Here is a 112,438-nt window from a genome sequence, read left to right as displayed (position 1 = left end):
CCGTCCCGTACGAGCGCGCAGCCGGCCGCCGTGAGCCGTCCCGCGAGTCTCGCGCGCCGGGACGCGTTCAGGCGCAGCGCGCCCAGCATGCCCAGCGGCGTCAGGACGGCCAGCGGGAGCAGGACGGCGTACTCGCCGGTGAGGACGGCCAGCAGCAGGAACAGCGCCGCGGAGCCCCAGGCGATGGTCAGCAGCTGCGCGCGGTCGGCGGCCGCCTCCAGCGCCTCGTAGCGGATGAGGGTGGTGAGCAGGTCGACGTCCGCCCCCGCCTCGGGGACCGGGGTGAGCGAACCCGGCTGCATGCCGGGAACGGGGCGGCCGGGCCCGGCGTCGGGGAAGGCGGCCGTGGTGGCCGCGGCCCGCTGCCGGGCCAACGGGCCGGGATCGCGGACCAGCTGGACGTGCACCACCCGCTGCTTGCCGACCAGGCGGACGCTCTCGTAGCGGAAGCCGTAGCACTCGGCCACGTACGCCAGCGCGCCGAACGTCCGCCACTCCGCGAAGGGGTGGATGAGCTCGATGGCGTTGCGCGTGGCGATCTGGCGCATGAGGGAGTCGAGATGGCGGCCGGCGAGGGACAAGACATGCTCCACAGGTGACGGAAATCGTCATCTTCACACAACGGCTCTGCCCTTTTGCCCTGACCGACGGTAACTTCCGCCCCGTAAAGCAACCCAGTGCTGGAGGACCGATGCACGGGCCCACGCCGCCTGCCCCCCTGCCCACCGACCGGCTGAAGTTCGCCATGCCGCCGATGCACGAGTCGGTCGAGGACGAGCGGCGGCACCGCAAGGAACGGCTGGCGGGCGCGGTGCGGATCTTCGGACGGCTCGGCTTCGAGGACGGTGTCTCCGGGCACATCACCGCCCGCGACCCCGAGTACAGCGACTGCTTCTGGGTCAATCCGTTCGGGATGCCGTTCAAGCACGTCACCGTGAGCGACCTGGTGCTCGCCAACGCGGACGGGCAGGTCGTCGAGGGCCGCTACCACGTCAACCAGGCCGCGTTCACCGTGCACGCCCAGGTCCACGCCGCCCGGCCCGACGTCGTCGCCGTCGCCCACTGCCACTCGGTGCACGGCCGCGCCCTCGCCGCCCTCGGCGAACTGCTGGACCCGATCACCCAGGAGAGTTGCGCCTTCTACGAAGACCACGCGCTCTACGACGCCTATACGGGCGTCGCCGTCGACGCCGAGGAGGGCCGGCGCATCGCGTCCGCCCTCGGCACCCGCAAGGCGCTCGTGCTGCGCAACCACGGGCTGCTGACCGTCGGTGACTCGGTGGACGCGGCGGCCTGGTGGTTCCTCTCCATGGAACGCTCCTGCCAGGTCCAGCTGACCGCCCGCGCCGCCGGACGCCCGGTGCTGATCGACCACCGCGCGGCGGTGGCCACCCGTGAACAGCTCGGCGGCGACCTCGTGGCGTGGATCAACTACCAGCCGCTGTGGCAGGACATCAGCCGGAGCGAGCCCGACCTGCTGAGCTAGCGGCCAAGGACCCGCGGAGTCAGAAACCGCGCAGGACGACCGCCTTGGTCCGCGCGAACTCCTCGTCCGTCAGCACCCCGTCGCGGTGCAGCTCCCCCAACTCCCGAAGCCGGCGCAGCAGGACGTCGTGGTGGTCTGACCGCGGGGACGGGGCGACCGCCGCGCACGCGGAGCGATCCCGGTGCCCGTCCTGATGCCGGTCCTGATGCCGGTCCGGGTGCCGGTCCGGGTGTCCGTCCGCGTCCTGGTCCCGCCCGTCGCCGGTGCGGCTGGACGGGTGCGGCAGGCGGGCGGTGACCGCGGTCGCCACCAGCGCGGTCAGCAGATCGCGCCGCGCGCTGCCCCACAGGTCCAGGGCGTACGGGTCCTTCTCCGGCGGCAGTTTCGCGAACACCGTCTCGCGGGTCACGAAGCGCAGGAGGCCGTCCTCGTGGCCGGTGTTGGGCAGCCACTCGACCCGCACGACGTCACCCATGTTGATGACGCGCGGGCCCGTCGCCCGCTTCACCCGGTCCGCGCTGTCCGCCCAGTCGATGCGCACCTGGGTGCCGTCGAAGGAGACCGTGCCGTCGGAGGAACGCACGGACACCGGGACCGGCGGCCCGGGCACCAGGTAGGCCTTGGCCGGCTCCTTCGGAACCTGGTCGAGCAGCAACGCGTGCCGGATCTCCTCGGCGACGTACTCGGCGACCCCGGAGGCGTCCAGGTCCACGACGAGCCGGTAGGGGTCGGCCCTGTCGGGCAGGCGCCCGCCCGTCGCCTGCAACAGCGGATCGGCCCCCTCCCGCAACCGCAACCGCAGGCGGCCACGCTTGCGTTCGGGCTCGTAGACGATGCCGGCGACGGCCTCCAGAGGCACGGCGATCTCCCCGTACGTCTGCCGGAACAGCGGCACACTGCGGTGGAGCCCCGGTGTGATCCTCACCGTCGTGCCGTCGAAGGTCCAGGCCCCGTCACGCTGGATGATCTCGGCCATACGGACAATTCTCGCAGCCGGGTCAACACGGCGGACCCCGGATCACCCACGCTGACCAGACCTGCCGGAGGCAGAGGGTGTGCCGTAGGGCACAATGCGTCGTCGTCGCAGGGGAGTTGTTCGCAGGGCGGCGGCCCGATTCTCGGTGGGCCGCCGGTCGTGATGGTCGCGGGGAAGGCAGGCGTCGGACGTGGCGGTGCAGGAAGCGAGACAGAGGCCGGAACCGGCCGCGCACGAGGGCGGCTGCACCTGCGGGGACTGTCCGCACGGGGCACGCGAGGGGCACCGGCGCGCGGTCGCCGCATTCCTGCTCAAGCGCGACGAGTTCGCCGCCGGGCAGGGCCTGCCCGCCGCCGTCGCCCACTCCGCCTCGGCCTCCCGCCAGTGGGTGTCGGAGGAACTGACGCAGTCCGCGGAACTCGTCGCCGAACGCGGCCGCGCCGACGGCGAGGCCTGGCTCGCGCGCCTGTGGGCGCGTACCGCGGGCACGGTGTGGGCGGCGGTCGTCCTCCTGCTGCTCGTGCAGTCCCTCACCGCGATCGGCGCGGGCTGGACCACGGCCCGCACCGCCGGCCTGCTCGCCGCGCTCGCCGTCGCCGGCGCGCTGACCGCGGCCTCCTGGTTCCACCGGGCGCGCGGCGGCGCACTGGCCCCCGTCATCGGCGAGGACAACCGCCTGTCCACCTCCCGCGCGGTCGCCGCCGCCTGGGTGCTGTTCATCGCGTACGCCGTGCTGGTCCTGGTGGGCCGGCTGGCCGCCGCCTCCGGGCCCGCCGAACGCGACGCGTTGATCTCCGGTCTGGAACTGGCCCGCGGTGCCGGTGTGGTGACCGTCCTGGCCGTCGTCTGCGCGATCGCCGTGCTCGTGCGCCGGGTGGTCGGGCTGCGTGTCCTGGCCCAGCGGCTGCAGAAGGTCCGCGCGCACCGGCCCCGGGCCGCCGACCTGCTGACCGACGACGCGGGCCGCGGCACCTTCGCCGACATCCAGTACGTAGTGATCAGCGCCGTCGCCCTGGCCTTCGCCGCGGTACGCCTCGCCCGCCGCCCCGACCAACTGCCCGACCTGCCCTGGGGACTCGCCGTGGTCGTCCTGGTCTCGGCCGCGACCTACCTCGCCGGCAAGTACGCGGAGGGCGGCCGCCCCGTGATCCTCTCCGTCGTCCGCTCCCGCGAGGCCGGTGACCTGGACGCCCCGATCCGCACCGGCGACGACATCGAGATCCGTGGCGCAGGTTTCGTCCCGCCCGGCGCACAGGCCGCCGACCGCCTCTCCCGCATGGTCGTCCGCATCGGCACGGTCCACGTCCACGTCCCCCTCGTCCCCGTCACGGGCGGCTTCAGCAACCCCACCGACGCGGTCCTGACCGTCCCGGTCCCGGCGGAGGTCGAACCCGGCCGGGTGGAGGTGCAGGTGGTCACGGCGGCGGGCGTGGAGACGAACCGGTACGCGATCGACGTGACGGACTAGGCGGACGCGGGGGACCCGGCGGACCTCAAGGACGGGGCGGACCCAGCGGACCCAGCGGACCCGGGGGACCTCAAGGACCGGGCGGACCCAGCGGACTCGGGAGACCTGGCGGAACCGGCGGGCCCGGCGAAACAGGCCGTGCAGAGAGAGGGGTCCGAGCAGGCCGAGTACGCCCAGTAGGCGGAACACGCCGAGTAAGCGGAGTACTCCGAGCGGGCGGAGCAACGACGGCACCGGAAGGGGGGACATCTCCGACCCGGTCCGGTCAACCATTGAGCGCACCTCCCATTTCGTACGTATGGTCTGTTGAGGGGTCCCACCACGTCGGGCGAGAGGCGACCACGGGCGATGACTCACAGCATGCGAACGGACACCCGCTCTTCCTATCTCAACAGCGACCGCGACTGGCGGGACTCCGCCACCCGGTACGCCCTCCTCCCACTCCGCGTCTTCCTCGGCGTCACCTTCATCTACGCCGGCCTCGACAAACTCACCGACGGCGCCTTCCTCAAGGGCAGCGGTGCCGGTTCCATCGGCGACACCATGCGTGCCGTCCGTGACTCCTCGGCCATCCCGGCCCTGGTCGACCTCGCCCTGAGGAACCCCACCGGCTTCGGCTACGCCATGGCCTTCGGCGAACTCGCCGTCGGCATCGGCACGCTCCTCGGCCTCCTGACCCGCCTCGCCGCACTCGGCGGCGCCCTGATCTCCCTCAGTCTGTGGCTGACGGTGAGCTGGGCCTCGGACCCCTACTACTACGGCAACGACCTCGCCTACCTCATGGCCTGGATCCCGCTGGTCCTCGCCGGCGCCCCCGTCCTCTCCCTCGATGCGGCGTGGCGCAGTAGGAAGCGACAGCGGGCGGGGGGCTTCTAAGAAGTTCCGCCAGCCGCCAGACGCCAGCCGCCAGCGTCAGCCGCCAACTGCTGGCTGCCGACTGCTGGCTGGGGCGGCGTCGCGGCCTGGGTGCGGCGCGGCCTGGGTGTGGCCCGGGCTGGGTGCCGGGGCGGGCCGCCGTCCGCGCCCCGCCGGCGAGGAGACCCGGGGGTGCCGTCCCCAAGGAAGCCCTGGTCCCCGCCCTGCCCGACCCGGTGGATCCGCTCCGGGAGTGGCTCACCGGCGGGCGGACGGGCTGCGGACGTTCGGGCTCTGCGGCTTGACCGCTCCCCCCCGTCAGACCGCCGCGTCCGCGCCCGCCTGAGTGGGAGCAACCCGGCGCCGGCCCCGCCGTCTGCGTATGGAGCGGGTCAGCACTCCGATTGCCCCTGCCAGGAAGAGGCCGACCACCACCATCGGGATCACGGCGAACCACGGTGTCTCCCAGAGGCCGCCCGCGTCGCCCGCGTAGACGACACCCGCGAGGGTGAAGACGACGCCGGCCACCAGCCTGCCCGGACCGAACTCATGACGCAGCACGGGCCACCTCCACCTGTCCCGCCCCGACCTGGAGGTCGAGGTCGATCGTCCCGGCGTCCTTGCCGCCCGCGACCGGCGACAGGGTCACCTCCTTGTGCTTGCCCGGCTGAACGTCCACGTCCTCCTGGCCCTCGCCCGGCAACTGGATGTCGCCCAGACCCACGTCGATGCTCACCTTCACCGTCACGTCCGGCGGCACGATCACCCGCAGCCGGCCGACCCCCACCTCCGCGTTGGTGCCCACCGTCTGCCCCTTGGCCGGATCGAGCCGGGAGAGGTCCAGGGTGCCTTCGCCGGTGCCGAGGTCGTAGCTCTCGCGGACGTCCGCCACCGTCGCCGGCCGCCAGGTCCTGTCGACCCAGTGGGTGCCGATGTCCTTGGGCAGCGTGGCCGATCCGGCCAGCAGGCCCGCCGTGACGATCGCCAGGAACACCGACCCCGCTCCCGTACGCCCCAGGAACGAGCTGACCGCGATCCCCACGCCCAGCACGATGAGCGCGGTGGCCAGACCGGCCTGGAGGCTGGTGCCCAGCGGGTGCTCGTCCCAGGCGATCCGGGTGGCGAGACCGCCGGCGAGCGTCGCGAGGAGGAACAGCCAGCCGCCGATCCAGCGCGGGCCGCGTGGCTTGGGGGTGCGGCCGTAGGGGGTGCGTATGTCGTCGCGAGTGCTCCGGTGGCCGGTGAGACGTACGTCGACGACCGAGGTGATGTCGGGGGTACGGGAGTCCCGGGGGCCCCACAGGTAGCCCGTGCCGCCGTAGTGCGTGCCGTCCTTGACGATGGGGTCGCGCCACCAGGAGGGGTAGGCGGCCGGGACCGGTGGGGCCTGGGCCTCCGGCGGGGCGTCGGCGACGGCCTGTGCGGCGAGCGGGTCGGCGTCGGGGGCGTCCCGGTGCCTCGACCAGTACCCGGCGCCGGCCAGGAGAAAGGAGAGGACGACGGCGAAGGTCAGCACACCGCCGTTGTTCAGCATCGACAGGAAGACCCCGCAGCCGACCAGCGCGAACAGCACGGCCGCGAGGGCCTGCCCGTCCACCCGGCCGGTCAGCAGCTTGCGCACCTCGTTCTCTCCGTCGTCGGAGTACGGGACGAAGAGCCAGGCGAAGCCGTAGAAGATGAGGCCGATGCCGCCGGTCGCGGAGAGCACGGCGAGCGTGATCCGGAAGATCACCGGGTCCATGTCGCACTGCCGCCCGAGCCCCGCGCACACACCGGCGAGCATCTTGTGCTCACGGTCGCGGCGGAACTTGTGCGGGGGGCCGCCGAGGATGCCGTGGTCCTCGGGGGAGACGGGTGCCTCGGATGCCCCGGGTGGACTGGTGCCGGGGTGCGGGTGGGCGTTGGCGGTGCCGGTGCCGGCCGTCGCTGTCTCCTCGGTCACGTCTGCCTCTCCGGCCCCGCCCGGTTCTGCGGGCGCACCCTGTTCTCCGCGTACGCCCGCCCGCTCGTGCGCGCCCGCCCGCTCGCGTGCGCGCGGTTCCTCACCCGCGGCGCCGGAGGCGCCGGGGGACGGGATGGCCGCGTCGGGCGCGGTGCCCCCGTCGGGCACGGCGTCCGCGGCGTGCTGGTGATCTGCCATGGGTCCATGGTGGCGGGCGAGCCGCCCCGGCGGCAGCCGGAATGACCCTGGTCGGACCCTGATATCGGCCCTGAGCCGGCGCCCGGGAGGCGTTCGACGGGCGAGGGCGTCGAAGATCAGGGGCGTCTCGGGGGCGAACCCTGATGCCCGGGACAGGCGGCCGTGTGACCATCAGTGGCATGCCGGAAGCCGCAGCAGCGCCACTCGTCGAACCGCGGCCGCCGCGCAAGCTCTACCGCAGCAGCGACGGACGCTGGCTGGGTGGCGTGGCGCGGGGGCTCGCCGGGCATCTCGGGCTGCCCGTCATCTGGGTGCGGCTCGTCTTCGTCGGCCTGTTCCTGGCGGACGGCCTCGGCGCCCTGCTGTACGCGGCCTTCTGGTTCTTCGTGCCGCTCGGCGTCGGCGGTGTCGGCGGCCAGAAACCCCCCTCCCTCGTCGCCACCGAGACCGCGCCCGACGGCCGGCGCAGACTCGTCGCCCGCAAGCCGGACAAGGGCCAGATCGTCGCCCTGCTCCTCATGGTCGTCGTGGCCATGGTCTTCGTGGGCAATGTGAACCTGGGCAGCGGCGCCAAGGCGTACCTCCTGCCGGCCGTCCTCGTCGGCGCGGGCGTCGCCCTCGTGTGGCGCCAGGCGGACAACGCCCGCCGGGCCCGCTGGGTCGAGGTGGGCCGCAGACGCCGGACGCTCACGCTGCTGCGCGCGGGCGGCGGTGTCCTGCTGGTCACCGCCGGCGTCTCCGGCATCTTCGTCCTCCAGGGGTCCGCCGCCCACCTGGGATCGGTCCTGCAGGCGGCGCTCGCCGTCCTCGTCGGCATCACGCTGCTCGCCGGACCGTATCTCGTCCGCATGACGCAGGACCTCTCCGAGGAGCGTCTGATGCGCATCCGCGCCCAGGAGCGGGCGGAGGTCGCCGCGCACGTCCACGACTCGGTCCTGCACACGCTCACCCTGATCCAGCGCAACGCGGAGAACGCGAACGAGGTGCGCCGCCTCGCCCGCGCCCAGGAGCGCGACCTGCGCACCTGGCTGTACAAGCCCGAGGGCACCGGCAAGGACGAGGCCGACGAACCGACCACCCTCGCCGACGCGGTCCGGCACAACGCCGCGGAGGTCGAGGACAAGCACGGCGTCCCCATCGAGGTCGTGGTCGTCGGCGACTGCCCGCTCGACGAGCGGACCGCAGCGCAGATGCAGGCCGCGCGCGAGGCGATGGTGAACGCCGCGAAGTACGGTGGCGAGGGCGGCGCCGTGCAGGTCTACGCCGAAGTCGAGGCAAGGACGGTCTTCGTGTCCGTCCGGGACCGCGGCCCCGGCTTCGACCTCGACTCGATACCCGCCGACCGCATGGGCGTTAGAGAATCGATCATCGGCCGTATGGAGCGCAACGGCGGCACGGCGCGGCTGCGGGCGGTGCCGGGCGGCGGCACGGAGGTCGAGCTGGAGATGGAGAGGGCGGAGAAGACGTCATGAGCGACCCGACCGAGGCGAACGGAACGGCGGGAGCGGCCGAGGCGGCCGAGCCGGCGAAGGCCTCCGGCGACGGCACGGGCGGGCGCCATGTGCGCGTGGTCCTCGTCGACGACCACCGTATGTTCCGCACGGGTGTCCAGGCCGAGATCGGCCGGACCGAGGAGACCGGCGTCGAGGTCGTCGGCGAGGCCGCGGACGTCGACCAGGCGGTCACGGTCATCAACGCGACCCGGCCCGAGGTCGTCCTGCTCGACGTGCACCTGCCGGGCGGCGGCGGCGTCGAAGTATTGCGCCGATGCGCCGGGTTGATGGCCGACCCCGAGCAGCCCGTGCGTTTCCTCGCCCTGTCCGTGTCGGATGCGGCGGAGGACGTGATCGGAGTGATCCGCGGCGGCGCCCGGGGCTATGTCACCAAGACGATCACCGGCGCCGATCTGGTCGACTCCATCTTCCGGGTGCAGGAGGGCGACGCCGTCTTCTCGCCCCGCCTCGCCGGTTTCGTCCTCGACGCCTTCGCCTCCACCGACGCCCCGCCGGTCGACGAGGACCTCGACCGCCTCACCCAGCGCGAGCGCGAGGTCCTGCGCCTCATCGCCCGCGGCTATGCCTACAAGGAGATCGCCAAGCAGCTCTTCATCTCCGTGAAGACGGTCGAGTCCCACGTCTCGGCGGTCCTGCGCAAGCTCCAGTTGTCCAACCGGCACGAGCTGACACGGTGGGCCACCGCCCGGCGGCTGGTGTGACACCGGGCGCGGGGCGCTGACCGGGGGCCGCGGAACTCCGGTGGCTCACCGGTGCCCCGCCGTCGGCGCCGGTCCCAGCACCCGCAGCGCCCACCGGTAGTGCCGTACCGCCTTCACCACGCCGATCAGGCCCGTCAGCCACAGGATCATGCCGACGCCCATGCCGAGGGCGACGTCGGCGTAAGGCGACCGGCCCGCTTCCGCGCCGGCCGCGGTCCCGAAGGACGCCCACAGGCCGATCGCGGCGATGGTGAGGGAGGACAGCAGCCAGAAGAGGCTGAGGCCGGGGGCGCGCAGTCGGGCGTCGGACAGGGGGTGGCGGTCCAAGGCGAGCCAGGCGTCCAGGAGTTGCCGTATCTGGTGGTCGCGGCGGATGGCGAGGACGACGGCGATGACGGACGGGGCGAGCGCGGCCAGGCCGAGGAGCGCGAAGACCGGGCCGAGGAGGAACCCCGTGGGGTCCCTCTCCTCGAACTGCTGCACCGGCAGGACCAGCAGCGCCCAGCCGATGATCGCCGCGAGCGCCAGCAGCCACAGCAGCAGCACCCGGTGCACGCCGAGGCTGCGCCGGTGCAGCTCCTGCAACGCCTGTTCCCGGTCGGCCAGCAGCGCCCACCGGTCCGGCCAGGCGCGAAGGTGCGGCGGGGGAGGGGGAGGCGGCAGCGTGGCGCGGGGCATCGAGGGCTCTTTCGGGCGGGCGGGGAGGGGGCGAAGCGACGACATACAACGGCGGGCCGTTGCCACGCGCGCCGAACCTACCGCGTCAAGGTGCCCATTTCGCCTCCGGTTGCTCCCGCCGGGGCGCCCTCACACCACCCGTGTCGCCCCCGCGTAGGGCATCTCGTCGAGGGGAGCCACCCGCACCGGTGCCGACGGGTTCGGGGCGTGGACCATCTTGCCGTCGCCGACGTAGATGCCCACGTGGGTGATGCCGGAGTAGAAGAACACCAGGTCACCCGGGAGGAGTTCGGAGCGGGAGACACGGCGGCCGGCGTCGATCTGGGCGTAGGTCGTGCGGGGCAGGGAGACGCCCGCGGAGCGGTACGCGGCGAGGACGAGGCCCGAGCAGTCGAAGGCGTTCGGGCCGGTCGCGCCCCACACATAGGGACTGCCGAGCTTGGAGTAGGCGTAGGAAACGGCCGCCGCCGCACGCGCATGGGGGGCGGCCGTGGTCGCGGAGCCGGGGGCCTGGAGGCTGTCGCGGGCTGCCGTCGAGGTCCGTGAGGCCCGGGTGCCCGTCGTGCCGCTCGCGCCTCCCTGGAGCCGGGCGCGCTCCTGTGCCGTCAGCTGGGACAGCAGCCGTCGTGCCGCCGCCAGCTTGCCGGTGATCGTCTTCTTGTGCCGCTTCAGCTCCGCCTGACGCGTCTTCAGAGCGGTCAGTTCGACGCGGGCGGCGCCGCGCAGCCGCTCGATCTCACCCAGTTGCCCGCGGACGCGCGCGACGGTGGCGGACTGGCGGTCACCGGCGCGTTCGGCGAAGGCGGCACCGTCGAGGTACTGGTCGGGATCGTCGGAAAGGGCCAACTGCATCGCCGGGTCGAGTCCACCGCTGCGGTACTGTGCCGCCGCTATCGAACCCAGCCGCCCGCGCGCCGAGTTGAGCCGTGCCTCCTTGCGCGCGGCCTCGTCTTGCAAGGCCTTCAGCCGCTGCTCGGCCGCCGTCGCCTTCTCCTGCGCGCCGTTGTACTTCTCGGTGGCGGCCTCCGCCTCCTGGTACAGCCTGTCCACCTTGGCCTTCACCTGCGCCGGTGTGGGGTTCGGCTCGGCGTGTCCGGTTCCGTCGAAAGCCGCGGCGCCCGCCGCGCCGGCGAGGGCGATGGTGGCCGCCGTGCGGACGGTATGGCCGCCGAGCGAGCGCTGTCGGGGCTTGCGGTGCGCTGCCACTGGGACTGCACGTCCTTTCGTACGACCGCCTCGTCGGTACGGCCGTCAGGGGTCCGGGCGGGGCTCGGCCGCCAGGGGGGAGCGGACGGGCGTACGGCCGCGGGGTGCGGCTGACGCGTCCGGCGGCGGCCCGCACAGGGGAGCGGGGCGCCGCCGGACTTCTCGGCGGTGGTGGCCGACTGCCGCCCCTGGCCCGGGCGGCGGTGGGGAGCCGGTCACCTGGGGGAGGACGCTAGGCCCGTCCCTGTCCGGTCGGTAACGCAATGTGCGGAAGTGTCGCGAGTGGACTGCCGGGTGACCGGAAGTGCTCAGCGATCCGGTCGGGAGGTGTCGGCTTCGCGCAGCGCGCTGACCGATGCGGCGCATTCGGGTCACGTTCACGCGACGGAGTGCTATGGCGCGCATATATGCAGGCGCGCGGTGCCCGACGGGCCGGAGGGGGTAGCCGGTGGCCGTCACGCAGAGTGGGCAGGGTGGGCCGGTGTCCGGCGGCACCTGAGCGGCTGATTAGCATCCGGCTCATGGACGTACTCATCCATCTTTTCGTCGGCCTGCACATCATCGGCATCGCCGCACTGCTCGGCGGCTTCCTCACGCAGATGAAGGCGATGGGCCAGGGCACGGCCCGCTTCGTCCCCGCGATGCTGCACGGCGCGGCGACGATGCTGGTCACCGGCGTGATCCTGGTGGGCCTCAACCAGGCGGACGACCAGCAGGTCGACAACATCAAGATCGGCGTGAAGCTCGCCCTGCTGATCGTGATCCTCGGGCTCGTCTACGTGAAGCGGGACGACGAGAAGGTGGAGAAGCCGCTGTTCGGCCTGGTCGGCCTGCTGACCGTGGCCAACATCTTCATCGCGGTGCTCTGGACCTGACGGACGCGCGGGCGGCCAGGACCGCCCCCAACGGTGGCGGCCAGCCAGGCCGCGACTGCGACCCACAGCAGCGCCTGCCCGGGGCCCTTCAGCCACGGGACGTCGACGGCGGCGGCGACGGACAGGGTCGCCGCCGCCGTCATCCCCATCGGGAACACCGTCGCCCAGCGGCGCAGGTCGTAGCGCGGCCGCGGCCACCGCACCTCGGCGAGGAGTAGCGCGGCGTACCAGCTCAGGTCGAGGATCAGCAGCACGACGGTCACCTTGCGCAGGGCGTCGCTGTCCTCCTCGTTCCACAGGTACAGGCCGCCGCCCTCGGCCCCGAGGAGCCGCGCGCCCGCCAGTGCCGAGATGGCGAGCGCGCCGCCCGCCACCCAGAGGTCCCCGGCGCCCTCGGCCACCTGCCGCGGGTCGAAGCGGGGCAGCGCGAGACCGTAGAGCACCAGACCGAGCCAGAACAGCACGAGCGCGATGTGCGCGAGCCAGGCCGACGCCACGGCGCGTGCCAGGGTCGTGCCCAGTACGGCCAGCCCCTGTGTGGCCACGCAACACAGGAACATCGTCCCGGGCATACGCCGCCCCCAGTGCCGTACGACGTCCACCAGCAGCACCGGCCACAGCACCGCCGCCAGCGCCAGCAGCGCCCCGGCGAGCGACTGCCAGCCGAGCGCGGAGACCCGGGTGCCGAGCACGGCGGTCGCCGCCACGGCCGTGAGCGCGGCCGGTGTACCCGCCGCGGCCCGCCACACCTCGCGCTCCCACAGCAGCCGTACGACGAAGTCCGCCGCCAGCGCCACCCAGGCGGCGCCCGCCAGCGCGAGGGCGATCCGGGACAGCACCTCGTACCCGGTCAGACGCAGACCGATCGACAGGATGCCGGTCGCCGGCACAGCGGCCCCGGCCGCCGGCGGACGCTGCGCCCGCCAGGAGCGCAGGGGGGAGGAGCCGGGCATGCGGCCGATGGTAAGGAGCGCGGAGCGGCTTGCGCGGGGGCACGCGCGCGGGAGCGGGGAAATACGCGCGGGCGCAGGACAGGCGGGGACTCCTCAACACCGCACCCCTCGGCGCAGGGGCAGGAGGTACGCCGCCGCGAAACGCACCTCCACGCGCGCGTGCCCCCGGCCCACCGGGCCGGGGGCGATCGCTCAGGCCGACAGCTCAGCCCGGTCGCTCAGGCCCGACAGCTCGGCCCCGTCGCTCAGGCAGGTCGCACCACGCTGTGGATCGACGACTCGCCGTCGTAGAACACCGACTCCTCGCGCACGTACGTGCCCGGCTTCGGGGCGTGGATCATCATGCCGTTGCCGATGTAGATGCCGACGTGGGTGACGTCGTCGTAGAAGAAGATCAGGTCGCCCGGCAGGGCGTCGGCGAGGGGGACGGTGGTGCCCGCGTTCACCTGGTCGTAGGTGGTGCGCGGAAGGGTGACGCCGGCGGCCTTCCAGGCGGCCTGGGTGAGGCCGGAGCAGTCGTAGGACTCGGGGCCCGTGGCGCCCCAGACGTAGGGCTTGCCGATCTGGGCGCGGGCGAAGGCGAGCGCCTTCTCGGCCTTGGTGGCGTAGGACGAGTCCGTGGACGAGGACGAACCGGTGCCGGACGTACCGGTGCCCGACGAACCGCTCGTGCTCGACGAGGCGTCGCTCTCCTGCTGCGCGGCCGCCGCCTCCGCCGCCTGCTGCTGCGCCAGTTCCGCCGCCTTGCGGGCGGCCTCCTGCTGCTTCTGCCGCTCGATCGCGGCGAGCCGCGCCTTCTCCTCCGCCGTCAGCTGCGACAGCAGCGCGCGTGCGGTGCTCAGCTTCTTCTGGACGGTGGCCTTGGCGGTCTTGAGGTCGTTCTGCGATTCGGTGAGCGTCTGGAGGCTCTGCGCGGCCTCCTGACGCTTCTTCATCGTCTCCGACTGCTCGGTGACGTAGTCGTCGACCGCGTCCTTCTGCCGGTCGGTCAGCCGGCTCATCAGCTGGTTCTGGTCGAAGTAGTCCTGCGGAGTGTCCGCCAGCAGGAAGGTCGCCGTGTCGGGCGCGGAGGCACCGGTGCGGTACTGGGCGGCCGCGAAGGAACCCAGCTGCTCCCGCGCTTCGTTGAGATTCTGGGTGCGCTGGGCCACGTCGTCGAGGAGGGAGTCGACGCGCTGGCGCTGCTTGGTCGTCTTCTCCTTGGCGGCGTTGTACTTCTCGGTGGCCGACTCCGCCTGGCGGTAGAGGTCGTCGACCTTCTTCTCGACCTCCTCCAGGCTCGGCTTGCCGTCGGTGGAGGGTGCGGCGTCGGCCGTCTGGGAGAGCAGGGCCACCGAGGTGAGGGCGGCGGTGGCGAGGGCGGGCGTGCGTAGGCCTGCTACGCGCGTACCCGTGGGGCGCGGCTTGCGGTGCTGCGACGCCAAGGGAGGCGACTCCTTCCGTGTTCCGCCTACCGGGTTAGCTGTCGGGTTCGGGCGGGTGCTTCGGAAGGGTTGCCCTACGGCTCGTCCCCGGAAGGGGAGTCGGGCCGATTCACCCCAAGGTCTCGGTGGGTCCCCGGCTCCGGCTGCCGCGAGGGGGCACGCCGGACTCGGCGGAGGCCGCGCGGCCCGGCGAGGTTCGCCGGTGGAGGTCGTACGGCCTGCCCGGCACGGTAGCCAACTCGTGTGGCCCCTGTGAAGGTTGATGGGTGATATGCCCGATACATTTTCGTGACCTCGGTCCGGGTTTCCCGATTCGTCGCACAGCGTGACCAGGTCGTCCTGGAGGGTGAGAGGGTGCCGGGCGGGCGGCACCGGAAGATCGTCGGCTTCCGGAACCGGGGGAAAACCGGGATGTTCTGGGGACGGCGGCCGGTTGTCGGTGGGGCACCCTAGACTCGGAGAGCGATGAGCAGCCTCTTTGACGACAGCTTCCTGGCGGACCTCCAGGCCCCGCGCGGCCACGACGAGGAACCCCCGCCACCGCCCGAGGGCGATCACACTCCGGAGCCGCTTCCGGACGATCTGTTCGGCGGGAAGTTCGACGTGCCCCCGGACCGGGACGCCTACTACCGCGACGGCGCCCCACGCCCGGCGATCGACGCCGCGGCGCTCCTGGAGGGGCTCAACGACAACCAGCGCGCCGCCGTCGTCCACTCCGGCACCCCGCTGCTCATCGTCGCCGGTGCCGGCTCCGGCAAGACGCGCGTGCTCACCCACCGCATCGCCCACCTGCTCGCCGAGCGCCACGTCCACCCGGGCCAGATCCTCGCGATCACCTTCACCAACAAGGCCGCCGGTGAGATGAAGGAGCGCGTCGAGCAGCTCGTCGGCCCGCGCGCGAACGCGATGTGGGTGATGACCTTCCACAGCGCGTGCGTGCGCATCCTGCGCCGCGAGAGCAAGAGGCTCGGCTTCACGTCGTCGTTCTCGATCTACGACGCCGCCGACTCCAAGCGTCTGATGGCCCTGGTCTGCCGCGACCTGGACCTCGACCCCAAGCGCTTCCCGCCGAAGTCCTTCAGCGCCAAGATCAGCAACCTGAAGAACGAGCTGATCGACGAGGAGGACTTCGCCGCCCAGGCCGCCGACGGCTTCGAGAAGACCCTCGCCCAGGCATACGCCCTCTACCAGTCGCGGCTGCGCGAGGCGAACGCCCTGGACTTCGACGACCTGATCATGACGACGGTCAACCTGCTCCGCGCGTTCCCGGACGTCGCCGAGCACTACCGCCGCCGCTTCCGGCACGTGCTGGTCGACGAGTACCAGGACACCAACCACGCCCAGTACGCCCTCGTCCGCGAGCTCGTCGGCACCTCCGAGCACCCCGTCGACGTCCCGCCCGGCGAGGACGACCTCCCGCCGGCGGAGCTGTGCGTCGTGGGCGACGCCGACCAGTCGATCTACGCCTTCCGGGGGGCGACGATCCGCAACATCCTCCAGTTCGAGGAGGACTACCCGGACGCGACGACGATCCTGCTGGAGCAGAACTACCGCTCCACGCAGACGATCCTCTCCGCCGCCAACGCGGTCATCGAGCGCAACGAGTCCCGCCGCCCCAAGAACCTGTGGACCAACGCGGGCGCGGGCGCGCGCATCACCGGCTACGTCGCCGACACCGAGCACGACGAGGCGCAGTTCGTCGCGGACGAGATAGACCGCCTGACGGACGCGGGCGAGGCGAAGGCCGGCGACGTCGCCGTCTTCTACCGCACCAACGCCCAGTCCCGTGTCTTCGAAGAGATCTTCATCCGCGTCGGCCTGCCCTACAAGGTCGTCGGCGGCGTCCGCTTCTACGAGCGCAAGGAGGTCCGGGACGTCCTGGCCTACCTGCGGGTCCTGGCCAACCCCGAGGACTCGGTGCCGCTGCGCCGCATCCTCAACGTCCCCAAGCGCGGCATCGGCGAGCGCGCCGAGGCCATGATCGACGCCCTCGCCCAGCGAGAGAGGATCAGCTTCCCGCAGGCACTGCGCCGCGTCGACGAGGCGTACGGCATGGCGGCGCGGTCGACGAACGCCGTGAAGCGGTTCAACGTGCTGATGGAGGAGCTGCGCACGATCGTCGAGTCGGGCGCCGGCCCGGCGACGGTCCTGGAGGCCGTCCTCGAACGGACCGGTTACCTGGCCGAGTTGCAGGCCTCGACCGACCCGCAGGACGAGACCCGGATCGAGAACCTCCAGGAACTCGCCGCCGTCGCCCTGGAGTTCGAGCAGGAGCGCGGGGAGGAGTCGGTGAGTCTGGCCGAGTTCCTGGAGCAGGTCGCCCTGGTCGCCGACTCCGACCAGATCCCCGACGAGGACGAGGACGGCTCCGGCGTCATCACCCTGATGACCCTGCACACCGCCAAGGGCCTCGAATTCCCGGTGGTGTTCCTGACCGGCATGGAGGACGGCGTCTTCCCGCACATGCGTGCCCTCGGTCAGACCAAGGAGCTGGAGGAGGAGCGCCGCCTGGCTTACGTCGGCATCACGCGCGCGCGGGAGCGGCTCTACCTGACCCGGTCCGCGATGCGCAGCGCGTGGGGACAGCCGTCGTACAACCCGCCCTCCCGGTTCCTGGAGGAGATCCCGGCCACGCATGTCGACTGGAAGCGGACGGGAGCCACCTCGCCCGTGTCCTCCGGTCCGGCGTCCGCGGTGGCGGCCTCGCTGTCCTCGTCCCGCTCGCGGTCCTCGGCGGCCGGCGCGTCCGGTTTCGCCACCCGGCGGACCGCGGAGCAGTCGGTGGTCTCGCTGGCCGTCGGGGACCGCGTCACGCACGACCAGTTCGGGCTCGGCACGGTCGTCGGGGTGAAGGGCACGGGCGCCAACGCGGAGGCGACGATCGACTTCGGCGACACCAAGCCGAAGCGGCTGCTGCTGCGGTACGCGCCGGTGGAGAAGCTGTAACACCCCGGTCCCGGGCCGCTCACGAAGAAAGCCCCCGCTGAACAGCGGGGGCTCGCACGGCGGACCGGCCGCGGCTTGCTCTACGTCGGGTCGAGGCCGTGGCTGCGCAGCCACGACAGCGGGTCGATCGAGGAGCCCCCGCCCGGCCGGACCTCGAAGTGCAGGTGCGGACCGGTCGAGTTGCCGGAGTTCCCGGAGTACGCGATCGGGTCGCCGGCCTTCACCGTGGTCCCGGAGGCGACGCGGTAGCTGGAGAGGTGGCAGTACCAGGTCTCCGTACCGTCCTTCGCCGTCACGATCATCATGTTGCCGTAGGCGCTGTTCCACTGGGTGCGGACGGTGCCGTCGGTCGCGGCCAGGACCGTGGTGCCGTAGGAGACCGGGAAGTCGATGCCGGTGTGCAGGGACATCCAGTTGATGCCGGACTGGCCGTAGTAGGCGCTCAGTCCGTGCCGGGCGACCGGGAGGGCGTACTTGGGGCGGAGCCGCTCCTTGCGGGCCGCCTCCGCTGCCGCCTTCTTCTTCTCGGCTTCCTGCTGAGCCTTGAGGTCGATACGTTCCTGCGTCCGGCTGGCGCGGTCGGCGAAGGCGTCGGCCTCGGCGGTGAGGGTCTGGAGCTGGGAGTCCAGCTTGTTGTTGGCGGTGGACGGTTTCACCGCCTGCGTGTCCGGGGCGGCTGCCGAGGTGTCCTTGTCGTCGCCGGTCAGCGTCCCGACGGAGGCGGCGGCGATGCCGGCGACGCCCATCACACAGGCCGAGGGCACGGCCACGGTCAGCAGCGCGGAGCGCTTCGGGGGCGTACGGCGCCGGGAACGGTTGGCGTTGCGGGCCGCGGCGCGCGTGGTGGGAGCCGGGGCGGCATCCTCCTGGTCGTCGAGGAGGGGGTCCGCCGAGACGGCGGGCAGTTCGCCGGTGGAGGCCAACTCGCCCTCCTCCGCGCGGTGTTCCTCGTACGCGGCGGGCTCGTCGTAGCCGTTCTGCTCGAAGCCGCTCTGCTCGAAGGCGGCGGTGGCCTGCTGGTCGAAGGGCGGCTCGGCCGGCTGCTCGTACTCGTCGGGGCCGGACGTGGCGGGGCTGCCGTCGGAGTTCCACTGCGTGGCGTCGTAGGCACCGGTGTCGAAGGCCTGTGTGCCCCATTCCCATTGCTGGGTCTGGTCGGCGGGCCCACCGGACTGGTCGGCCTGCTGCCAGGCGCTCGCGTCCCACTGTCCGCTGGTGTCGGCCGCCGGGGTCTGCTGCGGGATGGCCGACAGGTGCTGGTAGCCCGTGCCCCAGGCGGTCGTGTCGTACGCGCCCGTGTCGTAGGCGGCGTGGTGCTGGGCCGCGTACGGGTCGTAGTTCGACGTCTCCTGGCTGCCCGTGGACCACTGTCCGGTCTCGTACGCACCCGTCGGGGTGCCGTCGGCCGGGAGGTCGCCGAAGAGGGGGTCGGCCGCGAAGTGGCCGGTGGTGTGCGCGCCGGTGTCGTAGGCGTTGTAAGGGGTGAAGTCGCCGTACTGGGCTTCCTGGGAGTCGTACGACGCGTAGTGCGCCGCGTCGGCGTCGGAAGCCGGAGCCGGGGTGGTCAGGGTCCCCGACGGGTGACGATCGTTCACCAACTTCTCTCTCGCCTCGACAACAGGGGCTGCCAGAGCAGTGCGGTGACTGTACCCGGCGGTACGCGGGCACGACAATCTTCGGCAGGTTTCGTGCCCGGGGGAAAGGGGCAATCGGCCCTGTTTCGGGGGAGGGTGGGCGCGAGTTTTGGCTCTTTGTTCGAAGTGTGTTCGATGTCAGGTGGCTGTCGGACGGCTGTGGGGCCGCTTTTTTGGGGCGTGGCCGGCCGTACGGCTGGACCTTCTCAGGCCACCGTCAGGTCGTCGGTGTGCCCGGCCGGCACGGCGGTTTCCGTCCGGTCGGCGTCGAGGGCCTGCCGTATACCGGTCGCGACGGCCGGGTGCACGGGCAGCGCGAGGTGACCGATGCCGCTCACCTGCACGTTCTGCGCGAGCAGGTCCGGGTGGTCGATACGGGCCGCCTCCAGCGGGTCCATCAGGTGATCGAGGTCGCTCCAGAAGCTGACGAAGTGCGTACGGCAGCCGGGGGCCGGCCGGGACAGTTCCTCGATGACCTCCGAGCCGGGGCGCATCTGGCGCACGATCGGATGCGCGTTCGCCAAGGGGGCCACTCGGGTGCCGGCGTGCGGCGTGCCGAGGGTGACCAGCGTCCTTATGCGGGCGTCACCGCCGAGCCGCTGTGCGTAGTACCGGGCGATCAGGCCGCCGAGGCTGTGTCCGACGACGTCGACCTGGCTGCTGCCGGTGCGCTCGCAGATCTCCTCGATGTGCCGGCCGAGCAGCTCGGCCGCTATGCGGATGTCGCAGGTCAACGGCGAGTAGTTGAGTGACTCCACCCGGTGCCTGCCGTGCTGGGCGAGGCTGCGGCGCAGCAGGACGAAGACGGAGCGGTTGTCGATGAAGCCGTGCAGCAGGACGACCGGCGGCTGGCCCTGCGCGGGCAGCCGCGCCGGGTCGTCCCCGGTGCCCTCCACCGCGGGAAGTGCGGCGACGCCCGGACCCCGGCGCTCCTGGGCGATACCGGAGGGATACAGGAGCAGGTGCCCCGCGAGGATCGCGAGGTCGAGGACGGTGGCCTTCAGCAGGGTCACGGAGAGCCCGGCCAGCCTGGTCGGCAGGAAACGCTCGCAGTACGGCAGAAAGGGCTGCAACATCCGCGTGACCTGCATGGCCGGCCTCCTGTCGGCACGCCGGGAACGCCTCTGTCCCCCGTGTGCCATCGTGGAAGTCGCGGCGGAGGAGGTCGGCTGGCTGTGCCGATGTGCCGCACCACCACGGCGCGCGGCCTGCGACGCGGCGGTGCCGCGACCTCGTTGCGGCTCCCGTTTGCGCGATGTCCCCCCGAGTTCCCCCTGAGGGGAGAAGGAACCGCGCGCGGTGAACGTGTCCCACCGTGTGATTTCCCCCTCGGTCCGCACCGTAAAACTGCCGGGTGCGGGATGCTGGCGATAACGTTCGTTCACTTCCCCCGGCCGGTGTGGTGGTACCTCTCGGTACGCAGGGAATCGGTACGGATGGATGTAGTCGCTTCATGGAGGCAGTGATGGGTGTGGCAGCCGGTCCGATCCGCGTGGTGGTGGCCAAGCCGGGGCTCGACGGCCACGATCGTGGGGCCAAGGTGATCGCGCGGGCGTTGCGCGACGCCGGTATGGAGGTCATCTACACCGGGCTTCACCAGACCCCCGAGCAGATCGTCGACACGGCGATCCAGGAGGACGCCGACGCGATCGGCCTGTCCATCCTCTCCGGGGCGCACAACACGCTCTTCGCCGCCGTGATCGAGCTCCTGAAGGAGCGGGACGCGGCGGACATCCTCGTCTTCGGCGGGGGGATCATCCCGGAGGCGGACATTCCGCCGCTGAAGGAGAAGGGCGTCGCGGAGATCTTCACGCCCGGGGCGACGACCGCTTCCATCGTGGACTGGGTGCGGGCCAACGTCCGACAGCCGGCGGGGGCGTAGGTCACGTCGAGCGGTGCGGGTGGTCCGGGGCGGCCGTCACTGATGGTCACGGCGCCCCCGGACCCCGCTACGCCTGGGCGCCCCCGAGCTCCTCGGCCATCACCGCCCGCAACCGCAACGTCGTCCCCAACCGCTGGAACGCCTCCGCCCAGTAGCCGCCGGCCCCGGGGGAGGCGTCCTCCGGTTCGTCCGGTATCGCCAGCAGCGCGTCGAGGCGGCCCGCCTCGGCCGGATCGAGGCAGCGTTCCGCCAGCCCCATCACTCCGCTGAAGCTCCACGGGTAACTCCCCGCGTCCCGCGCGATGTTCAGCGCGTCGACCACCGCCCGGCCCAGCGGCGGGGCCCACGGCACCGCACACACCCCGAGCAGTTGGAACGCCTCGGACAGACCGTGCGCCGCGATGAACCCGGCCACCCACTCGGCCCGTTCGCCCGCCGGCAGGGTCCCGAGCAGCTTGGCCCGCTCGGCGAGGGAGACCGCGCCCGGACCGCCCGCCTCCGGCGCCGACGGCACCCCGAGCAACGCCCGCGACCAGTCGGCGTCCCGCTGCCGTACGGCGGCCCGGCACCAGGCCGCGTGCAGTTCGCTCAGCCAGTCGTCGGCCACCGGCAGCGCGACGATCTCCTCCGGCGTACGGCCGCCCAGGCGCGCCGGCCAGGCGGCGAGCGGGGTCGCCTCCACCAACTGGCCGAACCACCACGACCGTTCACCCCGGCCGGAGGGTGCCTTGGGCACCACACCGTCCCGCTCCATGGCCGCGTCGCACTCGTGCGGCGCCTCCACGACGAGCGTCGGCGTGTCCCGCGTGCGGTCGACGGCCACACACGCCGTGGCCCGCACCGCCATCCGCGTGGCGAGAGCCGAGCCCGGCAGCGCCGACAGCAACTCGGCGGCCGTGGCCCGGACGTTGCGGCTGCGGTCGGCCAGGGCCTGTTCCAGGAACGGCTCGTCCCGGGGGCCGAGGCCGGTGCGCAGCGAGTCGAGGAACATCAGCCGGTCCTCCGCGCGCTCCGTCGGCCAGGTGCCCGCGAGCAACTCGCGGGCCGCGTCGGGGTCGCGGGCCCGGATCGCCGCCAGGAGAGCGACCCGCTCGGCGAACAGGCCTTCCTGCCAGAGCCGCTCGATCCGGTCGGTCTCCTCCGGGCCCGGCAGGGACGCGCCCGCGCCCGGAGTCGCGCGCAGGGCGAACCGCCAGTCCGGGTTGAGCCGCGCCAGCCACAGGGCGCGCGGGCCCGCGAACTCCAGTGCCGCCGGGCGCAGGTCCGTGCGTCCGCGGGCCGCGTCGAGCAGCGCGGGCAGGGCCTCGGCGGGCGCGGCGAACCCACGGGCGTTCGCCGTCGCCAGCCACTGGGGCAGCAGTTCCATGAGGTCGGGTGCGGTGCCCCTGCGGCCGCCTCCGCCGGCGCCGGGGCGGCCGGCCAGCAGCAGGGCGAGCCTGCGGGCCGCGGCGGCGGGCAGCGACGGGCGCGGGTCCTCGGGCGTGGGCTCGGGTCGGGGCGCCGCCCGCCCCGGACGCAGGCCGGCCCGGCGCCGTACGGTCTCGGCGGCCGCCACGTCCAGGAGGGCCGCCGGTGCGCTCCGGCCGGGGACCGCTCCCGGAGGCGTACGCCGGTCCGTGCCGAGGAGGGCCGCGGTGACCAGGTCCTCCCAGGAGGGCGGCGGGGCGACGGAAGCCGGAGTGCCGCTCACGCTCATGACGTTCCCCTTCCGTCCCACGGGGCTGTCTTCTGTCGGGTGCTGCGGGGTGGATGATGTGCCGCCAGGGGTGGGGGCGCTTCCTGGGCTGGGCGCACTTTCCGGGGTGGGCGCGCCCGCCGGCTTCGGTGGGGCCAGCGTGGACGGGGTGCGTGGGGTCAGCACAGTCGTACCGCCTCTCCCCGGCCCGGGGGCCAGGCCGTCAGGGGGGTGAAGCCGCGGTGACCGCACTCGCCGAAGACCTTGACGGGCGTGCCGCCCGAGAGGGCGACCAGGCGCCACAGGCCGGGGCGGGAGGCCGCGGCCGGGGTGAGCGGGAGGGCGGTGTCCCCTTCGGCGTCCGCCAACTGCCAGGAGCCGCCGTCCGGGGTCGGTATGACGTCGTCCAGGGTGACCGGGACGGAGTCCAGCCAGGGGTCGTCGCGCAGAGCGGCGCCGTAGCGGGCGGTCGCCTCGGCCGTCGTCACGCCCGGTGGCCGGATGCCCGTCGGCACCGGTGGGGCGAACCGCTCGCCCAGGGAGGCCCGCTGCCCGGCGCCCGGGTGGGCGGACACCTCCGCGTCCAGGGTCAGGCCGACCGGCAGGGCGAGCTCGGGCGCGCGGCCGGCGGCGCCGTAGGAGAGCAGGAGGGCCGTGCGGCCGGAGGCCGCTCCGTGGAGCCAGATGCGGCGGGTCGTCAGCTTCGTGTCGGCCGTGTCGTACTGGGCGAGGACCAGCCAGTCGTCGCGCAGGGGCGGGCCGTCCGGTGAGGCGGGCAGACCGACGCGGGTACGGACCGTCGCCGCCAGGGCCTCCGGCAGGCGCTCGCGGTGCAGCCAGCCCTGGTCCAGGAGGTGGAGCAGCGCGCACTCCTCCAGCAGACGCACCGGCCAGCCGGGGCCGGACGACGGAATCACCCCCAGTTCCCGCACCCGTGCGGCCAGTCCGGGTGCCTGGGCGTCGACCATGCGGGCCGCCGTCTCCTCCCACACCCCGTACCCCGCCTGCTCGGCCGTGGCCAGGCCGGAGCGCAGGAGGTCGGCCAGCCGCTGTTCCAGCTCCGTCGCCCCCGCGGTGATCCGCTCGGCGCGGCGCCGCGCTCTCCGGCGGGCCGCCTCCGGATCAGCGGAGCCGGTCCCGGAACCCCGCGCATCCGCCTCCCGTTTCTCCTCCGTACGCCCGCGCCGTCCCGCGATCCACTCCTCGGCCCAGTCCGGCGCCTGCCCCGCCGCCACCGCCGCCTCCCCGCCCGACCACAGCAACAGCAGCCCGAGCGCGTGCTTGCACGGGAACTTGCGGCTCGGACAACTGCACTTGTACGCCGGTCCCGACGCGCCCGCGACGTCGACGACCGTCTGATACGGCTTGCTGCCGCTGCCCCTGCACAGCCCCCACACCGTCCCCTCGCCGGAACTCCCCGTCCCGGACCACGGACCGGCCGCGCCGAGCTTGCTTCCCGCCTTGCGCGACGCGGCGTCAGGTGCCAGTGCCAGCACCTGGTCCGCGGTCCAGCGCACCCCCTGCTGAGTCATGCCACCGACGGTAGATCCACCCACTGACAATCGGCCCGGCGGTGACGTTTTCGCAGGTCAGAACGGATTGTCAGTGCCGTGGTGCACGGTTGGTGGCAGATCCGAACCGGCCGAGCTGGAGGGGGCCTCAGCCATGTCTGTGTCCGTCGACCCGACGTTCGTGGAACCGAGTGGGAAGCAGTCGACCGAGGCGCTGCGGCCGCACGCCGAGGACGCCTTCGCGGACGAACTCGCCGCGCTGGGCGCGCAGGACGACCGTCCGCGCCCCGCCCGCTGGAAGCTGTCGCCGTGGGCGGTCGCCACGTATCTCCTGGGCGGCACCCTGCCGGACGGCACGGTGATCACGCCGAAGTACGTCGGCCCGCGGCGCATCGTCGAGGTCGCCGTCACCACGCTCGCCACCGACCGGGCCCTGCTCCTGCTCGGCGTCCCCGGCACCGCCAAGACCTGGGTGTCCGAGCACCTCGCCGCGGCCGTCAGCGGTGACTCCACCCTGCTGGTGCAGGGCACCGCGGGCACCCCGGAGGAGGCGATCCGCTACGGCTGGAACTACGCGCAGCTGCTCGCGCACGGTCCGAGCCGGGACGCGCTGGTGCCCAGCCCGGTCATGCGGGCCATGGCGGAGGGGATGACGGCGCGCGTCGAGGAGCTGACCCGTATCCCGGCCGACGTGCAGGACACCCTCATCACCATCCTGTCGGAGAAGACGCTGCCGGTACCGGAGCTGGGGCAGGAGGTGCTGGCCGTCCGCGGCTTCAACCTGATCGCCACGGCCAACGACCGCGACCGCGGGGTCAACGAGCTGTCCAGCGCCCTGCGCCGCAGGTTCAACACGGTGGTGCTGCCGCTGCCGGCGAGCGTCGAGGCCGAGGTCGACATCGTCGCGCGGCGCGTCGACCAGATCGGCCGCTCCCTGGACCTGCCGACCGGGCCCGACGGCATCGACGAGATCCGCCGTGTGGTGACCGTCTTCCGCGAGCTGCGCGACGGGATCACGTCCGACGGGCGCACGAAGGTGAAGTCGCCGAGCGGCACCCTGTCGACGGCGGAGGCGATCTCCGTCGTCACCAACGGGCTCGCCCTGGCCGCGCACTTCGGCGACGGCGTGCTGCGGCCGGGCGACGTGGCGGCGGGCATCCTCGGCGCCGTCGTCCGCGACCCGGCCGCCGACCGGGTCGTCTGGCGGGAGTACCTCGAGGCGGTGGTCCGCGAACGGGACGGCTGGACGGACTTCTACCGGGCCTGCCGGGAGGTGAGCGCGTGAACGGGGTCGAGGACGACCGGGGGAGGTACGTGCCGGTGGGGCGGCGCGGGGCAACGCGTTGGGCATGGCCGGGGGACGACGACACGACGTGGACCCGTAGGCGAAGGGGGACGGGATGAGGGGCGGGGCGGGCGCCGAAGGCGTGGGCGTCGAGGGCGTGGGTGCGGACGGCGGGAGTGCCGAAGGCGTGGGCGTCGAGGGCGCGGGTGTCGACGGCGTGAGTGTCGGGCGTGTGGGCGTCGTGCAGCCGGGCGGTCGGGGGGTCGGGGTGGCCGGGGTCAAGATGCCTGGGGTCCAGACGACGGTGGCGGGGCAGGTGGGCGGTGACCGGACTGTCGGGGGGCAGGCCGGCGGTCGGGGGCCTGCCGTGGGGCGGGGTGGCGGTCGGGGGGCCGTCGCGGGGCAGGTCCGTGGTCGGGGGCCTGTCGGGGGGCGGCTGGGCGGTCAAGGGCTTGGTGCGGGCCAGGCTGGCGGTCGGGGGCCTGTCGCGGGGCGGGGTGGCGGTCGGGGTGCCGTCGTGGGGCCCGGTGGTCAGGGTCCTGCTGAGGGGGCGGTCGGTGGTCAAGGGCTTGCTGGGGGCCAGACGGGCAGCCGAGGGCCCGTCACCGGGCAGGCCGACGGTCGCGGGGCCTTCAGGGGGCAGGCCGACGATCGCGAGGCCGTCAGGGGGCAGGCCGATGGTCGCGGGGCCGTCGCGGGTAGGTCCGGTGGTCAGAGGGGTGGCGAGGGGCAGGGCGGGGGTCGGGGGGCTCCTGGTGGTCGGCCCCTGTTGCTGGGGGTGCGGCATCACGGGCCGGGGTCGGCTCGGGCCGTTCGGGGGGCGTTGGAGGAGGCGCGGCCGCGGGTCGTGTTGATCGAGGGGCCGCCGGAGGCCGACGCGTTGATTCCGTTGGCCGCCGACGAGGACATGCGGCCGCCGGTCGCGCTCCTCGCCCACGCCGTGGACGAGCCCGGCCGGTCGGCGTTCTGGCCGATGGCCGACTTCTCGCCGGAGTGGGTCGCCATCCGGTGGGCCCTGGAGCACGGCGTCCCTGTCCGCTTCATCGACCTCCCGGCCACGCACACCCTGGCGTGGGACAAGGGCGAGCCGTCGGCCGACGGCCTGCGCGTCGATCCCCTCGCCGCGCTCGCGGAGGCCGCCGGTCACGACGACCCCGAGCGGTGGTGGGAGGACGTCGTCGAGCACCAGGGGGACGGGGAGCGGGACCCGTTCGCGCCCTTCGCCGCGCTCGAGGAGGCCATGGGGGTCCTGCGGGAGACCTACGGCGACGCGGGGAGCGACCGGGATGCCGTCCGGGAGGCGTACATGCGGCTCCAGGTGCGGGCGGCGCAGCGGGAGTTCGGGGACGGGGACGGGGGCGTGGCCGTGGTGTGCGGGGCCTGGCACGTGCCCGCGCTGCGGCGCAGGACCACCGTCGCCGCCGACCGCGCGCTGCTCAAGGGGCTGCCCAAGGTCAGGACCGACCTGACGTGGGTGCCGTGGACGTACCGCAGGCTGGCGCGGGCCGGGGGCTACGGCGCCGGGGTCGAGTCACCGGGCTGGTACGGGCATCTGTTCGCCGCGCCGGACCGGCCGGTCGAGCGATGGCTCACGAAGGTGGCGGGGCTGCTGCGCGAGGAGGACCGGATCGTGTCCCCGGCGCACGTCATCGAGGCGGTGCGGCTGGCCGAGACGCTCGCCGCGCTGCGCGGTCGGCCGCTGCCCGGTCTGAGCGAGACGACGGACGCCGTGCGGGCGGTGCTGTGCGAGGGCTCGGACGTGCCGCTGGCGCTCGTGCACGACCGGCTGGTCGTCGGGGACGTGCTGGGGGAGGTCCCGGCCACCGCCCCAGCGGTGCCGTTGCAGCGCGACCTCGACCGGCTCCAGCGCCGACTGCGGCTCAAGCCGGAGGCGCCGGAGCGGGAGATGGAGCTCGACCTGCGCAAGGAGAACGACGCCGAGCGCAGCAGGCTGCTGCACCGGCTGCGGCTGCTGCACGTCGAGTGGGGGGAGCCGGCGGTCTCGCGGGGCAGCACCGGCACGTTCCGGGAGACATGGCGGCTGCGCTGGGAGCCGGAGCTGTCCGTGCGGGTGGCCGAGGCCGGGGTGTGGGGGACGACCGTGCTCGCCGCCGCGACCGCCAAGGCGGGGGCGGACGCCGTCGGCGCCGGCAGCCTTGCCGACGTGACCGCGCTCGCCGAGCGCTGCCTGCTGGCCGGCCTGCCGGAGGCGTTGCCGACGGTGATGCAGGTCCTCGCCGACCGGGCGGCGCTCGACACGGACGTCGGCCATCTCGCCCAGGCCCTGCCCGCCCTGGTCCGTTCCCTGCGCTACGGCGACGTGCGCGGCACCGACACCGGCGCGCTGGCCGACGTCGCCGCGGGCCTCGCCGAACGGGTCTTCGTCGGCCTGCCCCCGGCCTGCGCCGCCCTGGACGCCGACGCGGCCGAGCAGATGCGAGGCCATGTGGACGCCGTGCACGGCGCGGTGGGGTTGCTGGAGGAGGCGGTCCGGCCGGGAGGGGGCCCGGGGGACCAAGGCCAGGAAGGGGACCGACGGGACCGAGGCCAGGAAGGGGACGGACGGGACCAAGGAGGCCACCGCGGACGGGGGGAGCGCGCGGCCGTCGAAGAAGGGTCCGGCCCCTCCGGCGACGGCACCGGCGCCCCGCGCCACGGCGACCTGCGGGGCCGCTGGCGGGGAGTCCTGCGGGTGTTGTCCGTGCGGGACGCCGTGTCCGGTGTCATCCGGGGGCGGGCGGTACGCCTGCTGCTGGACGAGGGGGAACTGCAGGGCGACGAGGCGGCGCGGCTCATGGGCCTCGCTCTGTCACCGGGGACGCCGCCGGGGGAGGCGGCCGCCTGGATCGAGGGCTTCGTCGGCGGCGGCTCCGGGGGCGGGCTGCTCCTCGTGCACGACGAGCGACTGCTCGGCCTGGTCGACGGATGGCTGACGGGGGTGCCGGCCGAGGCGTTCACGGACGTACTGCCGTTGCTGCGGCGGACGTTCTCGGCGTACGAGGCGGGGGTGCGCAGGACGCTTGGGGAGTTGGTGCGGCGCGGGCCGGGTGAGCGGGGGAGCGCGGTGGGGGCGGGTGTCGGCAGAGCCGGTTTCGCGGCCGAACTCGACGCGGGGCGCGCGGACGCCGTCCAGCCCGTGGTGCGGCTGTTGCTGGGGCTCGACCCCGCCGGCGAGCGAGGGCCAGTCAGCGAGCAGGAGCCCGACAACGAGCAACGGCCCGCCTGCGAGCAAGGGCCCGACAACGAGCAACGGCACCTGACCGAACTGCGGGACGGCAACAACCTGCGGCAGGACGACGACCTGCGGAACGGCAACAACCTGCGGGAGGGCGACGACCTGCGGAACGGCAATGACCTCCAGGGGGTGAACGGATGACGATCGAGCCGACCGGGCCAACCGGAGCGACCGGGACGACGGGGGCGATCGAGACGACCGGAGCGACCGAGACGACCGGAGCGACCGAGACGACGGAAGCGACCCGGACGACCGGAGTGCCTGGAGCGACCGGAGCGACCGGAGCGCCGGGGGTAACCGGAGCGCCCGGGTCGACTACCGGAGCGCCCGGGACAACCGGAGTGCCCGGGGCGACCAGGGCGACCGGGACGACGAACCCGGGGCAGGAGCGGCTGCGGCGGTGGCGGCTCGTGCTCGGTGGGGACGACGCGGACGGCACCGGGTGTGCGTTGTCGGGACGGGACGCGGCCATGGACGGGACGCTCGCCGCGCTCTACGGGAAGCGGGACGGAGCGCGGACGGGACGGGACCGTTCCGCGGGGCTCGGGGCGTCGGCGCCGTCCGTGGCGCGCTGGCTCGGGGACATCCGGACGTACTTCCCCTCCTCCGTCGTCCAGGTGATGCAGCGGGACGCCATCGACCGGCTCGGGCTGGCCACGCTGCTGCTGGAGCCGGAGATGCTGGAGGCGGTCGAGGCCGACGTGCACCTGGTCGGCACGCTGCTCTCGCTCAACAAGGCGATGCCGGAGACGACGAGGGAGACCGCACGGGCCGTCGTGCGCAAGGTCGTCGAGGAGCTGGAGAAGCGGCTGGCCACCCGCACCAGAGCCACCCTCACCGGCGCGCTCGATCGCAGCGCGCGCGTCACCCGCCCCCGCCACCACGACATCGACTGGAACCGCACGATCGCCGCCAACCTCAAGCACTACCTCCCCGAGTACCGCACGGTCGTGCCCGAGCGGCTCGTCGGGTACGGGCGGGCGTCGCAGTCCGTCAAGAAGGAGGTGATCCTCTGCGTCGACCAGTCCGGGTCGATGGCGGCGTCCGTCGTCTACGCCTCGGTGTTCGGGGCTGTGCTGGCGTCGATGCGGTCGATCAGCACCCGGCTCGTCGTCTTCGACACGGCGGTCGTCGACCTCACCGACCAGCTCGACGACCCGGTGGACGTCCTGTTCGGCACCCGGCTCGGCGGCGGTACCGACATCAACCGGGCGCTGGCGTACTGCCAGTCGCGGATCACCCGGCCCGCGGAGACGGTGGTCGTGCTGATCAGCGACCTGTACGAGGGAGGCATACGGAACGAGATGCTGAAGCGGGTCGCGGCGATGAAGGCGTCGGGCGTGCAGTTCGTCACATTGCTCGCGCTGTCGGACGAAGGGACACCCGCCTACGACCGGGAGCACGCGGCCGCGCTCGCGGCACTCGGCGCGCCGGCGTTCGCCTGCACGCCCGATCTCTTCCCGGAGGTGATGGCCGCGGCGATCGAGAGACGTCCGCTGCCCGTGCCGGACGGGGAGTAGGGACCGGGAGCGAGGGCAGACGCCCGGGACGGAAGGGATGTCTCGGTGGGAAACGACGCATGAGTGGTCATCAGGAACAGGGGGCTTGCGCAACCTCGGCACTCCCGTGCAAGGATCGACGCCTGGTTTCGCCTCGTTCGTCGCACGGAGGACTCTCCCTCTTGGTCTGGCCCGCCGCTCTCTCCACCGCCGCTCTGCGCGTCCTGCGCACGGCGGCCGGGCGGCGTACGCTGCAAGGCGCGCTGCTGGTGGGCGGGTTGTTCGCCCTCGGGATCCTCTTCGGAGGGCACGCGCAGGCGGCTGACGGGGCATCGGCATCCGTGTCGCCGACGCCCTCGCTGCCGACGACGTCGTCCCTGTCGGTGCCGTCGGCGCCGACGTCGACGGCGACCGAGACCCCGGCCGAGAACGCGCCGTCAGTTTCGTCGGCTCCCTCGGCTCCCTCGGCTCCCTCGGCTCCCTCCGCTCCGTCGGCTTCCTCGGCTTCCTCCGCTCCGTCGGCTCCCTCCGCCTCGCCGGATCCCAAGGCCCCCGACCTTCCCGTAGGCGGCAAGGTCGTGCGGTCGGCCGGTGCTGTCGTGGCGGCGGGGACCGAGTCGCTGGCCGGGGCGCACGGGGACGTGCCACCCACGTCGTCGCCGGGCCTGCCGAGTCGTCCGGCGCTGCCCGGGCTGCCCTCGCTGCCTGCCTTCCCCGGACTGCCGGACGCTCCCTCCCGGCCGTCGCTGCCCTCCCTGCCCACGCTCCCCGGGGAGCAGCCGGGCGGGGCGCTGCCGGTGCCGGTGGCGTCGACGCCCGGGCAGGGCTCCGGGGCCAGTCCGTCGGCGGACCGGCACGGACCGGCCGAGTCGGCGGCGGGCACGTCGTCGTACGGGCCGTGGGATGCGGTGGGCCATGCCGAGGCGGGCGTGGCGGCGCACGGTGGCGGAGACCGGGCTGGACACGGAGGCCACCTGCCCGCGCACCGGGCGCCCGCGGGCGGCCCCGACGGTGTGCTGGGCAACGGGCCGGTGGTGGACAGCGGCTCCCAGCGGCACGGTGACGCGCACGCCGTCACGCCGTATCACCGGGTGGCGCTGCGGCTGGTGCCCGGCAGCGCCGTGCGGACCGACGCGTCCGAGACCCAGGACAGGTACCGGGACATTCCCGTCTTCCCCGGCTAGGGCAGACCTCCTTCCCCCGTAGACCTGCCGCGCGGGGGCGGAGACAGGTCTGCCCGCCCCGCCCGGAGCCCTTCCCCCGCTCCGGCGCCGGAATTGTCCCCAAGCCTTCCGAAGTCTCGGAACCCCTAAGGATCTGACGCACGCATGAACAAGAACATCCGTCGTTCCATCGTCATCGCCGCCGGTGTCACCGGTGCGTGGGCGCTCGGTTCGACCGCGGCCAGCGCCGACGAACTGCCCGCCTCGTCCCTCTCCCTGCCGGACGCGACCCTCGAGGCCGGTGACACGCTCGGCACCGTCTCCGGCACGGTCACCGGCACCGTCTCGGACGTCACCACCACCGTCTCCGACACCCTCGGGACCGCCACCGGCGACACCGGGACCACCGTCACCACCGAGGTCACCGGGAAGGCCACGGACGCCGTGGGCCGGGTCCGTGGCGAGGCCGACGCCCAGGTCGCCGTCTCGCCGGCCTCCACGATCCGCGGTGCGCAGGCCATCGAGGGCGCCCGGTCGGCGCGGGCCGCCACCGCCGACGTCCAGGGCAAGGTGCGGTCCGCCGCCGCGTTCACGGCCGAGACCGGCACCGCGAAGGCGGCCCGGGCCGCCGACACGGCGTCCACCGCGTTCTCCGGCACCGACCTCCCGACGGACGGCACCGCCGTCGACTACCTCTTCGGCCCCCTCGCCGCCTTCGCCCCGGAGCTGGAGCGGGCGCTCGCCGCGGCGCAGACCAAGCTCGCGGGCGTCCAGTCGGCGGCGCGCGCCCAGGCGCAGGGCGTCGACGGCGTCGTACGGACGAAGGCCCAGCACGTGGTGGCGGGCGCGGGCCGTACGGCCGCCGGTGTGCAGGGTGCGGTGTCCGGCGCCCAGGGGCGTGCGACCGCCGAGGGCGCCACCGCCACGGCCACCGCCACGAGCGTGGCCGGCACCGGTGTGACCGCGGCCGAAGCCACCGTCTCCGGCGTTCCGAGCCATGTCCTCGGCACCGTCGGTGCCGTCCCCGGGACGGTCGCGCCGGTCGTCGGGGAGACGACCGCGGCGGTCGTCCCGCCGGTGGTCGGCTCCGCCGTGGACGGGGTGCTGCCCATCGCCACCCACGCGGTGCACGGGGCCACCCCGGTCGCCGGGCAGGCGGTGGCGGGTGTCGCCTCCGCCGCCGGGCACGCCGTCGACGCGGCGACCGCGCTGGCCCAGGGCACCGTCGCCGACGCCCGGACGGTCGTGGACGGTGCCGTGTGGGGCGTGCAGCCGGTCGTCGGCGGCGTGGCGGCGGACGTACCGCCGTACGCCACCGGCCTGGCCGGCGAGGTCTCCTACGACGCCGCGGCCGCCGTTCTGCCGCCCGCCGCGCACACCGCCGTGCGGGGCGCCGTGCCGGTCGCCGGCCAGGCGGTCACGGACGCCGGGGCGCTGGCGTACGGCGTCGGCGGCGACGCGGGCTCCTTCACCCAGGGCGTGACCGGCACCACCGACGGCTGCGTCGACGACGTGACCGGCACCGCCCCCGGCCTCGTCCACGGTGTCACCGGCACCACCGGCGGCTTCGCCCACGAGGTGACCGGCACCGCCCAGGGCTTCGCCTACGACGCGACGACCCCGGTCGCCCCCTTCGCCCAGCAGGTCGCGGCCCCCGTCGTCGACCTCGTCCAGGAGGTGACGGCTCCCGTCGGCTCCTTCGCGCACCACCTGACCGGCACCGTCGACGGCTTCGCCCACGACGTCACCGGCACCACCGGCGGCTTCGCCCACGGTGTCACCGGCACCGTGGACGGCTTCGCACACGAGGTGACGGCCCCGGTCTCCCCCTTCGCGCACGGCGTGACCCACAACGTCGACGGCTTCGCGTACGACGTGACCGGCACCGTCGGCGCCACGGCCCAGCCGCTGGCCGGGCACGCCGTCACCGGTGCCGCGGGCGTCGCCGAGGCGACCACCCCCTCCTCGGTGCGGCACGCGGGCACGACGGCTGCGACCTACCGCATCTGAACCGCACCACCGAAGAAACCGCCCCCACCGCGGAACCGCCCCCACCGCGGAACCGCCCCCACCGCGGAACCGCCCCCACTGCGGAACCGCATCAACCGAAGAACCGCACCAACTGAAGAACCGCACCCACCGCGGGCCGCACCTGTTGCGGAACCGCACCCACCGCGGACCGGCACTCCCTGGCGGACGGCATTCACTGCCCGCACCGCCGCACCCGCCGACTCCGCACCGCCAAGCTCCGCGGGGCCGAAGACCCGGACGGCCGAAAGCCGTCGGACGCGTCCGGCCGTAGGCCCGGCGGATGGGGGGCGGGCCGTCCTCATTGGGGTGAGGACGGACCGCCCCGAGCCCCTTCGGGGCCGCTCATGAGCCCCTCCGGGGCTGGTCAGGGGGTCTCACCGGGTCAACCCCAGCCCGGTGAGGCCCCTCACCTGCGGCACGGCGTGCCAGTGAGCCCGGCATCATGTGACAGGTATCACCGCTCAGGTGTGACCCGCGATTTAGAGGCCCCCCGCAAGCAGCGATAACCTGCGAGACGGACATGCCGCGCGCTCGGACACCGTGTGCGCATCCCTTGTGACACATGCGGTCGTCACGTTGCCCTTCGCGGCACGCCCACGCATCCAACGAACCGCGAGATCACTGATAGGGACGGAAGCGCGTGGACCTGTTCGAGTACCAGGCGAGGGACCTCTTCGCCAAGCACGATGTACCGGTGCTGGCCGGTGAAGTCATCGACACGCCTGAGGCGGCGCGCGAGATCACTGAGCGTCTGGGCGGCAAGTCCGTCGTCAAGGCGCAGGTGAAGGTCGGTGGTCGCGGCAAGGCCGGTGGCGTCAAGCTGGCCGCCACCCCGGACGAGGCCGTCGCCCGCGCGACGGACATCCTCGGCATGGACATCAAGGGCCACACGGTCCACAAGGTCATGATTGCCGAGACCGCTCCGGAGATCGTCGAGGAGTACTACGTCTCCTTCCTCCTCGACCGTGCCAACCGCACCTTCCTCTCCATCGCGTCCGTCGAGGGCGGCATGGAGATCGAGGAGGTGGCGGCCACCCGCCCGGAGGCCGTCGCCAAGATCGCGATCGACGCCATCGACGGTGTGGACGAGGCCAAGGCCCGCGAGATCGTCGAGGCCGCCAAGTTCCCGGCCGAGGTCGCCGACAAGGTCGTGAACGTCCTCGTCAAGCTGTGGGACACCTTCATCAAGTCGGACGCCCTCCTCGTCGAGGTCAACCCGCTCGCGAAGGTCGCCTCCGGTGACGTCCTCGCCCTCGACGGCAAGGTGTCGCTCGACGAGAACGCCGAGTTCCGTCACCCCGAGTACGAGGAGCTCCACGACAAGGCCGCGGCCAACCCCCTCGAGGCCGCCGCCAAGGAGAAGGGCCTCAACTACGTCAAGCTCGACGGCGAGGTCGGCATCATCGGCAACGGCGCGGGCCTGGTCATGTCGACCCTGGACGTCGTCGCGTACGCCGGTGAGAACCACGGCGGCGTGAAGCCCGCCAACTTCCTGGACATCGGTGGCGGCGCGTCCGCCCAGGTGATGGCGAACGGTCTCGAGATCATCCTCGGCGACCCGGACGTCCGCTCCGTCTTCGTCAACGTCTTCGGCGGCATCACCGCCTGCGACGAGGTCGCCAACGGCATCGTCCAGGCCCTGAAGCTCCTCGAGGACCGCGGCGAAGAGGTCACCAAGCCGCTCGTCGTCCGCCTCGACGGCAACAACGCCGAGCTGGGCCGGCAGATCCTCACCGACGCCAACCACCCGCTGGTCCAGCGCGTCGACACCATGGACGGCGCGGCCGACAAGGCCGCCGAGCTGGCCGCCGCCAAGTAAGCACCGAGGACGAGGACATCAACACACCATGGCTATCTGGCTCAACAAGGACAGCAAGGTCATCGTCCAGGGCATGACCGGCGCCACCGGCATGAAGCACACCAAGCTCATGCTCGGTGACGGCACCAACGTCGTGGGCGGCGTGAACCCGCGCAAGGCGGGTCAGACCGTGGACTTCGACGGCACCGAGGTACCCGTCTTCGGCACCGTCAAGGAGGCCATCGAGAAGACCGGCGCCGACGTCTCCGTCATCTTCGTGCCGGAGAAGTTCACCAAGGACGCGGTCGTCGAGGCCATCGACGCCGAGATCCCGCTGGCCGTCGTGATCACCGAGGGCATCGCCGTGCACGACACGGCCGCCTTCTGGGCGTACGCCGGCAAGAAGGGCAACAAGACCCGGATCATCGGCCCGAACTGCCCCGGCATCATCACGCCGGGCCAGTCCAACGTCGGCATCATCCCGGGCGACATCACCAAGCCGGGCCGCATCGGTCTGGTCTCGAAGTCCGGCACGCTGACGTACCAGATGATGTACGAGCTGCGGGACATCGGCTTCTCGACGGCCGTCGGCATCGGTGGTGACCCGATCATCGGCACCACGCACATCGACGCGCTGGCCGCCTTCCAGGCCGACCCCGACACCGACCTGATCGTCATGATCGGTGAGATCGGTGGCGACGCGGAGGAGCGGGCCGCGGCCTTCATCAAGGAGAACGTGACCAAGCCGGTCGTCGGCTACGTCGCGGGCTTCACGGCGCCCGAGGGCAAGACCATGGGCCACGCCGGCGCCATCGTCTCCGGTTCCTCCGGCACCGCCCAGGCGAAGAAGGAGGCCCTCGAGGCCGCCGGCGTCAAGGTCGGCAAGACGCCGACCGAGACGGCGAAGCTGGCGCGGGAGATCCTGGCCGGCTGAGTTTCCGGCCGACCGTGAGTGGGCCCGTCCCCTGCCGGGGCGGGCCCACTGGCGTGTCCGACAGCAGACGCCTCCCCAACGGGCACCCGGTGTCCGTCGCCACGCCCACCCGCTGCCATCAGGCCTCCCGGCCGGGCTTCCGGTGCCTTCTCTGGCCCTCCGGCCGCCCCGGCGCCATCCGGCGTCCCGGCCCACCTGGCCTCTTCCGGCCTTCCGGCCGGCCCGGCGCCATCCGGCGTCCCGGCCCACCTGGCCTCTTCCGGCCTTCCGGCCGACCTGCTGTCATCCGGCGTCCCGGCCCACCCGGCGTCTGCTGGCCTTCCGGTCCGCTCGGTGTCGTCCGGCGTCCGGGCCCACCCGGTGCCATGCGGCCTCTCCCTGGCCCGGTGTCATCTGGCGTCCCCCCGATGTCACCTCGCCTGCGGCACGAGTCTTTCCGGGCCGTGGGCCGTCTGCGCGCGCAGTTTCGCCCGCAGGGACAGTTCCGCGTCCGACAACGGGCCCGGGGCCGCCTTCGGCGGGATGCCCCGCACCGTTTCTCCCGGGGGCACCGGGGGCTCGTACCGGGTGGGGGCGGTGCGCAGGGTCAGGGAGGTCGCGCCGATGAGGGCGACCGTGAAGGCGATGGCCGCGCGGGTCCAGAAGCGGGCACGGCGTTCGCCGCCCATGCGGACGGTGGGCGGCTCGGCGGCGCGCAGGCGTTCCGCGGAGGCCAGCTCCGCCAGGCGGCGGTGCAGTTCAGCGGGGTCCGCCAGGGCGGGGACGCGGGCGGCGACCGCCTCGCGGGCGCGCAGCAGACGGTTCGCCGTGGCCGGCGTGCTCGCCTCCGTCTCCGCCGCGGTCTCCGGCAGGTCGAGGCCGAGCCCGTCGTACAGCACGAGGGTGCGGCGGTGGGGCGGCGGGAGGGCCAGGAGCGTGTCCAGCAGCACGCGGTCGGGGGCGGCGGCGGGCGGGGGCTCCGGGTGGCGGAAGCGGGGGCGGAACCGGTGCCAGGGGGAGAGGGCGTACTCGTACGTCGCCGCCCGGACCCAGCCCGCCGGGTCGGGGTCGACGGCCACCTCGGGCCAGCGCTGCCAGGCGAGCTGGAAGGCCCGCTCGACCGACTCGCGCGCGAGTTCGCGGCGGCCGGTGAGCAGGTAGGCCTGGCGTACGAGGGCGGGGGCGCAGAAGGCGTAGAGGGCGTCGAAGGCCTGAGCGGGGGTCAGGCGGGGGGAGCCTCGGCGAGGGGGCGAGGCTCGTTCGGGCGTGCCCGGTGGGGCCGGGGCGGGGGCGGTCGTGACGTGCCGCATGCGCTTCTCCGGACGGGCCGTCACCCCGGGTTCGCCCACCGGGCCGGCCAGCGAGGCCAGCAGGTGCGCGTACGCCTCCCGGGTCCGGCCACGGGGGGTCGTACGGCCGGACTCCCACGTGCGCACCAGCGCCCGGCTGACACCCAGCCGGGCGGCGAGCTGAGCCCGGGTCAGCGAGCCCGCCGAGCGCAGGCGTCGGCGCTCCTTCGGCGGGGGGAGCGGGGTGTCGGGGTTGTGTGTCACCGGACGCCCCTCCGGACGGAAAAGTACATAAACGTATATTGAGCGACACAGCGGAACTTCGCCTGTTACGACGGAAAAGCGCGTGTCGTTGGCAGCATGACGGGCGTGATCCAGATGACCGCTCGCCGACCGTCGTTGTCCCAGCTCACCCGGGCGCGCGTCCGTTCGCCCGGACTGGGCGGCAGCCTCCTGGGCGGGGTGGTGGCGGCCGGGCTGGGGCTCGGTTCGCTCGCCGTGCTCGTGATGGTGCTGTGGATCAGTTCGCCGTATCCCGACAGCGGTCCGGGGGGCGCGCTCCGTGTCGCCGCCGCGCTGTGGCTGTTGGCCCATGGGGCGGAACTGGTGCGCACGGACACCTTGTCCGGGGTGCCCGCGCCGGTCGGTGTCACGCCGTTGCTGCTGCTCGCCGTGCCGGTGTGGCTGGTGCACCGGGCGGCGCGGGACGCGGTGTACGGCGGGGAGGGGGACGCTCCGCTGGTGGGCGTGCGGACGGCGTGGGTGGGGGTCGTGGTCGGGTATCTCGCGGTCGGGATCGGTGCCGCGGTCTATGCGGCGGGGGGCGTGCTGCGCCCCGCGTGGGGGTGGACGGTGGTGTGTCTGCCGGTCGTCGCGGTGGCGGCGGCCGGGGCCGGGGTGTGGACGGCGTACGGGCGTCCGCGCGGGCCCGGTGGTGGCGCGCTGCTGGTGCTGCCGCGGTGGGTGCGGCATCTCGTGCTCGGGGCGCAGGGGCGGGAGTGGGCGGGGGCGGGGGTGTGGGCGGCGGTGGCCGGGGTGGCGGTGCTCGTCGGGGGTGGGGCGATGTTGGTGGCGGTGTCCTCCGTGTGGCATCTCGGGGTGGCGCGGGAGGCGTTCCTGCAACTGACGGAGGGGTGGTCGGGGCGGTTCGCGGTGATGTTGCTGTGTGCGGCGCTCGTGCCCAACGCGGCGGTGTGGGGAGCGGCGTATGCGCTGGGACCCGGGTTCGTGCTCGGCGCCGGGCATGTCGTGGGGCCGCTGGCGTCGGATCCCGCGCCGATGCTGCCGCCGTTTCCGCTGCTGGCGGCGGTGCCGGAGGCGGGGGGCGGGGGGCCGTGGAACTGGGCGGCCGGGGCGGTGCCCGTGGCCGCCGGCGCGGTGGTGGGGTTGTTCGTGGGGCGGATGGCCGTGCGGCGGTCGTGGTGGTGGGCCGTGCGGGTGGTGCTGCTCGCGGCGGTGCTGTGCGGCGGGTTGACGGGGCTGCTCGCCGGGTTGGCGGGGGGCCCGTTGGGGGTGGCGGCGCTGGCTCGGTTCGGGCCGGTGGGGTGGCAGGTGGCGGTGGCCGCGGCGGCGTGGGTGCTGGCGGTGGCGGTGCCGGCGGCTCTGGTGGTGCGGGGGTGGTTGCGCTGGAGGTCGGGAAGGGCCGGGGGAGCGGGAGACGTACCGCTGCCGGCGGCGGCGCCCGGGTCCGTGCCGGCGCCCGCGGAGGGGGACTTCGGATCCGAGCCTTACGACTTCGCGCAGGTGGAGGCCGCGGAGGGCACCGAGGCGGGGTGGTACGGAGCCGAGGAGCGGGAGTCTCGTTGGACCGCCCCGCGGGCGACGGCGGGGGAGGAGAGGAACGGCGGGGGTGAGGAAGCCGCGGAGCCGAACGAGCCGGAAGGTCCCGACGACGAGTCGCAAGAGTCGCAAGAGTCCCAAGAGCCCAAAGACCCGCCGGCGCCAGCGGAGCCGGAAGAGCCGAAAGAGCCAGAAGCGCCGCGAGGGCCGAATGACCCAGAAGCGCCGCGAGAGCCGAATGACCTGGAGGAGCCGGAAGCTCCGAAGTAGTAGGAGAGCCGGGGCGCAGTGACCGGCGAGGACTTCATGGCCCTCGCCGCACCAGGGTCACCGCCCCGCGCCGACCCGCGCCGGGATCACCGTCCCGCGCCACCCCCCGCCGCCGTCACCGAATCCGCGCCGATCCGCGCGCGCCGGGATCACCGCCCCGCGCCGCCCCCGCCGGCGTCACCGCCCCCCGCCGGACCGGGTCCTCAGCCCTCCGTCCCCAGGATTCCCCGCAGCTCCTTCGGCAGCAGCTCGCTGCACGACTGCTTCGCCTCGTTCGTCAACGCGTCGCTCGTGCACGTGTAGTAGTCCCGGTAGACCAGCTGGGCGGTGAAGCTCACCGCGACCAGGGCCAGGGCCAGGGACGCCGTGACCAGGCCGCTGACGGCGGCGGTCGTCTGCGGGCGGCCGGTGGTCTCGGGGGCGGGCGGGGTGTCCGGGCCGGGGGTGCGGGGCTTGGCGCGCAGGGCGCTGATGCCCCAGTGGAGGGCCAGGGCACCGAGCAGCAGGGCCACGTACGGCCAGCCGAAGAGGGCGAAGAAGAAGGCCCACATGCCGCACAGCAGCGCATAACGCGCGCGACGCTGGGCGGGGTCCGTCGGGTCCCAGCGCGGGGTGGGGGCCGGCTTCGGGCCGCCGGGGCCGCTCTCGGGGCCGCTGCCGGGGCGCTCGCCGAAGCCGCCGGAGGAACGGCCGGGCTGGCGGTCGCTCCACTGACTGCCCCAGGGGGAGCCGCCGCCGCTCCGGCCATCGCCGGAACCGCCGTCACCCGGGGAGGGGTGGCGGGGCTGCCACGGGCGGTCCGGGGCGCCCTCCGGCGGCGGGGCGAAGGGGTTGTCGTCCTGGGACTGGGGGGTGCCGCCCTGCTCGTCGCCGTTCTCGCGGCCGGAGGGCGCGTCGGGCGGGGAGGCTGGGCGCTCCCGCAGCAGCACGGCGCCGCGCTCCCCTCCCTGCGGTGACTGCGGGGGGAGCGTGAGGAGTCGCAGACTGCGGTCCGGCATCAAGTGAGCGTCTTCCCCTAGGTGATCACGTCGGTGATTCAACGGATACGGCTGTCTGGTGCGAGTGGCTACTTCGAGAACGCTCCGCGCAACGACCGCGTTCCCGACCCCACTCGCCCCAGACGCTACCTTCCGGCCACGCCCCCGTCCCGTGGGGGCCGTCCGGTGTGCCGGTATCGTTGCTGACGGTCGGCCGCTTCGTAGACTTCCCCGTATCCCGGGGCGCGAAGCATTCGTATGAATGTACAAGCATGTGCAGGCGCGGGTGCGAGCGTGGTGCTACGGGCCGGCCGACGCAGAGAACGCTTCCCGAGAAAGGGCCTCGCCGTGGCCGCCAAGCCCGTGGCCGAGCCGGCCAAGCGCCTCGTCGTACTGGTCTCCGGATCCGGTACGAACCTCCAGGCGCTGCTGGACGAGATCGCCGCCACCGGAGCCGAGACCTACGGCGCCGAGATCGTGGCCGTCGGCGCCGACCGTGAGGGCATCGAAGGGCTCGCGCGGGCCGAGCGCGCCGGGATCCCCACCTTCGTGCGCAAGGTCAAGGACTACGGCACGCGTGCGGAGTGGGACGCCGCCCTCGCCGAGGCCGTCGCCGCCCACGAGCCCGACCTGGTCGTGTCCGCCGGGTTCATGAAGATCGTGGGGAAGGAGTTCCTGGCGCGGTTCGGCGGGCGGTTCGTCAACACCCACCCCGCCCTCCTGCCCAGTTTCCCCGGCGCCCACGGCGTCCGTGACGCCCTCGCGTACGGCGCCAAGGTCACCGGCTGCACCGTCCACTTCGTCGACGACGGCGTCGACACCGGTCCGATCATCGCCCAGGGCGTGGTGGAGGTCCGGGACGAGGACGACGAGAGCGCACTGCACGAGCGCATCAAGGAAGTCGAGCGAAGGCTGCTCGTCGAGGTCGTGGGGCGGCTCGCCCGCAACGGCTATCGCATTGAGGGACGAAAGGTAGTTATCCAGTGACCGCCGACAGCACTGTCACGGCCGAGAGCACCCAGCGGGCCATCCGTCGCGCGCTCGTCAGCGTCTACGACAAGACCGGGCTCGAGGAGCTCGCGCGCGGACTGCACGAGGCCGGTGTCCAGCTCGTCTCCACCGGCTCCACCGCCTCCCGCATCGCCGCCGCCGGCGTTCCCGTCACCAAGGTCGAGGAGCTCACCGGCTTCCCCGAGTGCCTGGACGGCCGGGTCAAGACCCTGCACCCCAAGGTCCACGCCGGCATCCTCGCCGACCTGCGGCTCCCCGAGCACCAGCGGCAGCTGGAGGAGCTCGGCGTCGAGCCGTTCGACCTCGTCGTCGTCAACCTCTACCCGTTCCGCGAGACCGTCGCCTCCGGTGCCTCGCCCGACGAGTGCGTCGAGCAGATCGACATCGGCGGGCCGTCCATGGTGCGCGCCGCCGCCAAGAACCACCCCTCCGTCGCCGTCGTCACCAGCCCCGAGCGCTACGGCGACGTCCTCGCCGCGGTCGGGTCCGGCGGCTTCGACCTCGCCACCCGCAAGCGCCTCGCCGCCGAGGCCTTCCAGCACACGGCCGCCTACGACGTGGCCGTCGCCTCCTGGTTCGCCTCCTCCTACGCGCCGGTCGACGAGTCGCGGTTCCCCGACTTCCTCGGCGCCACCTGGGAGCGCAAGAACACCCTCCGCTACGGCGAGAACCCGCACCAGCCCGCCGCCCTCTACGTCGACGGCACGGGCGGCGGCCTCGCCGAGGCCGAGCAGCTGCACGGCAAGGAGATGTCGTACAACAACTACACGGACACGGACGCCGCGCGCCGTGCCGCGTACGACCACGACGAGCCGGCCGTCGCGATCATCAAGCACGCCAACCCCTGCGGCATCGCGATCGGCGCCGACGTCGCCGAGGCGCACCGCAAGGCGCACGCGTGCGACCCGCTGTCCGCCTTCGGCGGCGTGATCGCCGTGAACCGGCCGGTCAGCAAGGAGATGGCGGAGCAGGTCGCCGAGATCTTCACCGAGGTCATCGTCGCGCCCGACTACGAGGACGGCGCCCTGGAGGCCCTCGCCAGGAAGAAGAACATCCGCGTGCTGAGGGCTCCGGGTGCTCCCGCCAACCCCGTCGAGGTCAAGCCCGTCGACGGCGGCGCGCTGCTCCAGGTGACGGACCGTCTCCAGGCCGACGGCGACGACCCGGCGAACTGGACGCTGGCGACCGGCGAGCCGCTCTCCGCCGACGAGCTGCGCGAACTCGCCTTCGCCTGGAAGGCCTGCCGGGCCGTCAAGTCCAACGCGATCCTCCTCGCCAAGGACGGCGCCTCCGTCGGCGTCGGCATGGGGCAGGTCAACCGGGTCGACTCCTGCAAGCTGGCGGTGGAGCGTGCCGGGGAGGAGCGGGCCCGCGGCGCGTACGTCGCCTCGGACGCCTTCTTCCCGTTCCCGGACAACATCGACGTCCTCGGCGCCGCCGGAGTCAAGGCCATCGTCCAGCCGGGCGGCTCCGTCCGTGACGAGCTGGTCGTCGAGGCCGCGGAGAAGGCGGGCATCACGATGTACTTCACGGGGACGCGCCACTTCTTCCACTGAGCCGCACACGCGGTGGGGCCCGCCGGTCGACGACCGGCGGGCCCTTCGGACTCGCGTTGCGGTACGGCCACCGCGAGGGCACCGTTGGGGAACGGGCCGCCTGCACGGCCCTGCCGCCGGGCAGTGTCACACCATGCTGGCGTGCGGATGCATGAACCCGGTCGACATCATGGTGACCCTGGCCGGATACGGCCTCCTGGCTGTCGCCGTGCTCCTCGTCGGCCTGGTCTGCCTGGTCGGGCTGGTGCTCGGCGCGATGGTCGCCCTCGGACACGTCGTGCGCCGCGGCCGGGGGGAGGACCACCTCACCGCGGAGGCCGGCACGGACGAGGAACGGCCCGCCCTGGCATCCTTCCGCTGGGAGTCCGAACCGGACTGAGCCGCACCACCGGGTTCACCCCGGACTGCGCCGACCCGCCCGGGCGTTGCGGCCCCGGCCGGTGTGGAGCGGCCGTCAGCTACAGGTGTTGGAGCTGTAGCTCGCGTAGTGCCAGGCGCCGTTGTGGTAGAAGCGGTACCTGCCGGACTCGGTGCGGTAGAAGTCGAAGTAGTACTTCGAACCGTGGTAGCGCAGCTTGTACTTGGTGTCGGCGGTCGTGCCGGTCGACACGTGCTCCAGCTCGCCGGCCCCGGTGGACGAGTTCCACTGCTCGTCGGCGGCGCCGAAGGTCTGGGTGCCGACGATGCCGTCCACGCCGAGGCCCCAGGTGCGCTGGAGGCTCTGGGTGGCGACCTTGGTGTTCGGGCCGAACTCGCCGTCGATGTCGGCCGCGTCGTAGTCGCTGCCGTCGCTCTCGTTGGCCCCTTCCGCCAGCAGGATGATCTGCCACAGGCAGGTGGCGTTGGAGCTGCTGTGGGACGAGGTCGACAGCGTGCCCTCGTCGCCGAAGTCGTCGTAGAAGCTGCCGGCGCCGCTCACGTAACCGTCGCTGGCGTTCGCCGAGGCCGGTGAGGCGCTCACCGCCAGCGCGCCGGCCGCCGCCGCGGCGACCAGAGCGACTCCCAGGCGCGTGCGGGTGGTACGAGTCGTACGGAGGGTCATGGTGGTTCCTTCCCCGTTTGTCGGTGGTACCCGGCGCTTTGCCACGACCATGCTGGCCGGGCGGCGCCGGCGGGGGTACCTACAACATTTCAGGGCATCAGCCCCCACCCTTGTCGCTCGTCACGTCCCCGCAGTGCTCGATGAGCTGGTGGGAGCGGGGCGCGTAGGTGCCCGCCAGGTTGCCCTGGGCGTGCTGGCTCGTGCAGCCGGTGCGCATCCGGCTGTTGGGGCGGGTGATGTCCTCGCCGACCGGGGTGTAGTCGCGGCCCCGGTAGTAGGCCACGCCGCCGAGGTTCGTCGACTCGTCGCCGTTGTAGAAGACCGACCTCACCGGGCGGTCGGCGGTCCACATGCAGGTTTCGTCCCCCGACAGCCAGTCGGGGTCGCTCTCCTCCCAAGCGCACATGTCGCCGGTGCCGTTCCGGTCGCTGAAGAAGCACACGGATCTGAAGGGGCAGCGGTGGTAGCCGTACGACGGCCCCTCCTCCCGCAGCGTCGCGTACGTCACCGTCACCGCCCCCGCCAGGAGTGCGCCCGCGAGGGCGGACACCAGGGCAGGGCGGCGCCATCTGCGCGGGCGCAGCCGGGGGAGCCGGGCCGAGGGGGCCGTGCCGGCGGCCTCCTCCACGCGGCGCAGGAGCGCCGCCGTGTCGTGGGCGGCGCGGTCCTGGTGGGTGCGGGAGAGGCAGTCGGTGATGATCTGCCGCCAGGCGGCGGGGAGCCGGGGGGAGAGGCGGAGTTCCTCGGTGCCGCGGGCGTAGCGCACGGCCGCGTCGGTGCGGGCCTCGGTCGTGGCGCCGGGCAGCGGGTAGGTGCCGGTGAGGACCACGTGCGCCAGGACCCCGAAGGCCCAGATGTCGGCGGTGGGGCGGACGCGGGTGCCGCGCTCGCTGACCTCGGGCCACAGGAGTTCGGGCGGGGTGTAGTCGGGGGTGGCGAACACGGGGGAGTAGGCGTGGGTGCCTTCGAGTTCGGCGGCCAGGTTGAAGTCGGCCAGGCGCACCGAACCGTCCTCCATCAGCAGGACGTTGCCCGGCTTGAGGTCGCCGTGGATCCAGCCGGCGTGGTGCAGTTGGTGCAGGCCCTCGCAGACCTGGGCGAGCAGGGCGGGGCCACGGCCGGGGACCGGAGCCCGGGCCAGCAGCGCGTCCAGGGAACCCTCGGCCCGCTCCAGGACGAGGACGGTGGCGCCGTCGAGTTCGGGGCGGTCGGGGTCCTCGACGGTGTGGGTCTCGTGCATCCGGATCAGCCGGGGTGCGCGCAGCCGCGTCAGCAACTCGACCTCGCGCTCGGCCAGTTCCCGCAGATGGTGCAGTTGGCGGGGGGTGCGGGTGCCGGTCGGCAGGAACTTCAGCGCCGCGCGCGACGGCAGTCCGTCGCCGGGCCGCGTGTTCCTGGCCGCGTACACGGTCGCGAACGCGCCGGAGGCGAGGGGCTCGCGCACCTCCCAGCGGCCGACCCGGTAGCCCCTGGGGACCGGCACGGCGTACGGCCGTCCGTTCGCGGACCCGGTCATGAGGCCACCTCGCTGGGGGCGGGTGAGGAGAGCACCAGCAGGTCCTCCTCGCGGACGAGGTCGAAGCGCAGGGCCAGCGAGACCAGCGACTCCTTCTTGCCGTTGACGCGCCGGCCGGGTTCCGCGGTGTCCGGGCCCGGCCGGAGGCGGAGTTTGACGGCGAGGTAGTCGATGTTCCAGTAGACGGCGGAGCGGCTGGCCCCGGGCCAGGTGGGACGCAGCCGCTCGACCAGCTCGTCGACGGCGGGCAGCGGCGCGTGCGGTGCGCCGCGCAGCCGGGGCTCGCACAAGGCGGCCAGGACGGCGAAATAGCGCTTGGTGCGGTCCAGCGCGAACGCCGGGGACGTGGCGGCACCGGCCGCTGCGGGACCGGCGGCGCGGGCGCGGAAGCCGTGGCACGGCGCCCACACGTCGAAACTGAGCAGGTCACCCGCGGCGGGCAGGACCACCCGGGAGAACTCGAAGGGGATCGGCGCGTCCTGACGGCCCGGAGCGACCTTGACGTGCTCGCCCGCCCCTTCCGGGTTCTCCACCACGTACGTCTGGTGCGCGCTGTGGTTGCTCAGGATCCAGAACGCGCGATGCGCGGTGATCTCCCCGGCCACCCGGGACACACCCTCGTGGGCGATGACCAGGTCGTTGCCCGCCGGCGCCCGGCCGAAGGCGAGGCGCTCACCGGGGCCGATCCGTAACTGTCCGCCGGGCTCCTCGCACTGCGGCGGAACGACGATGATGCTGTGCATCGACATGGACATGGCCGTCGGCCTCCCCCTGATCCGGCTCCCCCCTGCCCGTCCGGGTCAGGGTAAGGGCTTGCTGCCATGACATTCACGCCTTTGGCGGGCGCGTCGGACCGAGGAGGAGGCTTCCGCGCTCAGTGGCGAGGTCGACGGAACCAGGCGGCCGTGTCGCGCTTCGCGGAGAACACGATCAGCAGGATCGCGACCGCCATGATGAGGAGGCCGAGCCCGTAGGCCGAGAGCATGAAGATGCCGGTGACGATCGCGAACGAGCCGTAGACGATCGAGCACACGCGCACGCCGTTGCCGCCCTTGGCGTACTGGAACAGCAGCGCCACGCCGAGCAGCGCGAACACCGTGGCCAGCCCCATGAGGAACACCACGACGCCCTTGCCCAGATCGGCGTACCCCTCCGCCTGCGCGTCGCCCGTGATGCCCGCCTTCGCCATCTCCTCGTCCCACCGGGACAGCACCCAGCCGTACGCGCCCGCGACGATCAGGTGGGACAGGGCGACGAGGCCCAGCATGATCCGCGCGGCGCGCGTGATGCCCGGCATCGTCAGGGGCCCGCCGGGGTGCCCGCCGGCGAACTGCGGGTCGCCGGGGAACTGCGGGTACTGCTGGTGCTGCGGGTACTGCTGCGGGTACGGCGGGGCGCCGTACCCCTGCGGGGGCGCGCCCGGCGGCGGGCCCTGCTGCGGGTGGCCGTAGCCCGGGCCGGCCGGGGGCTGCTGGGGGGCCGCGGGCTGCTGGGGCGGCGGCCCGTAGGGGTTGTTCGGCTCGCCGAAACTCATGGCGGTCCTTCCTCCGTTGCGATCGGGTACGGGGACGACGCGCGGCACGGTGCGGAGGAAGTTCTGGTACAGATGCGGTCCGTCCCCCCGGTACTGCCCGCGACACTGCGCGCCAATCGTTCTTCAGCGGCCGGTTTGTTGTCCAGCTGCTTTCCACAGGAAGTTGTGCAGGTGCAATCTCCTCGATCGCACCGGGAACGATCACCGGGCCGGGCCGGGCGCGGGCCCCTCGGCACCGGGGTCACCCGGATTGGAACCGGGGGGCCGTCATCCGGGAGGATGGGGCCATGACCGCCCAGATTCTCGATGGCAAGGCCACCGCAGCCGAGATCAAGTCGGATCTGACCGCCCGCGTGGCGGCGCTGAAGGAGAAGGGCGTCACGCCCGGCCTCGGCACGATCCTCGTCGGGGACGACCCCGGCAGCCAGAAGTACGTCGCCGGCAAGCACCGCGACTGCGCGGAGGTCGGCATCGCCTCCATCCAGCGCGAGCTGCCCGGCACGGCCACGCAGGAGGAGATCGAGGCGGTCGTACGGGAGCTGAACGAGGATCCCGCCTGCACCGGTTACATCGTCCAGCTGCCGCTGCCCAGGGGCATCGACGAGAACCGCGTGCTGGAACTGATGGACCCGGACAAGGACGCCGACGGCCTCCACCCGATGAACCTCGGCCGGCTCGTGCTCAACGAACCCGCGCCGCTGCCCTGCACGCCCAACGGCGTGCTGACGCTGCTGCGCCGCCACGGCGTCGAGATCAAGGGCGCCGAGGTCGTGGTCGTCGGCCGTGGGGTGACCATCGGCCGCCCGATGCCGCTGCTGCTGACCCGGCGCAGCGAGAACGCCACGGTGACCCAGTGCCACACGGGCACCCGGGACCTCTCGGCACACCTGAGGCGGGCGGACATCGTCATCGCCGCCGCCGGTTCGGCCCACCTGATCCGGGCCGAGGACGTCAAGCCGGGCGCGGCCGTCCTCGACGTCGGCGTCTCCCGCAGCGCGGAGGGGAAGATCGTGGGCGACGTCCACCCGGACGTCCGCGAGGTCGCCGGCTGGATCTCCCCCAACCCCGGCGGGGTCGGCCCGATGACCCGCGCGCAACTGCTCGTCAACGTGGTCGAGGCGGCGGAGCGCAGTGTCGGCTGAGCCCCGGGACCCCGCCGGCGAGACCGAGGACATCGAGGTACGCGACCCGGTCAGCGCGCCCGACGTCGACGGCGTGCCGCGCCGCACCACGCGCCGCTTCCCGCTGTTCACCCGGGACACCGCGCGCCCCGAGGGCGGCGGCCGGGCGGCGCCCGGTGACGCCCCGGCGCCGGCCCGGCAGTGGCCGATGCTCGCCGTCCTGGGCGTGGTCGCGCTCGGCCTGCTGCTGACCGCGTTCGACCAGTTCCGGATCGGCACCATCCTGATCGGCGCCGGCCTGCTCGGCGGCGCGGTCCTGCGCTGGCTGCTGCCCGGCGTCGGCATGCTCGCCGTCCGCTCCCGCTTCACCGACATCGCGACCTACGGCGTGCTGGGCGCCGCGATCGTCCTGCTGGCGCTGATGGCCCAGCCCAACCCGTGGCTTCAGATCCCGTTCCTGAAGGACACCCTGCACTTCACGGTCGACAGCTGACCGCACGGCACGACCGGCGGCCCGTCCTCTCCCCCGAGCCAGGACCGGCCGCCGGCGCGTTCCACGCTCCCGCACGGCCGGCGGCCTGTTCAACGGCTGTCAGCCCGCTGTGGCACAGCGGTGACCGTTCCGCCACCGTGTGCGCGCCCGGCCACGGTCCCCGCCGTCCGGGAACCGACCGCCCACCGGACGTCGTCCCTTGATCCGGCCGAAGGGGAGGACCGAAGGGAAGCCGAGTGATGGGTACGTGGCAGCCGCTGCCGGACGACCTGCCGTCGGAAGTACGGCACTTCGTGGAGCAGTTGCGGCAGCTGAAGGACACCACGGGCCTCAGCCTGGCCGCGCTCGGCGCCCGCACCGCGTACAGCAAGTCCTCCTGGCAGCGTTACCTCAACGCCGTCCAGCCGCCGCCCCGGCAGGCCGTCGCCGCGCTCTGCCGGGTCGCGGGACTGGCGGGCGCGGACGCCGAACGCCACGGCGTGCGCTGGGAACTGGCCGTCGAGGCCTGGCCCAGGCCCGCGCCACCGCCGCCGACGTCCCCGGGGACCGCGGAGGCCGCGGGGGCGCCGGGGCCCGCCGAGCACTATGAGGACGACCCCACGCTCCCCTGGTGGGACCGTCCGGAGGAACCACCACCGCCCCGGCCCGCCGGACGGCGGCTCCTCCTCTCCGCGGTCCTGCTGCTGCTCGTCCTGCTGGGCGTCGCGGTCGGGGGAGCCGTGGCGTTCGGCTGAGCGCTAACGTGGCCGAACGGGGACACGGCGCAGGAAGGGGGGACCGATGCCTCGCTGGAAGGACCTGCCGGACGAACTCGACCCGCAGATCAGGGAGTTCGCCGGTCAGCTGCGCCGGATCGTGGACAGCGGCGGCCTGACCCTCGCGCAGCTCGCCGACCGTACGCACTACGGCAGGGCGTCCTGGGAGCGGTACCTCAACGGGCGCCTCCTCGCCCCCAAGGGCGCGGTCGTCGCCCTCGCCGAGGTCACCGGCACCGACCCCGCCCCTCTGATCACCCTGTGGGAACTGGCCGAGCGCGCCTGGAGCCGTACGGAGCTGCGGCACGACCTGGCGTCGGAGGCCGTACGCCTCTCCCGCGCGCGGACGGTGACGGCTCCCCGGTCCGGCATCACGGGCCCCGCGGGCGGGTCCCCGGCGCTGCCGCCGGTGCCGGAGGGCCCCGGCGAGGCTCCCCTCGAGGACGTCGGTCCGCCCGCCGGCCGCCACGCGCGGCGTCCGGCGCTGTTCCTCGCCGGGGTCGTCGGGGTGGTGACCGTCGCCGTGGGCGCCTTCCTCCTCACCGACGGCGGCACCCCGAGGGAGAGCCGGACCGCCGCGGGGCCCTCCTCGCCGTCCGCCACCCCCGGCCCCTCCCTGCCGCCCGGTGTGCTGTGCGGCGGCGCCGACTGCACCGGCGGGGACGCGGAGGAGATGGGGTGCGGCGGCGACCTCGTGACCACGGCCGCGAGCGTCACCGTCGGCACGACCCTCGTCGAGGTCCGCTACAGCCGGACCTGCGGCGCGGCCTGGGGCCGGATCACCCAGGCGGGACCGGGCGACGAGGTCCAGGTGCAGGTGGGGGCGGTCCGCCGGACCGGTGACATCACGACTGCCGGCGACACGATCGCGTACACCCCGATGGTGGCGGTGCGGGAGCCGGGGGAGGCGCGGGCGTGCGCGACGCTGGCCTCGGGCCGGCGGGGCTGCACGCCGTGACGGCAGGGCGGGCAAAAAAACGGCGTGCACAGGAATACCGCTCCCCGATGCGGGCACGCGAACCGTACCCCCACGGGAGTCCGGCACGACCCGGCACCCCCACCCGGCGGCCGCCCGTTCCCCTCTCCCGGACCGGCGGCCGCCGCTTCGTGCGCGAGGGGCGTGCGCACCTCTCCGCACGCGCGGGGCGTTCGCACCTCTCCGCACGCGGGGCGTTCGCACGGAACTTCGCACGGGGTGGTCGATCCGGGGGGCGGTCGACCTGCGGAGCGGTCGATCTGTGGGGCGGACCACACCTCACCCCGGACGTCCGGGATCCCGGATGCGCGATAGCCTGACCGCTGGATGGATCTCTTGGCGTCAAGAGATCGATCAAACGTCCGGGGCAGGGACGCCCCACCGCCAGCTGTCATACGGAGAACGCCATGACCCGCACTCCCGTGAACGTCACCGTCACCGGCGCGGCCGGCCAGATCGGTTACGCCCTGCTCTTCCGCATCGCCTCCGGCCAGCTGCTCGGCGCGGACGTGCCGGTCAAGCTGCGCCTGCTGGAGATCACCCCGGCGCTGAAGGCCGCCGAGGGCACGGCCATGGAGCTGGACGACTGCGCGTTCCCGCTGCTCCAGGGCATCGACATCACCGACGACCCGAACGTCGCCTTCGACGGCACCAACGTCGCCCTCCTCGTGGGCGCCCGCCCCCGCACCAAGGGCATGGAGCGCGGTGACCTCCTGGAGGCCAACGGCGGCATCTTCAAGCCGCAGGGCAAGGCCATCAACGACCACGCCGCGGACGACATCAAGGTCCTCGTCGTCGGCAACCCGGCCAACACCAACGCCCTCATCGCCCAGGCCGCCGCGCCGGACGTACCGGCCGAGCGCTTCACCGCGATGACCCGCCTCGACCACAACCGCGCGCTGACCCAGCTCGCGAAGAAGACGGGCTCGACGGTCGCCGACATCAAGCGCCTGACCATCTGGGGCAACCACTCCGCCACCCAGTACCCGGACATCTTCCACGCCACGGTCGCCGGCAAGAACGCCGCCGAGGTCGTGAACGACGAGAAGTGGCTGGCCGAGGACTTCATCCCGACCGTCGCCAAGCGCGGTGCCGCGATCATCGAGGCCCGTGGCGCGTCCTCCGCGGCCTCCGCCGCCAACGCCGCCATCGACCACGTTCACTCCTGGGTCAACGGCACCCCCGGGGGCGACTGGGTCTCCATGGGCATCCCGTCCGACGGCTCCTACGGCGTCCCCGAGGGACTGATCTCCTCCTTCCCGGTCACCACGAAGGACGGCGCCTACGAGATCGTCCAGGGCCTGGAGATCAACGAGTTCTCCCGCGCCCGGATCGACGCCTCCGTGCAGGAGCTCGTGGAGGAGCGCGAGGCGGTCCGCTCCCTCGGCCTCATCTGAGTTCTCCCTCGCCGGTCCCCGGGTGGCGCTCGCCGCCCGGGGACCGGTGCGTTTCAGCCCCCGCCGGGCGTCACGACCCGCTCCGCCGGGCCGAGGAACCCGTCCGGCGTCGCCCCCCGCGGCGGACGGGGCCGCACGCGGCGCCGGGGAACACCTCCGCGGGATGCGAGCCGCGCGCCCGCCACGGGACCGACGTGTGCACGAGCCGCACGACCGGCACGGTGAGCGGCGAGACGGCCGCCGGACGGGCGGCGGGACGGCACGCCAACCACCCCACGTGCACTCCGCGCCGGGCGCCGGTCTCCAACCGGCGGTCACGGTGAGGTGATCCGGCACGTCCCGCACCACGTCGTGCACCTCCGGCTCCGCCGTCCGTTGCCACGGGGACGGCTCTGCCCGTCCCCTCGGAGCGATCGCCGTCGCTTCCGGGCGCGGGCGCGTGCCCCCGGCGTCCGGGCGGCGACCTGCCCGCTCGCCCGCCGCGGATTCCGCGGTCGGGGCATCACCCACGGCCTCGCCCGCGCCGCGGTGGACTTCTGACCGGCCCGGCCGTGCCGGGGCTCAGCCGCCCAGCAACTGCTCCTCGAGTTTCCCGATGTCCACGGTCTCGTTCGCCGGCGGTGTCCTCGTCGGCACCGGCTTGCCGTAGTCCGAGAAGGACAGGGTCACGTCGGTGTCCTTGTCCTTGCGGGTGGCCGCGACCAGGCGGTGCGGGGCGTCGGCGGTGACGTGGAGGGTGGTCCGCCTGCCGTCCTCGGTCGTGCCGTGGAGGGGGACGACCCTCGTGCCGTCGCGGGTCGTCTCCTTCCCCTTCGTCAGGGTCGTGCCGCCGGAGGTGCCGGTCCCGGCGTCCTTCTGGAACCTGCTCAGGTCGCAGATGTCGGCCATGCCCTTGAGCAGGGTGTCGTCGGTGGAGCCGTGGATGTACCGGTTCTTGAAGAGTTCGGCGGCCCGGTCGCCCTGACCGCCGGGCAGCTGGGCCTTCCAGAAAGCGGTGTCGGGCTTCATCCACACCTGCTTGCCCCGCTTGACGATCTCGACGCCGCCGCCCTTGGCGGCCATCGTCATCGTGCCCGCGCAGTTGCCGTCCCGGTCCATCGCCACGTCCATCGCCGCCGGCCGGGTCCGGCTGTCGTTCACGCCCGGGCTGCGGTCGGTGAAGCCGAGGCGGACCGAGCCGGCGGCCAGCAGGTTGTCCTTGGCCTGCGTCGCGAGCTGCCGGGCGGTCAGGTCGTCGGCGTCGCTCGCCGAAGCGAGCGCCGGGGAGAGGAGGAGGGCGGCGCTCGCCGTCGCGCAGATCAGTGTCTTCCCGGGCATGGGTTCACCTCCGGAGGTGAGGATCACCCCTCAGCCTATGAATTGCCCTATATGTCCGCACGTTCAGTGATGCGGCGCACTTTCAGCCACCGATTGCGCATGCAATCGAGGCCCGAGGGAAGGTGCTCCCGGTCGCCGGTGCGTGACACGCCTGTGACACAGGGGGACTGAACAGGAACGGAAGGCAGAACCCGATCATGGCGGACACAGCGGAACTCCAGGCGCGGAAGACCATCCACGTGGACGGGGAATGGCGCGAAGCCGTATCCGGCGCCACGCGCGAGATCCTCGACCCCGCGGACGCCCTGCCGTTCGCCGTGGTCGCGGAGGGTGACGAGAAGGACACCGACCTGGCGGTCGCGGCGGCCCGCCGGGCCTTCGACCACGGCCCGTGGCCCCACACCCCGGCCGCCGACCGGGCCGCCCTCCTGCGCCGCGTCGCCGACCTCCTCACCCGCGACCGTGAGCGGCTCGGGCTGCTGGAGAGCCGCGACGCCGGCAAGACCGTCGAGGAGGGCCGCGTCGACATCGACTGCGTCGCCGACGCCTTCCGCTACTTCGCCGACCTCGTCGCCGCCGAGGCCCCCGGCCGGGTCGTCGACGCCGGCTCGCCCGACGTCCACAGCGTCGTCGTGCACGAGCCGGTCGGCGTCTGCGCGCTGATCACGCCCTGGAACTACCCCCTGCTCCAGGCCAGTTGGAAGATCGCGCCCGCCCTCGCCGCCGGCAACACCTTCGTCGTCAAGCCGAGCGAGATCACCCCCCTGACCACGATCGCGCTCCTCGACCTGCTGGCCGAGGCGGGGCTGCCCGCCGGGGTGGCCAACATCGTCACCGGGCCCGGGCACTCCGTCGGAGCCCGCCTCGCCGAGCACCCCGACGTCGACCTCGTCTCCTTCACCGGCGGCCTGATCAGCGGCACCAAGGTCGCCCAGGCGGCCGCCCCGACCGTCAAGAAGGTCGCCCTCGAACTCGGCGGCAAGAACCCCAACGTCGTCTTCGCCGACGCCTGCGCCACGGAGGAGGGCTTCGACACCGCCGTCGACCAGGCCCTCAACGCGGCCTTCATCCACAGCGGTCAGGTCTGCTCGGCGGGCGCCCGCCTGATCGTCGAGGAGTCCGTCCGGGACCGCTTCGTCGCCGAACTCGCCCGCCGGGCCGGCCGTATCCGCCTCGGGCGCGGCACGGAGGACGGCGTCGAGTGCGGACCGCTCGTCTCCGAGCAGCAGCGCGCCAAGGTCGAGGCGTACGTCGAGTCCGCCCTCGAGGAGGGCGCGGTGCTGCGCTCCGGCGGCAGGCGCCCCGAACCCTGCGCGCAACGGCCCGCGAACGGCTACTTCTACGAGCCGACCGTCCTCGACCACTGCCACCGCGAGATGAGGGTGGTCCGCGAGGAGGTCTTCGGCCCGGTGCTCACCGTCGAGACCTTCCGCACGGAGGACGAGGCGGTGACGCTCGCCAACGACACCGAGTACGGCCTCGCGGGCGCCGTCTGGACCGCCGACGCGGGCCGCGCCCGCCGGGTCGCCGGCCGCCTGCGCCACGGCACCGTCTGGATCAACGACTTCCACCCCTACCTCCCGCAGGCGGAGTGGGGCGGCTTCGGCAAGAGCGGAGTGGGCCGCGAACTGGGCCCCTCCGGACTCGCCGAGTACCGCGAGACCAAGCACGTCTACCAGAACCTCGCCCCGAAGCCGGTCCGCTGGTTCGCCGGCTGACCCCCACGTCTCCCCTCACCTCGCCCTGCGCCGGCCCCACCTGGAGTTCCCCCCATGTCCCAGAACAACCACGTCTACGACTATGTCGTGATCGGCGGCGGCACCGCCGGCTCCGTCATAGCCTCCCGTCTCACCGAGAACCCCGACGTCACGGTCGCCGTCGTCGAGGGCGGCCCCAGCGACGTCGGCCGCGACGACGTGCTCACCCTGCGCCGCTGGATGGGCCTGCTCGGCGGTGAGCTGGACTACGACTACCCGACCACCGAGCAGCCGCGCGGCAACTCCCACATCCGGCACAGCCGCGCCCGCGTCCTCGGCGGCTGTTCCTCCCACAACACCCTCATCGCCTTCAAGCCGCTCCCGTCCGACTGGGACGAGTGGGAGGCGGCCGGCGCCGAGGGCTGGGGCGCGGTCTCCATGGAGGCGTACTACGCCCGCCTCCTGAACAACATCGTCCCCGTCGACGAGAAGGACCGGAACGCCATCGCCCGCGACTTCGTCGACGCGGCGCGCACCGCCCTCGGCGTCCCCCGCGTCGAGGGCTTCAACCAGCGGCCGTTCGACGACGGCGTCGGCTTCTTCGACCTCGCCTACCACCCCGAGGACAACAAGCGGTCGTCGGCCTCGGTGGCCTACCTGCACCCGGTGATGGACGAGCGCCCCAACCTCCGGGTCCTCCTGGAGACCTGGGCGTACCGGCTGGAGCTGGACGGCACCAGGGCGCGGGGCGTGCACGTCCGCGCCAAGGACGGCGAGGAGTTCCTGGTCCGGGCCCGGAACGAGGTCGTGCTGTGCGCGGGCGCCGTCGACTCACCCCGTCTGCTGCTGCACTCCGGCATCGGCCCCAAGGCCGACCTGGAAGCGCTCGGCATCCCCGTCGTCCACGACCTGCCCGGCGTCGGCGAGAACCTCCTGGACCACCCCGAGTCCGTGATCGTCTGGGAGACCCACGGCCCCATCCCCGAGAACTCCGCGATGGACTCCGACGCGGGTCTCTTCGTGCGCCGCGACCCCGAACACGCGGGCCCCGACCTGATGTTCCACTTCTACCAGATCCCCTTCACGGACAACCCGGAGCGCCTCGGCTACGAGCGGCCGCGGTTCGGCGTCTCCATGACCCCGAACATCCCCAAGCCGAAGAGCCGCGGCCGGCTGTACCTGACCAGCGCCGACCCGTCCGTCAAGCCCGCCCTCGACTTCCGCTACTTCACCGACGAGGACGACTACGACGGCCGCACCCTCGTCGACGGGATCCGCATCGCCCGCCGGGTCGCCGCCACCGAGCCGCTGGCCGGCTGGCTGAAGCGCGAGGTGTGCCCCGGCCCGGACGTCACCGGTGACGAGGAGCTGAGCGAGTACGCCCGCAAGGTCGCGCACACCGTGTACCACCCGGCGGGCACCTGCCGCATGGGTGCGGCGGACGACGAACTGGCCGTGGTGGACCCGCGGTTGCGCGTGCGCGGCCTGGAGGGCCTCCGTGTCGCCGACGCCTCCGTGTTCCCGACCATGACCGCCGTGAACCCGATGATCGGGGTGCTGATGGTCGGGGAGCGGGCGGTCGACCTGATCGGGGAACGGTCCGCCGACCTGATCGGGGGTGGCGCGCGATGACCACGATCCCCGACTCCCCGGTGTTCTCCGTCGAGGGCCTGTGGAAGGTCTTCGGCCCGAAACCCGAACGCGTCCCGGCCGACCCCGAGCTGGCCGCCCTCCCGGCCGCCGAACTCCGCTCCCGCACCGGCTGCACGGCCGCCGTCCGCGACGTCTCCTTCGACGTGCGCCGGGGCGAGGTCTTCGTCGTCATGGGCCTGTCCGGCTCGGGCAAGTCCACGCTGGTGCGCTGTCTGACCCGGCTGATCGAGCCGACGGCCGGCACGATCGCCGTCGACGGCGAGGACGTCCGCGCCATGGACCGCACCCGGCTGCGCGAACTGCGCCGCCACCGTGCCGCCATGGTCTTCCAGCACTTCGGTCTCCTCCCGCACCGGACGGTCCTCGACAACGTCGCCTACGGCCTGGAGATCCAGGGCGTCGGCAGGTCCGAACGCCGGGCGCGCGCCGGCGAGGTCGTCGCCAAGGTCGGCCTGGAGGGCATGGAGCAGCGCCGCCCCGGCCAGCTGTCCGGCGGCCAGCGCCAGCGGGTGGGCCTCGCCCGCGCCCTGGCCGTCGACCCCGAGGTGCTCCTGTTCGACGAGCCGTTCAGCGCGCTCGACCCGCTCATCCGGCGGGACATGCAGGAGGAGGTGGTCCGCCTCCACCGCGAGGAGGGCCGCACCATGGTCTTCATCACCCACGACCTCAACGAGGCGCTCAAGCTCGGCGACCGCATCGCCCTGATGCGCGACGGGCGGGTCGTCCAGCTGGGCACCCCCGAGGAGATCGTCGGCTCCCCCGCCGACGACTACGTCCGCGAGTTCGTCCGCGACGTCCCCCGCGAACAGGTCATGACCGTCCGCACCGCCATGCGCCACCCCTCCCCGGAGGAAGCGGCCACCGGCCCGGCGGTCTCCCCCGACGCCACGGTCTCCCAGGCCATCGAGGCGGTGGCGAGGGCGGGCACCCCGGCCCGCGTGGTGGACAAGGGCCGCTGCGTGGGCGTGGTGGACTCGGATGCACTCCTCGGAGTCGTCGCCGGAACACAGCCCGGTGACACCGTGGCTGCCGGAACGGAGCCCCGCAAGGAGGCGGTCTGATGGCCACCGTCACCGCTCCCGCCCTCAGGGTCTCCCTGCCCGGCTTCCTGAAACACCGCGCCGTCCACAAGCTCCTGCTGCTCGCGGTCGCCGCGGCGGTCCTCGTACCCGTCGCCAACGCCCGCTGGGGCGGCGCCGCCTGGCCGGACGCCCTCACCGTCGACCTGTCCGGCCCCCTCGCCCGGACCAGCGACTGGATCATCGACAACCGGGACAGCCACCCCCTGTTCCTCTACTTCCTCGGCCACGTCAGCAACGCCGTCGTCCTCTCCGTACGCGGCGTCTACCTGTTCCTGCTCGCCGCGGGCTGGGCCGGCGTCACGGTGCTCGGCGCGCTCGTCGCCTGGCGGGTCGCCGGGGCGCGGCTCGCGGCGGGCACGGCCGCCGCGTTCCTGGCCTGCGGCCTGCTCGGCATGTGGGTGCCGACGATGCAGACGCTCGCCCTGATGGCCGTCGCGGTCCTCGCCTCCGTCGTCGTGGGCGCGCTCCTCGGCCTCGCCGCCGGCCTGTCCGACCGCATGGACCGCGCCCTGCGCCCGGTGCTGGACACCATGCAGGTGCTGCCGGCGTTCGCCTATCTCCTCCCCGTCGTCCTGGTCTTCGGCATCGGCGTCCCGGCGGCCGTGCTGGCCACCGTCGTCTACGCCGCCCCGCCCATGGCCCGCCTCACCGCGCTCGGCCTGCGCGGCGCCGACAAGGAGGTCCTGGAAGCCGTCGAGTCGCTCGGCGCCACCGCGCGCCAGCGCCTGCTGACCGCCCGCATCCCGCTGGCCCGCAGGGAACTCCTCCTCGGCCTCAACCAGACGATCATGATGGCGCTGTCGATGGCGGTCATCGCCTCCGTGATCGGCGCGGGCGGCCTCGGTGACCGCGTCTACCAGGCGCTGGCCTCGGTCGACGTGGGCGCGGCCCTCGCGGCCGGCATCCCGATCGTGCTGCTCGCGGTCGTCCTGGACCGGGTGACGGCCGCGGCCGGGCGGCTCGACGACGGCGACCCGGGAGCCCACCGGCGGCCCACGTACTGGCTGTACGTCCTGCTCGGCACCGTCGCCGTGGGCCTCGCGGGCCGTCTGGCCGGCCGGCTGGACTGGCCCGACGCCTGGACGGTCGCCATCGCCGAGCCGGTCAACCGTGTCGTCGACTGGATGACCGACCACCTCTACTCCGGCGTCCCCGTCGTCGGCGGCACCGCCGACTGGGCGGGCCACTTCACCACCTGGGTCCTCGACCCCGTCCGCGACGGCCTCCAGTGGCTGCCCTGGTGGGCGGTGCTGCTGCTGGTGGCCGCGTCGGCCTGGCTGATCGGCACCTGGCGCACCGCGCTCACCGCCGTCCTCGCCATGGCCGCGATCGGCGTGCTCGGCGTGTGGCAGCCGTCCCTGGACACGTTGTCCCAGGTGCTCGCCGCCGTCGCCGTCACCCTCGTCCTGGGCTTCGCGACCGGGATCGCGGCGGCGCGCAACGACCGCTTCGAGCGGATGCTCCGTCCCGTCCTGGACGTCTGCCAGACGATGCCGCAGTTCGTGTACCTGATCCCGGTCGTCGCGCTGTTCGGGGTGGGCCGGGCCCCCGCCGTCGCCGCGGCCGTCGTCTACGCCCTGCCCGCCGTCGTCCGCATCACCACCCAGGGCCTGCGCCAGGTCGACCCGGCCGCCCTGGAGTCGGCGCGCTCGCTCGGCGCGACCGGCGGCCAGCAACTGCGTCAGGTACAGCTCCCGCTCGCCCGGCCGGCGCTGCTGCTGGCCCTGAACCAGGGCGTGGTGCTGGTCCTCGCCGTCGTCATCATCGGCGGCCTGGTCGGCGGCGGCGCCCTCGGCTACGACGTCGTCTTCGGCCTCGCCCAGGGCGACCTCGCGACCGGTCTGGTGGCCGGCGCCGCGATCGTCTGCCTCGGCCTGATGCTCGACCGGGTGACCCAGCCGGCCGGCCGGCGCGCGAAGAAGGGAGCGTGACATGCGACTTCGTACGACCGCTGTAGCGGCGGGCCTGGTGCTGCTGACCGGTTGCGGCGCCGCCGACATGACCAAGCAGGCCTCACCCTTCGCCAACGCGCAGGGCTCCAGGACGGTGACCCTGTCCGTCCAGTCCTGGGTGGGCGCGCAGGCCAACGTGGCCGTGGCCCAGTACCTGCTGGAGCACGAGCTGGGCTACCGCGTCGACACCGTCCAGGTCGACGAGGTCCCCGCCTGGGACGCGCTCAGCCAGGGCCGCGTCGACGCCATCATGGAGGACTGGGGCCACCCCGAGCAGGAGCAGCGCTACGTCGACGACAAGAAGACCATCGCGCGCGGCGGCGAACTCGGCGTGACCGGGCACATCGGCTGGTACGTCCCCACCTACCTGGTCAAGCAGCACCCGGACATCACCGACTGGAAGAACCTCAACAAGTACGCGCCGCTCTTCCGCACCGCCGAGAGCGGCAGCAAGGGCCAGCTGATGGACGGCTCCCCGTCCTACGTCACCAACGACAAGGCCCTGGTGAAGAACCTGAAGCTGGACTACCAGGTGGTGTTCGCCGGCTCGGAGGCCGCCCAGATCACGCAGATCAGGCAGTTCGCCAAGGAGAAGAAGCCCTTCCTGACGTACTGGTACTCCCCCCAGTGGCTGTTCGAGAAGGTCCCGATGACGGAGGTCCGGCTGCCCGCCTACAAGGAGGGCTGCGACGCCGACCCGGAGAAGGTCGCCTGCGCCTATCCGCACACCCCGCTGGAGAAGTACCTCAACGCGGACTTCGCGAGGACCGGCGGCAGGGCGGCCGCCTTCCTGAAGAAGTTCCGGTGGACCACCGAGGACCAGAACGAGGTCTCCCTGATGATCGCCGACCAGAAGCTCACCCCCGAGGAGGCGGCGAGGAAGTGGGTGGACAGCCACGAGTCGACGTGGCGCGCGTGGCTGTCCTGAGCGCCTGACTCCCGCTACCGCAGCTCCCCGGCGATGTCGCCGAGGACAGCGGCGGCCCGGCGTTGAAGACCCGGCCCGAACGTGACGCGGGTGGCCCCGAGTGCGCCGAGTTCGGCGGGCGAGGGGCCCTCGCCCAGCCTCGCGAACACGTTCAACGGCCCCTGGATCCCGGACCGCAGCAACGGCAGTACGGCGACCGGGGCCTTGATCGGGTACACGCAGTCGGCGCCGGCGGCGACGTAGAGCGCGGCCCGTTCGATGACCCGTCCGGGATCGGTGACACCCAGGGCGAAGGTGTCGATGCGCGCGTTCACGAAGAGCTCGCCGGCGGCCGCCGAGCGCACCTCGGCGAGCCAGTCGGCGTGGGCCCGCGCGTCCTTGAGGACACCCCCGTCGGAGTCCTCGAGGTTGCACCCCACGACGCCCGCCTCCAGCAGCCGCCCGACCAGCTCCTTCGGCGGCAGGCCGTAACCGTCCTCGACGTCCGCCGACACCGGCACGTCCACGGACCGGGCGATCCGCGCGACCGCCGCGAACATCTCGTCCGCCGGGGTCCGCCCGTCCGCGTAGCCGAGGGAGGCGGCGACCCCGGCGCTCGGCGTGGCCAGCGCCGGGAAACCGGCGTCGGCCAGGACGCGCGCACTGGCCGCGTCCCAGGGGCCGGGCAGGACCAGCGGCTTTTCGGGGGAGGGGCGGCGGTGCAGCGCACGGAAGACCTCGACCTTGTTCACGGCTGGTGACCCCCCGGTGGGATGCGGCGGCCGACCATCAGCCGGTTCCAGTTGTTGATGGCGGTGATCAGGCCGACGAGGTGGGCGAGCCGGACGTCGTCGAAGTGCCGGGCGGCGTTCTCGTACAGCTCGTCGGGCACGAAACCGTCGGTCAGGACCGTCACCGCCTCCGTCAGCGCGAGCGCGGCCCGCTCCCGCTCGTCGTAGACGTCCCCGGCCTCCTCCCAGGCGCTCAGCAGGCCGAGCTGCTGCTCGCCCACCCCGTGCTCACGGGCGATGGCGAGGTGCATGTCGAGGCAGAAGGCGCAGTGGTTGATCTGCGAGGCCCGGATCACGACGAGCTCGGCGAGCGCGGGGTCGCCGAGCCCCCTCTTCGCGGCGGCACTGAGCGCGGACATGGCCCGTCCGACGGCCGGGTCCAGCCGCGTGGTACGCGTCGCCGTCACGTGTGCTGCCCCGGCTCGTAGTGCCCCGGCACCAGGCGGCAGGTCACGCCGAACCGGTTCCACGCGTTGATCACCGTGATCGCGGCGATCAGTTGCGCCAGCTCGTCCTCCGCGAAGTGCCCGGCCGCCCTCTCGTACACCGCGTCCGGCACGAACCCGTCCGTCAGGACGGTCACCGCCTCCGTCAGCGCCAGCGCCGCCAGCTCCCGCCCGGTGTAGAAGTGTTCGGACTCCTCCCACGCGCTGAGCTGGATGATCCGCTCGACGCTCTCGCCCGCCGCGAGCGCGTCCTTGCTGTGCATGTCGACGCAGAGCGCGCACCGGTTGATCTGCGAGGCACGGATCTTCACCAGCTCCAGCAGCCTCGGGTCGAGGCCCTTCCGGGCGGCGGCGTCCAGCCGGATCATCGCCTTGAACACCTCGGGGGCCAGCTCGGCCCAGGCCAGGCGGGGGGTGTGCTCGGGGGCGTACTCCACGGTCGTCAAGGTGGCGTCGTTCGTCGTCATGCCCTCGACCCTAGGAGCGAGGCAGCCCACGGGTATGGTCCATTTCCATGGCGGAATCATGGGCCACTCTGGGCGTCGACCTGCACCTGGAACCGACCGGTCCCGGACTGCGCCGGGGCCTGACCGACGCCCTGCGCGAGGCGGTCCGCAGCGGGCGCCTCGCCCCCGGCACCCGGCTGCCCTCCTCCCGCACGCTCGCCGCGGACCTCGGCATCGCCCGCAACACGGTCGCCGACGCCTACGCCGACCTGGTCGCCGAGGGCTGGCTCACCGCCCGGCAGGGCTCCGGGACGAGGGTCGCCATGGGGGCGTCCCCCACGCCCTCCGGGCAGCGGGGGAGGACCGCCGTCCCGCCGGACGGCCCCGCACCGCGTCCGCGTACCCCCGCCCGGCCCGCCCACGACCTGCGCCCCGGCTTTCCCGACCTCTCCTCCTTCCCGCGCACGCAGTGGGCCAAGGCGACCCGCCGCGCCCTCGACGCGGCCCCCTACGACGCGTTCGGCTACGGCGACCCGCGCGGCCGTCCCGAACTGCGCACCGCGCTCGCCGGCTATCTCTCCCGGGCCCGGGGCGTGCGCGCCGACCCCGAACGGATCGCGGTGTGCGCCGGGTTCGCGCACGGCCTGACGATGCTCGGCACGGCCCTGCGGGCGCGCGGTGTCCGCACGGTCGCCGTCGAGTCGTACGGCCTCGACGCCCACTGGTCGCTGCTGAACCGGTCCGGGCTGCGCACCGTCCCGCTGCCCTTCGACCACCTGGGCACGGATCCCGCGCCGCTGACGGACGAGGGCGCCGTCCTCCTCACCCCCGCCCACCAGTTCCCGATGGGCGTGCCCCTGCACCGCGACCGGCGGGCGGCCGTCGTGGACTGGGCGCGGCGCACCGGCGGGCTGGTCCTGGAGGACGACTACGACGGCGAGTTCCGCTACGACCGCCAGCCCGTCGGCGCCCTCCAGGGCCTCGATCCCGACCGCGTCGTCTACCTGGGCACCGCCAGCAAGTCCCTCGCCCCCGGCCTGCGGCTGGCCTGGATGGTGCTGCCACCCGGGCTCGCCGAGGAGGTCGCGCGGGCCAAGGGCGGCATCGACACCTGTGGCGTCCTGGACCAGCTGACGCTGGCCGAGTTCATCGTCTCCGGCGCCTACGACCGCCACGTCCGCTCGGCGCGCCTGCGGTACCGCCGCCGCCGCGACGCCCTCGTCGCCGCCGTCGCCGAGCGCGCTCCCGGCGTGCGGGCCACCGGCATCGCGGCCGGACTGCACGCCGTGCTGCGGCTGCCGCCCGGCACCGAGCGCCAAGTGCTCCGGGCAGCCGTCTGGCAGGACCTGGCGGTCGACGGCATCGGCCGCTACCGCCACGCCGACGCGGTCGTCGAGCCGATGGAGGCCCTCGTGGTCGGGTACGGGACACCCCCGGAGCACGCGTGGACCGGGGCCCTGGACGCGTTGTGCGCGGCGCTGCCCGAATAATCACGCCGTTTTCCCCGCCGTTCTCCCCACCGGATAACGGTTCCGCGGATAGAGTCGCCCCATGAGTAAAAGCGATTCCATATCCCGTGTGGCCCTCAAGCAGAAAACCCCCGAGGTGTCCGCGGCAATGGGCTCCCTGCACGCCGCCGCCGTTTCCGCGGCGCAGGACGCCAAAATTGAACCCGAAATCCTGGAACTGGTCAGGATCCGCGCCTCCCAGATCAACGGCTGCGCGTTCTGCCTCGACCTGCACACCAGGGACGCCCGCGCCCAGGGCGAGACCGAGCAGCGCCTGTACACCCTGAACGCCTGGCGGGAGACGCCCTTCTTCACCGAACGCGAGCGCGCCGCCCTGGCGTTGACCGAGGCGGTGACCCTGGTGCACGACGGCCGCGTCCCGGACGAGGTCTACGCCGAGGCGGCGTCGGTCTTCGACGAGGAACAGGTCGCGGCGCTCATCTGGGCGGCCACCGTCATCAACGCCTACAACCGGATCGCCATCGCGACGCGCATGGTCCCGAAGCAGCAGACGGAAAACTGAGTCGAGGCAGCGGAAAGGGCGCCGGGTCGTATGCGGATCGACCCGGCGCCGCCCTGGGCAATTCAGCCGATCGAGTCCATTGAGTCCATTGAGTCGATCGAGTTGGTGGAGTTGGTGGAGTTGATTCTGGCGATTCGGTTGCTTCGGTTGAATCAGTCGACGGAATTCAGCCGATCGGCAGCGGCTCCATGATGCCGTCGAGCCAGTTCCGCCACTCCCGCCCGTGCACGACCGGCCCCGCGTCCATCGGCCGTCCCGTCCACCCCGTCACGGGCCGGATGCCGTGCAGGGCGTTGACCAGCCACACCTCCCGGCCGTCCAGCTCGGCCACGGTCCGCTCGCGGTGCGCGATCCGGATGCCCAGCCGCAGCGCGCGTTCCTGGACGAGCCCGACGGTCACCCCGGGCAGCAGGGGCAGTCGCGGCGGGGGCAGGCACAAGGTGTCGTCCTCCCACCACAGGATGCTCGCGGTGGCCGCCTCCAGCACCACCCCCGAGGGCGCGATCAGCACCGCCTCCTCCGCGCCCTCGCCGGACGCCCGGCGCCGGACCCCCGCCAGGGTGTCGAGGTCCGGGCCCTTGCGGCGGGGGACGGCCCGCGGATCGAGCTGCCCCGCCGCCCACACCCGCACCCCGGTGGCCAGTGGCGGAGCGTGCCGCAACAGCAGCCGCAACTCCAGGGTGTCCGCCGCGAGTTCCACCCGGGGGAACCAGGCACCCGTGCGCGGCAGGGCGGCGGTCACGTCCTGCCAGAACCCGACGAGATGCCGCGGCTGCGGCCCGCCGCACTCCGCGCAGGCCCGCAGGAACCGTTCCCGGTGCCGCCCGTACGCCCGCACCCGGCCATCACGCACAAGCCACGAGTCCGCGACGACGAGCCGCCCACCGTCGCCCGTCGCGGCCGGCGTCAGGCCGGAGCCCGGCGTCCACGTCAACGGACCTTCCGCAACCACCGATCGTGTCTCCACCAGTTCCTCCTCAGTACTTCCCGCCCGCCCCGGCCGGTGCCCCGTGCCGGGGCCCGTACGGAGCGTGCTCCAGCCACGAGCCGCACCACGGCAGCACGGGCGCCAGGGCCGCCGCCACACGCTGCTTGACCCGTACGATCCGGCGCCGCGGCCGCAGGTGGTCCAGCGCGGCGCCCGCGGCCGCGCTGTTGAACAGGGCCGCCGCCCGCCGCACCTCGGCGAACCCGGCGACCGCCCCCGCCGCCCCTCCCACACCGGCCGCCTCCGCCGCGACGGCCCCCGCTGCCGCTGCCGCGTCGGCGATTCCGCTGTTCATGCCGCGCGCTCCGAACGGCGGGAACAGATGCGCCGCTTCGCCGACGAGCAGCACACGGCGGTGCGCGTCGGTGAACGAGGCGGCGACCTTGCGCACGAAGCGGTACGTGGACACCCACAGGATCCGGTCGCCGTAACCGTCCCCCACGACCGCCGGCAGCCACTCCCGTACGGCCTCCTCGGTGCCGTACGCCTCCCGGGGGTCGTCGTCCCGGCACTGCAGATCGACCTGGAAACCACCGGTGAACGGCACCCGCATGACGCTGCGGCCGCCGAGACCGGGATGCTCGTAGTGGAAGACCCGCTCCAGGGGAAGTTCGGCGCCCGGCCGGTCGGCGACGTCCACGACGACGTGGAAGCCCTCGCCGTGCCCGCCCTCCATCGCGATGCCCAGCTCCCGCCGGACCGCCGAGCGGGCACCGTCCGCGCCGACCACGTACGCGCCGGTCCACACCCGCCCGTCCTCGGCGGTCACCGTCACATCGGTCCCCGTGGCACGGACGCCCGTGACGCGGGCCCCCCACACGAACTCCACCCCGGCCCGCTCGCAGGCCGCGCGCAGAAAGCGCTCGGTGTCCACCTGACGCAGGCTGGTGAACGGCGGCGGCCCGGGCGGGAGCGGGAGGGTCCGGGCGTAGACCTCGCGGCCCCGGTACAGGGTGCGCCGGGTCTGCCAGGTCCGCCCGTACGACGTGATCTCGGCGGCCAGCCCCGGCCGCATGCCGTCGAGCAGGCGCAGACTCTCCCGGTGCACGAACAGGGCCCGGCTGCCCGGCCGCACCCGGTCCTCGGCATCCGCCTCCAGCAGCACCACGCCCAGCCCGTGCGCCCGCAGCCCGAGCGCCGCCGACAGGCCGACCGGGCCGGCGCCGACGACGATGACCTCGCTCATACGCGGGCACTCCCGGACAGCATGCGGGTGAGCTCCACCCGCTTCACCTTCCACGTGGCGGTCATCGGCAGGTCCGCGAACCGCCACTGCCGCGGCTCGGCCATCGCGGGCAGATCGGCGGTGGCCTCCCGCCACCGCTCCGGGTCCAGGGGCCGCTCGCCCCGGACGCACACCACGGGCACCGGCTCGCGGTCCGCGCCGGGCACGATGACGACCTCGCGCAGCTCCTCCAGACGGGACATCAGCGTGTCCTCGACCTCCAGGTTGCTGTGCACCGAGTCGATCCGGTCGATCTCCCGGTCGATCAGGTGCAGCACGCCCAGCCGGCTGCGGTAGCCCATGTCGCCCATCTGCCACCACCCGTCGTCCACCTGGCGCTGATAGCGCTCGTGGTCGCCGAGGTAGGTGAGGATCCGGCCCCGGGTACGGGCCTCGATCCGGCCGGGCGTACCGGGCGCGACCCGCCGGCCGTCGGGGTCGGTGACCCGGACCCGGGTGAAGCCCGGTATCCCGATCCCCACCCGGCGGCCGTCCGCGCGGGCCGCGCCACGCCGGGTGAACCACTGGACCGCGACCGGGCCGGTCTCGCTCTGCCCGTACAGCTGGATCAGCCAGGGCGCGCGCCGCCGCGAGGCGCCCAGCAGCCGCCGTACGGTGCGCGGGTGGATCGCGTCGAACGTGGAGCCGTACGACCGGACCCGGGACAGCGGGGCGCCGGGCGCCTCGGCCAGCTCCTCCCACAGCACGAAGGTGTTGGGGTGCGTCTCGACGATGCCGGGGCGGTGCCGGACCAGCAGCGGACCCACCGAGGCCGGGTCGGGGTCGGTGATCAGCAGGAGCGGGCTGCCGAAGTGCAGCAGGACGCCGAGCAGGTGGTAGAAGCGCGAGTGCACGAAGGACATGTGCAGCGCCGCCGTCTCGCCCCGGGTGGGCCAGCCCATCGCCTTCTGCGGTACGAGCCGGTTCCACATGGTGTGGGCGCTGTGCACGGCGAGCTTGGGGACGCCCGTGGTGCCCGAGCTGTGCGTGATCAGGGCGGGTTCGCGGGGGTGCAGGCGTACGGGCGCGGGAGGTCGTGCGCCGGCGTACTTCTCCAGGGGTTCGGCGCCGGGGGCGTCGTCCACCGACAGCGTCCGCCGCACCAGCGCGCCCACGTCCTTCAGCGGCCCGTCCAGCTTGGCGCCGTCGGTGACCAGCCAGGGCCGGTCCAGCCGTTCGAGCAGCTCGGCGACCACGGGGCCGGCCAGGGCCGGGGACAGCAGGACGGGGACGGCACCGATGCGGGAGACGGCGCAGGCCAGCAGGACGATGTCGACGTTGTCCGTCTTGTGCACGACCACCCGCTCCGAGGGCCGTACCCCCGCTTCCCACAGCCGTCCCGACAGCTCCTCGACCACCTCGGCCAGGACCCGGTAGTCGAGGTCGGTCCCCAGGTCGGGGCGGACGTCCAGGGGCCGGTCCAGGGTGACGAAGACGGCTCCGTGCCGGTCGGCGGCCCGGCGGAACAGCGGTCCGAGACAGAAGCCGCGGCCGGCGAGGAGGGACTGCTGCTGTGGCATGGTCCCCTTCCTTTCTCTCGTGTCTCTCATGGGGTCACCACGCGCCCTGGCGCACCAGGTGGCGGCGGAGCTTGCCGGTGGGGGTGCGGGGCAGGGACGGGACGAAGCTGACGCTCCGGGGGACTTTGAAGGCGGCGAGGTGCTCCCGCGCGAGGCCGAGGAGGTCGGCCTCCAGACCGTTTCCCACGGGCGCGACGGGCACCACGAAGGCGCGCAGTCTGCTGATGCCCGGTCCCTCGGTCACGGCCGCGACCGCGACCTCCCGCACCGCCGGATGCGTGCGCAGCACGGCCTCCACCTCCAGCGGGGAGACGGTGATGCCGCCGACCATCTCCATGTCGTCGGCGCGGCCCAGGTGCCGGTAGGTGCCGTCCGGTTCGCGGCGCGCCCGGTCGCGGGTGGCCAGCCAGCCGCCGGCCAGGGCGCGCCGCGTCTCCTCGGGCCGGTTGAGGTAGCCGGGCGTCACCGTCGGCCCGCGCACCCACATCTCGCCCTCCGCGCCGTCCGGCACGGGGTGCCCGTCCCGGTCGCGCAGCTCCACCTCGAAGCCGGGCACGGGGCGGCCGACGGTGCCCGGACGGTTGTGCTCGACGCCGTTGGCGCAGAAGGCGTGACCGGCCTCGGTGGAGCCGATCTGCTCCAGCACCGGAGCCCCGAGCACCTCGGTGACCTGCCGGGAGAGCCCGTCCGGCATGCCCTCGCCGGCCGACACCGCCGCGCGCACCGAGGCGAAGCAGGCCTCGTGGCCGCTGCCCCGGTCGGTCACCAGGGCGGCGAACGCGGACGGCACGGAGTAGAGCAGGGTCACCCGGTGCCGGGCGACGAGCTCGTCGACGGCGGCCGGCGTGGGGCGCCGGCCCGTCAGCACGGCGGAGGAACCGGAGAAGAGCGGGAAGACGAAGGCGTTGCCGAAGCCGTAGGCGAAGTACAGCTTCGACACCGACAGGGTGACGTCGTCCGCGGTGATCCGCAGCAGCCGCCGGCCGATGAGGTCGTGGTACGTCCCCGGGTCGCCGTGCCTGTGCACGGCGCCCTTGGGACGGCCCGTCGTCCCGGACGTGTACTGCACGTACAGGGGAGCGGCCGCGTCGACCGGGTGGGCCGCGGCCGGTTCGGCGGTGGCCGCGAGCGCCACCAGCTGATCGGCGCCGAGGCGGGCCCGCCCGGCGAACCGGTCCTCCAGGCCCGGTCCCGTCACGCACAGCACGGCCTCGGTGTCCTCCGCCATGAAGGCGTGGTCGTCCGCGGGGAGTTCTGGGTTGACCGGCGCCGCGACGGCACCGAGACGGGCGGTGGCGAGGAACGCCGCGACCCAGGCGATGCCGTCCGGCAGGGCGATCAGCACCCGGTCGCCCGGGCCCACCCCGTGCCCGGCGAGCACGGTGGCCGCGCGGGCCGCGAACTCGTGCACCTCGCCGTGGGTCCAGGTCCGGTGGCCGACGTGGAAGGCGGTGCGGCCGTGCCAGCCGCGCGCGTCGGCGAGCGCCGTGAGCCGGGCCGCGAGGTTCTCCGGGCTGTCCGTGCCGGCCGGTGACAGGGTGGACCGCGGGGAGGTCATCGCGCGGGCTCCTCGACGGTGGCGGGCTGGTGAGGGGCGCCGGTGGCCGAGGGCGCGGTCCCACCCGGTTCCGTGCGCCGGCGGCGGGCGCCCGTCGACGCCGGGGCAGCCGCCCGCTCCCGCTCTCGGAGGTGCACGGCGCCCCTCGCGACGGCGGTCCGCTCCGGCTGCTGCCGGCCCCGGGAGGCCGTGTGCTCCTGGTGGGCCCGCATGAGGGCGGCCGTCTTCAGCAGCATCTCGTCGTACTCCGCGGCCGGATCGGAGTCGAGGACGATCGCGCCGCCCGCGCCGAGGTGCATCAGACCGTCGGCGAGGACGGCCGTACGGATCACGATGCTGAGGTCCGCACCGCCGCCGCACCCCAGGTAGCCGAGGGCACCGGAGTAGACGCCGCGGGCCTCGGTCTCCAGGGAGTCGATGATCTCCATGGTGCGCAGCTTCGGCGCACCGGTCATCGAACCGCCGGGGAAGCAGGCGCGCACGCAGTCCACCGGGTCCGTGCCCTCGCGCAGCCGTCCCTCGACCGTGGAGACGAGCTGGTGCACGGTGGCGTACGTCTCGGTGGCCATCAGCCGGGAGACCCGCACCGTCCCGGTCCGGCAGACCCGGCCCAGGTCGTTGCGGAGCAGATCGACGATCATCAGGTTCTCCGCGCGCGTCTTGGCGTCCGCCGCCAGCGCGTCCCTGAGCCGGGCGTCCTCCTCCGGCCCGGCGGCGCGGGGCGCGGTGCCCTTGATGGGCCTGGCCTCGACGACGCCGTCCCGCCCGATCCGCAGGAAGCGCTCCGGCGACGAACCGGCCACGTCCAGGTCCCCGAACCTCAGGAAGGCCGCGTACGGCGCCGGGTTGACGCGGCGCAGCACCCGGTAGAACGCGTACGCGTCGGACGGGGCGGGCAGCACGGCCGCGTTGGTGAGACAGACCTCGTAGCTGGTGCCCGCGCGCAGCTCCCGCCGGCAGGCCTCGATGTCCGCGAGGTACGTCGCCCGGTCACGCACCAGCCACGGCTCGGCGGCGCCGGGGTCCGCTGTGGCCGGTGCGGGCAGCGGCGGCTGCTCGCCGGACACGCGGGCGAGCCGGGCCAGCGTGCTCTCGAGCCAGTCGGTGGCCTGGCGCGCGGCCTGCGCGGTGTCCTCCGCGAGGCACACGGCGTAGGTGCAGCCCTCCTGGTGGTCCACCGCGATCAGCCGGTCGGCGAACAGCCAGCAGGCGTCCGGGACGGGGGACCGGTGGCGGTTCGGTGAGCCGCAGTCGGCCTTCGTCTCGTAGCCGAAGTACCCGACGTAGCCGCCGGTGAAGTCGAACGGCAGTCCCGTCGCGTCGACCTGACGGTTCGCCAGTTGCCGTTTGAGGTAGTCGAAGACGCTCGCCGTGACCTTCCGCGGCGGTCGTCCGGCCCGCTCGATCTCACAGCGGCCCGTGGTGACGTCGTAGCGCACGAACTCGGCGAGCGGACCGCTGTCGTCGCCGAAGAACGAGAAACGCGACCGGCCCGCCTCGACCAGGGAGCTGTCCAGCCAGAAGGCGCGGGGAGAGTCCGCGTACATCCGCGTGAACGCGGCCTCCGCGTCGACCGCGGTGGCGAGGCGGCGGACGTGCAGCCGGTGGACGGGCCCGCCGGCGCGGCGGGGGCGGGGGACGACCGGGGCCGAGACGGGGGCCGCGGGCCGCGGGGCGGCGACGGGCTGCACGGCGTGGGGGACGGCCCCGGAGGGGCGGGCGCCGGTGCGGTGCGCGCTCACGGCCGACGTGGGCACCGCCGTGTTCTTGGTACGCGGCTTGCGGGCCCGCTCGGCCGTGAGGTTCCGGAAGTTCACGAGCATGCGGTGGCCGTACTGGGTGAGGACGGACTCGGGGTGGAACTGCACCCCCCAGATCGGCCGGTCGCGGTGCCGCAGCCCCATCAGGACGCCGTCCTCGGCCCAGGCGGTGGCCTCCAGGGTCTCGGGCAGCGGCTCGCGCACGGCCAGCGAGTGGTAGCGGACCGCGCTGAAGTGCTGCGGAAGGCCCTGGAACAGGTCCCGTTCGTCGTGCCGGACGGCCGACAGGTGCCCGTGCCGGGGTTCCGGGGCGGGCCCCACCCGCCCCTGTTCCCCGAGGGCGATGCCCTGGTGTCCCAGACAGACGCCGAGGACGGGAACCGGCGACTCCGCCAGCACCCTGGCGGCGATGCCGAAGTCACGCGCCTCGCCCGGGTGCCCGGGCCCCGGTGACACGACGACGTTGTCGAACGCCGTGAGATCCGGCATCGCGTCGGCGGCGGTGTCATTGAGGACCACCACCGGCTCCTCGCCGTTGACCTCGGCGATCAACTGGCACAGGTTGTACGTGTACGAGTCGTAATTGTCGATGAGCAGGGTCTTCACCCGCCCACCTCCCTCTGATCGTTCTCGGGCCTACGCGGTCCGTCGTTTGTGCCGCCCACGGAGCGCCTGGAGCGGCGGATACAGCCATTTCCTGAAGAAACGCTGGAGGCGCGGCATGAGAATCCAGGTGACGAGGCCCGTCACGCTCAGGCACAGCAGCAACGTGCGGAAGAGTGCATTGAGGTCGCCGAGATAGGGGAGCACGGTCAGATTGAACAGAAGAACCGGCGGAAACACCGCGCTCATATTCACGAACCACAACTTCCATTTCGACGGCGGAGCCGGCGGGGCGGGTGCGGGCCGCTGGGCGTCGAACCACGCCTGTGAGCCCTGCACCCTCCTGCTCCCGGTCACCCGGGCGAGCCCCGCGACCCGGGCGTCCCACTGCGTCCGAGCGGGCGAGTTCTCCCATGCCAGGGCCGACCCCTCGCTGACGAAGCGATAGATCACATGCCACTCCGCCTCTCCGTCGACAAGCACACCACCGCCCAGGAATCCCGGCTGCTGCGCGCCGGCGCCCAGCATGGCCCACCCCCAGGAGTGAAAGTCGGCCTCACGGCCCGGCGTCACGCGATAAGCCACGGTGACGGTGACGGGATTACTGGTCACGTCGTCGAGTACGGAAAGCGGTCTCTCCCTGTTCAAGGCTCAACGATTTTTTTCTACTGTCCGGAACGCGGCTTTTTATGGCCTTTTTGGTGGCCTTGTTGTCGGAAAAACAGTTGTAAAGGATCGGTGGAGACCGCGTGCATCCCCATTCGTTTCAGCGGGAAAGCAGAGGTGGAAAAGGTGGAAACGGCCCCGGACGCCGACGTCACCGCACCAGGGGCGCACACCCTCCCGAACGGCGCGAACGGGCCGTGGGTGAGCGGCCGACCCGGGGGCCGGTGTACGCGGACTCCCGCCGATCTCTAGGCTGACGGCCGGAAACAGGCGGCACCTGACCGCCGGGCACCATCAAGGGGGAGACACCACCATGGCGGACACACGAAGGCGACTGCGCTCCAGCACGGTCGTGCTCGGCGGAATGGGCGTCGTCGCGGCGACCCTCACCTCCTGCGGCTCCGACCCCGACCGGCGCTGCGTGGACCGCGACAGCTACGACTACGTCTACGGCTACAAGATCGTCGCCGACAAGAACTGCAAGTCCGGCTCGGGTTCGTCGAGCAGCGGCCGCCGCACGACCGGCACCGGCACGACCGGCGGCAGCACGGGCCGGACGACGGACGCCGCCTGGTACTACGACGCCGACGTCAGCTCCGGCTACGCCGACGACGGCACCTTCAGCCGCAGCGAGGCCGTCGACCGCGGCGGCTTCGGCTGCTCGGGCTCCGGCAGCGGCGGCGGCTGAGCGGGACCTTCGGGACGTACGCCATGGAACGCCGCACCACGGAACCCCGCCCCGGCTGGCAGCGGACCGTCGAGGAACAGGGTCTGGTCTACCCCCTCACCCGCCACCCCGACGGCACCCTGCGCCCCTACTGGGACGAGAGCGCCTACTACGTCTTCACCCTCGACGAGGTCGAGGCACTGGAGGAGACGGTCGAGGAACTCCACCGCATGTGCCTCGCCGCAGCCGCCCACATCGTCGAGACCGACCGCCTCGCCGACCTCGGCATCACCGACCCGCGGATCGCCGGGGCGGTCACCGAGGCCTGGCACCGCCGCGCCGAACTCCCCTCCCTCTACGGCCGCTTCGACCTGCGCTACGACGGCAGCGGCCCGGCCAAGCTCCTGGAGTACAACGCCGACACCCCCACCTCCCTGGTCGAGGCGGCGAGCCCCCAGTGGTTCTGGATGGAGGAGCGGTTCCCCGGCGCCGACCAGTGGAACTCCCTCCACGAACGCCTCGTCGAGGCCTGGCGGAAGCAGGCCCGCCTCCTCCCGCCCGGCACCCCCCTGTACTTCGCGCACTCCACCGCCGACGAACTCGGCGAGGACCTGATGACGGTCGCCTACCTCAAGGAGACCGCCGAACAGGCCGGCCTGGACACCGCCTGGATCCCCATGGAGGACATCGGCTGGGACCGCCTCTCCCGGCGCTTCGTCGACCACCGACTGCGCTTCATCCGCAGCTGCTTCAAGCTCTACCCCTGGGAGTGGCTGACCACCGACCGCTTCGCCGGCCACGTCCTCGACACCCTCGACAACGGCGGCGGCACCGGCACCACCCTGTGGATCGAACCGGCCTGGAAGATGCTGCTGAGCAACAAGGCGCTGCTGGCCGTCCTCTGGGAGCTGTACCCCGGCCACCCCCACCTGCTGCCCGCCTACCTCGACGGCCCCCGTGACCTGGCCGGCACCACCGGTTACGTCGCCAAGCCCCTCCTGGGCCGCGAGGGCGCGGGCGTCACCGTCCACGCACCCGGCGCGGACCCGGTCCCGCGCGAGGAACCCTGCTGCTACCAGGAACTGGCCCCGCTGCCCGCCTTCGACGGCAACCACGTCGTCCTCGGCGCCTGGGTCGTGGAGGACGAGTCCGCCGGCCTCGGCATCCGCGAGTCCGCCGGCCTGATCACCGACGAGTACGCCCGCTTCGTGCCGCACGTGATCCTCTAGGGGCTGTCGTCAGCCTCCCGTCGTCGCCCGGGGGCAGGCGGGAGTTCGACGACAGCCCTCAGGGCCCGCCGTTCGGATCACGCCGGGGGGCGGGGCCCGGCACGCTCGCCGCCGCTGACGAGACGCCGTCGATTGCCCGCGACCCGATCCGAACGACCGGCCCCGGCCGCCGAGGCCCTCAGAGACCGAGGACGGAACGCAGCTGGTCCAGCCCCCAGTCCAAGTCCTCCTCCGAGATGACCAGCGGCGGCGCGATCCGGATCGTCGGCCCGTGGGTGTCCTTCACCAGCACCCTGCGGTCCATCAGCCGCTCGGAGACCTCGCGCCCGGTCCCGTAACCGGGCGCGAGGTCGACGCCCGCCCACAGCCCACGCCCCCGCACCGCCGTCACCCGCCCGGTCCCGGCCAGCTCCCGCAGCTCCCGCAGCAGACGCTCGCCGAGCTCCGCCGCCCGCGCCTGGAACTCGCCCGACCGCAGCATCGCGATCACCTCCAGCGCCACCGCGCACGCCAGCGGATTCCCGCCGAACGTCGACCCGTGCTCCCCGGGCCGGAAGACACCGAGGACGTCGGCGCTCGACACCACCGCCGACACCGGCACGATCCCGCCACCCAGCGCCTTCCCCAGCACGTACACGTCCGGCACGACCCCCTCGTGCTCACACGCGAACGTCCGCCCGGTCCGGCCCAGCCCCGACTGGATCTCGTCGGCGACGAACAGCACGTTCCGCTCCCGCGTCACCTCCCGCACCGCCGCCAGATACCCCGCGGGCGGCACCAGCACCCCCGCCTCGCCCTGGATCGGCTCCAGCAGCACCGCCACCGTGTTCTCGCTCACCGCCGCCCGCAGCGCCGTCACATCCCCGTACGGCACGATCTCGAACCCCGGCGTGTACGGCCCGTAGTCCGCCCGCGCCTCGGGGTCGGTGGAGAAGCTGACGAGCGTCGTCGTACGGCCGTGGAAGTTGTTGGCCGCGACGACGATCTTCGCCATCTCCGCGGGCACGCCCTTCACCCGGTACCCCCACTTGCGGGCCGTCTTCACCGCCGTCTCCACCGCCTCCGCGCCGGTGTTCATCGGCAGCACCGTCTCCATCCCGCACAGCTCGGCCAGCTCCGCGCAGAAGGCGGCGAACCGGTCGTGGTGGAAGGCCCGGGACGTCAGCGTCACCCGCTCCAGCTGGGCCTTCGCCGCGTCGATCAGCCGCCGGTTGCCGTGCCCGAAGTTCAGCGCCGAGTAGCCCGCCAGCAGATCCAGGTACCGCCTCCCCTCCACGTCGGTCATCCAGGCGCCGTCCGCCGTGGCGACGACCACCGGCAGCGGGTGATAGGTGTGCGCGCTGTGCCGCTCGGCGGCGGCGATCAGGGCTTCCGTGGTGCTCACGGGACCTCCAGGAGTGCGGCGGGGACGCGGCCGCGGTGCGGCTGCCCTCCCTTCCTAGCGTCGCTCGCATGGTGGACGCGGCACCTTCGGCCTCCGGCGCGCCCGGTAGGCTTTCGGCAGGCCGTGACTGGCGCGCTGGGATGGGACGGACCATCGGGGAGCGGCCTGAGTGACGAGTGCCGTGCGCCTGGGCCAGACCGAGAACCGTGACCGCTCCCACGCCACGCCACCGGAGGCCGACGCCATGTCAGAGCAGCACCCCCTCTCCACCGAGTCCACCGCCTTCCGCGCCGCCCTCGACGTGATCCGCGCGGTCGAGCCGCGCGTCGCCGACGCGATCGGCCAGGAGGTCGCCGACCAGCGCGAGATGCTCAAGCTGATCGCCTCCGAGAACTACGCCTCCCCGGCCACCCTGCTGGCGATGGGCAACTGGTTCAGCGACAAGTACGCCGAGGGCACCGTCGGCCGCCGCTTCTACGCCGGCTGCCGCAACGTCGACACCGTCGAGGCCCTCGCCGCCGAACACGCCCGCGAGCTCTTCGGCGCCCGCCACGCCTACGTCCAGCCGCACTCCGGCATCGACGCCAACCTCGTCGCCTTCTGGTCCGTCCTCGCCCAGCGCGTCGAGCTGCCCGCCCTGGAGAAGGCCGGCGTCCGCCAGGTCAACGACCTCTCCGAGGCCGACTGGGCCGAGCTGCGCCAGGCCTTCGGCAACCAGCGCATGCTCGGCATGTCCCTCGACGCCGGCGGCCACCTCACCCACGGCTTCCGCCCGAACATCTCCGGCAAGATGTTCGACCAGCGCTCCTACGGCACCGACCCGGCCACCGGCCTCATCGACTACGAGGCCCTGCGCGCCGCCGCCCGCGAGTTCAAACCGCTGATCATCGTCGCCGGCTACTCCGCCTACCCCCGCCTGGTGAACTTCCGCGTGATGCGCGAGATCGCCGACGAGGTCGGCGCCACCCTCATGGTCGACATGGCCCACTTCGCCGGCCTGGTCGCGGGCAAGGTCCTGACCGGCGACTTCGACCCCGTCCCGCACGCCCAGATCGTCACCACGACCACCCACAAGTCGCTGCGCGGCCCGCGCGGCGGCATGGTCCTGTGCGACGACTCCCTCAAGGACCAGGTCGACCGCGGCTGCCCGATGGTCCTCGGCGGCCCGCTCCCGCACGTCATGGCCGCCAAGGCCGTCGCGCTCGCCGAGGCGCGGCAGCCCTCCTTCCAGGACTACGCCCAGCGCATCGTCGACAACTCGCGCGCCCTGGCCGAGGGCCTGACGCGCCGGGGCGCCACGCTGGTGACCGGCGGCACGGACAACCACCTCAACCTGATCGACGTGGCCACGTCGTACGGTCTCACCGGCCGGCAGGCCGAGGCGGCCCTGCTGGAGTCCGGCATCGTCACCAACCGCAACGCCATCCCCGCCGACCCCAACGGCGCCTGGTACACCTCCGGCATCCGCATCGGCACCCCGGCCCTGACCACCCGCGGCCTGGGCACGGCGGAGATGGACGAGGTCGCGGGCCTGATCGACCGCGTCCTGACCACGGCCGAGCCGGGCACCACCAAGTCGGGCGCGCCCTCCAAGGCCGCGCACGTCCTGGACCCGAAGATCGCGGACGAGATCGGCCGCCGGGCGACGGACCTGGTGGCGGGCTTCCCGCTGTACCCCGAGATCGACCTCGGCTGACCGGCGCGCCCCGGCCCCGTGCCTCACCGCAGGCGCGGGGCCGAGGGGGCACGCGGCAACCGCCGCGCGGGCGCGACCGGCCACGACGGTCCGCGGTCCGCGCGCACCGCAACCGGCCGCCACCTCGCGGGAAAACCCCACCCCCCGCCCTCTGCGACAATGTGGTGCATGGCCTCTGATCGACCTCGCGTGCTCTCCGGAATCCAGCCCACCGCAGGCTCGTTCCACCTCGGCAACTACCTCGGCGCCGTCCGCCAGTGGGTGGCCCTGCAGGAGTCCCACGACGCGTTCTACATGGTCGTCGACCTGCACGCGATCACGGTCCCGCAGGACCCGAAGGAGCTCAGCGCCAACACCCGGCTGGCCGCCGCGCAGCTCCTCGCGGCCGGGCTCGACCCGGACCGCTGCACGCTCTTCGTCCAGAGCCACGTCCCCGAGCACGCGCAGCTCGCCTGGGTCATGAACTGCCTCACCGGCTTCGGCGAGGCGTCCCGCATGACGCAGTTCAAGGACAAGTCCGCCAAGCAGGGCGCCGACCGCGCGAGCGTCGGCCTGTTCACGTACCCGATCCTCCAGGTCGCCGACATCCTGCTCTACCAGGCCCACGAGGTCCCCGTCGGCGAGGACCAGCGCCAGCACATCGAGCTGACCCGCGACCTCGCCGAGCGCTTCAACGGCCGCTTCGGCCGGACCTTCACGATCCCGAAGCCGTACATCCTCAAGGAGACGGCGAAGATCTACGACCTCCAGGAGCCGTCGATCAAGATGAGCAAGTCGGCGTCCACGCCGAAGGGCCTCATCAACCTGCTCGACGAGCCGAAGGCCACCGCGAAGAAGGTCAGGAGCGCGGTCACCGACACCGACACGGTCATCCGCTACGACCTCGAGAACAAGCCGGGCGTGAGCAACCTGCTCACCATCTACTCGACGCTCACCGACGCGAGCATCCCGGAGCTGGAGCAGCGGTACGAGGGCAAGCTCTACGGCGCGCTCAAGACGGATCTCGCCGAGGTCGTCGTCGAGTTCGTGACGCCGTTCCGGGACCGCACCCAGCAGTACCTGGACGACCCCGAGACGCTGGACTCGATCCTGGCCAAGGGGGCCGAGAAGGCGCGTGCCGTCGCCGCGGAGACGCTCTCCCAGGCGTACGAGAGGGTGGGCTTCCTGCCCGCCAAGCACTGAGGCGCACCACCGCACACATGTCCACCGGACAGAGCGCTGCACATCACTTCCACTGCGCCTGCCCACAGCACAGCCATGGCCGTACAGTCGATAGCCGTACGACTGAGTCCGAGGGAGTACGGCGGAGTGTGGGCGAGCACGAACCCGGCAGCACATTCGGCACGACGACAGGAGACGACGTGGGGACCGTAACGATCGGCGTGTCGATCGCGGTCCCGGAGCCCCACGGCAGCCTGCTCCAGGAGCGGCGCACGGGCTTCGGCGACGCCGCGGCTCACGGCATCCCCACGCATGTCACCCTGCTCCCGCCGACCGAGATCGACCGCGGCGCACTGCCGGCGGTCGAGGCGCACCTGACCGAGGTCGCCTCGGCGGGCCGCCCGTTCCCGATGCGCCTGTCCGGCACGGGCACCTTCCGGCCCCTGTCGCCGGTCGTGTACGTGCGGATCGTCGAGGGCGCCGAGGCCTGCACCTGGCTCCAGCAGCAGGTCCGCCACCCGTCCGGGCCCGTCGCGCGCGACCTCCAGTTCCCCTACCACCCGCACGTCACCGTGGCGCACGGCATCGACGACGCGGCGATGGACCGCGCGTTCGAGGAACTCGCCGACTACGAGGCCGAGTGGTCCTGCACTGGCTTCGCCCTCTACGAGCAGGGCGCCGACGGCGTCTGGCGCAAGCTGCGCGAGTACGCCTTCGGCGGCCCGGTGGTACCCCCGCAGGCCGCCCACGTGGACCGCGGCTCCCTGCCCACGCGGTAGCGGCCGGCTACACCGGCAGCCTGCGGAAGATCCCCCGCGGCACGTGCCGCAGCACCGACATCACCACCCGCAGCAGCCCGGGCACCCACACGGTCTCCGAGCGGCGCCGCAGGCCCAGCTCGATGGCCGTGGCGACCACCTCGGGGGTGGTGGCGAAGGGCGGCTCATCCAGCTCGGCGGTCATCTCCGACCGGACGAAGCCGGGGCGTACGACCATGACGTGGACGCCGGTGCCGTACAGCGCGTCGCCCAGGCCCTGGGCGAAGGCGTCCAGGCCGGCCTTGCTGGAGCCGTAGATGAAGTTGGCGCGGCGGGCGCGTTCGCCGGCGACGGAGGAGAGGACGACCAGGGAGCCGTGGCCCTGGGCCTGCAGGGCGCGGGCTGCGACCAGACCGGAGGAGACCGCGCCCGTGTAGTTGGTCTGCGCGACGCGGACCGCGGCCACCGGATCGCGCTCGTCGTGGGCCTGGTCGCCGAGGACACCGAAGGCGAGCAGCACCAGGTCGACGTCACCCTCCGCGAACACCTTGCCGAGCACGGCCTCGTGGGACTCGGGGTCGAGGGCGTCGAAGGCGACGACGCGCACCTCGGCGCCCCGGTCGCGCAGCTCGCAGGCGGCCGACTCCAGGGCGATCGAGGGGCGGCCGGCCAGCCACACCGTGCGGGTGCGGCGGGTGATCAGGCGGCGTGCGGTGGCCAGCGCGATCTCGGACGAGCCGCCGAGGACGAGGAGGGACTGGGGGAGGCCGAAGGCGTCCTTCACGACAGCTCCTAGAGATTGCCTAGAGGGAGAGGCGGCGGGCGAGGTCCGAGGTGAACACCCCGCGCGGGTCCAGCTCCGCGCGCAGGGCGCGGAAGTCGTCCAGCCGGGGGTACATCGAGGCGAGCAGGTCCGGCCGCAGCCGGGAGTCCTTGGCGAGGTAGACGCGGCCGCCGGCGCCGGCGACGTCCTCGTCCAGCTTGTCGAGGAGGGTGACGAGGCCGGGCATGGCGGTGGGGATGTCCAGGGCCAGCGTCCAGCCCGGCCGGGGGAAGGAGAGCCAGCCGGGGTCGGCCTCCCCGAAGCGCTTGAGGACGGCCAGGAAGGACGGGCACCCGCGCCGCCTGATGCGGCGCACGATCCGGCGCAGGGTGTCCTCCTCGCCGTGACCGACGACGAACTGGTACTGCACGAAGCCGCCGCGGCCGTAGACGCGGTTCCAGTGCGGGATGCCGTCGAGGGGGTGGAAGAACGCGGACAGCCTCTGGAGTTCGCCGGTCCGCGCGTGGGGGGCCCTGCGGTACCAGAGGTCGTTGAACAGTCCCACGGTCCGGCGGTTGAGGAGTCTCTCGGGGACGAAGGCGGGGGCGGGTGGGAGCTGGGCGGGGTGGAAGGAGAGCGGGGCCCTCCGCGCGCGTGCGGGCAGTGCGGCGAGGGGGGCGTGGTCGCCGCGGGTCAGGACGGCGCGTCCGGTGGCCGCTCCGCGCGCGAGGAGGTCGATCCAGGCGACCGAGTAGCGGTAGCGGTGGTCGGTGGCCGTCAGCCGGGCCAACAGGTCGTCGAGGTCGCTCGCGCGCTCGGTGTCGACCACCATGAACGTCGTCTCGACCGGCTGGAGGCGGATGGTGGCCGTGAGGATCACCCCGGTCAGGCCCATGCCGCCGGCGGTCGCGTCGAACAGGGGGGTGCCGCGGCCGACCGCGCGGACCGAGCCGTCGGCGGTGAGCAGCTCCAGCGACAGGACGTGGCGGGAGAAGGAGCCGGACACGTGGTGGTTCTTGCCGTGGATGTCGGCGCCGATCGCGCCGCCCACGGTCACGTAGCGGGTGCCGGGCGTCACCGGCACGAACCAGCCCAGCGGCAGCAGCACCTCCATGAGGCGGTGCAGGGAGACGCCCGCGTCGCACAGGACGGTCCCGCCGGCGGCGTCGATGGCGTGGATCCGGTCCAGGCCCGTCATGTCGAACACGGCACCGCCGGCGTTCTGCGCCGCGTCCCCGTACGCCCGCCCCAGGCCCCGGGGGATGCCTCCGCGCGCCCCGCAGTCCCGGACGGCGGCCACCGCCTCCTCGTACGTCCGGGGGCGGATCAGACGGGCGGCGGTGGGAGCGGTGCGGCCCCATCCCGTGACGGAGACGATCTCTGGAGCGGTCTCGGAGACGGTCTCGGAAGCGGTCTCGGCAGGCATGTCGGTGAACGTATCGTCCCTTTGTGAGCGATTAGTTCTGAAACATCCCGTTACTCCCCGAAATGGGTGATTAATGGGATGTCGCCCAATATTGTCGTAGTTCCGGCTGGGTCGGCGGGAACAGTGAGTTCCCATGGACCACCACACGGATGACATCCCGGATGACATCGACCACCGCATCCTTGCGGCGCTCCGCGCGCGTGGTGCGGATCCTCGCGTGGCGGGCGCCGCGCGCACCCTGTCCCGGGCCGGGGAACACGGTGCCCTGTGGCTCGTGGCGGGGCTCGTGGGGGCCGCCGTGGACGGCTCGCGGCGCGGCGCCTGGCTGCGGGCGACGGCGCTCACCGCGGGCGCGCACGTTGCCAGCATGGGCGTGAAGCGGATCGTGCGCCGTCCCCGTCCCGCGCATGTCGAACCCCTGGTGCGCACCGCCGGCCGGCACTCCTTCCCCAGCTCGCACGCGACCTCCGCGGCGGCCGCCGCCGTCGCCTACGGCGCCCTCGGGGCGCATGTCGTCCCCCCGCTCGCCGCCGCGATGTGCCTCTCGCGCCTGGTCGTCGGCGTCCACTACCCCTCCGACGTGGCGGCGGGCGCGGCCCTGGGGGCACTCGCGGCGCGCGTGGGAGCGCGCTGGATGAGAGAGGGCGCACGGAGCGTGCACGGAGGCGTCCGAGGGGGCGTGCATGACTGAGGCAGCGCCCCTCGCCCACACCCAGCACCCCACGGACGCCCCCCGGGAACAACCCACCCTCGGTCACCACGTGGCACAGCACCGCCCGGGCGACGGAGCAGCCGCACCCCCCGCGCCGCCCACGGGCCCAGGCGCCGTCCTCACCGGCCTCGTCCGCACCGCCCGCCCCAAACAGTGGGTCAAGAACACCCTCGTCGCAGCCGCCCCCGCGGCCGCCGGACGGCTCTTCTCCTGGCCCATCCTCACCGAACTCGCCCTGCTCTTCGCGCTGTTCTCCGCCTGCGCCGCCGCCGTCTACCTGATCAACGACGCCCGCGACGCCGACGCCGACCGCGCCCACCCCACCAAGCGGCACCGCCCGGTCGCCGCCGGACAGGTCCCGGTGCCCGTCGCCTACGCCGTGGGAGGCGTCCTCGCGGTCCTCGCGCCCGCCGCCGCGGCCTGGCTGACCTCCCCCCTCGTCGCGGCCCTCCTGACGGGGTACCTCGTCATGCAACTGGCCTACTGCGTCAGTCTCAAGCACGTCCTGGTCGTCGACCTCGCCGTCGTCACGACCGGGTTCCTGATGCGGGCCATGGTCGGCGGCCTCGCTCTCGGCATCCCGCTCTCACGCTGGTTCCTGATCACCACCGGGTTCGGGGCACTGTTCATGGTGTCGGCCAAGCGCTACTCCGAGGCCGTGCAACTGGCCGGCACGAAGGGCGCCACGCGCGCCCTGCTCACCGAGTACACCACCGGCTATCTGCGCTTCGTCTGGCAACTGGCCGCGGGGGTCGCCGTCCTCGGCTACTGCCTGTGGGCCCTGGAGGAGGGCGGCGTCCCGCACACGAGCGTGCTGCCCTGGCGCCAGCTGTCGGTGGTCGCCTTCATCCTGGCCGTCCTGCGCTACGCCGTCTTCGCCGACCGCGGCACCGCCGGCGAACCCGAGGAGGTCGTCCTCGGCGACCGCGCCCTCGCCCTGATCGGCGCGGCCTGGCTGACCATGTACGCGCTGGCGGTGGCCAACTGGTGAGCACGCGCGCGTGGCCGCCCCGCCGCGACGAGGTGCTGTCCTTCGCCGCCGTGGGCCTCCTCGCGTACGCCGCCGACCTCGCCGTGTTCACCTGCCTGCGCGGCCCGGCCGGCGTCGGCCCGCTCACCGCCAAGGCCCTGTCCTTCCTCGCGGGCTGCGCGGTCGCCTACACGGGCAACGCACTGGGCACATACCGGCACGCGCGCGTGAGGGGACTGCGCCCCTACGCCGTGTTCCTCGGGGTGAACCTCGCCGGCGCCCTCGTCCAGCTCCTCTGCCTCGCCGTCAGCCACTACGGCCTCGGCCTCACCTCGCAGCGCGCGGACACCGTCTCGGGCAGCGTGATCGGCATGGCGCTCGGTACGGTCCTGCGCTTCTGGGGAACCCGCACCCTGGTCTTCCGCGTCATCCGCCGCGAGGAGGGCAGAGTCGGATCATGGACTGGCTGAAAAGGCTCCCCGGCATCGGGCCGTACGCCACGCGCCTGATGGCCACGCACGCGTGGCGGTCGTACGAACGGCTGGACCGGGTGAAGTGGACGCGGCTGGCCGCCGCGATGACGTTCACCAGTTTCGTCGCGCTCTTCCCGCTGCTCACCCTCGCGGCGGCGATCGCCGCCGCCACCCTGAGCGAGGAGCGGCAGAACACCCTCGAGGACAAGCTCGTCGACCAGGTGCCCGGCATCGCCGACCAGTTGGACATCGACGGCCTGGTGCAGAACGCCGGCACCGTCGGCCTCATCGCCGGCGCCGTCCTGCTGTTCACCGGCGTCGGCTGGGCCGGCTCGATGCGCGAGTGCCTGCGCGCGGTGTGGGAGCTGCCCGACGAGGAGGAGAACCCGGTCCTGCGCAAGGCCAAGGACGCAGGCATCCTCCTCGGGCTCGGCGGCGCCCTCCTCGTCACCCTCGCCGCCTCCGCCGTCGCCTCCGCGATGGTCGGCTGGATCACCGGGCGGCTCGGCGTCGACCAGGCCGGCTGGGACGGCGTCCTGCTGTGGATCGCGGCGTTCGCCGTCGCCGTCCTCACCGACTTCCTGCTGCTCCTCTACGTCCTGACGCTGCTGCCGGGCGTCGAGCCGACCCGCCACCGCCTGGTCGTGGCCGCGCTGACCGGCGCGGTCGGCTTCGAACTGCTGAAGCTGCTGCTCAGCGGCTATGTGCAGGGCGTGGCCACGAAGAGCATGTACGGCGCGTTCGGCGTGCCCGTCGCCCTGCTGCTGTGGATCAACTTCACCTCGAAGCTGGTCCTGTTCTGCGCTGCGTGGACGGCGACGGGCAGCGCGCCGCACGCGCCGGAGCCGGACGTCAGCGACGACGGCGTACCAGATCCGGCAGCGGCCAGCGGCGGTTGACCAGGAACGCGGCGCCCGCGAGCAGCACCAGCGCCCCGCCGGCGATCGCCAGCGCCGTGCCCATGCCGCCGGAGCCGTCCCCGGTCACCGCGCTCGCCACGGGCTTCTCGGACACGTTCCCGGAGCCGCCCGCCTCCCCGGACCCGTCGCCCCCCTCGGCGGAGCCGTTCTCACCGGGCTGGCCGCCGGCCGGGGCGGCGCCCTTCGGCGGGACGAGCTCACCCACCGGCCGCACCTTGCCGGCGGCCTGGAAGCCCCAGTCGAACAGGGCGGCGGTCTCCTTGTAGACCTCGTTGTGGTCCGTCTTCGCCGGGTTCATCACCGTCACGAGCAACACCCGGCCGTCGCGCTCGGCGACGCCGGTGAAGGTGGCACCCGCGTTGGTGGTGTTGCCGTTCTTGACGCCCGCGATGCCCTGGTACTGGCTGATGTCGTAGTCGCCGGTCAGCAGCCGGTTGGTGTTCTGGATCTCGAAGGTTCCGCGGACCGTCTTGCCCTTCTTGTTCTTCTTCGTCTCGCCCGGGAACTTCGCCGTCAGCGTCGAGCAGTACTCCCGGAAGTCCGCCTTCTGCAGCCCGGAGCGGGCGATCAGCGTCAGGTCGTACGCGGAGGAGACCTGGCCGGAGGCGTCGTAGCCGTCGGGGGAGACCACCTGGGTGTCGAGGGCCTGGAGCTCCTCGGCGTGCTCGTTCATCTCCGTCACCGTCTTGCCGACGCCGCCGTTCATCGACGACAGCACGTGCACGGCGTCGTTGCCGGAGCGCAGGAAGACACCGAGCCACAGGTCGTGGACGGAGTAGGTCTCGCCCTCCTTTATCCCGACCATGCTGGAGCCGGAACCGATGCCCTCCAGGTCCTTCGGCTCGACCTTGTACTGCGTGGTCCTGGGGAAGCGCGGCAGCAGGGTGTCGGCGAAGAGCATCTTCAGGGTGCTCGCCGGGGGGAGCCGCCAGTGCGCGTTGTGCGCGGCGAGCACGTCGCCGGACTCGGCGTCCGCGACGATCCACGACCGGGCGGTCAGGTCCTTCGGCAGCACCGGCGCGCCGCCCGCGAGGTCCACCTGCGTCCCCGCCTGCCCGAGACGGGCGCCGCCGACGGTCGACATGTCCGCCGGGGGAGCGACCGACGGCTTCGCCGAAGCCGAACCCGAAGCCGAAGCCGAAGCGGAACCGGAGGGCGAAGCCGACGGCTTGGCCGAGGACGCGGCCGGGGCCGACGGTGAGGGTGACGGGGTCGGGGCCGCCAGGGACACGGGCGCGGTCAGCGCGAGGGACGCGAGGGTCGCGGAGGTGACCAGCAGGGATCGCCTGGCGGTCTGCTTCAAGGGTGCGGGCACGACGGAGAAAGTACCTGGCAGGCGCGGGGAAGTCCCATCCCCCTCCCCACCCCGGTCACGGAACCGGACACCGGGCGGCGATACTGAAGGCATGAAGCTCAGCCGCCCGGTGTCCTGGTTCCTGCTCGCCTTCGGGGTGTGGAGCTGGGTCATCTGGGTCACTTTCGTCAGAAACCTGTTCAAGGACAGCAGCGGTCTCGCCTTCGAGGACGGCGACCCCACCGCGTACTTCTGGGTCCACCTGACACTCGCTGTCGTCTCCTTCGTATTGGGGACGGTCGTCGGGGTCATCGGGTTGCGCGGTCTGCGCGCACTGCGCCGAAAGTCATAGCCGAAGCGCCGGACCACTCGGCCGGACGACCGATCCGACAGCGGGGATTACGACACCGTGGCCATCCTTTTCGTGCTGCTCGTCCTGGCCGTGCTGGTGACGGCCAACTGGTACCTGTGGCGCCGCCTGTTCCGCGACACCACCCGCGCCCCGGGCTGGGCGCGGCGCGGCGGCGCGGTGCTGATCGCGGGCGGCTGGGCCCTGGCCGTCGGCGCCCTGGTCGCCGAGCGCACGGGCGCCCCCTTCTGGCTCCAGCGCGTCCTGGCCTGGCCGGGCTTCCTCTGGCTGGCGCTGTCGATCTACCTGCTGCTGGCGGTCGTCGCCGGTGAGGCCGTACGGCCGTTGCTGCGCCGCCACCTGGAGCGGCGCCGGCCCGCCGCGGTGGCCGTGCCGCGCCCGCACCCGGTGCCGGCGGACGCGCCGCGCGAGGAGGCGGAGCCCGTGCCGACCGGCCGGTCGCGTGAGCGGACGGCACCCGGAGCGGCCGTGCCGTCGAAGGAAACCGTGGCGGCGGGCGCGGCACCCGGAAGCCCCAACGGCCCGGAGAACACCGGCTCCGCCGCCGGTTCCCCCACCGGCTCCGCCGCTGCTTCCGACACCGGCTCCGCCGACGCCGGCCCCTCCCCGCTGCTCGTCGCCGCCCCCTCCCGCCGGCTCTTCGTCTCCCGCGTCGTCGCCGGCGCCGCGGCCGCGGCCGCCGTCGGAACGGTCGGCTACGGCACGTACGGCGTCCTGAGCGGGCCGAAGGTGAAGCGGGTGACGGTCCCGCTGGCCAAGCTGCCGCGCGCGGCGCACGGCTACCGGATCGCCGTCGTCAGCGACGTCCATCTGGGCCCGGTCCTCGGCCGGGGCTTCGCCCAGCGGGTCGTCGACACGATCAACGGCACCCGGCCGGACCTGATCGCGGTCGTCGGCGACCTCGTCGACGGCAGCGTGGAGGACCTGGGCCCGGCGGTGGCCCCGCTCGCGCAGCTCGAGGCGCGGCACGGCAGCTTCTTCGTCACCGGCAACCACGAGTACTTCTCCGGCGCCGAGCAGTGGGTCGCGGAGGTGCGGCGGCTCGGCCTGCGCCCCCTGGAGAACGCGCGCACCGAACTGCCCTGGTTCGACCTGGCGGGCGTCAACGACGTCACCGGCGAGAGCGAGGGCCAGGGCCCCGACTACACCAGGGCGCTCGGCGACCGGGACACCACACGCGCGTGCGTGCTCCTCGCCCACCAGCCCGTCCAGATCCACGACGCCGTCGACCACGGCGTCGACCTCCAGCTCTCCGGCCACACCCACGGCGGCCAGCTCTGGCCCGGCAACCTCGTCGCCGGCGCCGTGAACCCCACCCTGGCGGGCCTGGAGCGCTACGGCGACACACAGCTGTACGTCTCCCGGGGCGCCGGCGCCTGGGGCCCGCCCACGCGGGTGGGCGCCCCGTCGGACATCACGGTGATCGAACTGGCCTCGACGCGCGCCTGACGGCCCGGCACCCCCGTCGGCGGCGGCCGGTGCCGGCGGACGGACACGGCGTGTTCCGGCCGGGGAAGCCGGACGGGATCCGAGCGGGTCCGGGCATGGGCCCGCCCGTCACCGGGAAGTCACCCGACGGGGGCATGTGGTGGAGGTGTGCGCGCGGTGAGGAGTAGACGTGCTGAGACGCAACTCCTTCCGGCTGCCCCGGCACCCCGCGTCCGTCGGCCTCGCCCGGCGCCGGGTGCGGGACCACCTCGCCGACTGGGGGCACGCCCTCGACGACCCGGCCGTGGAGGACGCGGTCCTGCTCGTGTCCGAGCTGGCCACGAACGTCGTACGGCACGGGCTCCCGCGGGAGCGCGACTTCGAGGTGGCCGTCACGGCCCTCGGTGACGGCTCCTGCCTCATCGAGGTCTCCGACGAGAGCCGGAGCGAGCCCCGGCCGCGGATCGTCTCCGAGTGGGAGGAACACGGCCGTGGCCTGCACCTGGTGGAGGCCGTCGCCGCCGCGTGGGGCGTCTGGAACAGGGGCCGGCACGGCAAGACGGTATGGGCCCTGGTGGCCGCCCCCGCCGAGCGCCAGGACCCGCCCGGCGGACCGCCGGAGGCGTTCTAGCCGCACTGCTTCCCGCACTCCGGCAGCTCCACCGTCACCGTCAGCCCCTCGCCCGGAGCCGTCCGGACCGCCACCTCGCCGCCGTGGGCCTGCACCACGCCCTGCACGATCGCGAGCCCCAGACCGCTGCCCGCGCCGCCGCCGGCCCGGAAGAACCGGTCGAAGACGCGCGCCGCGTCCTCCGGGGCCAGCCCCGGGCCCTTGTCCTCCACGAGCAGCCGCACGACGCCGTCGGCGCGCTCCACACCGAGCCGTACCGGCACGTCGGCGGGCGTGTGGATGCGGACGTTGGCCAGGAGGTTGGCGAGGACCTGACGCAGACCCGACTCGTCGGCCCGCACCAGGACGGCACCGTCGGCGCCCACGGTGAGCGGCCGGCCGGGCTGCTGGACCCGCAGGTCCTCGGCCGCGTCCCGCACCAGCCGGCTCACGTCGACGTTGCGCAGTCGCAGTTCGGGCCGCTGGTCCAGGCGGGCCAGCGTGAGCAGCTCGTCGACGAGCCGGCCCATCCGGTCCACCTCGCCGTTCATCCGGTCCCAGGCCCGCCGCCGCTCCTCCGGCTCGCGCAGCATGCCCTGGTCGTACAGCTGGAGGTAGCCGCGGATCGCGGAGAGCGGGGTGCGCAGCTCGTGCGAGGCGTCGGCGACGAAGCGGCGCAGCTGGGCCGCGCTGTGCTCGCGCGTGCGGTACGCCGTCTCCACCTGGTGGAGCATGGAGTTCAGCGCGAGCCGCAGCTGTTCGACCTCCCGGGTGGGGTGGTGGCTGGAGGGCACCCGCCGGGTGAGGTCGCCCTCGGCGATCGCCGACGAGGTCTCCACCATGTCCTCCAGCGGCCGCATCCGCCGCCGCACACTGAACAGCGTCAGACAGGCGAGCAGCGCCAGCAGCAGCGTGCCGACGGCGAGGTCCAGCCGGAGGGCCTTGGCCATGCCCTGGTGCAGGGCGTCGGTGGAGGTGGCGAGCAGGATGTAGGGCCCGTCGGCGAGCCGGGCCGCGGTCACCCGGTACGCCGCGCCGTGCACGGTGACCTGGCGCGGCTCCGGGGCCTCGGCGAGGGCCCGCGGGTCGTCCACCGCCGCCGCGAGGCCGCGCTGGGCGACGGTGGGCCGGATGTCGAAGAGGGTGAGGGCCTCGCCCCGGCCGTCGACGGCGGTGAAGATCGAGTCCGGTGTCGGCCGCGTGTCCGCGCCCTGGGGTTCGATCCGGTCACGGACGACGCCCAGCACGCTCAGCGAGTCGATCTGGCGCATGGTGAGCCGCGAACTGCCCAGCGAGGCACGCATCTTGGTCAGCTCGGAGTCCATCTGGCCGACCAGATAGTGCTCCATCCCCATGAGGCTGACGGCGGTCGCCACGACGATGCCGAGGGCGAGCAGCGCCACGTTCGCCAGCGTCAGCTGCACGCGCAGGGAGTGGATGCCGCGCCGGCCGTGGAGGGACCTCATGCCAGCCCGTACCCCACGCCCCGCCGCGTGGTGATCAACGGCGGCCCCAGCGCGTCCAGCTTGCGCCGCAGATAGCTGATGTAGGTCTCGACGACGGTCGACTCGGGCGGGGTGTGCTCGTACTGCCAGACGTGGCGCAGGAGTTGCTCCTTGGGCACGATCCGGCCGCCGTTGCGCACCAGGAAGCGCAGCAGCGCGTACTCGGTGGGGGTGAGCTCGACCGTGCGGCCCGCGCGGTGCACGCTGTACGTCGTCTCGTCCAGCTCCAGGTCGCCGTATCGGAGCGGCGGCCGCTGCGGGAGGACGTCGGCCGGACGCGTACGGCGCAGGACCGCCGTGACGCGGGCGACGACCACCTCGATGTCGAACGGCTTGGTGATGTAGTCGTCGCCGAAGGCGAGCGCGCCGACGATCTCGGCGGGCGCGTCGCGCGCGGTGAGGAAGACCAGCGCCAGCTGCGGCTGCCGCTCGCGCAGTTCCCTGCCCAGCGCCCGCCCGTCGCCGTCCGGCAGCATCACGTCGAGCAGCGCCACGTCGGGCCGGGTGCGGGCGGCCAGGGCGAGGGCCTCGCGGACGGTGCCGGCGGTCATGACCTCGAAGCGGTGGAAGCGCAGGGCGATGGCGAGGACGTCCGCGATGCTCGGCTCGTCCTCCACGACCAGCACGGTGCCGGGGGCCGTCGTCATGCCCCCAGTATCGGCGGGACCACTGACAGCGGGGCCGGTTCCCGCTTTGGAGTTCCTTGAGAGTCATGGCCGTTCGCCGCCGCGCGCGCGTGCCGACGCCGATCCTGGTGCCCAGGACCTCGGGGGGACCGACCGACCGATTCGGCCGTCGCCCGGCGGCACGTCCGCCGGCGACTGCCGGCTTTCGACGAAGGAGCTCGAGCGTGGCGGCATTGGCGCGATGGTGTTATCGGCACCGGCTGGTGGTCCTGTTGCTGTGGGTGGGGGCGCTGTTCGGCCTGGGCTTCACGTCCTCGACGGCGGGCACGGACTACGCGAACGTCTTCTCCCTCCCGAACACGGACTCCAAGAAGGCGTACGACCTGATGGAGAAGGCGTTCCCCGCGCGCGCGGGAGACACCGACACCGTGGTGTGGAAGGTCGACGAGGGTTCGGTCCGCGACCAGGACGTACGGTCCCGGATCCAGCCCGCGCTCGACGAGATGGCGGAGATGGAGGGCGTCGGCGGCGTCGCCGGCCCCTACACCGGACCCGAGGGCGCGGCGCAGATCAGCCGCGACGGGCGGATCGCGTACGCCCAGGTCACCTTCACCGACCAGGCGAACGCCGTCCCGAAGGAACTCGTCGAGGACGTCGTCGACGCCGCGCGGGGCGCCGAACGCGACGGTCTGGACGTCGAGTTGGGCGGCCAGGCGATCCAGCGGGTGCAGGAGCCGCCCACCGGCCTGGCCGAGATGGTCGGCCTGGCGGCCGCCGCGATCGTCCTGTTCCTCGCCTTCGGCTCCCTCTTCGCGATGCTGCTGCCCATCGCCGTGGCGGTCTTCGGCGTGGGGATGGGCCTGTTCGGCACCCAGCTCCTCAGCCACGTCACCGACATCCCCGACCTGGCCCCGCTGCTGGCCTCCCTGATCGGTCTCGGCGTCGGCATCGACTACGCCCTGTTCATCGTCACCCGGCACCGCAAGGGCATCCTGCGGGGCGTCGACCCCGAGGAGTCGGCGGTCACCGCCCTCGACACCTCCGGCCGGGCCGTCCTGTTCGCGGGCGGCACGGTGTGCATCGCGCTCGCCGGGATGCTGGTGACGAACCTGCGCTTCCTCGACGGCGTGGTCATCGGCACCTCCCTGACGGTCGTCCTGAGCGTGCTGGCCGCGACGACGCTGCTCCCCGCGCTGCTGGGCTTCCTGGGCCCGCGCGTGCTCAGCCGCGGGCAGCGGCGCCGGCTCGCCGCCGAGGGCCCGGAGGAGGAGAGGGCGAGCGGTCCGGCGGCCCGCTGGTCGACGGGTGTGCAGCGCCGGCCCCGTACGGTCGCCGCGCTCGCCCTGGCCGTCATGGCCGTGCTCGCCCTGCCCGTGCTCTCGCTGCGCCTCGGCGCCACCGACCAGGGCAACGACGACACCACGACGACCACCCGGCAGGCCTACGACCTGCTCGCCGAGGGCTTCGGACCGGGCTTCAACGGTCCCCTCCAGGTGGTCGTGTCGGACGGCGACACCGCGGCCCTGGTCAGGGGCATCGAGGACACCTCGGGCGTCGCCCGGGTCGCCGCGCTGCCGCCCGCCCGAGGCGTCACCGTCATCCAGGTGATCCCCACGACCTCACCCCAGTCCGAGGAGACGGACTCCCTCATCGACCGCCTGCGCGAGGACGTCATCCCGCAGGCCGGCGCCGAGGCGCACGTGGGCGGAGTCACCGCCGTCTCCAAGGACTTCGCGACCGTCACCGGCGACCGCCTGCCCCTGTTCGTCGGGACGATCATCGGCCTGGGCTTCCTGCTGCTCCTGGTCGCCTTCCGCTCCCTGGTGGTGCCGCTGACGGCCGCCGTGATGAACCTGATCGCGGCGGCGGCCTCCTTCGGCGTCCTCGTCGCGATCTTCCAGTGGGGTTGGGGGCTGGACCTGCTCGGCCTCGGCGGGGAGGGCCCGATCAACGCCTTCCTGCCGGTCATCATGCTCTCGCTGCTCTTCGGCCTGTCGATGGACTACCAGGTGTTCCTGGTCAGCCGCATGCACGAGGAGTGGGTGCACACCCGGGACAACGCGCGAGCGGTCCGGGTGGGCCTGGCGGAGACGAGCAGGGTCATCAACAGCGCGGCCCTGATCATGGTCTGCGTCTTCCTGGCGTTCGTCCTCAGCGGCGACTCGGGCGCGGCGATGGCGGGCGTGGGCCTGGCGGCGGCGGTCGCCCTGGACGCCTTCATCCTCCGTACGGCCCTGGTCCCGGCCGCGATGCACCTGCTCGGCACCTCCAACTGGTGGCTGCCGGCCTGGCTGGAGAAGCGGCTGCCGCATCTGGCGGTGGAGCCGAAGGAGGAGGCCGGGGCACCGGCGGAGCGGGGCGGCCCGGCCTCGGTGGTCCACGGCTTCGTGCGCGACCCGTCCGGCGACCCCGTCGAGGGCGCGGCGGTCACCCTGATGTCCACGGGCGGCCGCCGGCTGGACCGCGTCACCTCGATCGCCGACGGCTCCTACATCCTCTCGGTCCCGGCACCGGGCACGTACCTGCTGGCCACCACGGCACCCGCGTACGCCTCCCGCGCACGGCAGGTGCGGGTCGCGGACGAGCCGCTGGTCCACGACGTGGAGCTGACGCAGCTCTCGGGGGACGAGGTGGACGCGGTCAACTAGCCCGCGGAGCCCCGGCCGTCGGCATCCCGGCCGTCGGCATCCCGGCCCTCGCGATCCCGGCCCTCGGGATCCCCACCCTCGGACTCCTCTCCGGCGGCCTCCCCGGGCCGGTCCGCCGGACCCGGCGCGCGCTTCCTCCCGGCCGGGTCCGGCAGGGCCCTCGTCATGCCGGGCAGGAAGTCCGTGAACAGCTCGTGCACCTCGTGGACGAGGGGGCGCAGCACCCGGAAGCGGGACAGCGCAACCCCCCGCGCGGTCAGACGCGCGCCCCGCTCGGCGAGCCGGTAGCTGCGCTCGCGGCCCTCGGTACGGTCGAAGATCCAGTACAGGACGAGCCCCATCTGGGAGAGCCACATCAACTCGGGCAGCACCTCCCGCAACTCCTCCGGGACCTTCGCCCTGGAACCGGCCAGCACCTCCCGGTGGACGCCGATCGCCTCCACGCGCGCGTGCTCCGACTCGGGGGAGAAGGGGCTGAGCGGGCTGTCCGGGTCGGCGGCGTTCTTGAAGAACTGCACCGCGAACTCGTGGTACGGCGTGGCCACGTCCAGCCATGTCCGCAGCACGCCCGCCAGCCGCGCCTCCAGGTTCGTCTCCCGCGCCAGCACCTCCCGGACCGCCTCCCGGTGCTCGGCGGCGAGCCGGTCGTAGAAGCCCTGGATCAGGTGCTCCTTGCCGGCGAAGTAGTAGTACGCGTTGCCGACGGAGACCCCGGCCTCCTGGGCGATGGCCCGCATCGTCGTCCTGTCGTACCCGCGCTCCTGGAACAGCCGCATGGCCGTCTCCAGGATCAGCGCCCGGGTCTGCTCGGACTTGGACCGTGCGGCGGCCCCGGGGGACTCGGGCGGGGGAGCGGCCTCGGCGGGGCCGTCGTTGTTCGCGGACACGGGACCAGAGCCTAACCAGTGGCGCAGGCGTCGCCGTCACACGCGGGCGGGGTGTGGCTCCAGCCCCGCGCCGGGGTGTACGACCATCCGTCGGCGCCGCGGTACGTGCCTCCGCCCCACCGCGCGTCCTGTCCCCGGCCTCCGTGCCACCGCGCCCCGCGCCATTTGGCGGCGGCGAGGACGGCGCCCTTGGCGAGCGGTGCGCCGGCGGGGGTGCTCAGACGGTGGGCGAGGGGGCGGTGTTCGCGCAGGGCCCACAGGGTGACGATCCAGGCGGCCGTGGAGCGGTACACCTGGCCGGCGTCGCCGACGACGGTGATCTCGTCGAGGGTGGCGCGGTGGTCGAGGCCGGGGAAGCGGGCGGCCGCCTCGGCGGATCCCGCCGGGACCAGGTCCAGGGGCACCAGCTGCGGCTGGCGGCACAGCCAGTCGCGCAGGAAGGCGCACAGGGAGCAGTCGGCGTCGTAGAGGACGGTGAGCCGGCGGACCGGGACGCGGGCGGCGTCCCGGTCGTCGGCGGCCTCGGCCCCCGGGGTGACGTCCAAGACGCTCACGCCCCGGCCGTCGGGGCGGCCCAGCCCTGCGGGGCGACCGGCGGGACCTGCTCCCGCTCCATGACCCCGCGCCGCCGGATGCGGTTGAGCACGTACACGTTGCCCAGGTGCATCACGCCGAGCACCAGCAGCACCACGCCCAGCTTGGCCGACAGGGCCTCGAAGACGCCCCGGGTGTCCTGGATCGTCTCGTCCCCGCTCAGGTACAGCGCGACGAAGCCGAGGTTGACGAGGTAGAAGCCGACCACCAGGAGGTGGTTGACGGCGTCGGCGAGCTTCTCGTTCCCGTGCAGCACGTCGGCGAGGAAGACCCGTCCGTTGCGGCTGAGGGTCCGGGCCACCCAGACGGTCAGTCCGATGCTGACGGCCAGGTAGATGACGTAGGCGATGACCGTGCGGTCCATGTTCCCACCCCTTCTGAACACGTTCAAAAACGCTGTCGTGAGAGACTCTAGACCTGTTTTTGAACGTGTTCAACCGCCCTGCGTCATCCGCTGAGCCGGATCACCCGGCACCCCGGGCCGGGCATCCGGAGCCCGCCGCCCGCGCCCGCCCCAGCTCCGGCCGCTTGGAGTAGTCCGTGAACCCCAGGACGTTCCCCCAGGGGTCGGCGACCTCGACGGTCCACCCGGTGGCGACGGAGAACGGCTCGTCGAGCGGCGGAACGCCGGCGGCCGCCAGCCGCCGGGCCGTCGCCCGCGCGTCCGACACCTCCAGCCAGACGCGCGGAGACGTCCACGGCGGCGGCTGGCGCCCCAGCGCCTCCTCCTCCCGCAGCAGGATCCCGGGCGTCTCGCCGCCGACCTTCAGCAGCGCGATCCCGCCCTCGTCGAACCGGAACGCCACCGCGAACCCGGCCCGTTCGTAGAACCCGACGGCCTCGCGGAGGTCCCCGACGGGCAGCAGCACGTTGTCGAACCCGAGCAGCTCGTAGGACAACTGGTCATCTGACATACCGTCAGAATAGGTGCCCGGTGGTCGCCCGGCCGTGATTGCCGGTCCCGCCCTCCACTGTCGTCGGCAGGGGACTCGTGCCCTGCGCCGGCGGGTGCGCGCTGACGCGTACGCCGCGGTCGGAAGCCCACGAGCCGGACGCCAACCGCCTGTTCGACCCGCACAACGCCACCGCCCTGCGCGGCCTCGCCCGGCTGCTCGACCTCCTCCCGCCGGACCCGGAGCCCCACCGCGCCCTCTGAGCCCTGGCCGACACCTCCCTCACCGGGGTCCCCGGCCACAGCCCCCGCGGCCGCGAGGTGGCCAACGCGGCCGCGCCCGCCCTCACCCGGTCGGCGGAACCCGGTCCGACCGGCCCCTGACTTCTCCGGCACCGGATTCTTCGGGCAAGATGACCTGAACTCATGTGTGTGTCCCATCCGATCATCTGGCCTCGGGGAGAGAAGTCACCGTGTCCGAACAGCCGCAGCAGCCGCAGCAGCCCCCTCAGCCGGGGTACGGGTATCCGAACGCCGGGCAAGGGGGGCCATACGCGGGCGGCCAGGCCGGCCCCTACGGCTATCCCCAGGACGGCTACCAGCAGCAGCAGGCCTACCCGCAGCCCGGTTACCAGCAGGCCGGCTACCCGCCCCCCGGTTACGGCGGGGACCCCAACGCGCCCTACGGCTACGACCCCTACGGACGTCCCTACTCCGACAAGTCGAAGATCGTCGCCGGTATCCTCCAGCTCTTCCTGGGCACCTTCGGCGTCGGCCGGTTCTACATCGGCAACGTCGGGATGGGCCTGGCCCAGCTGTTCACCTGCGGTGGGCTCGGGTTCTGGGCGCTCATCGACGGCATCATCCTGCTGACGAGCAACGACAAGACGGACGCGCAGGGGCGGATCCTGCGTGGCTGACGTGGTGGGCGGGGAGCGGACGTCCCCGCTCCGGCACCCGGCGGCGGCACCCCTCGCGGTGCTCGCCGCCGGCACGGCCGGCTCCGCCTACCTGTACGTCACCGACCCCCACGAGCCCGGACACCTGCTGCCCCAGTGCCCGTTCCGGTTCGTCACCGGCCTGCTCTGCCCCGCCTGCGGCGGCACCCGCATGGCCTACGACCTGATGCACGGTCACTTCTCCCAGGCCTGGCTCGACAACCGCGCCCTGCTGCTCGCCTCGCCGTTCGCGCTCGCCCTGTTGGGGCGGTGGATGTGGGAGGGGCTGCACGGGCGGAGCTGGCGGCCCCGGCTCGGCCGGCCGGCCCAGGCCCTGATCCTCGGCCTCGCCGTCACCTGGACCGTCGTACGCAACCTGCATTAGGGCCTGTCGTTGCATCACGAGACGCCGCAGGCTCCAGCTCTTTACGCTCGTCCGAAACGGTCCTTGCCGTGGCGGGATTTGATCACGGAATAGGAACGATCGTTCGCCCCTACTCCCTTTCTTCCCCCTGCCCTCTCTAGGCTCACAGCCCACAGGGGGGACGTTCCGGCATGTCCATGCACGGCCGGCGTACGTGAGCTTCTCGTCGTATCCCTCCTGGACTCCCCATTCGAAGTCATTCAGGAGCAGTTCACATGACCGTCCCCACCCCTGAGGCCCCCTACGGCGTCGACCCGCTGGGCCGTCCCTACTCCGACAAGTCGAAGATCGTCGCGGGTATCCTCCAGCTCTTCCTGGGCACCCTCGGCATCGGCCGCTTCTACGTCGGTTCCGTCGGCGTGGGTGTCGCCCAGCTCCTCACCTGCGGTGGCCTCGGCGTCTGGGCGCTGATCGACGGCATCCTGTTCCTCACCAGCAACGACCGCACCGACAAGCAGGGCCGCGTCCTGCGCGGCTGACGGCGTAGCGCCCACACGGCGAGGGCCCCACTCCCGACCGGGAGCGGGGCCCTCGCCGTTGGCGGGTCCGCAGACCTCAGAAGCGGCGCGTGATCAGCGCCCGCTTGACCTCCTGGATCGCCTTCGTGACCTCGATACCGCGCGGGCAGGCGTCCGTGCAGTTGAAGGTCGTGCGGCAACGCCACACGCCGTCGCGGTCGTTCAGGATCTCCAGGCGCTGCTCGCCGGCCTCGTCACGCGAGTCGAAGATGAAGCGGTGCGCGTTGACGATGGCCGCCGGGCCGAAGTACTGGCCGTCGTTCCAGAAGACCGGGCACGAGGACGTGCACGCGGCGCACAGGATGCACTTCGTCGTGTCGTCGAAGCGCTCGCGGTCCTCCGCCGACTGCAGACGCTCACGCGTCGGCTCGTTGGTGTCCTTCGTGATGAGGAAGGGCATGACGTCGCGGTACGCCTGGAAGAACGGCTCCATGTCGACCACGAGGTCCTTCAGGACCGTGAGGCCCTTGATGGGCTCGACCGTGATCGGCTTCTCGGGGTTGATGTCCTTGATCAGCGTCTTGCAGGCGAGGCGGTTCTTGCCGTTGATCCGCATCGCGTCGGAGCCGCAGATGCCGTGGGCGCAGGAGCGGCGGAAGGTGAGCGTGCCGTCGACGTCCCACTTGATCTTGTGGAGACCGTCGAGGACGCGCTCCTTGGGGTCGATCTCCAGCTGGAAGTCTTCCCAGGTCGCCTCCGCCGAGACCTCCGGGTTGAACCGGCGGACGCGGAAGGTGACCGTGATGTACGGGGAGGCCGCGGACTGCGCCTCGGCCTTGTCCAGAACGGGGGTTGCCATCAGTACTTACGCTCCATCGGCTGGTAGCGGGTCTGGACGACCGGCTTGTAGTCGAGGCGGACGGTCTCGGTGCCGTCGTCGCCGACCTCGCGGTACGCCATGGTGTGGCGCATGAAGTTGACGTCGTCGCGGTTGGGGTAGTCCTCGCGGTAGTGACCGCCGCGGGACTCCTTGCGGGCGAGCGCGGACACGGCCATGACCTCGGCCAGGTCGAGCAGGTTGCCCAGCTCGATGGCCTCCAGCAGGTCGGTGTTGAACCGCTTGCCCTTGTCCTGGATCGACACGTTCCGGTAGCGCTCGCGCAGCTCGGCGATCTTCTCGACGGCCGTCTTGATCGTCTGCTCGGTGCGGAACACCATGACGTTCGCGTCCATGGTCTCCTGGAGCTCGCGACGGAGCGTCGACACCCGCTCGGTCCCCGTCGAGGTGCGCAGCCGCTCGATCTGCTCCACCACGAGCGACGCCGGGTCCTCCGGCAGCTCGACGTAGTCCGCCTTCTGCGAGTAGTCCGCCGCGGCGATGCCCGCCCGCTTGCCGAACACGTTGATGTCCAGCAGCGAGTTGGTGCCCAGACGGTTGGCGCCGTGCACCGACACACAGGCGACCTCGCCGGCCGCGTACAGGCCCGGCACGACCGTGGTGTTGTCGGCGAGCACCTCACCCTCGACGTTCGTCGGGATGCCGCCCATCGCGTAGTGCGCGGTGGGCTGGATCGGGATCGGGTCGGTGTATGGCTCGATGCCCAGGTAGGTGCGCGCGAACTCGGTGATGTCCGGGAGCTTGGCGTCCAGCTGCTCCGGCGGCAGGTGGGTGAGGTCCAGGTAGACGTGGTCGCCCTCGGGACCGCAGCCGCGGCCCTCGCGGATCTCCGTGTAGATGGAGCGGGAGACGACGTCACGGGACGCGAGGTCCTTCATGACCGGCGCGTACTTCTCCATGAAGCGCTCGCCGTCCTTGTTGCGGAGGATGCCGCCCTCACCGCGGGCGCCCTCCGTCAGCAGGATGCCCATGCGCCAGATGCCGGTCGGGTGGAACTGGAAGAACTCCATGTCCTCCAGCGGGATGCCCCGCCGGTACACGGCCGCCTGGCCGTCACCGGTCAGCGTGTGCGCGTTCGACGTCACCTTGAAGAACTTGCCGCAGCCGCCGGACGCGTAGATCACGGCCTTCGCCTGGAAGACGTGGATCTCGCCGGTGGCCAGCTCGTAGGCGACCACACCGGCGGACTTCTTGACGCCGTCCACCTCGGTGATCAGCTGGTCGAGGACGTAGAACTCGTTGAAGAACTCCACGCCCTCCTTGACGCAGTTCTGGTACAGCGTCTGGAGGATCATGTGGCCGGTGCGGTCGGCCGCGTAGCAGGAGCGGCGGACCGGGGCCTCGCCGTGGTTGCGGCTGTGACCGCCGAAGCGGCGCTGGTCGATGGTGCCGTTCGGGGTCCGGTTGAACGGCAGGCCCATCTTCTCCAGGTCGAGGACGGAGTCGATGGCCTCCTTCGCCAGGATCTCGGCGGCGTCCTGGTCGACCAGGTAGTCACCGCCCTTGACCGTGTCGAAGGTGTGCCACTCCCAGTTGTCCTCCTCCACGTTGGCCAGCGCGGCGGCCATGCCGCCCTGCGCGGCGCCCGTGTGGGAGCGGGTGGGGTAGAGCTTGGTCAGCACCGCGGTGCGGCTGCGCTTCGTCGACTCGATGGCCGCGCGCATACCGGCGCCACCGGCGCCGACGATGACGGTGTCGTACTTGTGGATCTTCATGATTCTCGCAGCCCCGTGCCTAGCGGATGTTCGGGTCGAAGGTGAAGATCACCAGCGTGCCCAGCAGGATGGTGAACACCGTGGCGGTGTAGAGCAGGCCCTTGAGCCAGAGCCGGGTGTTCGCGCGCTCCGCGTAGTCGTTGATGACCGTGCGCAGGCCGTTGGCGCCGTGCAGCATGGCGAGCCACAGCATCATCAGGTCCCAGACCTGCCAGAACGGGGAAGCCCAGCGGCCGGCCACGAAGGCGAAGCCGATCTTGGAGACACCGCCGTCCAGGACGAGCTGGATCAGCAGGTGGCCGATGACCAGGACGACCAGCACGATGCCGGACAGGCGCATGAACAGCCAGGCGGCCATCTCGAAGTTGCCCCGGGTCGACTTCGGGGACTTCTTGGTGCGCTTGCGCGGGGCCTCGATCAGGGGCGCCGGGTTGTCGACGTTGTAGACGGAACCGCCCTCGACGGGGCCGATCCCGGACGCGGTGGTTTCAGTGGTGGCCATCTGTCTCAGCTCCCGAACACTTCACGAGCGGCGTGGCCGAGTACGGGGTAGATCGCCCCGAGCATCAGCACGACCCAGATGCCGGCCACGGCCCAGAACATCTGCTTCTGGTAGCGCGGGCCCTGCGACCAGAAGTCGACGGCGATGACCCGCAGGCCGTTGAGCGCGTGGAAGAGGATGGCGGCGACGAGGCCGTACTCCAGCACGGCGACGATCGGGGTCTTGTACGTGGCTACGACCTTGTCGTAGTCCTCGGGGGAGACACGCACGAGTGCGGTGTCCAGCACGTGTACGAACAGGAAGAAGAAGATGAGGACGCCGGTGACTCGGTGAGCCACCCAGGACCACATTCCTTCCCGGCCGCGGTACAGCGTTCCAGCCGGCACGGAAGAACCCTCCGGGAGCGGGGATTGGGGCCTGCCGGCTTCGGTGTCGGACGGGCCCGGCCGGGTACGGTCCACCGGCCCCCAGCATCGTAGCGACGCGCCGCCGCCCGGCTGAGCGGGGGTCTCCCGGTGTGATCAAAGTGGCACGCGTTTGGGCGAGCGTCCGCGGCGTCTGCGGCGGTTTGTTGTGTTATCGGCCCTCGGTGGGCTCGTTGTGGCTGGTCACGCCCACGCGGCGGGAGCCGCACGGGCCATTACGGTGCCGCGCCCCGGAGGAAGTCGACCAACCGTCCTCTCGCGAGGCGCCGGAGTTCCTCCGCCGCCACCTCGCGCTCCCTCTCCGGATCGTTCGTCAATCGTGACCGGATGGCTTCGAGGAGGTGGTCGAGGGTTTCCTCGGGCGGGGTGTCGCCCAGGTAGAGGACGAAGGCGTGGCCGAAGCGGGCCTCGTAGGCGGCGTGGGCGGCGTCCAGGGCCATGTGGGCCGCCTCGTAGGTGTCCTCGGGGAGGGCGGGGAGGGACTCGCCGCTCAGGGCCTCTGCCAGGTCGCCCGGTGCCAGGTCGTACGCCGCCTCGTCGGACGCGGCCAGGAGGGCGTCGCGGGTGGGGTAGGGGCGGTGTGCGGTGATGCGGTGGGCCCAGTAGGGGCTCTGGAGGCAGGTGAGGAGGGCACGGTGCGCCTCGTCGGCGGGTGCGGTGTTGAACGCCTCCAGCAGGTTCCCGGTCGGAGCGGTCCGGGTCTGCTCCGGGAGCGTCGGTATGGCGACTCGGCCGGAGAGGGGGGAGAGACGGTGCGCAGGCAGCGTGAAATCCTCGCGTCACGTGTGGTGTGGCAGGGGATGCAAAGTGAAAGGTGTGGGCGACACGTTATCGAGAGTGGTCATGAGGTGTCCGACGGTTGCCCGAATTTCACTCGAAGGAGAGAGTTTCGGACGTTGCGGTGGACCCCTTCCGCGCGCTTCGATCGCGCCCAGGTCGTAGGTTGGCGGGGTGAGCAGGCACAGGCACCGGCGCCGGGCGCCGGAGAGGAACCCGCAGCGAAAGGTGGTGCGGCGGGCCCTGCTGTCCGGCGGTCTCGTCGTCGTTCTCGGCGCGGGAGTCGGGGTGTGGGCGTCCGGGGACGACGGGGCGCCGGCGGGGTCGGCGGCCCAGCAGACCAGCGCGGTGGCCAGTCCCACGCCCAGCCGGTCGTACGCCCTCTCGCAGACTCCGCGGACCATCCCCGCCGTCCGGGCCCACACCCCCGCCCGTGGCCCCGGGTGGCAGCCGGCCGCCGGGTACCGGGTGGTGGTGAGCGACACCGATCTCGCCGACGAGGGGCGGCTGATCGCCGGTGAGCTGGGGATGACGTACGCGGGCGAGAAGGACGACGTACGGGCCGGGGACCTGAGGCTGGCGCTCAACGACGACGAGGGCGCCGATCCGGAGTCGTACACCATGACCGTGCGCGGCGGGCGGGTGACCGTCAGCGGGCCGTCCGACGCGGGGGTGTTCTACGGGACCCGCACGCTCAAGCAGGAGGTGCGTGGCGGGGGAACGGCGCCCGAGGGCGTCGTGCGGGACGAGCCGGCCAAGCCGCAGCGCGGGTTCATGCTGGACATCGCGCGCAAGCACTTCACGGCCGACTGGATCGAGGACCGGATACGGGAACTCGGGGACCTGAAGTTCAACCAGCTCGGGCTGCACTTCTCCGACGACCAGGCCTTCCGGATCGAGTCCGACACCCACCCGGAGATCGTCTCCCGGCAGCACCTGACCAAGGCGGAGGTGAAGGGGATCGTCGAGCTGGCGGCCGGCCGGCACATCACCGTCGTGCCGGAGATCGACTCACCGGGGCACCTCGGCGCCGTGCTCGCCGCCCACCCCGATCTCCAGCTGCGCAACACCCGGGGCGTCGCGGCGCGCGGGGCCATCGACATCTCCAAGGACGCCTCCGGGGCCCTCCTGGACGACCTGCTGGACGAGTTCGCCGAGCTGTTCCCCGGCGGTCAGTGGCATCTCGGCGGCGACGAGTACCAGGCCCTGACGGTGTCCGACCCGGCCGCCTCCTACCCGCAGCTCGCCACCGCCGCGCAGGACGCCTACGGCTCCGGCGCCACCGTCGCCGACCTCGCCACCGGCTGGCTCAACGACCGCGCCGACACCGTCCGCGCCCACGACCGCACGATGCGCGCCTGGAACGACGGCTTCTTCCGGGGGACGTCGGTGCGGCCCGCCGACGACCTGGTCGTCGCCTACTGGACGGGCAAGGAGATCGGCGCGCGGAAACCGGTGGAGTACCTGAGCGAGGGCCGCAAGGTGCTCAACTACAACGACGAGTACCTGTACTACGTCCTCGGCCAGCCGCAGACCTTCGTCTACCCGACCGGCGAGCGCATCTACGAGCAGTGGACCCCGCGGGTCCTGCGCGGCACGACCGCCGTCCCGGCGCGGTACGACGACCAGATCCTCGGCGGGTCCCTCGCGGTCTGGTGCGACCTCGCGAACTCCCAGACCCAGGACCAGGTCGCGGCCGGCGTCCGGATGCCGCTGCGGGCGACCGCGCAGAAGCTGTGGGACCCGCGGCAGCCGTCGCTGTCCTGGCCGCAGTTCAAGGCGCTGGCGGGCCGGCTGGGCTGAGCCGGCCCCGGCGGAACGCGATGGACGCCCGGGCTCGGTGAACCGTACGTTCCGGCGGCCGCGAGCGCCGCGGGACGGCCGGCGGACCACGCACACCGGGGGACTCGGGCCCGGCCGCGCTCACCCGTCGGGCTCGGGCGGGCCGCCGTGGCGGGCCTCGGCTCACCCGGCCGACGGCGTCCTGGATCTCCCGTGCACCTCCCGCGCACTCTCGGCGTCCCGGTGCTGGACGTATCGTGCCGTGGAGCACGTCGGCGCGGTCGGCGCGGTCGGCGTGGTCCGTGAGCGGCTCGCGGTAGCGCCCCCGGGGAGGTCGCCCGTCACGTCGGACCTGACGTGTTCGCGGACGCCCTCGAACTGGGCGCGGCCGTGCCGGCCGTCCTCGTCGTCGTGCGGCTGACCCGGACGCAGCACGAGAAGGCATTCCTGGGGCCCGGGCCGGCCGAGTCCCCGGTTGGCTGAAAACACCTACCTCGTCGCCTGCTGTGACACTCCCGCGCTGTCGCACGCAGTAAGGGGAAGTGCGGGCTCCGTAAGGATGGCGCCCCGGACAGGGAGGCGTGAATGAGCCTGGTGGACCTCATCGCCAAGGCCGACGAACGCGGACTGGCCGCGAGCGGACTGGCTTGTTTGGATCGGTGCGTGCCCCTCCTCGGCGGCGACGACGAGATCCTGCGCCCGCTGTGGGGGAACCTCACGGACGGCTCCGACGCGGCCGCCTGGGGCGATCTGCTGGAGCAGGTGCGCGGCAAGCTGGAGTCCGCCGACGAAGGGGACGACGAGGCCGTCGCACTGGCCCGGCGGATGCTCGAGGCGGCCCCCGCAGAGCGGTCCGCCGCCGGGATACGGGTCTGGGCCGACGCCTGCTCGGTCGCCTCGCTCCAGATCCACCGGCTCCTCGACCCCGCCGACGACCCCTCCCCGCTCGACTCCCGCCGCGCCGGCCGCACCGAGGGCATGCCGCCGCTCGTCGCCGCCGAGCTGCGCCGTCAGGTCACCGTCCTCGAGGTCCTCGCCGGACACGGCGCGGGCGGGCTGCGCCGGGCCCTGGAGGTGTCCACGGAGGGGCGGCGGGTCCTGCGGGCGGTGGTGTCGCGGCGGGCCCGCGGACGGAAGTGACCGGTCGGCTCAGGTGAGCAGCCACTTCACCACCGCGTCCCCGTACCGCGCGGTCGTCGTGTAGAAGGCCGTCAGGTCCCGGTGGGCACAGGCGAAGGCGTCCCGGGCCCGGGGCTCCTCGGCGGAGCCGCCGTAGCGGGGGAGCAGCTCGGCGCAGGCCGGAGCCCACAGTTCGTCGAAGTCGGCCGCCGCCAGGAACGCGGCGACCCGGGCCGTCTGGCCTGCCGTGAGCAGCAGGAACGGCGGCTGCTTCGGCCCGGTGGCGTGCACCCGGTGACCGCCGAGGACGACATGGGCGCCGGGGCCCGCGTCGACGCGCTCCGGCGGAGCGTCGGCGTACAGGATCTGGTGGTCCCCGTAGCGGTCGTCCAGGACCTCCTCGCGGTGCCGGTCGATCCGGTGGCGCAGGGTGTCCTCGTCGCCGTCGAAGAGTCTTCGCAGCCAGGTCGTGCTGTTGCGCAGCGCCGGGGGCGGTACGGCGCGGAGGTGGAGGTACGCGCTCATCACTGGGGGAGCGCACGCGAGGCCGGAAGTGTCACTCCTGTGACCGGGCTGCGGGGGACCTGGGGCGGTCCTGCGCCGGTCCTGAGGACCCCCGGAACGAGGGTGATGGATGCAGGACGGACGGCGCTTTCCCCTATGTGACCAGTGCGACGACTCGGCAGACCACCCAGCCACCAGGCCGGCCCCAGGCCGCCGCGAAACCCGTGCGGTGGGCGGCGGACGCCGTGGCCACGCTGCGCGAGGGCGCCCGGCTGCGCCTCGACTACTCGGCGCAGAGCCTGTGGCGCGTCGACCGGCTCATCGACGACCTGCGGCGCGAGGACACACCGTACGCCGCCGTGCAGACCATGCTGCGGGGCCTCGGGGCGTACGCCGGTGAGGTGATCGTCCGGCAGACCGGTGCCGAGTGGTGGGCGACGGGCGGCGACCACTGGATCCGCACCCCCGACGGCCGCCTGTGGGACCCGGTCGACGAGGCCCGCCGCTGCTTCACCGGCCACGGCTCGCTCCGGCTGCTGTGCCGGGACGCGACGGGTCCGGCCCGGCGCTGAGCCGCGGCGCGGCCCCGTCCGGGCCGGGCTGTGACCGGAGACACAAGCGTGACCCGTGATGTTTCCGGCGCGCCGTCCGCTGGGGCAGGCGGGGGGAACTGACTGGCTCGGCGTTCCCCCTGACCTGAGGGAGGGGGACGGACCATGGAAGACGCGGGCGGGATGAGAGCGTGCGCGGCGGCCTTCGTCGCGCGGGTCACCTCGCGCAACCGGCTGCCGCTGGACTACTCCGTCGCCAGCCTGCGCGTCGTCGACTTCCTGGTCGACGGGCTGCGCAAGGGTGGCGCGGACCGGGAGCGGGCGCACGACACGCTGCGCGGACTGGGGGCGTACGTCGGTGAGGTGCTCGTACGCCGGGCGGGCGCGGTCTGGGTGGATCTCGACGACCGGCAGCGGGCCTGGCTCGGCCAGCCCGTCGGCGTACGCATGCCGGACGGGCGGGTCTGGAACCCCCTCGGGAAAGTCGTCAACCGGTTCGAGGCGGGCGGGGCCGACGAGTCCCTGCACACCTTCTACCTGACCCTGCACGGCAGGGCCCGGCGGGCTCCGGCCACCAGGAGGGCGGCGGCCTGACCACGGCGCGCACGAGCGGCGCCGGCACGGTCCCCCGGGGGTGGGCCGCGCCGTCGCCGCCGCTGCCCTGTGACACATCGGTGAGGCATGGCGCTGATGATCGTGGGGGCGTGAACGCGGCCGGAACGCGTGCACCGCACGGGCACGCACCCGCCGAAAACTCCGTACGAACGAGGACAGTCTTGGGCCAGGGAGGGGAACCCCGGCGCGTTCACGCGTACGACGGGGAACTGGGCGCGGCCGTGGCGCGGGCCCAGGACGGCGACGAGGCCGCTTTCGCGGTCGCGTACCGGATCGTGCAACCGGGACTGCTCGGCTATCTGCGCGGGATCGTCGGCGACGACGCCGAGGACGTCGCCTCCGACGCCTGGCTGGAGATCGCCCGGGACCTGGGGCGCTTCAAGGGGGACGGTGCGGGCTTCCGGGGCTGGACGGCGACCATCGCCCGGCACCGGGCCCTGGACCATCTGCGCAGGCTGCGGGTACGGCCCCGGTCGGCGGGGCTCGAACAGGACGTACTCGACCTGCCCGGCCCGCACAGCACCCACGACCAGGCCCTCGAGACGCTCTCCACCGAGCGGGCCCTGGAACTGGTGCGCGAGCTGCCCCGGGACCAGGCCGAGGCGGTGCTGCTGCGGGTCGTGGTCGGACTGGACGGGCCCGCCGCCGCGCGGGTCCTCGGCAAGCGGCCGGGTGCGGTGCGGACCGCCGCCCACCGGGGTCTGAAGCGGCTCGCGCGCCAGCTCGGCGCCGAAGGTGTGACGGATGACGGCCCCCGGACGCTGGGGAGTCGAAATGAACGGTGACGGCCGCAGCCCGTATGGATCAGTGGCGGCGGACGTTTCCGAAGGCAAGAGCATGAGCGAACCGGACAGGCGGACACGGACATGGGTGAACGGATGAGCGACGGCGGGGACCTCGGCCGTCGGCGTGCACACCCTGGTCACACCGCCTCCGGACCGCACGGCGCCTCCGAATCCCACGGACGCCACGCCCCGCACGGCTCGGGTGACGGTGACACGGGCGTGGAGGCGCTCCTCGCGGCCGCCCTGCGCGGCGGCACTCCCGCGGACGCCGACGAGGGCGAACGGCGGGCCGTCGCCGCCTTCCGGGCCGCACGGGACTCCGGCGCGCACCGGGCCGCCCGCACGCGGCGCCGGGACGACTGGCGGCCGCGCGGACAGCGGCACGCCCTGCGTTCGCTGAAGGCCACCCTGTCGGTGCTGGTCGCGAGCCTGACTCTGGGCGGGGTCGCGGTCGCCGCGATCGGCTCCGCCGGATCCTCCCGGGACGACGCCGGCGCACGGCGCCCCGAGCAGTCGGTGAGCGCGCGGGAGAAGGCGGCGGCCGCGCCCTCCTGGACGCCGTCCTCCGCCGCCTCGGCGGACCGGGACCGGCCGCCGACCGCTGAGGACACCGAGGCCCAGTGCCGTGCCTACGAGCAGGTCGACGGCCGGGGCAAGGCGCTGGGCGCGACGGCGTGGCAGCGGCTCGTCGCCGCCGCCGGCGGGGAGAAGAACGTCGCCGCCTACTGCGCGGCCCAGCACGCTCCCGCGTCCCCGTCGCCGCCCGCGTCCCCGTCGCCGGGGAACGGCCAGGGCAAGTCCGGCGACGCGCCCGAGACACCCGGAAGTGGGAACGGGAGCGCGAGCGGGAACGGGAGCGGGACCGGCCAGGAGCAGAACGCCGAGAAGACCCCGAAGGCCAACGGCAAGAATCAGTGAGTGTCGGCCAGGAACCGGTGAACGGTGTTCCGGCCGGTCCACAGCCCTGTGTGAACGGCACTGCGGGAACGGTCATGCGCGGCCGTGACCTGCGCGAACGGACCCCGCTCCGGCTGCCGAGGCAACGGCCGGGGCCGCCACCCCCCACAGGAGAGGCCCCGGCCGTCGCGCGGCACGGGCCGCGCGGCGGCCCGTATTTCCTACAGCGCCGTGAAGGCGTTTTCTGTCACACCCCGCACCCGTCGACCGCCTCACGAGTTAGTTGCATGTTGTACGGACATGGACGAGCGACGGTTTCAGGTCGTAACGTGCCTTTCGCGCCGGACGGCGGAGCGGCTGGACCACCGTGACCTTCAGCGGGCCGCGACCATCTGCGGTCGGTGAAACCGCATCCATCAACCGAGGAACCACGACGTGGGGGACGACGCGGAGCTGACAGCCGCGGTGCTTGCGGCACAGGACGGAGACGAGACCGCGTTCCGGGCTGTGTACCGCTCGGTGCACCCGCGGCTCCTCGGGTATGTCCGCACGCTCGTCGGCGACCTCGATGCCGAGGACGTCGCCTCCGAGGCCTGGTTGCAGATAGCGCGTGACCTGGAGCGGTTCAGCGGCGACGCCGACCGCTTCCGCGGCTGGGCCGCCCGTATCGCCCGCAACCGCGCCCTGGACCACATCCGTATGCGCGGCCGCCGCCCCGCGATCGGCGGCGACGAGACGGAGCTGACCGGCCGGGCCGCCGAGTCCGACACCGCGGGCGAGGCCATCGAGGCGCTCGCCACCGGCCGCACCCTCGACCTCATCGCCCGGCTGCCGCAGGACCAGGCCGAGGCCGTCGTCCTGCGGGTCGTCGTGGGCCTGGACGCCAAGACGGCCGCCGAGACGCTCGGCAAGCGGCCCGGTGCCGTGCGCACGGCCGCGCACCGCGGACTGAAGAAGCTCGCCGAGCTGCTCGGCGACGATCCGGAAACGGCCGGCGTGCTCGACGCACTGCCGCCCCAGCGAGGAGCGCGCTCGCGCGCGGTGACGTCCGCCGGTGTGACGCATGCGTGCGCGCGGACGCAGAAGGACATGTGATGGCCGACGAGCGCTGTGTCTTCCCGGGGGACGGGGAATCTCCCGGCGGTTCCGCCGCAGGCCGCGGTTCCGGTCGTTGGCTGGACCGGATGACGGCGGAGCGTCTGCTGCGGGGAGAGGCACCCGACAACGCTGTCGATCCCGCCCACCGCGACGAGGCCGACCGGCTCGCCCGCACCCTCGGCACCCTCGCCGCGCTCTCCGCCGTGCCCGCCCCGGCGGACGAGGAACTCCCCGGCGAGGCAGCCGCCCTCGCCGCCTTCCGCAAGGCCCGCGCCGAACGCACGTCCGAGCCGACGCCCTCGGCGGACTTCGGCGAGGGGCCCGCCGACGAAACGGCGGCACCGACCGCGTTCCGTGAGTCCGGCGCCGAGTGCGTCGGGCAGGGTGACCGTGTCGAGATTGCCGACGGTGGTGCCGGGTCGGAGACGTTCGCCGCGGCTTCCGAGGCTCTCGCGGGTGAGGCGGACGGGCCGGCGGCGTTCCGTGAGTCCGGCGCCGAGTACGTCGGGCAGGGTGACCGTGTCGAGGGCGCCGACCGTGGCGCTGAGGCGGAGACGGACGTGTTGGTCGCGTTCCGCGAGGTCCGTGCCCAGGGGGAGGCCCGTGCCGAGGGTGAGGGCCGTACCGAGGATGAGGGCCCTGCCGGCGGGGCGGAGGTGTCCGACGGGGCGGGGGTGTCCGACGGGAGCTTGGCCGGGCGCGGTGACGGCGACGGTGGGCTGGTGCGTATCGGGGGGCGGCGTGCGGCGAACGGCCGAGCCCGGCGGCGTCACCCCACCCGCCTGGCCGTGGCCGCCGCGCTGACCGTAGGCATGGTCGGCGGGGTCGCGGCCGCGGCCGGTACCGGGGTCCTGCCGACCCCGTTCGACAGCGCCGAACCGGGACCCGCGGCCTCCGTCTCGGCCACCGCGACGCCCCGATCGAACCATCCGCTCGTCTCGCCCCCACCCGACGCCACTCAGGGCGGCGGCGCGGGGGCGGCGACGCCCGGCGGCTCCGCGAGCGGCACCCCGGCCCCGGACGCCGAGGGGAAGACCAAGGGCACCGACGATCCCGCCGACCGCGGCGGCCGGCCGAGCGGTGTCACCTCGACCTGCCGCGACCTGCGCGACGGCAAGGCGCTGGACGCCGAGCGCCGCAGCACCCTGGAGGGCGCGGCGGGTGGTTCCACGCGGGTGCCGGCGTACTGCGCGCGGGTCCTCGACGCGCCCACCGGCCAGGGTGTCGACACCGGCGGCCTGACCGACGGCGGCACGGGCGAGGGCGGCGGCGAGACGCTGAGCGGCCCGGCCGGCGGCGCGAGCGGCCAGGACCGTCAGGGCGACCAGGGTGACCAGGGCACCGAGGGTGCCGAGGGCAACAAGGGCGGCAAGAGCGACGACGGCGGCAAGGGCGGCACCAAGGACGACAAGGGGGCCGGTTCCGGAGGCACGGCGTCCGGTGCCTCCGGCACGTCCCGCGGCTCCGGCGGTCCGGGCGCCTCCAGCGCCTCCTCCGGCACCGTCCACCGTCAGGGCGGAGGGGTGGGCGCGACGCCCACCCCGACCTACAGCGCCCTCTGACCTGCGGATCTGCAACTCGTCGAAATTTTTTGGCGAGGGGTGTGACGTTTTCGGAGGCCGCGACGCAGTAAGAAGTGAGCCGACTGGTCATCGGCCCTCGCACTGAGCCGGGGTTCCCCCCGTACCCGCGGCTCGTGCACCTGGCGCGGGCGGGGCACGTTCCCCCGGTCCCGCCCGCGCCCCAGACACCTCACCAGGAGACGACGACCTTGTCGCCGTTCCTCACCCGCGCGAACAGCTCCGCGATGGCCGCCTCGTCCCGTACGTTGACACAGCCGTGCGAGGCCCCGGCGTATCCCCGGGCCGCGAAGTCCGACGAGTAGTGCACCGCCTGCCCACCGCTGAAGAACATCGCGTACGGCATCGGCGAGTCATAGAGCGTGGACACGTGATGGCGGGACTTCCAGTAGACGTGGAACACACCCTCCCGCGTGGGCGTGTACTGCGAGCCGAAGCGGACCGCCATCGTCGACACCGTCCGCCCGTCGATCATCCAGCGCAGCGTCCGGCTCGTCTTGTCGATGCACAGCACCCGCCCGGTCAGGCACCGAGGGTCCGGCGCGGCGGCCGGCTGACCGCCCATCGCATACAGCTCCCACTGGCCCGGCTCGCGCGTCATCCCCAGCAGCCGCTCCCAGGTGACCGTGTCCGTCCTCCCGGTCGGCGGCAGCCCCCGCTTGCTCTGGAACCCCTTGACCGCCTGCTCGGTGAGCTCGTCGTACGTCCCCGTCGGCCCGTCGGACAGCCAGGCGACCTGCCGCAGCCGGGCCTGGAGCTCACGGACGTCCCGCCCGGTGTCGCCGCGGGACCACAGAACGGGGGGTGGCTCGGTCGGCTCGGGGGCGGTTGGGGCGGTGCTCGCGGGCTTGCCGTCGACGGGAGCCGTGGAGGCCGCGGGAGCCCTGGGAGGTGTCGTGGGGCTGACGTCGATACGGACGGGCGGCACGGGTGAGTGCCCCTCGCCCCCCGAGCCGGTGGTCCGCACCGTGCAGCCGCACGCCGTCACCAGGGCCGCCGCCCCCGCCACGGCGGCGAGCGATCTTCGCATTGTGGTCATGGCCGAGATGTTCCCCGCGGATGACTCATCGCGAACGGCCGGGCATTGTTGTGACCGGGGCCGCAACCACTCTGTGAGGAAGGTCCCAGCGTGCTCCCCTCCACCGGGTGCACGCCCGCCGCTACAGTCCGTCGAAGGGTCGGTCTGTACTGGCGAGTAACTGGCGAGTAACTCGAGTAATTGCTCAGCGGGAGGCATCACACCATGGCGCGCGAGTCGGAGTCCGGACTGCCCATCGAACCGGTCTACGGGCCTGCCGCTCTGGAGGGCTGGGACCCGGCGGAGAAGCTGGGTGAGCCGGGCGCGTATCCCTTCACCCGGGGCGTGTACCCGTCGATGTACACGGGCCGGCCCTGGACGATGCGCCAGTACGCCGGGTTCGGTACGGCGGTGGAGTCCAACGCCCGTTACCAGCAGCTGATCGCCAACGGCACGATGGGCCTGTCGGTCGCCTTCGACCTGCCCACCCAGATGGGCCACGACTCCGACGCCCCGATCGCGCACGGCGAGGTCGGCAAGGTCGGGGTGGCCATCGACTCCATCGACGACATGCGGGTGCTGTTCGGCGGGATCCCGCTGGACAAGGTCTCCACCTCGATGACGATCAACGCCCCCGCCGCGCTGCTGCTCCTGCTGTACCAACTGGTCGCCGAGGAGCAGGGCGTCGGCGCGGACCGGCTGACCGGCACGATCCAGAACGACGTGCTCAAGGAGTACATCGCCCGCGGCACCTACATCTTCCCGCCCAAGCCCTCGCTGCGGCTGATCGCGGACATCTTCAAGTACTGCCGGGCCGAGATCCCGAAGTGGAACACCATCTCGATCTCCGGCTACCACATGGCCGAGGCCGGTGCCTCGCCCGCGCAGGAGATCGCCTTCACCCTCGCCGACGGCATCGAGTACGTGCGCACGGCGGTCGCGGCCGGCATGGACGTCGACGACTTCGCCCCGCGCCTGTCGTTCTTCTTCGTCGCGCGCACCACGATCCTGGAGGAGGTCGCCAAGTTCCGTGCCGCACGCCGGATCTGGGCGCGGGTGATGCGTGAGGAGTTCGGCGCGAAGAACCCCAAGTCGCTGATGCTGCGCTTCCACACCCAGACCGCCGGGGTGCA

General features: G+C 73.1%; 103 protein-coding genes and 2 riboswitches (1 of these 105 cut by a window edge). Of the genes, 58 read left to right on the top strand and 45 right to left on the bottom strand.

Annotation, left to right across the window (positions count from 1 at the left end; all coding sequences use genetic code 11):
* Positions 1-581, bottom strand: the 5' portion of a protein-coding gene (locus ACF1A1_RS10110; RefSeq protein WP_391647405.1) for a hypothetical protein. It extends 46 nt beyond the left edge of the window; only the first 581 of its 627 coding nucleotides appear in the window; its start codon is at positions 579-581; its stop codon lies beyond the left edge, outside the window.
* Positions 582-691: 110 nt separating this feature from the next.
* Here ACF1A1_RS10110 and ACF1A1_RS10105 point away from each other — a divergent pair, with 110 nt between their 5' ends.
* A complete protein-coding gene (locus tag ACF1A1_RS10105) occupies positions 692-1,486 on the top strand; it encodes a class II aldolase/adducin family protein (RefSeq protein ID WP_391647403.1) in 795 nt (264 codons plus the stop codon).
* 19 nt (positions 1,487-1,505) lie between these two features.
* Here ACF1A1_RS10105 and ACF1A1_RS10100 read toward each other — a convergent pair whose 3' ends face one another.
* Complete coding sequence (locus ACF1A1_RS10100) at positions 1,506-2,462, bottom strand: DUF4429 domain-containing protein (RefSeq protein ID WP_391647401.1); 957 nt, start codon at positions 2,460-2,462, stop codon at positions 1,506-1,508.
* A gap of 190 nt (positions 2,463-2,652) precedes the next feature.
* Here ACF1A1_RS10100 and ACF1A1_RS10095 point away from each other — a divergent pair, with 190 nt between their 5' ends.
* Complete coding sequence (locus ACF1A1_RS10095) at positions 2,653-3,930, top strand: hypothetical protein (RefSeq protein WP_391647400.1); 1,278 nt, start codon at positions 2,653-2,655, stop codon at positions 3,928-3,930.
* 348 nt (positions 3,931-4,278) lie between these two features.
* On the top strand, positions 4,279-4,806 hold the full coding sequence (locus ACF1A1_RS10090; protein ID WP_391647398.1) for a DoxX family membrane protein: 528 nt from the start codon (positions 4,279-4,281) through the stop codon (positions 4,804-4,806).
* 297 nt (positions 4,807-5,103) lie between these two features.
* On the opposite strand, the gene ACF1A1_RS10085 is transcribed toward ACF1A1_RS10090, so the two are convergent.
* Together ACF1A1_RS10085 and ACF1A1_RS10080 are read right to left on the bottom strand one after the other, a co-directional pair.
* Entirely contained in the window at positions 5,104-5,346 is a 243-nt protein-coding gene (locus ACF1A1_RS10085) for a hypothetical protein (protein WP_391647396.1), read from the bottom strand.
* Positions 5,333-6,925: a PspC domain-containing protein gene (locus ACF1A1_RS10080; RefSeq protein ID WP_391647394.1), complete on the bottom strand. Its 1,593-nt coding sequence runs from the start codon at positions 6,923-6,925 to the stop codon at positions 5,333-5,335. Before ACF1A1_RS10080 ends, ACF1A1_RS10085 begins: the two co-directional genes overlap by 14 nt.
* A 179-nt stretch (positions 6,926-7,104) precedes the next feature.
* Here ACF1A1_RS10080 and ACF1A1_RS10075 point away from each other — a divergent pair, with 179 nt between their 5' ends.
* Positions 7,105-8,397, top strand: coding sequence for a PspC domain-containing protein (locus ACF1A1_RS10075; protein WP_391647392.1), 1,293 nt, complete (start codon positions 7,105-7,107; stop codon positions 8,395-8,397).
* Positions 8,394-9,140 (top strand): LuxR C-terminal-related transcriptional regulator, encoded by a 747-nt coding sequence (locus tag ACF1A1_RS10070; RefSeq protein WP_391647390.1) that lies wholly within the window; start codon positions 8,394-8,396, stop codon positions 9,138-9,140. Before ACF1A1_RS10075 ends, ACF1A1_RS10070 begins: the two co-directional genes overlap by 4 nt.
* A gap of 45 nt (positions 9,141-9,185) precedes the next feature.
* Here ACF1A1_RS10070 and ACF1A1_RS10065 read toward each other — a convergent pair whose 3' ends face one another.
* Both ACF1A1_RS10065 and ACF1A1_RS10060 read right to left on the bottom strand, forming a co-directional pair.
* Positions 9,186-9,818 carry a hypothetical protein gene (locus ACF1A1_RS10065; protein ID WP_391647388.1) on the bottom strand — a complete coding sequence of 211 codons (633 nt, stop codon included), beginning with the start codon at positions 9,816-9,818 and terminating at the stop codon, positions 9,186-9,188.
* A gap of 129 nt (positions 9,819-9,947) precedes the next feature.
* Complete coding sequence (locus ACF1A1_RS10060; RefSeq protein ID WP_391647386.1) at positions 9,948-11,024, bottom strand: NlpC/P60 family protein; 1,077 nt, start codon at positions 11,022-11,024, stop codon at positions 9,948-9,950.
* Between the two features lie 521 nt (positions 11,025-11,545).
* Here ACF1A1_RS10060 and ACF1A1_RS10055 point away from each other — a divergent pair.
* A complete protein-coding gene (locus ACF1A1_RS10055) occupies positions 11,546-11,899 on the top strand; it encodes a hypothetical protein (protein ID WP_391647384.1) in 354 nt (117 codons plus the stop codon).
* Here ACF1A1_RS10055 and ACF1A1_RS10050 read toward each other — a convergent pair.
* Entirely contained in the window at positions 11,800-12,852 is a 1,053-nt protein-coding gene (locus tag ACF1A1_RS10050; protein ID WP_391647382.1) for a tellurite resistance/C4-dicarboxylate transporter family protein, read from the bottom strand. The two genes, ACF1A1_RS10055 and ACF1A1_RS10050, sit on opposite strands and share 100 nt — an antisense overlap.
* Before the next feature lie 245 nt (positions 12,853-13,097).
* Positions 13,098-14,276, bottom strand: coding sequence for an NlpC/P60 family protein (locus ACF1A1_RS10045; RefSeq protein WP_391647380.1), 1,179 nt, complete (start codon positions 14,274-14,276; stop codon positions 13,098-13,100).
* An 8-nt stretch (positions 14,277-14,284) separates the two neighbouring features.
* Positions 14,285-14,459, bottom strand: a riboswitch (cyclic di-AMP (ydaO/yuaA leader).
* 282 nt (positions 14,460-14,741) lie between these two features.
* On the opposite strand from ACF1A1_RS10045, the gene pcrA reads away from it, so the two are divergent.
* Complete coding sequence (gene pcrA / locus ACF1A1_RS10040) at positions 14,742-17,222, top strand: DNA helicase PcrA (RefSeq protein WP_391647378.1); 2,481 nt, start codon at positions 14,742-14,744, stop codon at positions 17,220-17,222.
* 80 nt (positions 17,223-17,302) lie between these two features.
* Here the strand turns inward: pcrA and ACF1A1_RS10035 are convergent, their stop codons facing one another.
* Together ACF1A1_RS10035 and ACF1A1_RS10030 are read right to left on the bottom strand one after the other, a co-directional pair.
* Positions 17,303-18,817, bottom strand: a complete 1,515-nt coding sequence (locus ACF1A1_RS10035) for a M23 family metallopeptidase (protein WP_391647376.1) — start codon at positions 18,815-18,817, stop codon at positions 17,303-17,305.
* Between the two features lie 245 nt (positions 18,818-19,062).
* Positions 19,063-19,947, bottom strand: a complete 885-nt coding sequence (locus ACF1A1_RS10030) for an esterase/lipase family protein (protein ID WP_391647374.1) — start codon at positions 19,945-19,947, stop codon at positions 19,063-19,065.
* A 374-nt stretch (positions 19,948-20,321) separates the two neighbouring features.
* Between ACF1A1_RS10030 and ACF1A1_RS10025 the strand changes: the two genes are divergently transcribed.
* Positions 20,322-20,738: a cobalamin B12-binding domain-containing protein gene (locus ACF1A1_RS10025; RefSeq protein WP_043503454.1), complete on the top strand. Its 417-nt coding sequence runs from the start codon at positions 20,322-20,324 to the stop codon at positions 20,736-20,738.
* A gap of 67 nt (positions 20,739-20,805) precedes the next feature.
* On the opposite strand, the gene ACF1A1_RS10020 is transcribed toward ACF1A1_RS10025, so the two are convergent.
* Together ACF1A1_RS10020 and ACF1A1_RS10015 are read right to left on the bottom strand one after the other, a co-directional pair.
* Positions 20,806-22,434, bottom strand: coding sequence for a DUF5691 domain-containing protein (locus ACF1A1_RS10020; RefSeq protein WP_391647372.1), 1,629 nt, complete (start codon positions 22,432-22,434; stop codon positions 20,806-20,808).
* Positions 22,435-22,592: 158 nt separating this feature from the next.
* The gene (locus tag ACF1A1_RS10015) at positions 22,593-23,945 is read right to left on the bottom strand and encodes an SWIM zinc finger family protein (RefSeq protein WP_391647370.1); all 1,353 of its coding nucleotides are present in this window, start codon (positions 23,943-23,945) and stop codon (positions 22,593-22,595) included.
* A gap of 133 nt (positions 23,946-24,078) precedes the next feature.
* Between ACF1A1_RS10015 and ACF1A1_RS10010 the strand changes: the two genes are divergently transcribed.
* The 7 genes from ACF1A1_RS10010 to sucD all read left to right on the top strand — a co-directional run bounded on the left by ACF1A1_RS10010 (position 24,079) and on the right by sucD (position 35,869).
* Positions 24,079-25,209 (top strand): AAA family ATPase, encoded by a 1,131-nt coding sequence (locus ACF1A1_RS10010; RefSeq protein WP_391647368.1) that lies wholly within the window; start codon positions 24,079-24,081, stop codon positions 25,207-25,209.
* A gap of 766 nt (positions 25,210-25,975) precedes the next feature.
* Positions 25,976-28,585 carry a DUF5682 family protein gene (locus ACF1A1_RS10005; protein WP_391999046.1) on the top strand — a complete coding sequence of 870 codons (2,610 nt, stop codon included), beginning with the start codon at positions 25,976-25,978 and terminating at the stop codon, positions 28,583-28,585.
* A complete protein-coding gene (locus ACF1A1_RS10000) occupies positions 28,582-29,964 on the top strand; it encodes a VWA domain-containing protein (RefSeq protein WP_391647366.1) in 1,383 nt (460 codons plus the stop codon). The genes ACF1A1_RS10005 and ACF1A1_RS10000 overlap by 4 nt, the downstream gene beginning before the upstream one ends.
* 161 nt (positions 29,965-30,125) lie before the next feature.
* Complete coding sequence (locus tag ACF1A1_RS09995) at positions 30,126-31,127, top strand: hypothetical protein (RefSeq protein WP_391647364.1); 1,002 nt, start codon at positions 30,126-30,128, stop codon at positions 31,125-31,127.
* A gap of 144 nt (positions 31,128-31,271) precedes the next feature.
* Complete coding sequence (locus ACF1A1_RS09990) at positions 31,272-33,116, top strand: hypothetical protein (RefSeq protein WP_391647362.1); 1,845 nt, start codon at positions 31,272-31,274, stop codon at positions 33,114-33,116.
* A 661-nt stretch (positions 33,117-33,777) separates the two neighbouring features.
* Positions 33,778-34,956, top strand: coding sequence for an ADP-forming succinate--CoA ligase subunit beta (sucC, locus tag ACF1A1_RS09985; protein ID WP_391647360.1), 1,179 nt, complete (start codon positions 33,778-33,780; stop codon positions 34,954-34,956).
* A 28-nt stretch (positions 34,957-34,984) separates the two neighbouring features.
* Complete coding sequence (gene sucD / locus ACF1A1_RS09980) at positions 34,985-35,869, top strand: succinate--CoA ligase subunit alpha (RefSeq protein WP_009190236.1); 885 nt, start codon at positions 34,985-34,987, stop codon at positions 35,867-35,869.
* Positions 35,870-36,279: 410 nt separating this feature from the next.
* Here the strand turns inward: sucD and ACF1A1_RS09975 are convergent, their stop codons facing one another.
* Positions 36,280-37,401 (bottom strand): helix-turn-helix domain-containing protein, encoded by a 1,122-nt coding sequence (locus ACF1A1_RS09975; protein WP_391647358.1) that lies wholly within the window; start codon positions 37,399-37,401, stop codon positions 36,280-36,282.
* Between the two features lie 96 nt (positions 37,402-37,497).
* Between ACF1A1_RS09975 and ACF1A1_RS09970 the strand changes: the two genes are divergently transcribed.
* Positions 37,498-39,186: a DUF6350 family protein gene (locus tag ACF1A1_RS09970; RefSeq protein ID WP_391647356.1), complete on the top strand. Its 1,689-nt coding sequence runs from the start codon at positions 37,498-37,500 to the stop codon at positions 39,184-39,186.
* A gap of 203 nt (positions 39,187-39,389) precedes the next feature.
* Here the strand turns inward: ACF1A1_RS09970 and ACF1A1_RS09965 are convergent, their stop codons facing one another.
* A complete protein-coding gene (locus ACF1A1_RS09965) occupies positions 39,390-40,184 on the bottom strand; it encodes a hypothetical protein (RefSeq protein WP_391647354.1) in 795 nt (264 codons plus the stop codon).
* Positions 40,185-40,511: 327 nt separating this feature from the next.
* Between ACF1A1_RS09965 and purN the strand changes: the two genes are divergently transcribed.
* The 3 genes from purN (at position 40,512) to ACF1A1_RS09950 (ending at position 43,109) form a co-directional block, all read left to right on the top strand.
* On the top strand, positions 40,512-41,150 hold the full coding sequence (purN, locus tag ACF1A1_RS09960; RefSeq protein ID WP_391647353.1) for a phosphoribosylglycinamide formyltransferase: 639 nt from the start codon (positions 40,512-40,514) through the stop codon (positions 41,148-41,150).
* Positions 41,147-42,730, top strand: a complete 1,584-nt coding sequence (purH, locus tag ACF1A1_RS09955) for a bifunctional phosphoribosylaminoimidazolecarboxamide formyltransferase/IMP cyclohydrolase (protein ID WP_391647351.1) — start codon at positions 41,147-41,149, stop codon at positions 42,728-42,730. Before purN ends, purH begins: the two co-directional genes overlap by 4 nt.
* 151 nt (positions 42,731-42,881) lie before the next feature.
* Positions 42,882-43,109 (top strand): hypothetical protein, encoded by a 228-nt coding sequence (locus tag ACF1A1_RS09950; protein ID WP_391647349.1) that lies wholly within the window; start codon positions 42,882-42,884, stop codon positions 43,107-43,109.
* A gap of 75 nt (positions 43,110-43,184) precedes the next feature.
* Here the strand turns inward: ACF1A1_RS09950 and ACF1A1_RS09945 are convergent, their stop codons facing one another.
* From ACF1A1_RS09945 to ACF1A1_RS09930, 4 genes are all read right to left on the bottom strand, one after another.
* The gene (locus ACF1A1_RS09945; protein ID WP_391647347.1) at positions 43,185-43,772 is read right to left on the bottom strand and encodes a peptidoglycan-binding protein; all 588 of its coding nucleotides are present in this window, start codon (positions 43,770-43,772) and stop codon (positions 43,185-43,187) included.
* 97 nt (positions 43,773-43,869) lie between these two features.
* Complete coding sequence (locus ACF1A1_RS09940) at positions 43,870-45,288, bottom strand: protein kinase (RefSeq protein WP_391647344.1); 1,419 nt, start codon at positions 45,286-45,288, stop codon at positions 43,870-43,872.
* Positions 45,285-46,031 carry an FHA domain-containing protein gene (locus tag ACF1A1_RS09935; RefSeq protein ID WP_391999045.1) on the bottom strand — a complete coding sequence of 249 codons (747 nt, stop codon included), beginning with the start codon at positions 46,029-46,031 and terminating at the stop codon, positions 45,285-45,287. The genes ACF1A1_RS09940 and ACF1A1_RS09935 overlap by 4 nt, the downstream gene beginning before the upstream one ends.
* A 131-nt stretch (positions 46,032-46,162) precedes the next feature.
* On the bottom strand, positions 46,163-46,822 hold the full coding sequence (locus ACF1A1_RS09930; protein WP_391647342.1) for a hypothetical protein: 660 nt from the start codon (positions 46,820-46,822) through the stop codon (positions 46,163-46,165).
* Positions 46,823-47,109: 287 nt separating this feature from the next.
* Here ACF1A1_RS09930 and ACF1A1_RS09925 point away from each other — a divergent pair, with 287 nt between their 5' ends.
* From ACF1A1_RS09925 to ACF1A1_RS09905, 5 genes are all read left to right on the top strand, one after another.
* Positions 47,110-47,964 carry a bifunctional methylenetetrahydrofolate dehydrogenase/methenyltetrahydrofolate cyclohydrolase gene (locus ACF1A1_RS09925; protein WP_391647339.1) on the top strand — a complete coding sequence of 285 codons (855 nt, stop codon included), beginning with the start codon at positions 47,110-47,112 and terminating at the stop codon, positions 47,962-47,964.
* Entirely contained in the window at positions 47,954-48,436 is a 483-nt protein-coding gene (locus ACF1A1_RS09920; RefSeq protein WP_391647337.1) for a DUF3017 domain-containing protein, read from the top strand. The genes ACF1A1_RS09925 and ACF1A1_RS09920 overlap by 11 nt, the downstream gene beginning before the upstream one ends.
* Before the next feature lie 239 nt (positions 48,437-48,675).
* Entirely contained in the window at positions 48,676-49,170 is a 495-nt protein-coding gene (locus ACF1A1_RS09915; protein ID WP_391647335.1) for a helix-turn-helix domain-containing protein, read from the top strand.
* A 46-nt stretch (positions 49,171-49,216) separates the two neighbouring features.
* Complete coding sequence (locus ACF1A1_RS09910) at positions 49,217-50,149, top strand: DUF2690 domain-containing protein (RefSeq protein WP_391647333.1); 933 nt, start codon at positions 49,217-49,219, stop codon at positions 50,147-50,149.
* Between the two features lie 425 nt (positions 50,150-50,574).
* Positions 50,575-51,564: a malate dehydrogenase gene (locus ACF1A1_RS09905; protein ID WP_391647331.1), complete on the top strand. Its 990-nt coding sequence runs from the start codon at positions 50,575-50,577 to the stop codon at positions 51,562-51,564.
* Between the two features lie 561 nt (positions 51,565-52,125).
* Here ACF1A1_RS09905 and ACF1A1_RS09900 read toward each other — a convergent pair.
* Complete coding sequence (locus ACF1A1_RS09900; protein WP_391647329.1) at positions 52,126-52,881, bottom strand: hypothetical protein; 756 nt, start codon at positions 52,879-52,881, stop codon at positions 52,126-52,128.
* A gap of 197 nt (positions 52,882-53,078) precedes the next feature.
* On the opposite strand from ACF1A1_RS09900, the gene ACF1A1_RS09895 reads away from it, so the two are divergent.
* The 5 genes from ACF1A1_RS09895 to ACF1A1_RS09875 are packed head-to-tail and all read left to right on the top strand — an operon-like array spanning position 53,079 to position 60,193.
* Positions 53,079-54,599: an aldehyde dehydrogenase family protein gene (locus ACF1A1_RS09895; RefSeq protein WP_391647327.1), complete on the top strand. Its 1,521-nt coding sequence runs from the start codon at positions 53,079-53,081 to the stop codon at positions 54,597-54,599.
* A gap of 54 nt (positions 54,600-54,653) precedes the next feature.
* Complete coding sequence (locus ACF1A1_RS09890) at positions 54,654-56,210, top strand: GMC family oxidoreductase (RefSeq protein ID WP_391647325.1); 1,557 nt, start codon at positions 54,654-54,656, stop codon at positions 56,208-56,210.
* Complete coding sequence (locus ACF1A1_RS09885) at positions 56,207-57,292, top strand: glycine betaine/L-proline ABC transporter ATP-binding protein (RefSeq protein WP_391647323.1); 1,086 nt, start codon at positions 56,207-56,209, stop codon at positions 57,290-57,292. Before ACF1A1_RS09890 ends, ACF1A1_RS09885 begins: the two co-directional genes overlap by 4 nt.
* Positions 57,292-59,244 (top strand): ABC transporter permease, encoded by a 1,953-nt coding sequence (locus ACF1A1_RS09880; RefSeq protein WP_391647321.1) that lies wholly within the window; start codon positions 57,292-57,294, stop codon positions 59,242-59,244. The genes ACF1A1_RS09885 and ACF1A1_RS09880 overlap by 1 nt, the downstream gene beginning before the upstream one ends.
* A 1-nt stretch (position 59,245) precedes the next feature.
* A complete protein-coding gene (locus tag ACF1A1_RS09875; protein ID WP_391647319.1) occupies positions 59,246-60,193 on the top strand; it encodes an ABC transporter substrate-binding protein in 948 nt (315 codons plus the stop codon).
* 14 nt (positions 60,194-60,207) lie between these two features.
* Here ACF1A1_RS09875 and ACF1A1_RS09870 read toward each other — a convergent pair whose 3' ends face one another.
* The 3 genes from ACF1A1_RS09870 to ACF1A1_RS09860 are packed head-to-tail and all read right to left on the bottom strand — an operon-like array spanning position 60,208 to position 61,876.
* Positions 60,208-60,924: an isocitrate lyase/phosphoenolpyruvate mutase family protein gene (locus ACF1A1_RS09870; protein ID WP_391647317.1), complete on the bottom strand. Its 717-nt coding sequence runs from the start codon at positions 60,922-60,924 to the stop codon at positions 60,208-60,210.
* Positions 60,921-61,370 (bottom strand): carboxymuconolactone decarboxylase family protein, encoded by a 450-nt coding sequence (locus tag ACF1A1_RS09865; RefSeq protein ID WP_391647315.1) that lies wholly within the window; start codon positions 61,368-61,370, stop codon positions 60,921-60,923. The genes ACF1A1_RS09870 and ACF1A1_RS09865 overlap by 4 nt, the downstream gene beginning before the upstream one ends.
* On the bottom strand, positions 61,367-61,876 hold the full coding sequence (locus ACF1A1_RS09860) for a carboxymuconolactone decarboxylase family protein (RefSeq protein ID WP_391647313.1): 510 nt from the start codon (positions 61,874-61,876) through the stop codon (positions 61,367-61,369). The genes ACF1A1_RS09865 and ACF1A1_RS09860 overlap by 4 nt, the downstream gene beginning before the upstream one ends.
* 47 nt (positions 61,877-61,923) lie before the next feature.
* Between ACF1A1_RS09860 and ACF1A1_RS09855 the strand changes: the two genes are divergently transcribed.
* Positions 61,924-63,345, top strand: a complete 1,422-nt coding sequence (locus ACF1A1_RS09855) for a PLP-dependent aminotransferase family protein (RefSeq protein ID WP_391647311.1) — start codon at positions 61,924-61,926, stop codon at positions 63,343-63,345.
* A gap of 61 nt (positions 63,346-63,406) precedes the next feature.
* The gene (locus tag ACF1A1_RS09850; protein ID WP_391647309.1) at positions 63,407-63,886 is read left to right on the top strand and encodes a carboxymuconolactone decarboxylase family protein; all 480 of its coding nucleotides are present in this window, start codon (positions 63,407-63,409) and stop codon (positions 63,884-63,886) included.
* A 166-nt stretch (positions 63,887-64,052) separates the two neighbouring features.
* Here ACF1A1_RS09850 and ACF1A1_RS09845 read toward each other — a convergent pair whose 3' ends face one another.
* The 6 genes from ACF1A1_RS09845 to ACF1A1_RS09820 are packed head-to-tail and all read right to left on the bottom strand — an operon-like array spanning position 64,053 to position 72,152.
* Positions 64,053-64,820, bottom strand: a complete 768-nt coding sequence (locus tag ACF1A1_RS09845) for an aminotransferase class IV (RefSeq protein ID WP_391647307.1) — start codon at positions 64,818-64,820, stop codon at positions 64,053-64,055.
* Between the two features lie 43 nt (positions 64,821-64,863).
* The gene (locus ACF1A1_RS09840) at positions 64,864-66,060 is read right to left on the bottom strand and encodes an FAD-dependent monooxygenase (RefSeq protein WP_391647305.1); all 1,197 of its coding nucleotides are present in this window, start codon (positions 66,058-66,060) and stop codon (positions 64,864-64,866) included.
* Positions 66,057-67,619 (bottom strand): class I adenylate-forming enzyme family protein, encoded by a 1,563-nt coding sequence (locus tag ACF1A1_RS09835; protein ID WP_391647303.1) that lies wholly within the window; start codon positions 67,617-67,619, stop codon positions 66,057-66,059. The genes ACF1A1_RS09840 and ACF1A1_RS09835 overlap by 4 nt, the downstream gene beginning before the upstream one ends.
* Positions 67,620-67,653: 34 nt before the next feature.
* The gene (locus tag ACF1A1_RS09830) at positions 67,654-69,177 is read right to left on the bottom strand and encodes an AMP-binding protein (protein WP_391647301.1); all 1,524 of its coding nucleotides are present in this window, start codon (positions 69,175-69,177) and stop codon (positions 67,654-67,656) included.
* Entirely contained in the window at positions 69,174-71,543 is a 2,370-nt protein-coding gene (pabB, locus tag ACF1A1_RS09825; protein WP_391647299.1) for an aminodeoxychorismate synthase component I, read from the bottom strand. The genes ACF1A1_RS09830 and pabB overlap by 4 nt, the downstream gene beginning before the upstream one ends.
* A 30-nt stretch (positions 71,544-71,573) precedes the next feature.
* Positions 71,574-72,152 carry an antibiotic biosynthesis monooxygenase gene (locus ACF1A1_RS09820; RefSeq protein ID WP_391647297.1) on the bottom strand — a complete coding sequence of 193 codons (579 nt, stop codon included), beginning with the start codon at positions 72,150-72,152 and terminating at the stop codon, positions 71,574-71,576.
* 367 nt (positions 72,153-72,519) lie between these two features.
* On the opposite strand from ACF1A1_RS09820, the gene ACF1A1_RS09815 reads away from it, so the two are divergent.
* The gene (locus ACF1A1_RS09815; RefSeq protein WP_391647295.1) at positions 72,520-72,894 is read left to right on the top strand and encodes a hypothetical protein; all 375 of its coding nucleotides are present in this window, start codon (positions 72,520-72,522) and stop codon (positions 72,892-72,894) included.
* 23 nt (positions 72,895-72,917) lie between these two features.
* Entirely contained in the window at positions 72,918-74,102 is a 1,185-nt protein-coding gene (locus tag ACF1A1_RS09810; RefSeq protein WP_391647293.1) for a glutathionylspermidine synthase family protein, read from the top strand.
* Positions 74,103-74,280: 178 nt separating this feature from the next.
* Here the strand turns inward: ACF1A1_RS09810 and rocD are convergent, their stop codons facing one another.
* Positions 74,281-75,486 (bottom strand): ornithine--oxo-acid transaminase, encoded by a 1,206-nt coding sequence (gene rocD, locus ACF1A1_RS09805; RefSeq protein ID WP_391647291.1) that lies wholly within the window; start codon positions 75,484-75,486, stop codon positions 74,281-74,283.
* A 113-nt stretch (positions 75,487-75,599) separates the two neighbouring features.
* Positions 75,600-75,686, top strand: a riboswitch (ZMP/ZTP riboswitch).
* 44 nt (positions 75,687-75,730) lie between these two features.
* Between rocD and ACF1A1_RS09800 the strand changes: the two genes are divergently transcribed.
* The 3 genes from ACF1A1_RS09800 to ACF1A1_RS09790 all read left to right on the top strand — a co-directional run bounded on the left by ACF1A1_RS09800 (position 75,731) and on the right by ACF1A1_RS09790 (position 79,122).
* Positions 75,731-77,182 carry a glycine hydroxymethyltransferase gene (locus ACF1A1_RS09800; protein ID WP_391999044.1) on the top strand — a complete coding sequence of 484 codons (1,452 nt, stop codon included), beginning with the start codon at positions 75,731-75,733 and terminating at the stop codon, positions 77,180-77,182.
* A gap of 168 nt (positions 77,183-77,350) precedes the next feature.
* The gene (gene trpS / locus ACF1A1_RS09795; RefSeq protein ID WP_391647289.1) at positions 77,351-78,364 is read left to right on the top strand and encodes a tryptophan--tRNA ligase; all 1,014 of its coding nucleotides are present in this window, start codon (positions 77,351-77,353) and stop codon (positions 78,362-78,364) included.
* Positions 78,365-78,543: 179 nt separating this feature from the next.
* Positions 78,544-79,122 (top strand): 2'-5' RNA ligase family protein, encoded by a 579-nt coding sequence (locus ACF1A1_RS09790; protein ID WP_391647287.1) that lies wholly within the window; start codon positions 78,544-78,546, stop codon positions 79,120-79,122.
* A 7-nt stretch (positions 79,123-79,129) separates the two neighbouring features.
* Here ACF1A1_RS09790 and ACF1A1_RS09785 read toward each other — a convergent pair whose 3' ends face one another.
* Together ACF1A1_RS09785 and ACF1A1_RS09780 are read right to left on the bottom strand one after the other, a co-directional pair.
* Positions 79,130-79,885, bottom strand: coding sequence for a decaprenylphospho-beta-D-erythro-pentofuranosid-2-ulose 2-reductase (locus ACF1A1_RS09785; RefSeq protein ID WP_391647285.1), 756 nt, complete (start codon positions 79,883-79,885; stop codon positions 79,130-79,132).
* 19 nt (positions 79,886-79,904) lie between these two features.
* A complete protein-coding gene (locus ACF1A1_RS09780; RefSeq protein ID WP_391647283.1) occupies positions 79,905-81,290 on the bottom strand; it encodes an FAD-binding protein in 1,386 nt (461 codons plus the stop codon).
* A 133-nt stretch (positions 81,291-81,423) separates the two neighbouring features.
* Between ACF1A1_RS09780 and ACF1A1_RS09775 the strand changes: the two genes are divergently transcribed.
* Genes ACF1A1_RS09775 through ACF1A1_RS09760 form a run of 4 tightly spaced genes read left to right on the top strand, consistent with a single transcriptional unit; the run spans position 81,424 to position 84,344 of the window.
* Positions 81,424-81,981 carry a phosphatase PAP2 family protein gene (locus ACF1A1_RS09775; protein ID WP_391647281.1) on the top strand — a complete coding sequence of 186 codons (558 nt, stop codon included), beginning with the start codon at positions 81,424-81,426 and terminating at the stop codon, positions 81,979-81,981.
* On the top strand, positions 81,974-82,993 hold the full coding sequence (locus ACF1A1_RS09770; protein ID WP_391647279.1) for a decaprenyl-phosphate phosphoribosyltransferase: 1,020 nt from the start codon (positions 81,974-81,976) through the stop codon (positions 82,991-82,993). Before ACF1A1_RS09775 ends, ACF1A1_RS09770 begins: the two co-directional genes overlap by 8 nt.
* Positions 82,990-83,442 (top strand): GtrA family protein, encoded by a 453-nt coding sequence (locus ACF1A1_RS09765; protein ID WP_391647276.1) that lies wholly within the window; start codon positions 82,990-82,992, stop codon positions 83,440-83,442. The genes ACF1A1_RS09770 and ACF1A1_RS09765 overlap by 4 nt, the downstream gene beginning before the upstream one ends.
* A complete protein-coding gene (locus ACF1A1_RS09760; RefSeq protein WP_391647274.1) occupies positions 83,430-84,344 on the top strand; it encodes a YihY/virulence factor BrkB family protein in 915 nt (304 codons plus the stop codon). Before ACF1A1_RS09765 ends, ACF1A1_RS09760 begins: the two co-directional genes overlap by 13 nt.
* Here the strand turns inward: ACF1A1_RS09760 and ACF1A1_RS09755 are convergent.
* Positions 84,298-85,680, bottom strand: a complete 1,383-nt coding sequence (locus tag ACF1A1_RS09755; RefSeq protein WP_391647272.1) for a D-alanyl-D-alanine carboxypeptidase family protein — start codon at positions 85,678-85,680, stop codon at positions 84,298-84,300. The genes ACF1A1_RS09760 and ACF1A1_RS09755 overlap by 47 nt on opposite strands.
* A gap of 91 nt (positions 85,681-85,771) precedes the next feature.
* Between ACF1A1_RS09755 and ACF1A1_RS09750 the strand changes: the two genes are divergently transcribed.
* The 3 genes from ACF1A1_RS09750 (at position 85,772) to ACF1A1_RS09740 (ending at position 88,088) form a co-directional block, all read left to right on the top strand.
* Positions 85,772-86,011: an SCO4848 family membrane protein gene (locus ACF1A1_RS09750; protein ID WP_391647270.1), complete on the top strand. Its 240-nt coding sequence runs from the start codon at positions 85,772-85,774 to the stop codon at positions 86,009-86,011.
* Between the two features lie 57 nt (positions 86,012-86,068).
* Positions 86,069-87,478 carry a metallophosphoesterase gene (locus ACF1A1_RS09745; protein WP_391647268.1) on the top strand — a complete coding sequence of 470 codons (1,410 nt, stop codon included), beginning with the start codon at positions 86,069-86,071 and terminating at the stop codon, positions 87,476-87,478.
* Between the two features lie 169 nt (positions 87,479-87,647).
* On the top strand, positions 87,648-88,088 hold the full coding sequence (locus ACF1A1_RS09740) for an ATP-binding protein (protein ID WP_391647266.1): 441 nt from the start codon (positions 87,648-87,650) through the stop codon (positions 88,086-88,088).
* On the opposite strand, the gene ACF1A1_RS09735 is transcribed toward ACF1A1_RS09740, so the two are convergent.
* Complete coding sequence (locus tag ACF1A1_RS09735) at positions 88,085-89,533, bottom strand: sensor histidine kinase (RefSeq protein ID WP_391647264.1); 1,449 nt, start codon at positions 89,531-89,533, stop codon at positions 88,085-88,087. The two genes, ACF1A1_RS09740 and ACF1A1_RS09735, sit on opposite strands and share 4 nt — an antisense overlap.
* Positions 89,530-90,219, bottom strand: a complete 690-nt coding sequence (locus tag ACF1A1_RS09730) for a response regulator transcription factor (protein WP_391647262.1) — start codon at positions 90,217-90,219, stop codon at positions 89,530-89,532. Before ACF1A1_RS09730 ends, ACF1A1_RS09735 begins: the two co-directional genes overlap by 4 nt.
* Before the next feature lie 212 nt (positions 90,220-90,431).
* Here ACF1A1_RS09730 and ACF1A1_RS09725 point away from each other — a divergent pair, with 212 nt between their 5' ends.
* A complete protein-coding gene (locus ACF1A1_RS09725) occupies positions 90,432-92,846 on the top strand; it encodes an MMPL family transporter (RefSeq protein WP_391999043.1) in 2,415 nt (804 codons plus the stop codon).
* On the opposite strand, the gene ACF1A1_RS09720 is transcribed toward ACF1A1_RS09725, so the two are convergent.
* From ACF1A1_RS09720 to ACF1A1_RS09705, 4 genes are all read right to left on the bottom strand, one after another.
* Entirely contained in the window at positions 92,843-93,733 is an 891-nt protein-coding gene (locus tag ACF1A1_RS09720) for a TetR/AcrR family transcriptional regulator (protein WP_391647260.1), read from the bottom strand. The genes ACF1A1_RS09725 and ACF1A1_RS09720 overlap by 4 nt on opposite strands.
* 11 nt (positions 93,734-93,744) lie before the next feature.
* A complete protein-coding gene (locus ACF1A1_RS09715; protein WP_391647258.1) occupies positions 93,745-94,287 on the bottom strand; it encodes a thiol-disulfide oxidoreductase DCC family protein in 543 nt (180 codons plus the stop codon).
* The gene (locus ACF1A1_RS09710) at positions 94,284-94,691 is read right to left on the bottom strand and encodes a hypothetical protein (RefSeq protein ID WP_391647256.1); all 408 of its coding nucleotides are present in this window, start codon (positions 94,689-94,691) and stop codon (positions 94,284-94,286) included. Before ACF1A1_RS09710 ends, ACF1A1_RS09715 begins: the two co-directional genes overlap by 4 nt.
* Before the next feature lie 100 nt (positions 94,692-94,791).
* The gene (locus ACF1A1_RS09705) at positions 94,792-95,241 is read right to left on the bottom strand and encodes a VOC family protein (protein WP_391647254.1); all 450 of its coding nucleotides are present in this window, start codon (positions 95,239-95,241) and stop codon (positions 94,792-94,794) included.
* Between the two features lie 77 nt (positions 95,242-95,318).
* Here ACF1A1_RS09705 and ACF1A1_RS09700 point away from each other — a divergent pair, with 77 nt between their 5' ends.
* From ACF1A1_RS09700 to ACF1A1_RS09685, 4 genes are all read left to right on the top strand, one after another.
* Positions 95,319-95,483, top strand: coding sequence for a hypothetical protein (locus tag ACF1A1_RS09700; RefSeq protein ID WP_391647252.1), 165 nt, complete (start codon positions 95,319-95,321; stop codon positions 95,481-95,483).
* Positions 95,484-95,692: 209 nt separating this feature from the next.
* Entirely contained in the window at positions 95,693-96,139 is a 447-nt protein-coding gene (locus ACF1A1_RS09695; RefSeq protein WP_391647249.1) for a TM2 domain-containing protein, read from the top strand.
* Positions 96,132-96,542: a DUF2752 domain-containing protein gene (locus tag ACF1A1_RS09690; RefSeq protein WP_391647248.1), complete on the top strand. Its 411-nt coding sequence runs from the start codon at positions 96,132-96,134 to the stop codon at positions 96,540-96,542. Before ACF1A1_RS09695 ends, ACF1A1_RS09690 begins: the two co-directional genes overlap by 8 nt.
* 254 nt (positions 96,543-96,796) lie before the next feature.
* The gene (locus tag ACF1A1_RS09685) at positions 96,797-97,060 is read left to right on the top strand and encodes a TM2 domain-containing protein (protein ID WP_391647246.1); all 264 of its coding nucleotides are present in this window, start codon (positions 96,797-96,799) and stop codon (positions 97,058-97,060) included.
* Positions 97,061-97,136: 76 nt separating this feature from the next.
* On the opposite strand, the gene ACF1A1_RS09680 is transcribed toward ACF1A1_RS09685, so the two are convergent.
* From ACF1A1_RS09680 to ACF1A1_RS09660, 5 genes are all read right to left on the bottom strand, one after another.
* Positions 97,137-97,898 (bottom strand): succinate dehydrogenase iron-sulfur subunit, encoded by a 762-nt coding sequence (locus tag ACF1A1_RS09680; protein ID WP_391647244.1) that lies wholly within the window; start codon positions 97,896-97,898, stop codon positions 97,137-97,139.
* Positions 97,898-99,652: a succinate dehydrogenase flavoprotein subunit gene (gene sdhA / locus ACF1A1_RS09675; RefSeq protein ID WP_391647242.1), complete on the bottom strand. Its 1,755-nt coding sequence runs from the start codon at positions 99,650-99,652 to the stop codon at positions 97,898-97,900. Before sdhA ends, ACF1A1_RS09680 begins: the two co-directional genes overlap by 1 nt.
* Before the next feature lie 19 nt (positions 99,653-99,671).
* Positions 99,672-100,154 carry a succinate dehydrogenase hydrophobic membrane anchor subunit gene (locus tag ACF1A1_RS09670; protein ID WP_391647240.1) on the bottom strand — a complete coding sequence of 161 codons (483 nt, stop codon included), beginning with the start codon at positions 100,152-100,154 and terminating at the stop codon, positions 99,672-99,674.
* A gap of 5 nt (positions 100,155-100,159) precedes the next feature.
* A complete protein-coding gene (gene sdhC / locus ACF1A1_RS09665) occupies positions 100,160-100,540 on the bottom strand; it encodes a succinate dehydrogenase, cytochrome b556 subunit (RefSeq protein WP_391647238.1) in 381 nt (126 codons plus the stop codon).
* A 254-nt stretch (positions 100,541-100,794) separates the two neighbouring features.
* Complete coding sequence (locus tag ACF1A1_RS09660) at positions 100,795-101,301, bottom strand: 2-oxo-4-hydroxy-4-carboxy-5-ureidoimidazoline decarboxylase (RefSeq protein ID WP_391999042.1); 507 nt, start codon at positions 101,299-101,301, stop codon at positions 100,795-100,797.
* A 286-nt stretch (positions 101,302-101,587) separates the two neighbouring features.
* On the opposite strand from ACF1A1_RS09660, the gene ACF1A1_RS09655 reads away from it, so the two are divergent.
* The 3 genes from ACF1A1_RS09655 (at position 101,588) to ACF1A1_RS09645 (ending at position 104,278) form a co-directional block, all read left to right on the top strand.
* Entirely contained in the window at positions 101,588-103,159 is a 1,572-nt protein-coding gene (locus ACF1A1_RS09655; protein ID WP_391999041.1) for a glycoside hydrolase family 20 protein, read from the top strand.
* 336 nt (positions 103,160-103,495) lie between these two features.
* On the top strand, positions 103,496-103,621 hold the full coding sequence (locus ACF1A1_RS09650) for a hypothetical protein (protein ID WP_391647235.1): 126 nt from the start codon (positions 103,496-103,498) through the stop codon (positions 103,619-103,621).
* A 102-nt stretch (positions 103,622-103,723) separates the two neighbouring features.
* Positions 103,724-104,278, top strand: coding sequence for a hypothetical protein (locus ACF1A1_RS09645; protein WP_391647233.1), 555 nt, complete (start codon positions 103,724-103,726; stop codon positions 104,276-104,278).
* 9 nt (positions 104,279-104,287) lie between these two features.
* Here the strand turns inward: ACF1A1_RS09645 and ACF1A1_RS09640 are convergent, their stop codons facing one another.
* On the bottom strand, positions 104,288-104,782 hold the full coding sequence (locus tag ACF1A1_RS09640; RefSeq protein ID WP_391647231.1) for a DUF1877 family protein: 495 nt from the start codon (positions 104,780-104,782) through the stop codon (positions 104,288-104,290).
* Positions 104,783-104,919: 137 nt separating this feature from the next.
* Here ACF1A1_RS09640 and ACF1A1_RS09635 point away from each other — a divergent pair, with 137 nt between their 5' ends.
* The 6 genes from ACF1A1_RS09635 to ACF1A1_RS09610 all read left to right on the top strand — a co-directional run bounded on the left by ACF1A1_RS09635 (position 104,920) and on the right by ACF1A1_RS09610 (position 110,269).
* The gene (locus ACF1A1_RS09635; RefSeq protein WP_391647229.1) at positions 104,920-105,333 is read left to right on the top strand and encodes a hypothetical protein; all 414 of its coding nucleotides are present in this window, start codon (positions 104,920-104,922) and stop codon (positions 105,331-105,333) included.
* Positions 105,334-105,477: 144 nt separating this feature from the next.
* Positions 105,478-105,906: a hypothetical protein gene (locus tag ACF1A1_RS09630; protein ID WP_391647228.1), complete on the top strand. Its 429-nt coding sequence runs from the start codon at positions 105,478-105,480 to the stop codon at positions 105,904-105,906.
* 182 nt (positions 105,907-106,088) lie between these two features.
* Positions 106,089-106,712: an RNA polymerase sigma factor gene (locus tag ACF1A1_RS09625; protein WP_391647226.1), complete on the top strand. Its 624-nt coding sequence runs from the start codon at positions 106,089-106,091 to the stop codon at positions 106,710-106,712.
* Between the two features lie 81 nt (positions 106,713-106,793).
* On the top strand, positions 106,794-107,630 hold the full coding sequence (locus tag ACF1A1_RS09620) for a hypothetical protein (protein WP_391647224.1): 837 nt from the start codon (positions 106,794-106,796) through the stop codon (positions 107,628-107,630).
* Between the two features lie 414 nt (positions 107,631-108,044).
* Complete coding sequence (locus tag ACF1A1_RS09615; protein ID WP_391647222.1) at positions 108,045-108,704, top strand: RNA polymerase sigma factor; 660 nt, start codon at positions 108,045-108,047, stop codon at positions 108,702-108,704.
* An 89-nt stretch (positions 108,705-108,793) separates the two neighbouring features.
* Positions 108,794-110,269, top strand: coding sequence for a hypothetical protein (locus tag ACF1A1_RS09610; protein ID WP_391647220.1), 1,476 nt, complete (start codon positions 108,794-108,796; stop codon positions 110,267-110,269).
* Positions 110,270-110,459: 190 nt separating this feature from the next.
* Here the strand turns inward: ACF1A1_RS09610 and ACF1A1_RS09605 are convergent, their stop codons facing one another.
* Positions 110,460-111,317: a L,D-transpeptidase family protein gene (locus ACF1A1_RS09605; protein WP_391999040.1), complete on the bottom strand. Its 858-nt coding sequence runs from the start codon at positions 111,315-111,317 to the stop codon at positions 110,460-110,462.
* 213 nt (positions 111,318-111,530) lie between these two features.
* On the opposite strand from ACF1A1_RS09605, the gene ACF1A1_RS09600 reads away from it, so the two are divergent.
* A partial coding sequence (locus tag ACF1A1_RS09600; RefSeq protein WP_391647218.1) for a methylmalonyl-CoA mutase family protein occupies positions 111,531-112,438 on the top strand: 908 nt, incomplete at its 3' end.

It is taken from the genome of Streptomyces sp. NPDC014995 (genome assembly GCF_043080745.1).
Lineage (GTDB): Bacteria > Actinomycetota > Actinomycetes > Streptomycetales > Streptomycetaceae > Streptomyces.
This window is presented reverse-complemented; position numbering and strand designations above follow the sequence as displayed.

Excerpts from the sequence above, each read along its gene's own strand:
- ACF1A1_RS09640 (WP_391647231.1), bottom strand. The coding sequence starts at position 104,782 with ATGAGCGCGTACCTCCACCTCCGCGCCGTACCGCCCCCGGCGCTGCGC.
- ACF1A1_RS09810 (WP_391647293.1), top strand. The coding sequence starts at position 72,918 with ATGGAACGCCGCACCACGGAACCCCGCCCCGGCTGGCAGCGGACCGTC.
- ACF1A1_RS09860 (WP_391647313.1), bottom strand. The coding sequence starts at position 61,876 with ATGACGACGAACGACGCCACCTTGACGACCGTGGAGTACGCCCCCGAG.
- ACF1A1_RS10075 (WP_391647392.1), top strand. The coding sequence starts at position 7,105 with ATGCCGGAAGCCGCAGCAGCGCCACTCGTCGAACCGCGGCCGCCGCGC.
- ACF1A1_RS09735 (WP_391647264.1), bottom strand. The coding sequence starts at position 89,533 with ATGAGGTCCCTCCACGGCCGGCGCGGCATCCACTCCCTGCGCGTGCAG.
- ACF1A1_RS10090 (WP_391647398.1), top strand. The coding sequence starts at position 4,279 with ATGACTCACAGCATGCGAACGGACACCCGCTCTTCCTATCTCAACAGC.
- ACF1A1_RS09760 (WP_391647274.1), top strand. The coding sequence starts at position 83,430 with ATGGACTGGCTGAAAAGGCTCCCCGGCATCGGGCCGTACGCCACGCGC.
- ACF1A1_RS10055 (WP_391647384.1), top strand. The coding sequence starts at position 11,546 with ATGGACGTACTCATCCATCTTTTCGTCGGCCTGCACATCATCGGCATC.
- ACF1A1_RS09925 (WP_391647339.1), top strand. The coding sequence starts at position 47,110 with ATGACCGCCCAGATTCTCGATGGCAAGGCCACCGCAGCCGAGATCAAG.
- ACF1A1_RS09970 (WP_391647356.1), top strand. The coding sequence starts at position 37,498 with ATGACGGGCGTGATCCAGATGACCGCTCGCCGACCGTCGTTGTCCCAG.
- ACF1A1_RS10065 (WP_391647388.1), bottom strand. The coding sequence starts at position 9,818 with ATGCCCCGCGCCACGCTGCCGCCTCCCCCTCCCCCGCCGCACCTTCGC.
- ACF1A1_RS09685 (WP_391647246.1), top strand. The coding sequence starts at position 96,797 with ATGACCGTCCCCACCCCTGAGGCCCCCTACGGCGTCGACCCGCTGGGC.
- ACF1A1_RS09940 (WP_391647344.1), bottom strand. The coding sequence starts at position 45,288 with ATGACCGGGTCCGCGAACGGACGGCCGTACGCCGTGCCGGTCCCCAGG.
- ACF1A1_RS10050 (WP_391647382.1), bottom strand. The coding sequence starts at position 12,852 with ATGCCCGGCTCCTCCCCCCTGCGCTCCTGGCGGGCGCAGCGTCCGCCG.
- ACF1A1_RS09780 (WP_391647283.1), bottom strand. The coding sequence starts at position 81,290 with ATGCCTGCCGAGACCGCTTCCGAGACCGTCTCCGAGACCGCTCCAGAG.
- ACF1A1_RS09910 (WP_391647333.1), top strand. The coding sequence starts at position 49,217 with ATGCCTCGCTGGAAGGACCTGCCGGACGAACTCGACCCGCAGATCAGG.
- ACF1A1_RS10080 (WP_391647394.1), bottom strand. The coding sequence starts at position 6,925 with ATGGCAGATCACCAGCACGCCGCGGACGCCGTGCCCGACGGGGGCACC.
- trpS (WP_391647289.1), top strand. The coding sequence starts at position 77,351 with ATGGCCTCTGATCGACCTCGCGTGCTCTCCGGAATCCAGCCCACCGCA.
- ACF1A1_RS09800 (WP_391999044.1), top strand. The coding sequence starts at position 75,731 with ATGTCAGAGCAGCACCCCCTCTCCACCGAGTCCACCGCCTTCCGCGCC.
- ACF1A1_RS09965 (WP_391647354.1), bottom strand. The coding sequence starts at position 40,184 with ATGCCGGACCGCAGTCTGCGACTCCTCACGCTCCCCCCGCAGTCACCG.
- ACF1A1_RS09620 (WP_391647224.1), top strand. The coding sequence starts at position 106,794 with ATGGGTGAACGGATGAGCGACGGCGGGGACCTCGGCCGTCGGCGTGCA.
- ACF1A1_RS09990 (WP_391647362.1), top strand. The coding sequence starts at position 31,272 with ATGAACAAGAACATCCGTCGTTCCATCGTCATCGCCGCCGGTGTCACC.
- ACF1A1_RS09850 (WP_391647309.1), top strand. The coding sequence starts at position 63,407 with ATGAGTAAAAGCGATTCCATATCCCGTGTGGCCCTCAAGCAGAAAACC.
- ACF1A1_RS09815 (WP_391647295.1), top strand. The coding sequence starts at position 72,520 with ATGGCGGACACACGAAGGCGACTGCGCTCCAGCACGGTCGTGCTCGGC.
- ACF1A1_RS10020 (WP_391647372.1), bottom strand. The coding sequence starts at position 22,434 with ATGAGCGTGAGCGGCACTCCGGCTTCCGTCGCCCCGCCGCCCTCCTGG.
- ACF1A1_RS09705 (WP_391647254.1), bottom strand. The coding sequence starts at position 95,241 with ATGTCAGATGACCAGTTGTCCTACGAGCTGCTCGGGTTCGACAACGTG.
- ACF1A1_RS09945 (WP_391647347.1), bottom strand. The coding sequence starts at position 43,772 with ATGACCCTCCGTACGACTCGTACCACCCGCACGCGCCTGGGAGTCGCT.
- ACF1A1_RS09750 (WP_391647270.1), top strand. The coding sequence starts at position 85,772 with ATGAAGCTCAGCCGCCCGGTGTCCTGGTTCCTGCTCGCCTTCGGGGTG.
- ACF1A1_RS09950 (WP_391647349.1), top strand. The coding sequence starts at position 42,882 with ATGAACCCGGTCGACATCATGGTGACCCTGGCCGGATACGGCCTCCTG.
- ACF1A1_RS09605 (WP_391999040.1), bottom strand. The coding sequence starts at position 111,317 with ATGCGAAGATCGCTCGCCGCCGTGGCGGGGGCGGCGGCCCTGGTGACG.
- ACF1A1_RS10070 (WP_391647390.1), top strand. The coding sequence starts at position 8,394 with ATGAGCGACCCGACCGAGGCGAACGGAACGGCGGGAGCGGCCGAGGCG.
- ACF1A1_RS09770 (WP_391647279.1), top strand. The coding sequence starts at position 81,974 with ATGACTGAGGCAGCGCCCCTCGCCCACACCCAGCACCCCACGGACGCC.
- ACF1A1_RS09680 (WP_391647244.1), bottom strand. The coding sequence starts at position 97,898 with ATGGCAACCCCCGTTCTGGACAAGGCCGAGGCGCAGTCCGCGGCCTCC.
- ACF1A1_RS09895 (WP_391647327.1), top strand. The coding sequence starts at position 53,079 with ATGGCGGACACAGCGGAACTCCAGGCGCGGAAGACCATCCACGTGGAC.
- ACF1A1_RS10000 (WP_391647366.1), top strand. The coding sequence starts at position 28,582 with ATGACGATCGAGCCGACCGGGCCAACCGGAGCGACCGGGACGACGGGG.
- ACF1A1_RS09875 (WP_391647319.1), top strand. The coding sequence starts at position 59,246 with ATGCGACTTCGTACGACCGCTGTAGCGGCGGGCCTGGTGCTGCTGACC.
- ACF1A1_RS09830 (WP_391647301.1), bottom strand. The coding sequence starts at position 69,177 with ATGACCTCCCCGCGGTCCACCCTGTCACCGGCCGGCACGGACAGCCCG.
- ACF1A1_RS09840 (WP_391647305.1), bottom strand. The coding sequence starts at position 66,060 with ATGAGCGAGGTCATCGTCGTCGGCGCCGGCCCGGTCGGCCTGTCGGCG.
- ACF1A1_RS09645 (WP_391647233.1), top strand. The coding sequence starts at position 103,724 with ATGAGCCTGGTGGACCTCATCGCCAAGGCCGACGAACGCGGACTGGCC.
- pcrA (WP_391647378.1), top strand. The coding sequence starts at position 14,742 with ATGAGCAGCCTCTTTGACGACAGCTTCCTGGCGGACCTCCAGGCCCCG.
- ACF1A1_RS10105 (WP_391647403.1), top strand. The coding sequence starts at position 692 with ATGCACGGGCCCACGCCGCCTGCCCCCCTGCCCACCGACCGGCTGAAG.
- ACF1A1_RS09610 (WP_391647220.1), top strand. The coding sequence starts at position 108,794 with ATGACGGCGGAGCGTCTGCTGCGGGGAGAGGCACCCGACAACGCTGTC.
- ACF1A1_RS09900 (WP_391647329.1), bottom strand. The coding sequence starts at position 52,881 with ATGCCCGGGAAGACACTGATCTGCGCGACGGCGAGCGCCGCCCTCCTC.
- ACF1A1_RS09630 (WP_391647228.1), top strand. The coding sequence starts at position 105,478 with ATGGAAGACGCGGGCGGGATGAGAGCGTGCGCGGCGGCCTTCGTCGCG.
- sdhA (WP_391647242.1), bottom strand. The coding sequence starts at position 99,652 with ATGAAGATCCACAAGTACGACACCGTCATCGTCGGCGCCGGTGGCGCC.
- ACF1A1_RS09855 (WP_391647311.1), top strand. The coding sequence starts at position 61,924 with ATGGCGGAATCATGGGCCACTCTGGGCGTCGACCTGCACCTGGAACCG.
- ACF1A1_RS10100 (WP_391647401.1), bottom strand. The coding sequence starts at position 2,462 with ATGGCCGAGATCATCCAGCGTGACGGGGCCTGGACCTTCGACGGCACG.
- ACF1A1_RS10015 (WP_391647370.1), bottom strand. The coding sequence starts at position 23,945 with ATGACTCAGCAGGGGGTGCGCTGGACCGCGGACCAGGTGCTGGCACTG.
- ACF1A1_RS09670 (WP_391647240.1), bottom strand. The coding sequence starts at position 100,154 with ATGGCCACCACTGAAACCACCGCGTCCGGGATCGGCCCCGTCGAGGGC.
- ACF1A1_RS09890 (WP_391647325.1), top strand. The coding sequence starts at position 54,654 with ATGTCCCAGAACAACCACGTCTACGACTATGTCGTGATCGGCGGCGGC.
- sucD (WP_009190236.1), top strand. The coding sequence starts at position 34,985 with ATGGCTATCTGGCTCAACAAGGACAGCAAGGTCATCGTCCAGGGCATG.
- ACF1A1_RS09935 (WP_391999045.1), bottom strand. The coding sequence starts at position 46,031 with ATGCACAGCATCATCGTCGTTCCGCCGCAGTGCGAGGAGCCCGGCGGA.
- ACF1A1_RS09775 (WP_391647281.1), top strand. The coding sequence starts at position 81,424 with ATGGACCACCACACGGATGACATCCCGGATGACATCGACCACCGCATC.
- ACF1A1_RS09710 (WP_391647256.1), bottom strand. The coding sequence starts at position 94,691 with ATGGACCGCACGGTCATCGCCTACGTCATCTACCTGGCCGTCAGCATC.
- ACF1A1_RS09905 (WP_391647331.1), top strand. The coding sequence starts at position 50,575 with ATGACCCGCACTCCCGTGAACGTCACCGTCACCGGCGCGGCCGGCCAG.
- ACF1A1_RS10030 (WP_391647374.1), bottom strand. The coding sequence starts at position 19,947 with ATGCAGGTCACGCGGATGTTGCAGCCCTTTCTGCCGTACTGCGAGCGT.
- ACF1A1_RS09885 (WP_391647323.1), top strand. The coding sequence starts at position 56,207 with ATGACCACGATCCCCGACTCCCCGGTGTTCTCCGTCGAGGGCCTGTGG.
- ACF1A1_RS10025 (WP_043503454.1), top strand. The coding sequence starts at position 20,322 with ATGGGTGTGGCAGCCGGTCCGATCCGCGTGGTGGTGGCCAAGCCGGGG.
- ACF1A1_RS09880 (WP_391647321.1), top strand. The coding sequence starts at position 57,292 with ATGGCCACCGTCACCGCTCCCGCCCTCAGGGTCTCCCTGCCCGGCTTC.
- ACF1A1_RS09835 (WP_391647303.1), bottom strand. The coding sequence starts at position 67,619 with ATGCCACAGCAGCAGTCCCTCCTCGCCGGCCGCGGCTTCTGTCTCGGA.
- ACF1A1_RS09915 (WP_391647335.1), top strand. The coding sequence starts at position 48,676 with ATGGGTACGTGGCAGCCGCTGCCGGACGACCTGCCGTCGGAAGTACGG.
- ACF1A1_RS09930 (WP_391647342.1), bottom strand. The coding sequence starts at position 46,822 with ATGAGTTTCGGCGAGCCGAACAACCCCTACGGGCCGCCGCCCCAGCAG.
- ACF1A1_RS09730 (WP_391647262.1), bottom strand. The coding sequence starts at position 90,219 with ATGACGACGGCCCCCGGCACCGTGCTGGTCGTGGAGGACGAGCCGAGC.
- ACF1A1_RS10010 (WP_391647368.1), top strand. The coding sequence starts at position 24,079 with ATGTCTGTGTCCGTCGACCCGACGTTCGTGGAACCGAGTGGGAAGCAG.